This window comes from Enterovibrio makurazakiensis, from assembly GCF_050336585.1.
Lineage (GTDB): Bacteria > Pseudomonadota > Gammaproteobacteria > Enterobacterales > Vibrionaceae > Enterovibrio > Enterovibrio gelatinilyticus.
The window spans coordinates 57,672-173,014 of record NZ_JAKJSE010000006.1; the positions used below are offsets into that span (position 1 = coordinate 57,672).

Sequence of the window (115,343 nt, forward strand, 5' to 3'; positions counted from 1 at the left end):
TCTATTTCGGTCGCATGAGAATCGAAGGATTTACTGATACTAAGACGCCGTTCAGTGAACAAACCCTGCCTGTTGCAGTCGAAGTCTTTAACGGCACGCACTTTGTTACCAATACACGAGACAACGCGACAATCGTTTCTTCGGAAATTGGTAAGAAAGACGTGTTGTTTAGCGATAAAACCAACAACGCCGCTTTACAGGCTAAGATAGAGCTGCGTGATGATGCAAAAAAAGTCGTGAAGACAAAAAACGTTAAAGAAGGCCGTGCAGAGTTCCATGTTATCCCTCCTGACCAAAGCGCTGGGTTAAACCGCGAGCAGTTTCGGTACTGGCAGCAACTTGATAAAGCCGTGAGCGGTGTTGTGCCTCAAACTTGGTTGCAACACAATTGGCAAGGTAGTGCGTTTGACGATGATCCTTCCGCCATTGGCGTTTTTGGTTTTTATCGAGGAAGTGATCGAGTTATCTATAAAGGTGAAAAAAACATCACTTTGACAGGGGAATGAAAAAAAAGACTGATCTCATTCAGGTTTGTAGATCATCACCTTGCCGCGCCCCGTCTGCATTGGTACATTTAGCGGAATTTGAAAAATTTTAACGCTTGCAGGATTAACCGAAGATTATGTTTAAGAAACTTCGTGGTATGTTCTCCAACGATCTGTCTATCGATCTGGGAACCGCTAACACCCTTATCTATGTAAAAGGGCAAGGAATTGTTCTTGATGAACCTTCCGTTGTCGCTATCCGTCAAGATCGTGCAGGCTCTCCAAAAAGCGTTGCGGCAGTCGGTCATGAAGCAAAACAAATGCTGGGCCGTACGCCAGGTAACATTGCTGCTATCCGTCCTATGAAAGACGGCGTTATTGCAGACTTCTACGTGACTGAGAAAATGCTTCAGCATTTCATCAAAACGGTGCATGACAACAGTTTCATGCGTCCAAGTCCTCGCGTGTTGGTGGCTGTGCCTTGCGGTTCAACCCAAGTTGAACGCCGTGCGATTCGTGAGTCGGCGCTAGGTGCCGGTGCGCGTGAAGTGTATTTGATTGATGAGCCTATGGCCGCAGCGATTGGTGCAGGTTTACCTGTGTCAGAAGCAACCGGTTCTATGGTGGTCGATATCGGTGGTGGTACAACAGAAGTTGCTGTTATCTCTCTGAACGGTGTTGTTTACTCATCATCTGTTCGTATCGGCGGTGACCGTTTTGACGAGTCTGTAATCAACTACGTGCGTCGTAACTACGGCAGCTTGATCGGTGAAGCAACCGCTGAGCGCATCAAGCACGAAATTGGTTCTGCGTATCCTGGCGATGAAGTCTTAGAAATTGAAGTTCGCGGTCGCAACCTTGCTGAAGGTGTACCACGTAGCTTTACGCTAAATTCAAACGAAATTCTGGAAGCGCTGCAAGAGCCGCTAACGGGTATCGTGTCTGCGGTGATGGTTGCACTCGAGCAGTGTCCACCAGAACTAGCATCTGACATTTCTGAGCGCGGTATGGTATTGACGGGTGGCGGTGCATTGCTTCGCGATCTTGATCGTCTGCTAACAGAAGAAACCGGTATTCCTGTGGTTGTTGCTGAAGATCCGCTGACATGTGTTGCACGTGGTGGTGGTAAAGCGCTGGAGATGATCGACATGCATGGTGGCGATCTGTTCAGCGAAGACTAATCGTCTTCCATCAATTCCAGTAAAAAACAGGTTGTGACTGAATGAAACCAATGTTTGGCCGTGGGCCATCTTTACAACTACGCCTGTTTTTCGCTCTTTTGATATCAGCCAGCCTTATGCTGGCTGATAGTCGTCTTGGTGCATTCACTAACTTTCGCTATGTGCTCAACTCTGTGGTTGCGCCGCTGCAATATGCGTCCAATGTGCCACGAGATCTCCTTGATAGTTTGTTCCGCCAATTCTCGTCTCATCAACAGCTTTTGATCGACAACAGTCAGTTAAAAGAAGAAGTGTTGATGCTACGCAGCAGCCAGTTGCTGTTTGATCAAATGGAACAAGAAAACCAACGATTGAGAGAGCTACTTGGTTCCCCTTTCGTGCGAGACGAACGCAAAATGGTGGCCGAGGTGATGGCGGTTGACTCTGATCCTTACAAGCATCAGGTCATGATCGACAAAGGGCGAACAAACGGTGTTTATGAAGGGCAACCCGTGATTAATGAACGCGGGATTGTCGGACAAGTTTCCTATGTTGGCGCGCACAATAGCCGCGTGTTGCTGATCACTGACCCCACCCATGCGATTCCTGTGCAGGTGGTACGAAACGATGTTCGTGTGATTGCTGCGGGTCGCGGGCAAACGGACAATATCCAATTAGAGAATATTCCAAGCAGTGCAGATATTGAACCGGGCGATATGCTGGTGACATCTGGCTTGGGAGGCGTGTTCCCTGAAGGCTATCCTGTTGCAAAAGTGACGTCGTTTTCATTTGATAACCGTCGCCCATTCGCGCAAGTTGACTCGAAACCCGAAGTACAATTTGACCGACTTCGCTACCTGTTGCTGGTGTGGCCGAGCAATGTGGAAAAGCAGCTAGAACAGCAGAAAGCTGAGGCAATGCTAGACGATGAGATGGATCCTCTGACGCCAGAAATTGAAACACAAACGCCTGACGTTGAAGCGCAAAAGCCTGACACTGACGAGCAGCCTAAGCCTGATGCACAAAAAGAGATAACCAATGGCTAATTCTACCTTTCGCGGTCACGCGTTGATCTGGCTATCGTTCATTGTTGCCCTCATTTTGCAAGCTGCGCCTTGGCCGGGAGAGCTCGCGCCTTTCCGTCCATCTTGGGTGTTACTAGTGGCATTTTATTGGGTGCTGGCATTGCCGCATCGCGTCAATGTGGGTACGGCGTTGGTCGTCGGCCTACTTTGGGACCTCATGTTAGGCTCTACACTAGGTGTACGTGGCTTAATGATGTCTGTGCTGGTTTATATTGTGGCGCTTAATTTCCAAATGCTTCGCAACATGTCTTTGTGGCAGCAAGCGGTGATTTTGTCTCTGCTGACCTTGGCGGGCAAAGTTTTAGAGTTTTGGGCTGAATATCTTGTATCAAATGTTCAGTTTGATCCCACACAGCTATGGGCGGGTGTGCTCAACTTCTTGTTGTGGCCTTGGCTCTTTTTACTGCTAAGACGGGTTCGCCGTCAGTTTTCGATTAAATAGTCTGGAGAAGCAATGGCAGATATTCAGCTTTACCTTGCGTCTGCTTCACCTCGCAGGAAGGCATTGCTTGAACAGCTCTCTGTTCGCTTTTCTGTTTTGCGCGTTGACGTAGAAGAGCAACGAGAATCTCATGAAGAAGCGGCGGACTATGTCCGCCGTTTGTCCCTTGATAAAGCAATGGCGGGTGTTGAAGCCGCCCCCGAACCTCTGCCCGTTCTGGGCTCAGACACCATCGTAGTCTGTGACGGAGAGGTGCTAGAGAAGCCGCGTGATCTGAATGACTCTCGACGTATGTTGAGTATGCTATCGGGTCGTCAGCATCAGGTGATGACGGCAGTGACCATTGCTGACAGGAACCATTCATTGACTACGCTTGTCACAACTCATGTATGGTTTAAATCACTGCTTGATAAAGACATTGATGCTTACTGGCAAAGTGGAGAGCCTTGCGACAAAGCGGGTAGTTATGCGATTCAGGGGCTGGGTGGCCGTTTCGTGACACGTATTGATGGTAGCTACCACGCGGTGGTGGGGTTACCCCTTTACGAGACTGAAGCTCTGTTGAACGAATTCCAAAAATTATGTGGTGAATACCTATGAACGCAGAGTTATTGATTAACGTTACGCCAACTGAAACCCGTGTTGCCATGATTGAGGGTGGCAATCTACAAGAAGTGCATATTGAACGTGAAGCGAAGCGCGGTATTGTTGGCAATATCTACAAAGGTAAGGTCAGCAGAGTGTTGCCGGGCATGCAAGCGGCCTTTGTTGATATCGGCCTAGATAAAGCGGCCTTTCTTCATGCTTCGGACATTGTTCCACACACCGAGTGTGTGTCTGAGAACGAAAAGCAGCAATTTCAGGTGCGCGATATTTCTGAGCTAGTGCGACAGGGCCAAGATATTGTGGTGCAAGTGGTCAAAGATCCACTGGGCACAAAAGGCGCACGTCTCACGACAGATATTACGTTGCCATCCCGTTACCTTGTCTTCATGCCAGGAGCTTCTCATGTAGGTGTATCTCAGCGCATTGAAAGCGAGGAAGAACGAGATCGTTTGAAAAAAATCGTTTCGCGCTATTGTGATGATCTTGGTGGATTTATTATCCGAACGGCTGCCGAAGGCGCTTCAGATGAAGAAATGAATCAAGATGCGGCTTTCCTTAAGCGTTTGTGGAACAAAGTTATCGAGCGCCGCTCAAAGCGCCCATCTAAGTCGATGCTTTACGGTGAGCTAGGTTTGGCACAGCGCATTTTACGTGACTTTGTCGGTACAGAGTTAGACATCATTCGTGTCGATTCTCGCACGGGTATGGAAGCGCTCCGTGAATTTACCGAAGAGTTTGTGCCTGAACTGAGCCCGAAGCTTGAACTGTATACGGGTGAGCAACCGATCTTCGATATGTACGATACGGAGAACGAAATTCAACGTTCGTTGGATCGTAAAGTTGAATTGAAGTCAGGCGGTTACATCATCATCGATCAGACTGAAGCCATGACCACCATTGATATCAACACGGGTGCGTTTGTGGGACGCCGTAATCTCGAAGAGACGATTTTCAACACCAACACGGAAGCGACAAAGGCGATTGCTCGTCAGCTACGTTTGCGCAATCTTGGTGGCATCATCATTATCGATTTCATCGACATGATTTCAGATGAGCATCGTCAGCGAGTCGTGCAATCGCTTGAACAAGCCTTACAAAAAGACCGCGTAAAAACCAACATCAATGGCTTTACTCAACTTGGTTTGGTTGAGATGACGCGTAAGCGCACTCGCGAAAGTATTGAGCATGTGCTGTGTGGGCAATGCCCAACGTGTGTGGGTCGAGGCTCTGTGAAAACTGTAGAAACGGTATGTTATGAAGTACTGCGCGAAATCACTCGCGTTAATCGCGCGTATGATGCGGATAAATTTGTCGTTTATGCATCGCCAGCTGTCGGTGAAGCGTTGGAAGGTGAAGAGTCTCACGCAGTGGCAGAGCTGGAAGTGTTTATCGGTAAGCAAGTTAAGGTACATATTGAGCCGCTATACACCCAAGAACAATTTGATGTAGTGATGATGTAATCAGGCGCTGATACTGGCGTGGTGTATGTAGCTTCATGATGAATATAGTTAAATGGTAAAGGTTGCCCAGCGATTGGCTGGAATTCTCACGTGGTTGGTGGTTATCGTTTTGGTGACCGCCGCGGTTGTGACGGCTTCAATGCGCCTAGTACTTCCCAACTTGGATGCCGCGAAAGCGCCAATTCAACGTTGGGCAAGTCAAGAAAGTGGATTTCATGTTGAATTCTCAACCTTTCAAGGGCATTGGCGTTATCTTCTTCCTTCGCTTTCCCTCCATGATTTCACGCTTTCTACCAATGAGGGCGGACACAGTGTGTTGTCTGCAACAAGCATTGAAATGCAGTTCGACCTTTTGGCCAGTTTTCAGCGTAGAGAACCCACGTTTACCAATGTCAGTATTGATGGTTTAGCGGTCGACCTTACTCAACTTCCTGAACGAAATACCGCATCGGACAAAAGCGGCAGTTTAGCCACTCAGCTAGAAAATTTGTTCTTAGTCGGCCTTGGGCAATTTGCCATCCACGATGCGAGTGTCACCGTATTGTCGCCATCTGATGAGCGAAAGACCATCAATATAGAATCACTGCGTTGGGATAACCAGTCGAGCCAACATCGTGTGCAAGGTGTGGTGAGTGTGGAAGGGACGTCGCTCAATCAAGTTGATATTCGCGGTGTTTTCACTGAAAGCGATGGTCTCGCATCTTTAAGTGGCGATTTTTATCTAAACGCTGAGGATGTGTCACTCAGGGCGTGGATCGCTAAATTCATTAATCCGGATGTGGCTTTGTCTAAAGCGAAAGTCGCAGGGCAAGCTTGGTTGACGGTTGAGAATGGCATGCCTAAAACGGCACTGGTGAGCTTGACTGACAGTGTCATTGCTTGGGGAGCCAAAGCACCAACACTTCAAACGCACGATACCTCGCAATCTGTTTCGATCCGTCGAGGTCAAATTCTACTTGAGCGCTCGGGAGATAATAATTGGCGGGTTGCGACCGAAGATTTTGCCATTAAAACAGGTAAAGTCCTGTGGCCTGAACCTAAGTTACGTGCCGATATTTCCCGCGATGCTTGGGCAGTGAATTTGGCTGCGCTGGACTTATCGTTGCTATTGCCGCTGCGAAATATGTTTGTGATTCCGGATGATGTCGAGCATGCACTGACGTCACTATCACTGACGGGCAATGCCTCAGATATTCGTCTCGCTAAACCGAAAACGTCAGACATTGCTTACTCTGTTCATCTTGATGACGTCGCATTTCAGCATTGGAGCTACTTACCGGAAGTTCACAAACTACACGTCTCGTTGGCGGGAGTAGGAACAAACGGTAAAGCCACCTTAGCGCTCCAAGATGACATCTTGCCGTATGGCGAATTTTTCCAAGCGCCGTTACCCATAGAGCAAGGTGATGTCACTGCTTACTGGGATTACACCGATGAGCGTGTCGTTGTGTGGTCGGACAATGTCGCGGTGCGATCGCCCGATCTTAACGTTGTGGGTGAGTTCCGACTCGATATTCCTTTTGAAGGGAGCAGTTGGCTATCGTTCTATGCCGAAGCTAATGCGAAGAATGCAGGGGAAACATGGCGCTATTTACCAACCTTAGCGCTGGGGTATGAGCTTACGGATTACCTGTCGTCAGCCATTCGAGGCGGTCAGGCCGATCACGCCAAATTGGTTTGGTATGGTGATTTCAACACGTTCCCTTACCCTCAGCATGAAGGTATGTTTCAAGCCTATGTGCCATTAAAGAATGCAAAGTTTAGTTTTGATACTCAATGGCCGATGCTCACTGACCTTGACTTAAACCTATTGTTCCAAAACGACAGCTTGTTTTTGGATGCGAGCAATGTCGGTTTGATGGCGGCGAGAGGCTATGATCTCAAAGGAGAAATACCGTCATTAAGCAATGAAAATGGTCAGTTGTTGATCGATGCAAGAATTGCTTCTAACGGTAACGATTTACACGAATACATGCTGGCTACTCCTTTGGTGGACTCTGTGGGAGCAGCATTAACACATGTGCAAGTCAACGGAGAGGTCGAGGGTGAAATCTCCCTATCTATTCCTTTAAATGGCGATGATGTGGATGTGCAGGGCTCTGCATCCTTAGGTGGGAATCAGGTTGCTATTGCAAGTCCGGAAATCGTCCTGAACAACGTCACAGGAACCATGTCGTTTGATAATGATGTGGTGTGGGCCAAAAAGCTTAAGGCGCAGCTTCTCGACCAGCCCGTTAATATTGGCTTTAAAGGGGAAGCTGAAGCAGAAAACTATTTGGTCAATATAGATATTGATGGCCAGTGGGAAGGTGACAAGCTGAAGGCAGCATTGGAGTTACCCGATCTTCAATTCATAGAAGGGCGTTCGGCATGGGATCTTGGTGTTGATATTGCACTAAAAGACATTGGGTTTACCTACGATGTTTTACTGGATGCCGATCTGACTCACGTCGATATCAATTTGCCTGCGCCGCTGAATAAGCCTTCATTGGTTGAAAGTCATGGTCGCTTAAAGGCCTCGGGAAATGAACGAGGCTTGGTGGGGCAAATTGAGCTACCTCAGCTTAAATATCAAGCGGATGTCGATATCAGTGGAGACAGGCCGACCGTCATTCGAAGTCGTACTGTCGTTGGTGATGGAGAACTATCACTCAAGCCACTATCTGGCGACGCTGTTAGTGTCGATGTGCCAGTGTTGGATGTCATGGCGTGGAAAAACATAATTACTCACTATGAGTTAGCTCAAGAAGGGAAAAAGCATGATTTCCCCGTCAACATGTCACCGCCATCAAGAGTGAATGTGAAAGCGAGTAAAGTGCTGGCAGACGAACTCACGTTTAACCAATTCTCACTCGCGGCGCGCCGGAAAAGCGATGGCTTTCATATTTTGGTAGGCAGTGAGGAGTTGTCGGGTGATGCGTGGTGGGATGAAGATGATCTGCTAACTGTGTCCATTGAGCACTTGTTTTTGAATGTCGATATTGATGATGACACCAACGAAAAAGCGGTGACGCCCGCCACTGCAGGGCGAAAAGCGACAGACATTGACCGTATTTTGATGTCTAAAATCCCGTCGACAGATTTGGTGATAGATGAGCTGTGGCTACAAGGTTACCGAGTGGGGCGTATTGAATCGCAGTTGCTGAAAACCGATCAAAAACTCACCTTGTCGAAATTTAAACTCGCCAGTGGGAACACGCGTTTAACCGCGAATGGCGGCTGGGAAATCTCGCATGATGGGATTAACAAGAGCCACTTAGCGTTTGGTATTCAAGGCCACAATAGTAGCGACTTAATGGGACGCTTTTCTGTTACGGGCGGGATCCAAGATGCCAGTGTCAAGACGAGTGGTAATTTGACGTTTGATGGTGCGCCTTGGTCGTTGGATATCACCACGCTAAATGGTACGTTGGAAACGCGGCTTGAAGATGGCTATGTCAGTGGGGTCGGCGGCGCAGGTCGTTTGCTGGGCCTGTTTAGCTTGGATTCAATCTTGCGAAAAATGCAGCTCGATTTCACTGGTGTATTTGAGGATGGTCTAGCTTTTGATGAGATCAGTGGCAGCGCTTCAATCACTAACGGGGTAATTGTCACGGATAATATCCAGATGAAAGCGCTAGCAGGTGATATGTTTATTAAAGGGATAGCGAATCTAGAGAAAAATCAGGTGAATGCCGAAGTGCGATTTATACCTGATCTCACCTCGGGTATCCCAATATTAACCGCGTTTGCCGTCGCCCCCCAAACAGCGCTATATGTTTTGGCTGTGACGACAGTGCTTTCTCCAGTGGTCGATGCATTTACACAAGTTCGCTATCAGGTTACGGGGTCCATTGATGAACCCATTGTCAGGGAAGTATCGCGAATCACAGGCGAAGTGACCTTGCCAGAACAGGCAACGGAACGCCTGCGCAATGAGCAGAAAGGGAGTAATGAGTAATGACCAAGTTTGGTGTTGTACAGATGAACTCGGGGATAAATGCTGAAGAAAACCTTGATGTACTTGAAGGTCAGCTCAGGCATTTACGCTCTCAGGGGGCTCGCCTCATTCTCACGCCTGAAAACGCATTGGTTTTTGGCCGTAAAGAAGATTACGAAAAATACGCCGAAGAGCTGGGGCATGGCCCATTGCAAAAGCGTCTGTCAGAAATCGCGTTTGAGTTGGGCATTTGGTTAGTGATGGGATCCTTTCCTATTCGCAACCATGATGGCACCTTGAGCACCACATGTTTGGTGTACGATGCCGCAGGGAACTTGCGTGCTTCTTACGAAAAACTGCATATGTTTGATGTGGATATTGCCGACAATCACCGTAGTTATCGTGAGTCTGATACGTTTCGTGCGGGTGAGAACTTAGCGCTGGTCGATACCCCTTTTGGTACGCTAGGTCTCTCAATTTGTTATGACATCCGCTTCCCTCAACTCTACTCTGCACTTCGCCAACGTGGCGCGGACATCATCATGGTTCCGGCTGCTTTTACTAAAGTGACAGGTGCTGCGCATTGGGAAGTGCTACTTCGTGCTCGCGCTATTGAAACACAGTGCTGGGTGCTTGCTGCTGCACAATGTGGCGAACACCAAGGTGGACGAGAGACTTACGGGCACTCGATGATTGTTGACCCATGGGGGCAAGTTGCGTGTCAGCTTAACGATAACGTTGGGACGGCATGGTCTGATGTGGATCTGGCGTCCAATAGCGCAATACGCAGCAAAATGCCGGTATTACAACATGCTCAGTTGCAATGCGTGATGAAATAGCGCAACCTCAATTCATTATTCATCCGGTAGTGGAACTTGCTACCGGACATGTCTTTTTTCAGCGCTAAAGAGCAATTTATCCATGAGTCTGGAACACGTCGAAGAAACCATGCTTCACCTGTCAGGTGTAAGTAAAAATCAACTCAGTCAAACGCTGGAGCATTTGGCCGCAAGAAACATTGATTACGGCGATGTTTATTTTCAGTCGTGCTGGCATGAGTCGCTCGTCTTGGAAGACAGTATCATCAAAGATGGTTCATTCAACATCGATCGTGGTGTGGGTGTTCGTGCTATTACAGGCGAAAAGACAGGCTTTGCTTATTCAGACCAAATCAGTGCTGATGCACTTATGCAGAGTGCGACAGCAGCGCGTGGTATTGCAGATAAAGGCGGCAAGCTAAAAGTTTCAGCGTTTTCGAACCGCGCTTATCCAATGATTTATCAAGCCATTGACCCGCTTCAGAGTATGTCAAAGCAAGATAAAATTGCCTTGTTGAAAGAAGTGGATGTTTACATTCGTGCGAAAGAGCCATTGATTCAAGAAGTGTCAGTGAGCATTAGCGGTGTATACGAGCAGGTATTGATTGCAGCAACGGATGGTACCTATGCGGCAGATGTTCGCCCATTAGTGCGTATGTCTGTGAGTGTGCTGGTAGAAAAAGACGGTCGTCGTGAGCGCGGTGCTGCTGGTGGTGGTGGTCGCTTTGGCTATCAGTACTTTGTATCGGATGAAGATGGAAAAACCATTGCGATGCATTACGCCGATGAAGCGATACGCCAAGCGGTGATCAATCTACACGCGAAAGCGGCGCCTGCTGGCACTATGCCTGTTGTTCTTGGTGCAGGCTGGCCGGGTGTATTGCTTCATGAAGCGGTTGGTCATGGATTGGAAGGTGATTTTAACCGTAAAGAGTCGTCTGTTTTTACCGGACAAATTGGTGAGCAAGTGACGTCTACGCTGTGCACTATCGTGGATGATGGCACGCTACAAGATCGACGTGGCTCGCTGAATATTGATGATGAAGGTGTGCCGGGTCAATACAACGTATTGATTGAAAATGGCATTCTGAAAGGTTACATGCAGGACAAGCACAATGCGCATTTGATGGGCGTTGCGCCAACGGGGAATGGTCGTCGTGAATCTTATGCACACCTTCCTATGCCGCGCATGACCAATACCTACATGTTGGGTGGTCAAAGTACGCCAGAAGAGATGATCAGCAGCGTTGAATACGGCTTGTATGCACCAAACTTTGGTGGTGGTCAGGTTGATATTACGTCAGGAAAATTTGTATTTTCAACCAGTGAAGCGTATCTGATTGAAAATGGCAAAGTGACGACACCAGTGAAGGGCGCGACTTTGATTGGCAGTGGCATCGAAGCGATGCAGCAGATTTCCATGGTGGGTAACGATCTTAAACTGGATCGCGGCGTGGGTGTTTGTGGTAAAGCTGGCCAGAGTGTCCCTGTTGGTGTTGGCCAACCCACAGTAAAAGTGGATGCCATGACCGTTGGTGGCACTGAATAACCAACTGTCGGTATGCGGAAATAGAAATAAAAAAACCGGGAATCTCCCGGTTTTTTTATAGGTCGCAACAGCACATCATCATGGATGCTACGCCGAAAAGATCACTCGCCAGCTTCTGCTTTAAGGGCTCTCAGGATTTGGAAAATCTCACGAGAGGCTTTAGGTGGCTTGTTACCTTCTTGTTCTTTCTTCGCTTGGCGCGCTAGCTGGCGAAGCTTTTGACGGTCTGCATTTGGGTGCGCTTCCATCACTACGTTGATGGCTTCATCACCGCTTGCAATCACACGATCGCGCATTTTCTCAAGCTTATGCAATTCGATCGTTTGTTGATTGTGCTTGTTCTGCAGAAGATCTAGTGCAGCCTGAATCGGTTCAACGTCGCGGGTACGCATCATTTTTCCGATCAGCTGTAACTGGCGACGTCTTGCTTCTTTTTCGAAGCGCTGTGCGTCTGCAACGGCAGTGCGCAGATCGTCATCCAGTGGAAACTTGGCCAGTACAGAAGGTCGAAGTTCGACAAGCTGTTGACCTAGCTTTTGCAACGCTTCCATGTCACGTTTCATCTCGGATTTACTGACCCAGATGATCTCTTCTTCCTCTTCCCAAGGCTCACGTTTGTTCTTACGGCCCATAATCTTTCCCGAGGTTATCGCTTACTTTAGCGCCTTAGTTTATACCAATATCATCAAATATTCGCTCATTCTTAGTGCTTAAAACTATCGAATATTATGTCGTAACCCTTGATAGGAATGTGCTCACTCTATTCCGTGAGTACCTGGCCCATGTGATTCTCCGCCTTTGGCTGACCAATGAAGACTGAGATTACATATATAGGGAGGCAGAATTGCCAAGGCATGACTAAGAAAGTCGAATTTTGCTGGCGTTTTATAAGTACGCTAATGGCTTCGAATGGTATGCTTATTGGTAACACACATCAATTTAAGACTTTATGGACGTGAAACAACAGGTTGCTCAGCAACGTGCTGAATTAGAAGCAGCGGTTACCCGCGCTTTAGAATTAGCGGGTAAGAAAGCAGATGCCGCTGAAGTCGCGATCACCAAAACCACGGGGATCAGCGTTGCCACTCGTATGTGCGAAGTGGAAAGCGTCGAGTTTAACAGCGATGGTGCACTGGGGATCACGGTTTACCGTGGTCAGCGTAAAGGCAGTGCATCGACGTCTGATCTTTCTGAAAAAGCCATTGCACAAACTGTTGCTGCTGCGTTGGATATTGCCAACTACACGTCAGAAGACCCGTTCTCTGGACCAGCTCCTGCTGAATTGATGGCCTACGATTATCCCGATTTGGATTTGTTCTACCCGGACGAGCCAGAGCCGGATCATGCTGCCGAAAAAGCGATCGCTGCTGAGCGCGCAGCGCTAGATTACGACAAGCGCATCAAGTTTAGTGATGGTGCGAGTTACGATAGTCACTATGGCGTACGCGTATATGGCAATAGCCATGGCATGTTAGGTAGCTACGCCTCAAGTCGTCATAGCATCAGCTGCAGTGTGATTGCGGAAGACAGCAAGGGCATGGAGCGTGATTACAGTTATACCGTATCACGTGACAAGAACGAGCTTTGGGCGCCGGAGAAAGTCGGCATTGAAGCAGCACAGCGCACGATTGAACGCATGGAACCTCGTCGTTTAACGACACGCACGGTGCCAGTCATGTTTTCTGCTGATGTTGCGACAGGTCTGCTCGGCCACCTCGTCATGGGGATCAGTGGTTCAAGCCTCTACCGTAAATCTTCTTTCTTACTGGATAAACTGGGCCATCAGATCTTACCTGAATGGTTTTCGATTTATGAGCGTCCTCATCTGCTTAAAGGCATGGCGAGCGCCCCCTTTGATAGCGAAGGTGTGATCACCAAAGATCTTGATATCATCACTGATGGTGTACTTCAGACGTATCTTGCGACCAGCTACGCAGCACGTAAGCTAGGTATGCAGCCAACGGGTCATGCTGGCGGCATTCATAACTGGTTTGTGGGTAACACGGGTCAATCTTTCGCTCAAATGCTGAAAGAGTTAGGCACGGGTTTATATGTGACAGAGTTGATGGGGCAAGGCGTTAACACGGTGACGGGTGATTACTCTCGTGGTGCTGCTGGTTTCTGGGTTGAGAATGGCGAAATCCAATATCCAGTCAGTGAAATCACTATTGCGGGCAATCTTGCTGACATGTACAAGCAGATTGTTGCTGTGGGAGCTGATACTGAATACCGTAGCCAAATCCAGACGGGTTCGATTCTGATTGAGTCAATGAAAGTGGGTGGCGAGTAAACAAGGGTAGATTTTCTCTCACTCATTATCCACTTCAAATAGACAAAGCCACCGATGAATCGGTGGCTTTTCTTTTTCTGGCTAGGCACTGGATTTAATACCCAATGATATAGCGAGACTTTATTTTACCAGTGAGTATCCGATTGAGAGCTATTGATATCAATACACTTAGTGAGATAACGACGAGGCAAGTGACCAAGTAGTAGGGGACATTCGTTGACTCTGGATGCTCAAGGAAAGGCAGCCTTTTGATCGTTGTTAAAACCCATGGGTGGATAAAAAATATAGCAAAGCTTGTGTCTGAAATGATGTCTGTCAGCTTTGTTTTGAAAACAAAGGCTTCAAGAATAAAATATAAACCTGTAGATAAGAACATTTTCTGGAAGAACATGATGTCAATCCCACCATATTCGAAAAAGTTTTTTGTGTAGCTACCTTCATGTCCTTGGGTGTATTGATAGAATGCAAGTAAAATTGCTGCAGATAAAAATATAACCCCTTTTTGGGTACAGTGTTTGTTGATTTCTTCTCGGTACAATGAAAAATATATCCCGATTAAATAGAACGGTGTGTAATACACGAACATTTGAAGAGGATTAATATTTTCATATGATCGATGAAGGAATACTGATATCAATGAGAATGCTGCAATTGTGAAAATCTGAGTGTTTTTCGATAATTTAATGAATTTAAAGTGGAGGGGAGAGGCAAGGAAAAGAAGAATAGCAAATGGAATATACCAATATGCTGTTAGCATTCTTCCCGTTAAATAGTATTTTATTGCCGTAGACAACGAACTGTCTTCAGGCGAGAAAAAGACGATCCTAGAATACTCAGGACTGGAAGAGTAAAATCCTGACTTTATAATGTAAACAAGAATGATAGCAAAGGTCGATAAGATGAGATAGGGGATAATAATTCGTTGAAATTTACCCTTCATGAATTTTTTGTATTCAAATCTTTTGTAGAAAATATGGTGGAACATATATCCTGAAATGAAAACAAAAAGCGCCGTACATCCTGTTAATATTGTTTTTATAACGGAAATAATTCCAGTTGTATCTTCAAGACCATAAACATAAGAATGGCTCATGACAATCGCAATGATAGCTACGGCCCTGTAATTATGGATGGATTGCAAAAACATTATAAATTCCCTGACACCTAACAGTTGTTTGGTCTAATATTCTACTTTTATTATGTTAAGAATAGTGTCTAACTTTTGATTGTCCAACTCATATTGAAATAACAACATTTACTTAACATTTAGGGTCGGGATTACACATATAGATGTAGGATGCCATTGATAAAGGTGTTCTGGATATCTAGGTTGGGTTGCTTGGGTACACTGTTGTTAGATCGAAAAAGGCTTCCCAATGGAAAGCCTTTTCAAATGTGTTCTCTGAAATAGTCAGACCAGAAATAGCGTTGCAAGTCCTAAAAAGACAGACAATCCGACCATGTCTGTAATAGTCGTTAGTGCCATACCACCAGCAAGGGCGGGGTCAATTTTCATTTTCTTGAGTAAAATGGGAACCGTTACTCCAGCAATACCCGCGATCACTAGGTTGGTGAGCATGGCTGCCGCGATGATCGCGCCCAACATCCAGCTACCTTTCCACAACACGACTACACCACCAATAATACACGCCCAGATGACACCATTGAGCAGGCCGACCAGCGCTTCTTTATTCAAGAGCCAGCGGGTGTTGGAATCGCCGATATGCCCTACTGCAAGGCCACGGATCACCAAAGCCACCGTTTGGTTGCCTGCCACACCACCCATTGAAGGGACGATGGTCATCAGAACGGCAATGGCGGCCATTTGGTCGAGTGTGTTTTCAAACAAGTTGGAAACAGATGCGGCAGCAAGGGCGGCAAGTACGTTGGCGCCTAGCCAAACGCTTCGGCTGCGCGCAGATTTAAGCACGGGGGCGAAGGTATCTTCTTCATCGTCCAAGCCCGCCATGCTCATCATGGAGTGCTCAGCATCTTCACGGATAATATCGACCACGTCATCGATGGTGATACGACCCACAAGATGCTGATCTTCATCTACGACCGGGGCAGAGACCCAGTTACGTCGTTCAAAAAGGCTTGCGATGTCGCTGTCATCCATATCCACGGGAATCGCTTCGTCAGCGTCTTCCATGATGTCGAGGATCTCAGTATCTGGCTGTGAGGTGATAAGCGCAGTAATAGGAAGAGAGCCGATCAGACGACTATTTTCATCGACCACGTACAAAGTATCGGTAGCTTCTGGCAATTCGCCTTTCATACGCAGATAACGTAAAACCACATCCACGGTGACGTCGGAACGAATGGTTACCACGTCGGTGTTCATCATGCCGCCCGCGGTATCTTCTGGATACGCTAGCGCTTGTTGAACACGATCTCGGTCCTGAGCGTCCATTTGTGCCAGAACGTCTTGAGAGACGCTATCTGGCAAGCTTCGCAGTAGATAAGCAACATCATCGGTGTCCATGCCCTCTGTGGCAGCGGCGAGCTGCTCAGGTTGCATGCGTACCATGATCCCATCTTTGACATCTTCTGAAAGCTCTTCGAGTATCTCGCCCTGTTCTTCAGGGTCGGTCAACTGCCACAGAACTAAACGGCTCTTTGGTGGAGAGGCCTCAAGAAGATGCGCGATATCCTCAGGCTCCATGTCTTCCAGCATTCGGCGAACGTGGACAAACATGCCGTTTTCGAGGGCGCGGCTAACTTCCTGTAAGGTTTGATGGGTCTGGCTGGACGGTTCTACTTCGTAATTCTCTGCCATGGATATATCCGTGTAACGGCGAGTGGCGCAATGACATGAATATTAACGCAATCTGAGTAGGCTGTCTTTTTCGTTTTGTTGGCAAGAAGCAATGCCAAGCAGCTAGAAGGAGTTTACGGTGAGATTATTAGTTAGTTTTCTTCATCAAATCCCGCTTCGATGAGCCCAGTGACGGCGTCTAATGCTTGCTGTGCCTGTTGCCCTTCGGCGGATACGAGGATCTGTTCTCCTTGACTGGAGTCGAGCAGCAAGATGGCCATGACGCTATCCGCGGTGACGGTTTGGTCATCTTTGGAAATCATCACTTCTGCATCGTAACTCTGTGCCATTTCAACCAGTTTGACTGCGGCTCGCGCATGAAGGCCGAGTCGATTACGGATCAAGACTTCTTTACTGACCTGTGTCATATATTCCCTTCAAGCGTACGGTGTCTTATTTGAACTTGGTGATGATGGGCGGCGAAATAATCAGCGAGAAATTGTGCAATGTAGACGGAACGATGCTGCCCACCTGTGCAACCAATGGCGACAGTGAGGTAGCTACGATTATTTTTTTCAAGCGAGGGGAGCCAAGACTCTAGGAAACTTTTGACTTGGGCAATGAGCATGGCGACATCTTGCTGCGCGGCGAGAAACATTTTAACAGGTTCATCAAGGCCAGTAAGAGGGCGAAGAGCCGGTTCCCAATGAGGGTTTGGAAGAAAGCGTACGTCAAACACAAAGTCTGCATCTGAGGGCAATCCATGTTTAAAACCAAACGATTCGAACACCATCACCAAATCGCGGTTAGTTCTGCCTAACACCAGCGCACGAACGGCTTCACTGAGATCATGGATGGAATGTTTGGAGGTATTAATGACTTTGTCAGCGCGTTCTTTTAGCGGGGTTAATAACAACTTTTCTTGGCAGATGGCCTGCTCAAGAGAAAGGTTATTTTTGGACAAGGGGTGCAAGCGTCTTGTTTCACTAAAACGCTTGATCAGTTCGTTGTCATCCGCGTCGAGAAAGAAAATATCGACATCAACATCATTGGGTAGTTTTGCCAGTGTTTGTGTGATTTCTTCAGGATCGGCAGGCATATTGCGGATATCAATACTGACTGCGATCAAGCTGTCATCGCCATTTTGAGCGGCAACAAACTGTGGCAATAGATCTACGGGAAGATTATCAACGCAGTAGTAGCCAAGATCTTCTAGCACGCGAAGCGCAACAGACTTTCCTGAACCCGAACGACCACTGACGATTTTCAACTGCATGATGTGTTCCTGTGGTGTTATCCAGTGATAATGTCGTAAAGCTCTTGATCTGAGCTTGCATGACGTAACTGACGGCAGACCTGCTTGTCACCCAATTTTTGGGCAATCAAAGACAAGGTCTTCAAATGCTCTTTGCATTGGTCATCAGGGACGAGCAGTGCAAACAACAAATCCACAGGCTGGTTGTCAATGGCGTCGAATTCAATGGGTTCTTCACATTGAATTAATACGCCGACAGCATGGTCGCTGTTGAAAATACGGCCATGGGGAATGGCTATCCCATTCCCTATACCCGTACTTCCCATTTTCTCTCTGCCCAACATGCACTCGAAGAGTTTCTGTGGGTTTTGATCCAATTTAGACGCAGCGAGTTCGCTGATAAGTTCAAGTGCGCGCTTCTTACTTGAACAAAGGACTGCACTTTTGGTGCAGTCCAAATTGAGTACTTCTTTAAGTTCCATGATTAATGGTGATTCATCTTTTCTTTATGTTTATTTAATTGCTTTATCAGCTTGTCTGTCAGCGAGTCGATGGCTGCGTACATGTTCTCTGAATCTGCTTTTGCGAATATCTCGCCATTATTTACATGCAGGGTCGCTTCAGCAATCTGTTGGAGTTTTTCGACGTTAAGTACGACGTGAACGTTATTGATGTGATCAAAAAATCGTTCCAGCTTATCAAACTTGGTTGTCACATATTCCCTAAGGGCGTCGGTGATCTCTACGTGGTGACCAGTGAGATTGATTTGCATAAACATCTTCCTTTTGATTGGACGCCTAAATTAGGCGTTTACGCTGATTTGACGGGGAAATACCCAGTGATTCACGATATTTAGCGATAGTTCGCCTTGCAACCTGAATCCCTTGTTCCGCCAACAGTGTGGCAATCTTGCTGTCGCTAAGTGGCTTAGCCTGATTTTCGGCTGCAACCAACTTCTTAACCAGAGCGCGAATTGCCGTAGAGCTGCATTCACCGCCATTGTCAGTGCTGACATGGCTCGAGAAGAAGTATTTCAATTCAAAGATACCCCTTGGGGTATGCATGTATTTTTGGGTGGTAACCCTAGATATCGTTGATTCGTGCATTTCCACAGCCATGGCGATGTCGTTCAATACCATTGGCTTCATGGCTTCTTCGCCGTATTCAAAGAAATCTTGTTGGTGTTCAACAATGCAACGCGCAACTTTCAGTAAGGTTTCATTGCGGCTTTCTAAACTTTTGATGAGCCATTTAGCATCTTGTAAATGGCTGCGGATAAATTGGCTATCAGCAGCGCTGCAACCGTTCTTGGTCAACGCGGCATATTGCTGATTTACCTTGAGACGAGGCACGCTATCAGGGTTGATGTTGACGACCCATTTGCCGCGATCTTTAAGCACGGACACATCGGGGATCACATACTCCGCCTCATTGGTGACAATGAGATTACCCGGGCGAGGTTCAAGGGTATGAATGAGTTGCATGACTTCTTTGAGCTCAGGCTCACGAAGCTTGCTCTCTTTCATGATTTGTCTGAAGTCACGGTTCGCCAACGAGTTCATGTGCTCTTTCAACACCATACGTGCTTCGGCAAGCCAAGGGGTATCTTCGGCAAACGCGGCGAGTTGAATCAACAAGCATTCTTGCAAGGAGCGTGAAGCAACACCAAGAGGGTCAAACTGTTGAACGCGTTTTAGAACGGCTTCGACCTCGTCGAGTTCAATTTCATCGTCTTCCGCACCCATGCTTTCGAGGATGTCTTCACTGGTGACAGTGAGGTAGCCTTTGTCATCTACGGCATCAATGATGGCGGTTGCGATTGCAAGGTCGACTTCAGTAAATGGGGTGAGTTGGACTTGCCACATCAGGTAATCGTAAAGGGTTTCTGTGGTTTCCCCCTGATACACCGGAATGTCATCACCGAGTGCAATGCCGGTACTGCCTGTGTTAGCGCTGTACATATCATCCCACGTTGTATCAACGGGGAGATCTTCTGGCATCTCGTGCTGTTCCATGGCATCAGAGCTGTCCAAAGTGTCTTGCTTGCTTTCGGCCGACGCACTTACGTTTTCATCACCGTCATACGCCTGATCACTCTCTCCATCAGCGTTATCTGTCGATTCTTCCTGCTCTAGGAGAGGGTTAGCTTCCAACGCTTCCTGGATTTCTTGTTGCAGATCGAGCGTCGACAATTGCAATAGGCGGATTGCCTGCTGCAATTGGGGCGTCATCGCAAGTTGTTGGCCAAGCTTTAGCTGAAGCGAGGGTTTCATAGTGATTCTGGCACCTTTCCTAATTATTTTATCAGTGCGTATCTATTTGGTCGTTCGCCAACCGAACTCTTATAACTATAGTCTGAACTGGTCGCCTAGATAGACTCGTTTTACGTGCTCATCGTTGAGCACTTCATCAGGAGTACCGTGCGCAATCAAGTGGCCTTGACTCACAATATAGGCGTGCTCACAGACACTGAGTGTTTCACGAACGTTATGATCGGTAATTAATACCCCCAAACCACGATCGCGAAGGTGCTCAATGATTTTCTTGATGTCGATAACTGAGATTGGGTCAACGCCGGCAAATGGTTCATCCAGCAGAATAAACTTTGGATTTGCAGCTAGCGCACGAGCGATTTCTACGCGTCGACGCTCACCACCAGACAATGACATACCCATGTTGTTGCGAATATGCTGAATGTTGAACTCATCGAGTAAGTCCTCAGCTTTATCCTGTTTCTCTTCTTTTGATAAGTCAGATCGTGTCTCAAGTACGGCCATTAAATTGTCGTAAACGCTAAGTTTACGGAAAATAGACGCTTCTTGTGGCAAGTAACCGATACCCATGCGAGAGCGGTTATGCATCGGTTGAATGCTGATATCTAAATCATCAATCTGAATGGTGCCTTCATCACGAGCGACGAGGCCTACTATCATGTAGAAAGAGGTGGTTTTACCTGCACCATTCGGCCCGAGTAGACCGACAATTTCACCTGACTTCACTTCTAGGCTGACGTCAGTGACCACTTTGCGTCCGTTGTAGCTTTTCGCGAGATTTTTAGCGGTTAGTATGGCCATTCAGGGTTATTTCTTATCTTGTTTGGTTTGTGGTTGTAGAACCGTCGTGACTCGGCTGCTTTCATCACTTTCTGCAACGAGAAGTTGTTTATCAATGTTGTAGGTGATCTTCTGACCTTCAACCTGATTTCCGCCTTCTTGGGTCAATACCGCTTTATTTGTCATGGTCAAAAAGCTTTTGACGGTTTCATAGCGAAGATCAAACGCTTCACCATTGATCTTTTTACCATCATCCATGGTCTGCTCAAACGTCGCTGGCTTGCCATACGCGTCGATGATCTCAGCACCTTCTTCACCCGAAGGTCGAGTGACAACCACCTTGTCTGCGTTTAGGCGAATAGAGCCCTGACGAAGGTAGACATTCCCCGTGAAAATAACCGTATTGGTCGTCATGTCGAGGTTCTGTGAGTCAGAATCAATGTAAATAGGCTGCTCAGCGTCTGTTGACAAAGCTAGTGCGTTGCTTGACACCAGCATTAGCAAGATGGCAAAGAATTTAGTTCGTTTTTGTTTCATACCTGCTCTTCACTTGTTCAATCAGTTCCATCTGATGGGAGCCAAAATTGCCTTTTGCCCTGAGTCCTCGAGTTTGTAATCCAGTTCCAGTGATTTCAGTTTCTGTGTCAGACCAGAAATCACGAGAGGAGAGATCGAGGGTAAGTTTCTCAGTGGTGACAACTTTAATTTGTGCATCTGGTAACAGGTTAAAGATCCTTACGCGACCTGTCATCACCAGAATATGGTTATTCTCAAGAATGGCGAACTCAGAACTCATACGCCACTCTTCTTCCGTGCCATTACTGTAAGTCCATAGTACGGGTTCATTGAAGTGGGTTTCGTCTAGTTGTTGATAATGCTCGAGATGTGTTGAATCCAACGTGTAACTGCGAATACCTTGTTCTGTGTAGGACGTCGATTTGACGTTCTCGGCGGTAAACAGTGGTTTTTCGGCATCAGGTGTTATCTGTACATCATCTTGCCAGTAGTGTTGATTGAGCAGGTAATAGCCTGCATAACCGCACACAGCCAGCAATATCAAGACACCTAAGCGTTGCAGCGTCATATGCTAAGTCCCTTGTGCGCATCAAGTTCACCACGTGCTTCTAGGATGAGGTCACAGACCTCTCGCACTGCGCCGTAACCACCGGGTGTGCGTGTCACCCAGTCGGCACGTTGTGCAAGCAGTGGATGACCGTCATGAACGCAAAAGGACACACCAACTTGAGACATGACAGACCAATCAATAAGATCGTCACCGATATATGCAGTGTGTTCTGCTGGGATGTTCAATTTCGCCACAAGGTCTTGGTAAGCTGACGCTTTATCGTCTTGGCCTTGATAGATGTGAGTGATGCCTAACGCTGACATTCTCCGCTCAACGATGGCGGACTTACGACCAGTAATAATGGCAATCTCGACGCCAGCGGCCATCAACGATTTAATGCCATAGCCATCACGAGTGTGGAAGGCCTTTAGCTCTTCGCCATCATTCCCCATATATATGCGGCCATCAGAAAATACGCCATCAACATCGCAGATAAGCAACTTCACTGATGCCGAGCGCTCGACAATCTCAGTAGGGACTGGGCCGTATAGCGTTTCTGTTTGCATTACATGACTCCTGCTTTAAGAAGATCATGCATGTTGAGTGCACCGATAAGACGAGAGTTTTCGGTTACCAGTAACCCATTAATTTTGCGTTCTTCCATTTGCTTTAACCCTTCGGCAGCGAGCAAATCCGCACTGACAGAGGTTGGGTTCTTACCCATGACATCGCCAATACGAGTCGTGTGCAGATCAAGACGTTGGTCGAGTAGACGACGTAGATCACCGTCAGTGAATATACCGCTTAGCGTACCATCATGCTCTACTACGGCAGTCATCCCTAGTCCTTTTGCTGAGATCTCGAGCAATGCATCTCGAACCGTGGCATCCGGCGGAACAACAGGCAGCTTATCGCCAGTGTGCATGACATCAGAAATGCGTAGTAGCAATTTTCGACCAAGCGCTCCGCCTGGGTGAGACAAGGCAAAATCATCTGCTGTGAAGCCTTTGGCTTGCATCAAGGCAATGGCGAGTGCATCTCCCATCACCAATGTCGCCGTCGTGCTTGATGTTGGTGCTAGACCAATAGGGCAGGCTTCTTTTGGCACCTTAATGCACAGGTTAACTTGTGCCAGACGTGCCATGGTGGAAGCGGGGTTACCTGTCATGGTGATGAGTGTGATCCCGCGACGTTTGACGACAGGGAGCAATGTGATGATTTCTGAGGCTTCACCCGAATTCGAAATGGCCAACACTACGTCGCCTTTTTCGATCATCCCTAAATCGCCATGACTGGCTTCTCCCGGATGAACAAAAAATGAGGGTGTGCCAGTGCTTGCGAACGTTGCCGCAATCTTGTTACCAATGTGACCCGATTTCCCCATCCCCATCACCACGACCTTTCCGGTTGCGTGTTGGATGAGCTGGCATGCTTGCTCGAAATCTTGGTTGATGTATTGCTCAAGCTGGGCAATTGCATCAAGTTCAATGTTTAACGTTGTAATGCCAGCCTGGCGAAAATCAAAGTCAGTCATAGATAGTCCGATCAGGATGCGATGTTAGTGAATAGGAAGCCTTGGTAGCCCACAAAGCAGACGAGCAGTGCAATGCCTTCCCAGCGCTTGATGGTTCGGTTTCGACCGGCGGCAAATAAGAAAAGCAGAACAGACAACGCAAGCATGACATAGAAGTCACGGCTCATCGCTAGCGGATTCAGGCTAGATGGTGCTAGCAGGGCTGGAATCCCCATGACGGCCAAAATATTGAAGATGTTTGAACCGATGATATTACCGACCGCTAAATCGTCTTCACCTTTCAAAACGCCAGCAACGGATGCCGCGAGCTCAGGAAGACTGGTACCAATCGCAACAATGGTAAGGCCGATAACCAAATCACTCATACCAAATGATTTTGCGATTGTGACTGCGGATCCAACCACCATGTCGGCACTAAAAATGAGAAGAGCCAAGCCGACGACAACCCAAACTGCCGCAGACATATTACTCACGCCTTTAGGTATCTCAGCTTCTTGCTCGGTGAGCATTGGGTCTTCTTTATCACTTTCTTTACCAAACTTCATCATGATGAGAAGGAAAAGCGTAAAGAGAACCACCAAGGTAATGCCTTCATAGAAACCCAGGTAATTATCCCACAGCATTGCGCCTGCAATAACGGTTACACCCAGCATCAGTGGAAGCTCGCGACGAAGAATACCCGAACTAATTGCAAGCGGTTTGATCAGCGCAGTCACACCCAAGATAAGTGCAATGTTGGCAATGTTTGAACCCAGCACGTTTCCTACTGCTGTGTCAGTTTTACCGTTTAACGCGGCGGTTGCAGAGACCACCATTTCAGGGGCTGAACTTCCCATTGCTAGAATGGTCATACCGATGACAAGCGGTGAAATCCCAACATTACGAGCTAGAGCGGCAGCACCGTAGACAAGTCGGTCGGCACTCCATACCAACAAACACAAGCCAACGACGAGAATGGCGGTCGCTTCAAACATTTTATTACCTTTGATAGAGATATAGCGGAAGAATCAAAAAAGTAATTTTGACTGCTAATTGAGTAAATGTGAAGGGAAACGGCATGATAGTTGCGACAGGTCGATGACTTAAGAGAATGTTTAAAAGAAATGAGGAGTCGATTAAGCCACTGTAGATCACAGAATTGGTTGAAAATGCGTTCCAAATCACGCGTTTGATGCTGGAATTATCTAGCCTAATTGGTTGAGTGATCTTTGTTCAACAACGTGCATTTATAAAAAGACAAGGCTATTGAGGATATTGACAGTTTTCTTACTGAGAAATTGCAAATGAATGCTGTTCAATTACTTGTTTTGACTGTGCTATCCCCTTATGATCCGTCGCTTAACATTCAAGGACGTTAATATCAAAGGCCATAGATGACAAAAAACAATCTGGTTGAAATCAATAGCCTGAGCTTCTCTCGAGGAGAGCGCCTGATATTTGATGACGTGAGCTTGACGGTTCCTGTGGGGAAAGTTACCGCCATTATGGGGCCATCAGGAATTGGAAAAACCACGTTACTGCGTTTGATTGGCGGACAACTGCCGCCAGATAGCGGTACTATCGAGTTTGCTGGACACAATATTCCTACCCTTTCTCGTAGCAAACTGTACGACGTACGCAAACGTATGAGTATGTTGTTCCAATCTGGAGCACTATTCACTGATATGACGGTGTTTGATAACGTTGCCTTTCCTTTGCGTGAGCATACTGAATTACCTGAAGCCTTAATCAAGACCATCGTGCTATTAAAGCTTGAAGCTGTGGGCTTGCGTGGCGCCGCTGATTTGATGCCAAGCAGCTTGTCAGGAGGCATGGCGAGACGAGCCGCGCTAGCAAGGGCGATTGCACTTGATCCCGAATTGATTATGTTTGATGAGCCGTTTGTGGGACAGGATCCGATCACTATGGGTGTATTGGTATCCTTGATTCGAAATCTCAATCAAGCGCTAGGGCTCACTGCTATTGTCGTTTCTCACGATGTGCCAGAAGTGATGAGCATAGCCGATCACGTTTATCTGCTGACTGATGGCAAGATTATTGCGTCAGGCTCTCCGCAATCACTACGTGACAATCCTGACCCTAGAGTCAGTCAATTTCTTAAAGGAGATGCCGATGGCCCCGTGCCATTTAGGTATCCAGCCCAAGACATCACACAGGAGCTATTTTCGTGATTGTTAACCTAGTTCAAGATCTGGGTGCGCGCGCGATGGCGGTGTCGCGAACAATGGGGCGCGCGACCTTTGTTTTACTTGGGGCGTTAATTGGTAAGCCACAACCCAAGAAAATGTTTCCTTTGCTTATTACCCAGCTTTATTCGGTGGGTGTTCGTTCACTTGCGATCATCATGGTTTCGGGTTTGTTTATCGGCATGGTTCTGAGTTTACAAGGCTACCTAGTTCTTGCTGATTTTGGTGCTGAAAGTTCTTTGGGCCAAATGGTCGCGTTGTCCTTACTTCGCGAGCTTGGCCCTGTGGTGACGGCATTGTTGTTTGCAGGGCGAGCAGGCTCGGCGTTAACCGCTGAGATTGGCTTGATGAAAACCACAGAACAATTGTCCAGCTTGGAGATGATGGCAGTCGATCCGCTACGGCGAGTGGTCGCTCCACGTTTTTGGGCCGGGGTGATCTCTATGCCGCTACTGACCATGATATTCATGATTGTCGGGATTTGGGGCGGTCAACTTGTTGGCGTTGATTGGAAGGGAATTGATTACGGAAGCTACTGGTCTGTGATGCAGTCCTCGGTCGAACTGGGTTATGACATTGGGCAGTCATTTATAAAGAGTTTGGTGTTTGCCATTACTGTTACCTGGATTGCCTTATTTAATGGCTATGATGCTATCCCCACGTCAGAAGGGATCAGCCGAGCAACGACACGTACCGTCGTGCATTCGTCTTTAGCAGTGTTGGGATTGGATTTTATCCTCACAGCACTGATGTTTGGGAGCTAAGTAAATGCAACAAAATCGAAAAACAGAATTCTGGGTTGGTACGTTTGTCATCGTTGGGCTCGTTGCCGTCTTACTGTTGATCTTCCAAGTGGCAGATGTGAAGAGTTTCTCTCGCACCGATCACTATCGTTTGGAGGCACAGTTCGAGAACATTGGTGGATTGAAAGTTCGCTCCCCAGTGAAAGTCGGTGGCGTGGTCGTCGGTCGTGTGAGTAGTATCAATTTGACCGTGCCTGATTACGTGCCGTCGGTCATTATGGAAATTGATCGTCAATACGGCTATTTCCCTGAAACCAGTTCAGCCTCCATTTTGACTTCCGGGTTACTCGGGGAGCAATACATTGGTATACGTCCCGGCTTCGTCGATGAAGACATTGAGCTATTGCAAGACGGTGATTTATTGGAAGACACACGCTCAGCAATGGTCTTAGAAGATCTGATAGGTCAATTCCTATATAGCGTTGGGGATTCGAAGGAGTAATCAAATATGAAGAAATGGATCACTGCGGCACTAGCTGTTGTCAGTATGATGATATCGAGTGCGGTCATCGCGCAAACGATTGATGCCACTAATCCGTATATCTTAATTGATGGGGTGGCTGACAATGCATTCAGCCGCTTGAAAGATGACAAAGAGGCGTATCAGGCGAATCCAGAACTGTTACGTGACGTGGTTAAAGAAGAATTAATGCCGTATATCAATGTGCGCTATGCCGCGTTGAATGTACTTGGGTCGCAAGCCAAAAAGGCAACTAAAGAAGAGCGCGATCTATTCACCGAGGCTTTTTATGACTACTTGGTGATGTCTTACGCGCAAATTCTGACGCAATATACCGATCAGGAAGTGACGGTTGAAGCGCCAAAGACCATTGCAAAAAAACGTTCAGTTGTCTCAGTACGTGTAGATATTGTCGATAAATCTCGACCACCCATTCGTTTAGATTTTAAATTGCGTAAAAATCGCAAAACGCAGGAATGGCAGGGTTTTGATGTTCAGGTTGAAGGCGTAAGCATGCTGAGCACAAAAGCCAGTGAATGGAGCGGTCAATTGCGCAAGAACGGTGTAGAAGCGGTCGCTCAAGAATTGATTGAGCGTTCGAAAGCGCCGATTGCCAAAGAAGAGAGCGAATCGTGAGCGAACAGCTTGCGTTTGAAAAGCGCATAAATGGTGATTACTGCTTGTCAGGCGAGCTTGATCGTGACACAGTTCCTCCATTTTGGAGCCGGCGCGCAGAGTGGCTGCCAAGCGACTCTCATGTCGTCTTGGATTTGTCTTTGGTCAAGCGCGTAGATTCGGCCGGAATGGCAATGTTGTTGCACTTGCAGCAACAGCTCAACGTGAATCAGCAAACGCTGATACTCAGTAATACGCCTTCACAGTTGAAGGTATTGTTACAACTGAGCAATGTGGAAAGTCTTTTTACTGATGATACCTCATCGGTTCGCGGGGAATAATTGTGGAACCAACAGAAATTAAAGCGCTGCTTGAAGACGCTTTGTCCTTGGACGAGATTCATGTCAAAGGCGATGGAAGTCACTTTGAAGTAGTTGCTGTCGGTGACATCTTTGACGGTATGTCACGCGTCAAGAAACAACAAACCATCTACGGGCCTTTGATGGAGCAGATTAGAACAAACGCTATCCATGCTCTTAGCATCAAAGCGATGACCCCTGCTGAGTGGGCTCGCGACAAGAAACTGATGCAACCGCTATAAGTTCACGAGGAACAGCATGCAAAAATTCCGTGTTCACGGTGGTGGCCCACTTCGTGGTGAAGTCACAATATCTGGTGCCAAAAACGCCGCATTACCTATTCTATTTGCTGCACTATTGGCGGAAGAGCCAGTAGAAGTTGCCAATGTCCCCAAATTGCGTGATATCGACACCTCCATGGAGTTGCTTTCTCGTTTGGGTGCGAAAGTATCGCGTAATGGTTCGGTTCATGTAGATGCGAGCAATATTACCGAATACTGCGCACCTTATGATTTGGTGAAAACCATGCGCGCATCAATTTGGGCGTTGGGTCCTTTGGTTGCTCGTTTTGGTAAAGGTGAAGTGTCACTGCCTGGTGGTTGCGCAATTGGTGCACGTCCAGTCGATTTACACATTCATGGACTAGAGCAACTCGGTGCGACAATCACGCTTGATGAAGGTTATGTGAAAGCGCACGTTGATGGTCGCCTCAAAGGCGCGCACATTGTGATGGATAAAGTGAGCGTAGGTGCCACGGTGACCATCATGTGTGCTGCAACGCTAGCCGAAGGCACGACGGTCATCGAAAATGCCGCCCGTGAGCCTGAAATCGTTGATTGTGCGAAATTCCTCAACATGCTGGGTGCGAAAATCACCGGTGCTGGCACCGATGCGATTACCATTGAAGGCGTTGAGCGCTTAGGTGGTGGTTACCACGAAGTTGTCGCTGATCGCATTGAAACTGGCACATTCCTTGTTGGTGCTGCGGTTTCTGGCGGTAAGATCCTATGTCGCAACACATCGCCAAAATTGCTTGAAGCGGTGTTGGCGAAGTTAGAAGAAGCTGGTGCGCTGGTGGAATCTGGCGACGACTGGATCTCACTCGATATGACAGATCGTGAGCTTAAAGCGGTAAATATTCGTACTGCGCCTCACCCAGGCTTCCCAACTGACATGCAAGCCCAGTTTACGCTTTTGAATTTGATGGCAAAAGGAACGGGTATCATTACAGAAACGATTTTTGAAAATCGTTTTATGCATGTTCCTGAGTTGCAACGTATGGGTGCACACGCAGAGATTGAAGGCAACACAGTGATCTGTGGTGATTGTGATGGCCTAAGCGGTGCTCAAGTCATGGCAACCGATCTACGCGCTTCGGCAAGTCTTGTGATTGCAGGTGCCATAGCGAGCGGTGAAACAGTTGTTGACCGCATCTATCACATCGATCGTGGCTATGAACACATTGAAGATAAGCTTCAAAAGTTGGGTGTACACATCGAACGCTTTAGTGACTAAAACCCCTTTAGGTTTTTAGAATGCTAAATGACAAAGGTCACCGCAAGGTGACCTTTTTTGTATCGTCGCAATTTGATGAGCGAACAGAAAAGCGTTAAAGCGTCGGCTCTTCACCAATGGTGACGAGCAATTCGAGAGGCTGGCCTTCTCGGATCACTTTGAATGGTACTTTCGAACCAGGGCGATTATCCGCTACGACATCCAGTGCGCTTCGGAAACTGCCAATGGGTTGATTATCAATTTCGATGATCAAATCATTCACCTTCAGACCTGATCGATCTGCGGGGCCGTTAGGCTCAGTGCTTGCGACCAATACGCCACGTAATTGCTCCGCATCTAGCAATCTTGCCATAACGGGATTCACTTCACGTCCCTCCACGCCGATGTAACCGCGGATCACTCGTCCATCAGCAATGAGTTTTTGCATGATTTTTACTGTCAGCGAATAAGGGATAGCGAAGGAGATACCATAGGTATCAGTATCAGTCGCTTGTTGGAAAGAGGCGGTATTAATACCGACTAATTCTCCGCGGCTATTGACCAAGGCGCCGCCAGAGTTACCTTTATTGATCGCAGCATCCGTTTGCAGAAAGTCTTGCTGACGGTTAAAGCTCATGCCTGGACGACCCGTAGCAGAAATGATCCCAAACGTGGTGGTTTGTCCAAGGTTATAAGGGTTGCCAATTGCCAGCACCACATCACCAACAGCGGGATCATAACTTTCGTTGAAGGGGATCACGGGTAAGCTGTCGAGATCGATTTTCACAACGGCAAGATCTGTACGCTGGTCTTTGCCAACGAGCTGCGCTGTGCTAATTCGACCATCTTGCAGCGCGACAATAATTTGGTCTGCTCGAGCAACAACATGGTAGTTGGTGACGATGTAGCCTTTATCACTCATGATCACGCCGGATCCTAGCCCTTCGGCATTGAGCTGGAGCCTGTTTTCACTGCTGTAGCGACGGGTATAGATATTAACAACAGCGGGGGAGGCTCGACGGACGGCGTAATTGTAAGAAAGTAACGAGGCCTCAGGTTCAAACTGCGCAAGGGTTGCGTCAGTCACCAATTGACCGGTTCGTAATGAAGGAAGTGTTAGCAGTAAAACGGCGGCCACGACGATACCGTAAACCACAGAACGAGCCCAAAAAGCTAGCATGCCACTCCTCAAAATTGCCACTATTGAAAACCACGAGCATATCATCGAAATGTAGACAAGAGTAGAGATTGACGAGGAGAAGAAATGGAGCCCAACAGCGTCAGGCTCCTGTTTTGTGGCTAATTAATTAGCGAATGACGAGGTACATACTCGCCCCATCACGAATAACGTTCAAGGCAAGGACGTTGGGCTTGCTTTCAAGTTGTTTACGAAAATCACCGAGGTTTTTCACCTTGTCGCGATTTAAGCCAACAATGACATCACCCATTTTGAGTCCATATCGAGCAGCAATTGAGTCTTTCTCTACACTTGCTACACGCACGCCACTGAGTTTGCCTTCAGTGAAGTTCTCTAGTCGGGCACCTTTTAACGCTTCATGCAGTGTTTCAGCATTGGCTTTTGCCAGTGTGGCTTCTTTTAGTTCTGCGGTGACTGTTTTTTCTTTACCGTCACGGATAATGCCGAGTTTTACTTTTTTGCCTGCACCGAGGGTAGCCACTTTGGCGCGTAACTCGCCAAAAGTGCGAATATCTTTGCCGTTGACCGAAACGATAATGTCTCCCGCTTCGAGTCCTGCTTTCTCTGCGGCAGAGTCAGGGACAACTTGGCTAACAAAGGCGCCATGGTTAGTCTCGTAACCAAATGCTTCAGCCAGCTCAGAAGTGAGTTCTCCCCCCTGAACACCAAGAACACCACGTTTTACTTCACCGAACTCAAGAATTTGCTCAGCAAGATTTTTGACCATATTCACGGGGATAGCGAAGCCGATACCGACGTTTCCGCCATTCGGGCCAAGAATTGCTGTATTGATACCGATGAGTTCGCCATTGAGGTTGACGAGCGCGCCACCTGAGTTACCGCTGTTTATTGCAGCGTCAGTCTGAATGAAGTTTTCGAAATTCTCGAGGTTTAGGCCGCTACGGCCTAGTGCAGAAATGATCCCTGATGTGACAGTTTGCCCCAACCCGAAAGGGTTACCAATCGCGATAGCAAAATCACCAACTCGCAGGCCGTCAGAGTCAGAAAACTTAATTTCGGTGAGGTTATCTGCCTTTTCGAGCTTTAACAAAGCGACATCTGACATGCTATCGCTACCAATTAATTCGGCATCGTATTCACGTCCATCGTGGAGTTGAACCAAAATTTTATTGGCGCCATCGATCACATGGTGGTTGGTGATGACGTAGCCTTTACCTGCATCAATAATGACGCCAGAGCCAAGGCCGCGAAAAGGTCTCTCTCGGGTTTGTTCAGCGTCGAACTCAGGACCAAAGAAGAAGCGAAAAGATTCAGGGATGCGTTGTTTGGAGACATGACTACCCTCTACCGAAATGCTGACAACCGCCGGGCTAACAGTTTCAAGCATAGGTGCGAGGCTAGGTAGACTCTCACCAGCAACAGCAGCGGGTAGTGCTGCCGTGACTGGTAAGGTCGTCAAGGTAGTACTAAGCGCTAATGTCAGCGCACTTAATGTAAGCAAAGATTTTTTTTTCATATACACACTCCCCTCAATAGGTACGTTTTAAGAGTGGGGGTAGTTCAAAAAAGTTCAATGCTTATAGTGAGTAATTTTTCGACTAAGTTAACTCGCTTTGCTCGTTTTTTCAGCGTCTTTGAGTAGGCCTGATGCACCATCAGAGTAGTCTCGAGGTGGCCCTTGCTCGGTATCTTTGTCTTCTGTGACCTCAGACAATTTACTAATACGCTTTGCAAATGGGTTGTCTTGATCCGGCAGGTTTGGCATTAACTCCGTGGACGTCGTCGCCATATGTTGATAAAGCTTACTGTAGTCACGTGAAATGTTGTCGAGTAACTCTGCACTTTGTGCGAAGTGATCAACAAGCTCTTGGCGATACTGTTCTAGCTCATAGCGAGATTTATCGAGTTCTTTCTTTAAATCTTTTTGTTGCGTGTTTTCGCGCATGGTCAAACGGGCGATGATGAAGCCAATGACAACGCCGATGATCACAAAAACAAGTGTATTGATCCAAGCCATAAGTGCTCCTTAACTTTTGATAACAGGTTGGACTTAAAGCAATTCTCTCCGTCAAGCGGTGAGTAATTAGGAAATGGCATACCCCTTAATGCTCTGGTTTTACTATACATGGCAAAAGTTACGCGTGGTACTATTGATTTTGAGAACAACTTTATTGTCACTTGCATACGGTTAGGTTCAGGGAATGACACCTTTAGAACAATACAAAAAAGACTTACTACGCTCAGATTTTTATGAAGATGCATCTCAGAAGTATGCTGTGATGATGCTGGATGATTTGTATCATCGTCTGATTAAACGTGCCAATACGCCTGCATCAAAGCCAAGCTTCTTAACGTCTTTCTTTAAAAAGCCAGAGCCTGTTTCTCTGCCTGAGAGGGGATTGTATTTTTGGGGAGGCGTAGGGCGAGGGAAAACGTACCTTGTCGATACATTCTTTGAAAGTCTGCCGTTTGAAAAAAAAATCCGTATGCACTTTCACCGCTTTATGCACCGTATACATGATGAACTCAAAGGACTGGATGGTCAGCAAGACCCCTTGTTAAAGATTGCAGATAAGTTGGCAGATGAAGCACACATCTTATGCTTCGATGAATTCTTTGTGTCCGATATTACCGATGCCATGATCCTCGGTACCTTAATGGAAGCCTTATTCGATCGCGGAATTTGTTTAGTGGCAACATCTAACATCGTGCCGGATGAACTCTACCGCAATGGTTTGCAACGCGCGCGCTTCTTGCCAGCCATTGCCTTGATTAATCAACATTGCGATGTGGTGAATGTTGATGCGGGCACGGATTATCGACTCCGGACTTTGGAGCAAGCGGAAATCTACCATTATCCGTTGGACGATACCGCAAACTCAAATTTGAAAGACTATTTTTATAAGTTAGCGACAGAGCCTTGCTTCGAGGCACATGCTATCGAGATTAATCATCGTAAACTGCATGCGATCCGTGAAGCTGAGGGGGTCGTGCAGTTCGATTTCACCACCCTGTGTGATAGTCCCAGAAGTCAGTCTGACTATATTGAATTAGCGCGCTTATATCACACGGTACTTTTAGCGAATGTACCGCAAATGGATATATCAAAAGACGATGCTGCGAGGCGATTTATTGCGATGGTGGATGAATTTTACGAAAGACATGTAAAACTCATCATTTCTGCCGAAGTGCCCCTGCAATCACTGTATGTCGACGGAAGGCTAACTTTTGAATTTAGGCGCTGTTGTTCGCGTTTGAAGGAGATGCAAAGCCATGATTATCTGGCATTAGAGCACCTTCCGTAACGATACGTCATTTAACCAATGAATTTTTCAGGTAAGCGAAGAGAAAAAGTCGCGACTTTTTTTTAAAAAAAGGTGATTTTTTCTCCACCCTTCCTTATAATCCTGCGACCCACCGTTACTGTTGAAAGGCTTAGGCCGAGGGAACCACCACTCGAAGGGGTGCTGAATGGGCTCTTATACAGTGGGAGCGAAAGCTCCTTAAGTGAAATCTTTAATTATCGGGTAATTATTAGCATGAAAACTTTCGTTGCTAAACCAGAAAGCGTAAAACGCGACTGGTATATTGTAGACGCAGAAGGTAAAACTCTGGGCCGTATCGCAACTGAGATCGCATCTCGTCTGCGTGGTAAGCACAAGCCGGAGTACACTCCGCACGTTGACACTGGTGACTACATCGTAGTTATCAATGCGGACAAAGTAACCGTAACTGGTGCGAAATTCACTGACAAGATCTACTACAGCCACTCTGGCTACATTGGTGGTATCAAGTCAATCAGCTTTGATAAGCTGCAAGTGAAGAAACCAGAAATGATCATTGAACTTGCCGTTAAAGGTATGTTGCCACGTGGTCCTCTAGGTCGTGCAATGTTCCGTAAACTGAAAGTTTACGCGGGCGCTGAGCACAAGCACGCGGCACAACAGCCGCAAGTACTGGACATCTAAGGGGATTATAACAATGGCAGAACAATACTACGGCACTGGTCGTCGCAAGAGCTCCACAGCTCGTGTATTCATCAAGCCGGGCAGCGGTAACATCGTAATCAACAAGCGTGAGCTGGAGCAGTACTTCGGTCGCCCAACCGCTTGTATGGTTGTTCGTCAGCCGCTTGAGCTGGTTGAAATGACTGAGAAGCTAGACCTTTACATCACTGTTTCTGGTGGTGGTATCTCTGGTCAAGCTGGTGCTATCCGTCACGGTATCACCCGTGCACTGATGGAATACGATGAGACTCTTCGTCCTGCTCTTCGTGCAGCTGGCTTCGTCACTCGTGACGCGCGTAAAGTTGAACGTAAGAAAGTTGGTCTACGTAAAGCACGTCGTCGTCCACAGTTCTCTAAGCGTTAATTCGCTTCCGAATATTATTCGGGAACTATGGATCAAAAAGCCTGGCTTATTGCCAGGCTTTTTATTATCTAAATTCAAATCATTACCACGTTTAATACACCTACTTCCTTCCCCTCTGTCACCTTTCCTTATATTGATATTTTCCTGAATTTTTTCTTTTTTAGCAGTTAGTTAAAAAAACGGTGCATACCTCACATTTGTTACAAAAAAGTAGCTTTATCTTGTCAAAAAGTGGGGTTTTCCTTATCATTTAAGCCACGTATGCCTGTGCTATCTTTAGATAATCAATAGGCTGTTTACGTAATAAATACTTTTTTGAGTTAGCCGTACGCTCCAGGGACGCATAAGGACAGTTATAAAAATCCATGCGGGAGCACATGGGAGAATGTTGGATGAGCAATGCGCCAGTGAATTCCGGCCGACGCCGTTTCCTGACTCTATCAACCGCTGTGGTTGGTGGTGTGGGTGCAGCAGCAGTCGCTGTACCTTTTATTAAGTCTTGGAACCCTAGCGCCAAAGCAAAGGCTGCCGGAGCCCCGGTCGAAGTCGATATTAGTAAAATTGAGGAAGGCCAATTAATCAGGGTGATTTGGCAGGGTAAGCCTGTATGGATTGTTCGTCGTAGCGAACTAGCCTTGCAGCAATTGAATGAGATCGGCGATAAGCTTCGCGATCCTGAATCTCTTGAACCACAGCAGCCTGAGTATATTAAGAATGCCTACCGCTCCATTAAGCCTGAGCTTTTTGTTGCAGTGGGATTGTGTACGCACCTTGGTTGCTCCCCAACATATTTACCAGACAGTTTTGGTGAACAAGTTGAGGGCGTCACATCAGGTTTCTTCTGCCCGTGTCACGGTTCGAAGTTTGATATGGCGGGTCGTGTATTCCAGAGTGTACCAGCACCACTTAATCTGGTTGTCCCGCCTTATACATTTCTGAATGATAAACGTATTCTGGTAGGTGCCGATGAGGGAGCAGCGTAATGGAAAACTTGCTTAACTGGTTCGAGAAACGCCTGCCCGTGATGAATGCTTACAAAAAGCATTTGTCTGAATACCCGATGCCGAAAAACTTTAACTTCTGGTACTTGTTTGGCTCCCTTGCCATGCTAGTGCTAGTTAACCAGCTACTGACAGGCATTTGGCTGACCATGAGCTACAACCCTTCTGCTGAAGGGGCGTTTGCATCAATTGAATACATCATGCGTGATGTAGAATACGGCTGGCTATTGCGTTACATGCACTCTACGGGTGCGTCAGCATTTTTCGTTGTGATATATCTGCACATGTTCCGCGGTCTCATTTATGGCTCGTACCAAAAGCCTCGTGAGTTACTGTGGGTGTTCGGCATGCTGATTTTCTTAGCTCTGATGGCCGAGGCTTTCATGGGTTACTTGCTACCATGGGGACAAATGTCTTACTGGGGTGCGCAAGTTATCATTTCACTGTTTGGCGCTATCCCTGTCATTGGTGATGATTTAACACTATGGATTCGTGGTGACTTTGTCCTTTCAGGTGCAACGCTAAACCGTTTCTTTGCCTTACACGTTGTGGCATTGCCAATCGTGATTTTGTTGCTGGTTGTGCTGCATATCCTTGCGCTGCATGAAGTCGGCTCAAACAACCCTGACGGTATTGAAACTAAGCTGCCTAAGGGCGCTAAAGGCGAAGGTTACGAGACACAGTTCCCGTTCCACAAGTACTACACCAAGAAATACGACATCATTGATTCGGTTCCTTTCCATCCATACGGTACGGTGAAGGATCTGATTGGTGTTGCTGGTTTCGGTATTTTGTTTGCTTACGTCATCTTCTTCAATCCAGAAATGGGCGGCTATTTCCTTGAGCCACCTAACTTTGAAGCGGCAAATCCAATCAAGACGCCTGATCACATTGCACCTGTATGGTACTTCACACCGTTCTACGCCATTTTGCGTGCGGTTCCTGATAAGTTAACGGGTGTTGTATTGATGGGCTTGTCCATCGCCGTGCTGTTTGTTTTGCCTTGGCTAGACCGTTGTAAAGTGCGCTCTTACCGCTATCGCAGTAAATTGCACCTTGCGAACATTGTTCAGTTCGTTATCTCCTTCATTGCTTTAGGTGTGTTGGGCACATTGCCTGCAACAGGCCTGTACACGCTGCTGGCACAAATCTTTAGCTTTGGTTATTTCATGTTCTTTGTTTTGTTGTTTGTCTACAGCAAAAACGAAGTAACAAAACCATTACCGGAGAGGGTGAACTACTAATGAAGAAGTGGATTGTAATTTTGTTCGCGTTGCTGCCTTCTCTCGCTATGGCTGCAGGGTCGAACGTTCCGCTGGATGCGGCAAATAATGATTTGTCAGATAAAGCATCACTGCAAAACGGCGCTAAGTTGTTCATGAACTACTGTTTTGGTTGTCATGCAACTCAGTATCAGCGTTATGAACGTATTGCTGATGATCTTGATATTCCGAAAGATCTGATGATGGCAAACCTGGTTTTTGACGAAAACGCAAAAATCGGTGATTTGGTCAAAAATGCAATTACGGTTGATGACGCAGCGACCTTCTTCGGTGGCCCAGCTCCTGACTTAACACTTGTTGCGCGAGTGCGCGGTACGGATTGGATTTATACCTATTTACGTGCTTTCTATGAAGACCCATCACGTCCATTTGGTGTGAACAACACAGTGTTCCCAAGTGTTGGTATGCCACATGTACTTGAAGAACTTCAAGGCACGCCCGTTAAACAGTACAAATCTGTGCTGATCGATGGACAGCAAGTTGAAGAGTTTGTTGGTATCGAATCATTGGGTAATGGTGAGCTGAGCCCAGAAGAATACGATGATGCCGTACGCGATTTGGTGAACTTCCTCGAATATTCGGGTGAACCGAATAAACTGGAACGTCAGCAGATGGGGTATTGGGTTATTGGCTTCCTTGTCGTTTTGCTTATCTTGACCATATTGCTCAAGAAAGAGTATTGGCGTGACGTTCACTGATCGGTTAATCTAGTGAGTTGCTGATCCACAATGGGAGCAGGTGCTCCCATTGTTTTTTCTATAGATGAAATATTCTGGAGGGGTTAATGGCTGTTGCTGCCAATAAACGCTCGGTGATGACGTTGTATTCTGACGCATCAGACATGTATAGCCATCAGGTTCGCATCGTTCTTGCTGAGAAAGGTGTAACCTACGAGATTGAGCTTGTTGATCCTACTAACCTACCAGAGGATTTACTTGATCTGAATCCGTACAACTCGGTACCGACGTTGGTTGACCGTGAATTGGCGTTGTATAACGCGAATATCATCATGGAATACCTGGATGAGCGTTTCCCTCACCCACCGCTAATGCCGGTTTACCCTGTTGCCCGTGGTAACAGTCGCCTGATGATGTACCGTATCGAGCGTAACTGGTACACCTTGGCTGAGAAAGTCGAGAAAGGCAATGCTGAAGAAGCTGATAAGGCTCGCCGTCAGCTACGTGAAGAGTTGTTGGCTCTGGCACCTGTGTTTGCAGAGTACCCGTTCTTTATGAGCGAAGAGTTTAGCTTGGTAGATTGCTACTTGGCACCTTTGCTATGGCGTTTGCCAGTCATGGGTATCGAGCTTAGTGGTCCGGGTTCGAAAGAAGTGAAGACTTACATGGCTCGCGTATTTGAACGTGATTCATTCTTGGCTTCATTGACTGAAGCTGAGCGCGAGATGCGTCTGGCCCAGTAATGACTGAAGAGACTTTGAAGCCTCGTCGCCCGTATTTATTACGGGCGTTTTACGACTGGTTAGTTGAAAACGATCTGACGCCACATTTAGTGGTTGATGCAACGTTGCCCTACGTGAATGTGCCGCTTGAGTACGTTCAAGATGGTCAAATAGTTCTAAACGTTGCGCCAAGAGCCGTTGGCAATCTTGATCTTGGTAATGATGAAGTTTGTTTCAATGCGCGTTTTGGTGGTCGACCTATGCTCGTGTCGGTGCCGCTATATGCAGTGCTTGCGATTTATGCACGAGAGAATGGTGCAGGTACCATGTTCGATCCTGAACCTGCTTATGAAGCAGAGCTTGAGCGACTTGAACTGGAACCTGAAACTGAACATGAAGGTGATAACCTCACTGAAATTTCAGGGCAAGCCGATGTGGAGGAATCCACTGAGGTTGCGCCAGATTCAGAGCCTGACAATAGATTCAAAGGTCGTCCAACACTGACGGTCGTTAAATAAAAAAAGCAGCCAATGGCTGCTTTTTTCTTATCCTTTCAAACTGAATTATTCAGTTTCGGTTGGAGTCGTAGGTTGTTCATAGTATTGAAAACCTTTGATGACCTGCTTGACACCGCTTAGATTTCGCGTGATCTCTGTGGCTTCGTTAGCTTGCTCTCGAGTGACGTACCCCAGCAAAAACACTTCACCATCTTCAGACAACACTTTGATATTAACGTTTCTAAGCTTCTTACTGCCAATGATCGCTGACTTAACTTTGGTTGTCAGCCAAGTATCTTTGCTCACTTCCCCCAATGATAGTGGTTCTTTAATGCGAATTTGGTCGTATACCGTTTCAACACCCTTAAGTTCGCGTATTTTTGCAACAAGAGATTGCTTGAGAGCGCTTGTCTTCGCTTGTCCTATTAGCAGCAGGTTACCATCGTAAGAAACGGCATTGATGCGTGTATCGCCTTGATAGGGGGCTTTATTGGCGATTCCTGCAACTTCCATAGATAGCTGAGTGTCTGCCCATTCTGTTTTGGCGTTTCGAGTGTCCTGCTCATAAATAGCCGAACAGGCACTTAAGCCAAATACCGTGGCAAGTAAAAGTGCCTTCTTCATCGCTTACTCTCCGTGTGTCGGGAAAAGAAATTGGTCAATCAAATCACAAAGGGTATGGAGGGTAACGAGATGAACTTCTTGAATACGCGCAGTGCGTTGCGATGGGACACGAATTTCCACATCAAGTTCACCAAGTAAACCGGCCATTTCACCACCATCTTTACCCGTTAAGGCGACGATGGTCATATCTCGTGTTACTGCTGCTTCCATGGCCTTGATGATGTCTTTGCTGTTTCCGCTTGTGGAAAGGGCTAAAAGTACATCGCCAGCTTGACCAAACGCGCGGACTTGCTTTGAAAACACTTCGTCATGGTGATAATCGTTAGCCACGGCTGTTAAGGTGACAGTGTCGGCTGTCAACGCTAAGGCGGGTAAGCTCGGGCGCTCGGTTTCAAAGCGATTAAGCAGGCATGAAGCAAAGTGTTGGGCATTTGCTGCAGAGCCACCGTTACCGCAACAAAGGATCTTGTTGCCGTTTAACAAGCATTGAACCATGACCATTGCGGCTTTTGAAATTGGCTCTGGCAGTGCTTCAGCGGCTGCGATCTGAGTTTGGATGCTTTCGGTGAAGCTCTCTTTGATGCTGTCTAGCATTGATTACCCTTAAATATATATATTCTTCATCCAGTTTACAGAGTTTACATCACCTTCAAAAGCCACAGCATCAAAGCGAAATTCGGCGTGGGTCGCGGAAAGCCCTTGTTTAGCAAGCCAGAGATAAGCTGATTTGAGTAGACGTTGTTGTTTTTGATGAGAAATAGTTACTGCTGCGCCACCGAAAGCCGACTGTTTGCGAAATTTAACCTCCACAAATACGATGCAGGTGCCGTGGCGCATGACAAGGTCTAATTCGCCCACTTTAAAGCGGGCATTTTTATCCAAGGTGACCAAACCCTGCCGTTCTAAATAACGGCAGGCTTGTTGTTCGTAGAGATCGCCAGTTTGTTTTTTATTTAACTGAAACAATCCCTTGGTCTCCAAACACTGCCCAAGACACAGAGCGGTTCACGGTACAATAGTCACCGAGAGATAGCTCTCCGGAATGTCCTTCATAGCGATACTCAGGTAAGGCTTGCATTTGAGGGAGCGCTTCGATGAGGGCATAAGCATCCATACCTAAGGCATATAGGCGAGTCATTCCGTTGTCGAGTTCAGGCCAAAGTTGGTTGAAACGGGCAGCGGTCGGGTCGTTGGGTTCGACAAGCAAAGGAACATCACTAAACTCAATGCCACGAAGCTCTCCAATTTCGCCAACGCCGTTCACTCGATTGTTACTGCGTGAACTTGCGTAGAGTTTCGGAGGCTTAACATCAGGGTTGATTGCCACTTCAATGAAGGGCTTGAGCAGTGTGAGTTCGCCGGCATTCGCCACCAAGTACACGGAGTCTACATCACGACGACTGCGTTGCTCTGATTCCATGTCCAAGCCAAGCAATTGGTTCATTTGCTGAATACGGCCTTGGCTTTCTGTTAAACCAAATACACGTTTCACCGTTTTTTGCATTGCTGAACGATTTTTAAAAAACTCGACTTCAGCGGGCTCGCCTGTTTCGGCTTCCCATTGCTTCGAGAATGCATCACTCACTCGGCGACCGAAACGGTTATCTGGTGCGATAACCAAAGGAAACTCATGCATATTTTGGGCAATGTGCAGTGCTGCCTGTTCCGCTTCTTGTTCTGGCGACAAGGTGAAAAAGCAAGTATTGGCTTCGCCATCTTCATTGAGGGGAATATTCAATGCCAATGTGGGAATGCTATTTGCGCTTTTCGTGAGGAAGTCATCGACCTTGTCTTTTTGCAATGGGCCAATGACAAACTGAATACCATCTGCGCGCATGGTATTGACGATATCCATCATAGGCATGGCATTCGTGTCATAAAACATCACTGAAGGCACAGTGTTACCGGAGCTATCGTCCAATAAAGCTTGCAGGATGCCGTTGCGAATAGCTTCACCTTGGGTGGCAAATTTGTCGCTTAGGGGTAACATAACGCCAATGCGGTCTGGGCGAGTGATCTCCATTGCCTGCAATGTCGCCAAATTCTCTGGTAAATACTGATTTGCAGGGTGTGATGGGTTTGCTGTTAGCCATTGATTCAGTGCTTCTTGCTGTTGAGCTGGGCGCCCTGCGAAACGACGAAGGGTATCAACGAGTTCAATCCATCCCACCAAGGTTTGGTTGCCACTAGCAGCGAGGGCATTGAGATCAGACTGTGGCATTTGTACCAAGAGATCCCACACTCGGTTCCAGTTTTGCTGCTTATCATAGCTGTCAGTGAGATAAGGCGACGCTTCAGCATAGGATAGGGCGGCACCCGCTTTATTCCCCACTTGCTGATAGAGTTCGCCTTTTAGGATGTAGTAGCGCTCAAGTTGAATGGCGGGCAATTGCCATGTTGGCAAGAAATTGAGGCTATCTACCGCTGCTTGTGCGTTGCCTTTTTGCGCCAAAAGTTGTGCACGTCCAAGTTGCCACTCAGAAAGCTGCAAATTCGTTAGTGGCATTTTTGCGATTCGGCTCACTAAAACATCGGCTTGCGAAAATTGCTGTTCGGCAATAAGGGCTTTCAAAGCAAGCAAATACCAATCTGCTTTTTCTTCACCCGTCGTGGTTTCAGCTTTTAGCAAGTAGAACGTTGATGACTCACGCGCAGGCGCTGTGATGTCATATTGAGGCCCTTGCTCAACCGGTGGCGTTGTTTGACACGCCGAAAGCACCAATGCTAGGGCGATTGGAGAGATAACTCGTGATACACTTTTGCACTTATGGGTTATTTTACGCATGAACATCTTCTGTCCGTAACTTGTTGCCCTCTATATTAATCGCCGAAGGGTTGTGAAACAAATGACTGATGAAACTTCAACCGTGGTTGACGTCTCAACTTTATATATCGTGCCGACACCGATCGGAAACCTGGGAGACATCACCCAGCGTGCACTGGAAATATTGCAGCAGGTTGACATCATTGCTGCCGAGGATACCCGCCACACTGGCAGACTTTTGTCCCATTTTAGTATCACGACCCGAACTTTTGCGCTTCATGACCATAATGAACAACAAAAAGCGGATTTCTTGATAGAAAAACTGGTCAATGGTCAGTCGATTGCTTTGGTCTCCGATGCTGGCACGCCGTTGATCTCTGATCCAGGTTACCACTTAGTGACTCGTTGTCGTCAGGCGGGTGTTAAAGTTGTGCCCCTGCCCGGTCCTTGCGCGGTGATCACCGCACTAAGTGCGTCGGGTTTGCCATCTGATCGCTTCAGCTTTGAGGGTTTCTTGCCGCCAAAGAGTAAAGGTCGACGCGATAAGTTTACTGAGATTGCCCAAGATCCGCGAACCATGATTTTCTATGAATCACCACACCGTATCACCGATACGCTGGAAGACATGCTTGCCGTGCTTGGCACTGAGCGCCAAGTGGTGTTGGCTCGCGAACTGACAAAGACTTATGAAACCATTCATGGTGCGCCGTTAGGTGAATTGGTTGAATGGTTGGGACAAGACAGTAACCGCATTCGTGGCGAAATGGTTTTGTTGATTGCAGGTCATCGCGCTGAGAAAGACGATTTGCCGATTGAAGCAACCAATGCTGTTACCTTGATCGCGAAAGAATTACCGTTGAAGAAAGCGGCGGCGATTGCTGCTGAACTTTATAGCGTGAAAAAGAATGCCTTGTACAAGTGGGGCTTAGAAAACCTCGGTTAGCAAGAGCCGTTATACCGTGTTCAGTACCTATAAATGGTTTTTAATGCGCCGATTATAGGTAAATGTACTTATTTGGGCTTTTAAATTTGCGGATAAGCGCGTCTTGAGGTTGCTCGGGTATAGAGACTTCTATATAATCCGCCGCCTGAGTTGGCTGGGTAACCGCTGCTTCGTTGATGTCCTTTGGGAGACTGACGGGGGGGAGGAAAGTCCGGGCTCCACAGGGCAGGGTGCCAGGTAACGCCTGGGGGGCGCAAGCCTACGACCAGTGCAACAGAGAGCAAACCGCCGATGGTTTACTATTTATAGTATTCACAGGTAAGGGTGAAAGGGTGCGGTAAGAGCGCACCGCGCGTCTGGCAACAGTTCGTGGCACGGTAAACTCCACCCGGAGCAAGACCAAATAGGTCCCTAATGGCGCGGCCCGCGTTGGGGACGGGTAGGTTGCTTGAGCCTGTGAGCGATTGCAGGCCTAGACGAATGGTTACCACCGTTTTTACGGTACAGAACCCGGCTTACAGGCCGACTCACTTAATACCCAGAAGGCGAGCATTAGCTCGCCTTCTTTAGTTTTAAAGATAGGAAAAAGTGTTTTAGCTTCCGCTAAATCACGAATATCGTCGCTAGCATGGCGTACGGTTAAAAAAACAGCATGGCTGTAATCAACGACAAGCTGTTGAAATAAAATATGGTTCACGAAACTGTGACCTATGTCGCCCAGCAGGGTTGCTTGACTTTCTTTTTGCCTGATACTTACACTTCTTAGTGGGAAATTGTGGAATAAAGTGGGTTATTCTGGTGGGAAAGGGAATTAAATGACATGTTGAGAGGGGTGAGCGCCATTTCTCTCGACGGAAAAGGTCGGGTAGCATTGCCAAAGCGATATCGAGAAGAACTTGATGCGCTATGCGATGGCGTGTTTGTATGCACCATTGATCATCAGTTACCATGCCTGCTGCTTTATCCGCTACCTGAGTGGGAACGGATTGAAGCCAAACTTTCCCGTCTTTCTAGTCTCAATCCTGCAGAGCGTCGATTGCAACGTTTGTTGCTCGGGCATGCGTTTGAGTGCGAGATGGACGGACAGGGTCGAATTCTGATTGCCCCAACGCTGCGTGATTACGCGGGGTTGAACGGGAAAGCCATGTTAGTTGGACAGTTGAACAAGTTTGAACTGTGGAACAGCGACAAATGGCAAGAGCAGATCGACCAAGATATTCAAATTCAAGCCGAATCAGCGGAAGCGTTGAGTGAAAGGCTCAACAATTTCTCGCTTTAGGTACCCAAGATTATGTCAGAGCAGTTTTCACATATTTCCGTCCTTCTCCACGAATCCATTGAGGGTCTAGCTCTCAAGCCTAACGGTATTTATATCGATGGTACGTTTGGACGTGGTGGTCACACCCGCGAGATCTTGTCACGTTTAGATGAGAATTCTCGTCTTTACAGTATTGATCGTGATCCTCAGGCGATTGCTGAAGCGGGCAACATTGATGATCCGCGTTTTAATATCATTCAAGGCCCTTTCTCTGGTATTCAGCAATATGTTGAAGAGCTAGGTTTGAGCGGAAAGATCAATGGTGTTTTGTTGGATCTAGGCGTTTCATCGCCTCAACTTGATGATGCAGAGCGTGGTTTCAGCTTTATGCGTGACGGTCCGTTGGACATGCGCATGGACCCAACATCCGGTATTTCAGCAGCTCAATGGCTTCAAGAAGCTGACGCAGATGATATTGCGTGGGTATTGAAAGTCTTTGGTGAAGAGCGTTTCGCTAAGCGTATTGCTCGCGCCATTGTTGAACATCGTGAAGATGAGGAAAAAGAGCCTCTGACTCGCACGCTGCAACTGGCCAAGCTGATTGCTAATGTCGCTCCGTCGAGAGACAGAAAAAAACACCCAGCGACGCGCAGCTTCCAGGCAATTCGTATTTACATCAACAGCGAGTTGGATGAAATCGAAACCGCATTGCAAGGTGCATTGAACATCCTTGCGCCGGAAGGGCGTTTATCGGTGATTAGCTTCCATTCTTTGGAAGATCGCTTGGTGAAGCAATTTATTCGTAAACAAAGCAAGGGGCCAACTGTGCCTCATGGTTTGCCGCTGACAGAAGAGCAAATTCGTGCATTGGGCAGTGCAAAGATGAAGCCTGTAGGCAAAGCACTTAAACCAAGCGATGGTGAAGTTTCAGACAATACACGTTCTCGCAGTTCAGTGTTGCGAGTAGCTGAAAAATTAGGTGACTAATGGAACGCGCACCGGGTCTGACTAAGCAAATATTTCATGACCTTACCACTGTGGGTAAGGTGCCATTGGTGTTGCTGGTACTGGTGCTGCTTTCCGCATTATCTGTGGTGTATGTTACGCAAAAAACACGCACTGAAATTGCCCATCAAGATCGGTTATTGATGGAGCGAGAAAGGCTTGAGGTTGAGTGGCGAAATCAGATCCTCGAAGAACATGCATTATCGGAACATAGCCGTGTCGAGTCCATGGCACGGAATGATCAGGACATGATTCGTCCTGACAGCAGACGTGAAATCATAGTGAGTCAATAGTGTTTAAGGGAAAGAACAAACCAACGAATCAACGCGCCAAGAAGCCAGCGCCAACACTGATTAAGTGGCGTTTCGTGACGGTTTGCGTGTGTATTTCTTTCGCTTTGGTTGCCCTGATATCTCGTGCTGCTTATATTCAAGTGATAGAGCCTGATCGCCTTCGTTATGAAGGCGATTTGCGTTCTGTTCGCGTCAAAGCCCTCCATTCTTCCCGCGGTATGATCACTGACAGAAATGATGAATCTCTGGCAGTAAGTGTGCCTGTTGAAGCGGTCTACGTTGACCCCGTCACCGTTTATAAAAACGGGGGCCTGAAAGAAAAAGATCGCTGGTATGCGCTAGCTGATGTACTGGGGCTAGATCGTGAGAAGATGCTCACTCGCATTGAAAAGAACCGCAATAAGCGCTTCATCTATCTTCAGCGCCAAGTTGGCCCTGCTGTCGCCAATTATGTGGCAGGGCTGAAACTGCCGGGCATTGGTATGAACGATGAATCTCGCCGTTTTTATCCAACCGGAGAGGTTAGTGCTCACTTAGTTGGCGTCACTGGTATCGATGGTCGCGGCCTAGAAGGCATTGAGCGAGGCTATGATGGTTGGCTTAGTGGTGAACCAGGTCGTCGCACCGTGCGCAAAGACAGATACGGTCGTGTGGTGGAAAACATATCTTTGGAAGCCAAAGAAGAAGGTAAGCCGCTGCAGTTGAGCATCGATCAACGCCTTCAAGCCATTTCCTATCGCGCCATCAAGCAAGCGGTTGCAGACTATCGAGCAACATCGGGATCGTTAGTGATGGTGGATGTGCGCACTGGCGAAGTGTTAGCCATGGTCAATGCCCCGTCATACAACCCTAATAATCGCGCTGATCTCAAAAGTTTTAAAATGCGTAACCGCGCTATCACAGACGTTTTTGAGCCGGGTTCAACCATCAAACCTTTGGTGGTATTGGCTGCGCTTGAGAATGGCGTTGCAGATGAAAACACTATCATTGATACCGGCAATGGCGTGATGTCCATTGGTGGTGCACGAGTGCGTGATGTGTCCAAAGCGGGCAAGGCCGACCTTCGAAAAATTCTTCAAAAATCCAGTAATATCGGCGTCAGTAAACTTTCGCTCTCTATGCCAGTTGAAGCCTTGCTTGGCCTTTACAGCAGTTTTGGCATTGGTGATGCTACTGGCGTGAACCTGATTGGTGAGTCATTCGGCTTATACCCTAACCGCCGTCGTTGGTCTGACTTTGAGCGTGCGACGCTTTCGTTTGGTTACGGATTATCTATTACCCCTGCGCAATTGGTTCGCGCCTATGCCGTTCTTGGTGGATTAGGTGTAAATCGCCCGCTGTCGATTTTGAAAACCGAAGCGGTTGTGCCGGGCAAGCAAGTTGCTTCCCGTGAAAACACCCGCAAGGTGCTAGACATGCTTGAAGCCGTTACCCAGGAAGGTGGCAGTGCGAGAAGAGCCGCGGTGGAAGGCTATCGTGTTGGTGCTAAAACCGGTACAGCAAAAGTGGCTGTCGCCGGCGGCTATGGTGATGAATATATTGGTTATACAGCGGGGATCGCACCTATCAGCAATCCGCGCATCGCTATCGTGGTTGTGATCAATGAACCGCAAGGCGACAAATACTACGGTGGTCAGGTTGCGGCCCCTGTGTTTTCAGACGTAATGAAGAGCGCGTTGCAGATATTAAATATTGCACCGGACGCTCAGCAACCCTCGTTACAGATTGCTAAAACGGACAGGCAAAACTGATGCCGAATACCAGCTTTAAAGAACTTCTAGCGCCGTGGTTTGACGCTGCGCCAGATATCAAAATTTCCGGTTTGAAACTGGACAATCGCCAGATAGTTCATGGTGATGTGTTTGTTGCCGTTCAAGGGCATAGCTTGGACGCGCGTCGTTATATTCCTGACGCTATTGCCGCAGGTGCTGTCGCGATTATTGCCGATGAAGGCGATACCAGCGGGCAGTTTGGGGTTTCACTCCACGCTGATGTTCCTGTAGTGGCTTTTCCCCACCTAAAATCTACGTTATCAGATATCGCCGCACGCTTTTATCAGGCACCAAGCCTTGCGATGACGACGATCGGTATTACCGGCACAAACGGTAAGACAACAGTCAGCCAGTTGATTGCCCAGTGGATTGATTTGTTAGGTGGGAAAGCAGCGGTTATGGGGACAACAGGGAACGGTTTCCTGTCGTCACTCGAAGCCGCGTTAAATACCACGGGCAGTGCGTTGGATATCCAGCAGCAACTCGCACAGTTTAAAGGTCAAGGGGCGACCCATGTGGCAATGGAAGTGTCTTCGCATGGTTTAGTGCAAGATCGCGTGAAAGCTGTCTCTTTCGATGCGGCGATCTTCACCAATCTCAGCCGTGATCACCTTGATTATCATGGCACGATGGAAGCCTACGCTGAGGCCAAACTGCGTTTGTTTACGCATTATGGCTCACCAGTGCCAGTGATTAATGTAGATGATCCTATTGGCGCGGATTGGGTGCGAAATATGCCTGAAGCCGTTGCTGTCTCTATGTCAGAACATACAGTCAGTGCCCATCAAGGCAAAAAACTCTGGTTGACGGATGTGACCTATGCGACCAGTGGTGTGACCATCGCTTTCTCCTCATCGTGGGGGGAAGGAGAATTCACTGCGCCTTTGGTGGGTGAATTCAATGTGATGAATTTGCTACTGAGCTTGGCAACATTGCTCGGTCTGGGGTACGACAAAGCCACTCTTCTGGATGTCGCCCCACAACTTCAAGCCGTTATCGGTCGAATGGAAGTCTTTCATCACGCTGACAAACCCATGTTAGTTGTTGATTATGCTCATACGCCCGACGCCCTAGAAAAAGCACTTCATGCACTGCGCCGTCATTGCGACGGTAAGTTGTGGTGTCTGTTTGGTTGTGGTGGCGACAGAGACACGGGCAAACGTCCAATGATGGCTGAGATTGCAGAGCGTCTCGCCGATGTCGCCATTTTAACGGACGATAATCCTCGCTCGGAACCTCCAGAAAGCATTGTTGCCGATATGCTCAAGGGCATGGCCTCGCCAGAGAAAGCCGTTATTCTTCATGACCGCGCGGAAGCGTGTCGCTATGCTTTTGAAAACGCGTCAGAAGATGATGTGATTCTGGTTGCCGGGAAAGGCCACGAAGACTACCAAGTATTGGCCACAGGTACAGTTCATTATTCCGATCGTGAAACGGTTCGCGATCTGCTGGAGGTAAAGGGATGATCCCGGTTTCGCTGCAAACGTTGCAGTCTGTTTTAGCGGCTGACCTGCAAGGTGAAGACGTCATCATCAATGCCGTATCAACCGATACACGTTCACTCGGTGAAGGCGCTCTGTTTGTGGCGCTGGTGGGTGAGCGTTTCGATGCGCATGACTTTATCGATACCGCAAAAGCCAATGGTGCTTCTGCATTGTTGGTATCGACACCAGTAGACTCTGACTTGCCACAGTTGGTGGTTAAAGACACCAAACTGGCATTGGGTCAACTTGGTGCTTGGGTTAAAGCCCAGTGCGATGTGAAAACCATTGCGCTAACAGGCAGTTGTGGCAAAACCACGGTAAAAGAAATGTTGGCGGCGATTTTATCTCAACAAGGGCAAACCTTGTATACCGCGGGTAATTTCAATAACGACATCGGTGTACCTTTAACCTTGCTGCGTTTAACGCCTTCAGACACATTTGCTGTGATTGAGCTGGGTGCGAATCACATCGGAGAAATTGCTTATACCACACAGTTGGTTAAGCCAGACATTGCGATGGTGACGAACTTAGCGGCCGCCCATCTTGAAGGTTTCGGTTCGCTAGACGGTGTGGCTAAAGCCAAAGGCGAAATCTTCGAAGGTCTGGAAGATGGCGCGCTGGCGATTGTTAACCTCGATAGTTTCGGTGGTGAACGTTGGGGTGACGCACTGAAAAGTAAGCAGTTGCTTACCATGACGGTTTCAGGAAAAGATGCTGACTACCGAGCTGAGAATATTCGACAAACTGACAACGGTTGTTTCGAGTTTGATTTAGTGACGAACGAGGGTGTTTATCCGTTGTTTGTGAATTTACCCGGACAACATAATGTCGCGAACGCGATATTGGCAACCATAGCGGCACTGAATGTTGATGGTGTCACCATGGATGATGTGGCGCGTGGTCTCGCTTCCGTGTCGCCTGTTAAGGGCAGAGGCGCGATAAGCTTCCCGCGTCCGGGACTTCGCCTAATCGACGACAGTTACAACGCCAGCCTTGCCGCCATGAAAGCCGCTATTGATTTACTAGATAGCTTTGCGGGCGATAAGGTTATCGTTTTAGCCGACATGGGAGAGATGGGAGAACACTCTGCTGCGGTACACCAAGAAGTGGCAGACCATCTTAGCCAAGCCTCCATTCAAACCGTGATCACTCATGGGCCAGCCAGCGAAGCCATCAGTGCTCGTTGCGGTGGTCAACATTTTGAAAACAAAGACGCCCTGATGGCGCATGTAGTAGAACTCATGAAAACAAAACGTGAAGTATCCGTTTTGGTCAAAGGGGCCAACGGAATGAAAATGTCAGAAGTGGTAGCAGCAATCGAGGAGAGCGCGTCATGCTAGATTGGCTATCGGATATTCTTGCCCAGCACATTCCCTTCTTCAGGCTATTTGATTACCTGACATTTCGCGCCATTCTCAGTGTGTTGACCGCTTTGGTGCTTTCCCTTTGGATGGGACCGCGATTGATCGCCCGTTTGCAGATGTTGCAGATTGGTCAGGTGGTGCGCAACGAAGGCCCTGAATCTCACTTCAGCAAGCGCGGAACGCCCACAATGGGCGGATTGATGATCCTCACTGCGATTACCGTCACTGTGCTGCTGTGGGCTGATTTGTCCAACCCGTATGTTTGGGCGGTGTTGTTTGTCACTTTAGGTTATGGCGCCATTGGTTTTGTCGATGATTATCGCAAAGTAGTGCGTAAGAACACCGATGGTCTTATCGCTCGTTGGAAGTACTTCTGGCAATCTGCCATCGCTTTGGTCGTTGCGTTTGCGCTGTATGCTTACGGCAAAGATACCGCCGCTACTCAGCTAGTTGTGCCTTTCTTTAAAGATGTGATGCCGCAGCTGGGCCTGTTTTATGTAGTGTTTACCTACTTCGTGATTGTTGGCACTAGCAACGCGGTTAATCTAACCGATGGTCTGGATGGCCTTGCCATTATGCCGACTGTGATGGTCGCGAGTGGCTTTGCATTCATCGCGTGGGCAACAGGCAACGTTAACTTCGCCGAATACCTGCATATCCCTTATATCAAAGATGCGGGTGAACTGGTGGTGGTTTGTGCGGCGATTGTCGGCGCTGGCCTGGGATTTTTATGGTTTAACACCTATCCAGCACAAGTCTTTATGGGCGATGTGGGCTCACTTGCACTGGGTGGCGCGCTAGGCACTATTGCTGTGTTGGTACGTCAAGAATTCTTGCTTGTGATCATGGGCGGTGTGTTTGTGATGGAAACCTTGTCTGTGATTTTGCAGGTGGGTTCTTACAAACTGCGCGGACAACGTATTTTCCGCATGGCACCTATCCATCATCACTATGAGTTGAAAGGCTGGCCTGAACCACGAGTGATTGTTCGTTTTTGGATTATTACCTTGATGCTTGTGCTGATTGGCCTTGCGACGTTGAAGGTGCGCTAAATGAAGATTGACGCCACGAGCAAAAGCGCTGAGAACAAGCACGTTGTGGTGATAGGGCTTGGTATGACGGGGCTCTCTGTCGTGAACCATCTGGTCACGAAATCGGATAACGCAAGCATTCGTGTCATAGATACCCGAGATAATCCGCCGGGCGCTGACAAGCTACCACCTAACGTGGATCTTCATGCTGGTGGTTGGAATATGGCATGGCTTCTTGATGCCGATCTTATCGTTGCGAGCCCAGGTATTGCATTGGCAACTCCCGAACTCAAAGCAGCGGCAGAAAAAGGCATCGAGATTGTTGGTGATATTGAATTGTTTGCGCGGGATGTGACAGCGCCAGTGATTGGTATTACCGGCTCCAACGGTAAAAGCACTGTCACCAGCCTTGTCGGTGAAATGGCGAAGGCGGCGGGCGTGAATGTAGGTGTGGGCGGCAATATAGGTTTTGCCGCGTTGGATATGTTGGCATATGACCATGATCTCTATGTATTGGAACTCTCTAGCTTTCAATTAGAAACCACGTCGTCACTCGACATGACTGCGTCTGTATTTTTGAATTTGTCAGAAGACCACATGGATCGCTATGACGGTATGGATGATTACCGACAAGCGAAGCTGCGTATCTATGATCAAACTCAGCTTGCTGTATGGAATCAAGATGATATTCAGACACAAGCGCCAGCTAACCAATACGCTGAAAGTTTTGGTTTCTCACAAGGTGAGTACACACTCACTCTTCATCAGGGTGCTGAGTGGTTGACGGCAAAAGGCGAGCCTATTATGGCGGTGTCCGACATCGCCTTGGTTGGTCGTCACAATGTGGCTAATTGTCTTGCTTCAATGGCGCTCGCCGATGCGGTCGGGATTGACCGAGCGGCGCAATGTCAGGCAATGCGCGAATATTGTGGTTTGCCTCACCGTTGCCAACAGGTATTGGAACATCGCGGTGTTTTATGGGTCAACGATTCTAAGGCGACAAACCCTGCGAGTACTTTGGCAGCGTTGGATGGTCTTCAATTGCCCGGTAAGCTACATCTTCTTGTTGGGGGTGACGGCAAAGGCGCAGAGTTTTCATCATTGAAGCCCGTGCTTGCCGCATTGGATGTGACTTTGTATTGCTATGGTCGAGATAGACAAGCATTTTCGAACTTAGTCTCTTCACCTGTGGTGGTTGAAACCATGCAGCAAGCCATGGACATCGCTGCAGAGGCGGCAAAATCCGGAGACATGGTTTTGCTATCGCCAGCGTGCGCGAGTTTCGATCAGTTCACCAACTTTATGGTACGTGGCGATACGTTTGCTGAGTATGCCAAAACCATTACCGAATATAACGCCAAGGAGACAGTGGCAGAATGATGAGTGCGAAGTGGGAAGACATGCGTGTCTTGCGTTGGTTGTCGCGACCAGCGCCCACTGCTTTGTACGACAGACACCTTGTTTGGCTCTCGTTTGGATTAATGATGGTGGGCCTGATCATGGTTTCGTCTGCCTCAATTCCAGTGTCGACTCGCTTGGTTGATCAGCCATTCTATTTTGCGATGCGTCAGGGAGTGTACCTCATCGGTGCGCTAATCATTGCCGCTATGGCGTTGCAAATCCCACTGGCTCGTTGGCAACAACTCAGTATTCCCATGCTGTTTATCTCACTGGGGTTGCTGGTTGCGGTTTTGGTGGTGGGGCGTTCGGTTAACGGCGCGGTACGCTGGCTACCGTTAGGTGTGATTAACCTTCAGCCTGCAGAAGTGGCGAAACTGTCCCTCTTTTTGTTCATCGCAGGTTATCTCGTTCGCCGACATGGTGAGGTACGAGAAAGCTATACGGGGTTCCTTAAGCCGCTCGCTGTGTTGGTTATTATTGCTGGCTTGTTGCTGCTACAACCAGATTTGGGCTCTGTGGTCGTCATGTTTGTGACCACCATTGGCATGTTGTTCATTGCTGGCGCTAAACTCTGGCAGTTTGGCGTGCTGCTCTTTAGTGGACTAGGGCTGGTGGGTTTGCTGATTGTCGCGGAGCCTTACCGCGTAGCGCGTGTCACGTCGTTTTTAGACCCATGGCAAGACCCCTTTGGTAGCGGCTATCAGCTAACCCAATCTCTTATGGCGTTTGGTCGAGGAGATTGGTGGGGGCAGGGATTGGGCAATTCCATTCAAAAGCTTGAATACTTGCCCGAAGCGCATACTGACTTTGTTATTGCTGTGCTTGCTGAAGAATTAGGATTAGTCGGCGTTGTTGCGGTGCTGTTGATGGTGTTTGCGTTGGTTTTCCGTGCGCTGTTTATCGGTAAACGCTGTCTTGAGGCTAATCAACTATTTGGTGGGTTTCTCGCGTTTGGCATCGGTATTTGGTTTGCGTTTCAGGCCCTTGTCAATGTTGGCGCTGCGGCGGGGATTGTGCCAACGAAAGGTTTGACCTTACCACTGGTAAGTTATGGTGGTTCTAGTTTATTTATTATGTCGACAGCGGTCGCCATTCTTCTTCGCATTGATTATGAATACCGTTTAGAGACCTCTCAGGCGCACCAACGAATAGTGACCCATGAAAAACGAAAACGAACGAAAACATAAGAAATTATTAGTGATGGCTGGAGGGACTGGCGGTCATGTTTTCCCGGGGTTGGCGGTTGCCAATGAACTGCAGCAGCAGGGCTGGAAAATTCGCTGGTTAGGCACCGCAGACAGAATGGAGGCCGATTTGGTGCCTAAACATGGCATTGAGATCGACTTTATTGAAGTAAAGGGGCTGCGTGGTTCAGGCTTTGCGCGTAAACTTCTCGCCCCCTGGATGGTAATAAATGCCGTACTGCAAGCGCGTAAACATATTCAACAATTTCAGCCTGATGCCGTACTCGGTATGGGTGGATATGTGAGTGGTCCAGGTGGCTTAGCGGCATGGTTGAGTGGTATTCCTGTGGTCTTGCATGAACAGAATGCGGTCGCAGGATTAACCAATCAATGGCTAGCTAAAATTGCTAAGCGTGTGTTGCAAGCGTTTCCTGGCGCATTTCCTAACGCGGAAGTGGTGGGGAATCCGGTAAGAAAAGATGTGTGCGAACTGCGTGACGCAGTGCCTTATCAAGATGGGACACCGCTGAATATTCTCGTGATGGGGGGCAGTCAAGGCGCTCGCATTCTTAATCACACCGTGCCAGAGGCACTGGCATTGCTAAAACGCGATGTGTTTGTTCGCCATCAAGCGGGTAAAGGCAACCAAGCAGATACGCTCAATCGTTTTGCGCGGGCAAAGATTGAAAACGCAGATGTTACTGAGTTTATTGATGACGTTGCAGAGGCATATGACTGGGCAGACGTATTGATTTGCCGCTCAGGAGCATTAACGGTTTCTGAAGTGTCTGCGGCGGGCGTTCCGTCGATATTTGTCCCGTTTCAACATAAAGACCGCCAACAGGCATTGAACGCAGAACATTTAGTACAAGATGGTGCAGCCATCATGATAGAACAACCCGATTTGACCGCTGAAAAGCTAGCATCGGCGTTAGAGCACCTAGATTCACAGTCGTTGATGACAATGGCACACGCTGCGAAACGCGCAGCGATTACCGATGCGGCAGCGCGTGTAGCTGCTGTCATCAAAGACGTAGCGAAATAAGAGAACAAGTGATGGGCAAGTTTGATAGTCATCAGTTAGAAAAAATCAGAACCATGGTGCCAGAGATGCGCCGTGTTAAGCGTATTCACTTCGTCGGTATTGGCGGCGCGGGAATGTGCGGCATTGCCGAAGTACTGTTGAATGAAGGTTATGATGTGTCGGGTTCTGATTTATCGGAAAACCCAGTCACTCAGCGTCTCGAAAGTAAAGGAGCCAAGGTTTTCTTTGGTCACGCAGAAACCAATGTGAACGGCGCAAGTGTGGTGGTGGTATCAACGGCTATCCAGCAAGACAACCCTGAACTGGTTGCGGCAAAAGCGGCACGTATTCCTGTGGTTCGCCGAGCTGAAATGCTGGCGGAATTGATGCGCTATCGCCATGGTATTGCTGTTGCAGGTACACACGGTAAAACCACGACCACGGCACTGACGACCTTGATCTACCAAGAAGCAGGGCTTGATCCAACGTTTGTGAACGGTGGCTTGGTAAAAAGTGCTGGCACGAACGCACGTTTAGGCTGCAGCCGCTATTTAATTGCCGAGGCGGATGAAAGCGACGCGTCTTTCCTTCACTTGCAGCCGATGGTTGCAATTGTGACCAATATCGAAGCAGACCACATGGACACCTACGGCGGTAACTTCGATAACTTAAAGCAAACTTTTATCGATTTCTTGCACAAACTGCCGTTTTACGGACAAGCGGTAATGTGTATTGATGACGAGGTTGTCAGAGAAATTATCCCGTTGATTGGCCGTCAGGTGATCACGTATGGTTTTTCTGACGATGCAGACGTACAACTTCGAGACTACCGTCAAGAAGGTCAAAAAGGCATTTTTACCATTCGTCGCATAGGCAAGCCTGATTTAAATATCGAGCTTAATATTCCTGGTCGTCACAATGCTTTGAATGCAGCAGCTGCCGTTGCTGTTGCAACAGAAGATGGCGTAGAAGATGAAGCAATTTGGCGTGCACTTGTGAACTTTGAAGGCACGGGACGTCGCTTTGATCAACTCGGACTGTTCCCTGTTGATGACGGCGAAGCCTTGCTGGTTGATGATTATGGTCATCACCCAAGTGAAGTGGATGTAACGATTCAAGCGGCGCGCGCTGGTTGGCCGGATAACCGTCTTGTGATGGTGTTCCAGCCACACAGATACAGCCGCACTCGTGATTTGTATGATGACTTCGCCAACGTATTAGAAAACGTCGATGTGTTGTTGATGTTGGATGTTTACTCCGCGGGAGAAACCCCGATCGCGGGTGCGGACGGTCGTAGCCTTTGCCGCACTTTACGTGGGCGCGGCAAGATCGATCCTATCTTCGTTTCGGACGTAGATGCATTGCCAGCAGCGCTGGGTGCAGTGTTGCAATCTGGTGACTTAGTTTTGACACAAGGCGCTGGAGATATTGGTAAAGTGGCTAGAAAACTGGCTGAAATGAAACTAGATAAAAAAGCGCTGAACGCACAGATATAAGCATGATTGCACGTGTTGCAATGCGTCATGACGGGTAATGTCTAATTTTTAACCTGATTTTGCACGTTTTGCATGTATTTGATCTCAGCTTTATCACTTATGCGCCAACAAGGCTTGGTGACCTGTCAAACTGACCGTTATAATCCGGTCGGCTTTGTATAGCGAAGCGACAGGTTGCCCAATAGAGGCGAGGCAATAGCCTGAAATGACAGATGTGACCGCGAATGACATACCGGCTCAACCTTCAATGTTAAGAGAACATTGGGGGGGGCTGGTGTTTTTGGTGTTTGTCATTTTGGCGATTCTTTGGTTGTTGCTCCGAGTCCTGAGTTGGATGGGTGATGAAAAACAACTGCCATTGTCCCAAATTGTTGTACAGGGTGAATTAACGCATCTGTCGTCGGTAGAGGTCAGAAATGCTGTTCTTCAAATAGGGCCTTTGCAAAGTTTCATGTTGCAAGACGTGGATGATATTCATGGTGCAATTTCGGCTTTGCCTTGGGTTGCCAATGTGGCTGTTCGTAAGCAATGGCCAGATACATTAAAAGTTGATGTGACTGAATACACACCTCAAGCAGTCTGGAATGGATCCCAATTGCTGGATGTAGGTGGCATTGCGTTTAGCGCAAGTCCTGACGACGTTAAAGAGAAAGGCCTGGTGTCATTACATGGCCCAGAAGGGAGCGAGAAGGAAGTGTTGGATGCATGGCGTGAAATGCGTGACATATTGCAACCAACCCATCTTAATATTGCAGCCTTAGCGTTGAATGATCGCCGCTCTTGGCGAATAGTCACACAAGACGGAATTCGGATTGAGTTAGGCCGAGAGTCGAGACAAGAAAGATTACATCGTTTTGTGGATGTGTTTGATGATATGAACGCCACGGGACGAGATATTCAATACGTAGATTTGCGCTATGACACTGGTGCCGCTGTGGGCTGGAAAGCTCCAGAACAAGCGCTCAGTGAAGAGTAAGCCTAAGAGTAGATGGAATGAAGCAAGCAACTGACAGACCACTGATTGTTGGATTAGACATCGGGACATCGAAAGTCTCAGTGTTAGTCAGTGAAATATTGCCTGATGGCGCAGTGAATGTGCTGGGTGTAGGTACAACACCGTCTCAGGGGATGGATAAAGGTGGCGTCAATGACCTTGAATCCGTCGTGAAATCGGTTGAACGAGCAGTCAACGGCGCAGAAATGATGTCTGACTGTAAGATCCATTCTGTATTTTTATCGCTGTCAGGTAAGCACATTCATTGTTTAACTGAACGCGGGATGGGCACGATTTCGGATGAAGAAGTGACCCAAGATGACGTAGATATGGTTATCCATACTGCGAAATCTGTAAAAATTAGTGATGAACAGCGTGTGCTGCACGTGATCCCTCAAGAATACAAAATTGATTACCAAGAAGGGATCAAAAACCCAGTTGGGCTTTCTGGCGTTCGAATGGAAGCCAGCGTACACCTGATCACCTGCCACAACGATACGGCGCGTAATATTGAAAAAGCGGTAGAGCGATGTGGCCTGAAAGTTGACCAGTTAATTTTTTCTGGGTTGGCAGCGAGCCATGCGGTGATCACCGCAGATGAAAGAGAATTAGGTGTTTGCGTCGTCGATATCGGCGGCGGAACCATGGACATTGCAGTATGGACTGGTGGTGCGCTGCGTCATGCAGCGGTGATTCCATACGCAGGTAATGTAATCACTAGTGATATCGCCTATGCATTCGGCACACCTTTGAGTGACGCAGAGAAAATCAAAGTGAAACACGGGTGTGCGCTAGGTGAGCTAGTGAATAAAGATGCGAAGGTCAATGTGCCGAGCGTCGGTGGGCGTCCTTCGAGAAGCCTACAGCGTCAAACATTGGCTGAAGTCATTGAGCCACGTTGCAGTGAATTGTTGGGGTTGGTGCAGCATGAATTGGAACGTGTGCAGGAACGATTACGCGCACAAGGTGTGAAGCATCAATTGGCCGCAGGTGTAGTCCTGACGGGCGGTGCTGCACAAATGCAAGGATTGGTGGAATGTGCAGAGCGCGTATTCCAAAACCAAGTCCGCGTGGGTCTTCCGTCTGGCGTGACAGGATTGACGGATTACGTCAATGCACCATATCACGCTACTGCGGTAGGTTTATTACACTACGGCAAAGACAATCTATTGAACGAAACGAGCGAGCCAGAGCCTAAACGTACTGTATCAGGAATGTTCAGTAAGTTTAGTGGCTGGATCAAGAAAGAATTTTAAACCTGATGCGAACAGGAATGACGGAGAGAACACATGTTTGAACCGATGATGGAAATGTCCAATGACGCGGTAATTAAAGTCGTTGGTGTTGGCGGCGGCGGTGGTAATGCAGTCGAACACATGGTGCGTGAGTCAATTGAAGGGGTGGAGTTCATCACCATCAATACGGACGCTCAGGCGCTGCGTAAAACGGCAGTAAGTACTGTTATTCAAATCGGTGGTGATATCACTAAAGGCCTTGGTGCGGGTGCAAACCCACAGGTTGGCCGTGAATCAGCATTGGAAGATCGTGAAGCGATTAAAGCTGAGCTCGAAGGTGCCGATATGGTATTTATCGCAGCGGGTATGGGCGGTGGTACTGGTACTGGTGCTGCGCCTGTTATCGCTGAGGTGGCAAAAGAGCTGGGTATTCTTACCGTTGCTGTTGTTACCAAACCGTTTAGCTTTGAAGGCAAGAAGCGTCTTGCGTTTGCTGAGCAAGGAATCGAAGAGCTGTCTAAGCACGTTGATTCATTGATCACCATCCCAAATGAGAAGCTTCTAAAAGTACTGGGCCGCGGTATTACGCTGCTTGATGCTTTTGCAAAAGCCAATGATGTATTGCGTAACGCTGTACAAGGTATTGCAGAGCTTATTACTCGCCCTGGCTTGATTAACGTCGACTTTGCAGACGTACGCACTGTGATGTCGGAAATGGGTCATGCCATGATGGGCAGCGGCGTCGCAACCGGTGAAAACCGTGCGGAAGAAGCGGCCGAAATGGCTATTTCAAGTCCGCTTCTGGAAGATATCGATTTGGCTGGTGCACGAGGCGTTCTCGTAAATATTACAGCTGGTTTTGATATGCGACTGGATGAATTCGAAACTGTGGGCAACACTGTAAAGGCTTTTGCCTCAGATAATGCCACTGTGGTTATCGGTTCTTCGATGGATCCAGAGATGAGTGACGAATTGCGAGTAACAGTAGTTGCTACTGGTATTGGTAACGAGCGCAAGCCAGACATCACTTTGGTACCTGGAACTCAAAAACCAGCGCCAGTGGAAAATAAGGCACAGCCTTTGCAAGAAACGCCAAAGGCGGCAACAAATGTTTCAAGTGGACAGGCGCTCGAAAGTTCAGCTCAACCACAAACATCTAACGTTGCACCTAAGCCGAAGCAAGAGCAAGACTATCTGGATATTCCTGCATTCTTGCGTAAGCAAGCGGATTAATCAGGCGGCGCTTGGTTTGTGTACAGCAGCATGATATTATGCTGCCCGTTTTGTCTCGTGTGACACTGTAATGGGTGATATGAGGCGCAAAAAAGATTTTCAGTTGGGAATGGCAGATGATTAGACAACGAACATTAAAAACTATTGTTCAAACGACTGGGGTGGGTTTGCACTCTGGACGTAAGGTCACATTGATCCTGCGCCCAGCGGCAGCTAACACCGGCGTAATTTATCGCCGTACTGACCTGAATCCTCCTGTGGATTTTCCAGCAGATCCAGCGTCAGTTCGAGATACCATGCTGTGTACTGCACTGGTCAATGACGATGGCGTTCGTATTTCTACCGTTGAGCACTTAAATGCTGCTCTTGCTGGTATGGGTATCGATAACGTTATCGTTGAAGTAGACGCACCAGAAATCCCAATCATGGATGGTAGCGCAAGCCCATTCATCTACTTGTTGCAATCAGCGGGTATTGAAACACTTAATGCACCAAAACGTTTTGTGCGCATTAAGAAACCTGTTCGCATCGAAGACGGCGACAAGTGGGCTGAATTGTTACCTTATGATGGTTTCCGTTTAGATTTCGCGATTGATTTCAATCACCCTGCGATTGAATCTGAGCAACAAAATCTGGTGATGGATTTTTCTTCGCAAGCGTTTATCAAAGACATTAGCCGCGCAAGAACCTTTGGTTTCATGCGTGATATTGAGTACCTCCAGTCACGTAACCTGTGCCTTGGCGGTAGCTTCGATTGTGCAATTGTTCTTGATGATTACCGCATCCTGAACGAAGACGGCCTGCGTTTTGACAATGAACTGGTTAAACACAAAGTGCTAGACGCTATTGGCGATCTGTACATGTGTGGACATAACATCATTGGTGAAATGCGTGCATTCAAATCAGGACATGCGTTGAATAACCAACTGCTTCGCGCAGTGCTTGCAGACCAAGAAGCTTGGGAATGGGCAACATTTGAAAACGAGCAGACACTGCCAGTGACATTTGCAGAGCCGGGTATGGTTCTAGCCTAAGCAAGTCATGAACACAAAAAAACCGGCGAGAATGCGCCGGTTTTTTTATGCCATTTTTTTGGAACAAACGTCTATTTGCTGCGGTTCCGCTCCGCCAGCTCTGCAATGGCTTCCAATTTCTTTCTTACTTTCTCTGGTGCTGACTGAGCGATCATCTTCAAGCATTCTGCCGCAGCGGGGCTTACTGTCCGCCACTCTTTCGCCTTCTCGATCTTTTCGGCTTCAGCTTGCTCACGTCGTGCCAAGTCAGGGTTAACTTTTATTTCTATCGTCATCAATGATGGCAAGGTGTCGCGACGAAGCGCTGACATTAACGTATGGCGGTCATAGTTAAGCCGTGTTGCCCATGAGGAAGAACCGCACTCCAAGATCAGAATACCATCGCGGTAATTAGCGACACGGCAATGTTGTGCTGATGCGGGAGGAAGTAGTGATTTCACTTGCTGGCTGAGTTGCGACAGTACCATCGCCCTTTGACGGACTTGTCCCGTTAGGCCATTTTCCAGTAAATCTTGCGCAGCTTTTGGTCTATGGTCTCTCATAATCACTTCGCGGTTGTGGCACTGCCTCAAAGAGTAACAGGGCTTTAGGGTTCTCACCAAGTTTGTTGTACAGAACAGGGTATAAGAGAAAGAACTTGCTGACGATAAAATGCACCAATATTGAACACAAAATGCACTAACTTGGCGTTGCTCGTTGGGCGGGTTCTAATTTTTGTTATCTAACGAGACTCGACCCGCATTACAAGTGGGCTGTGCCGCCGTTATGGCTTATGATAATTGCCCTAAGTGCTAATCTAGTTTGATTAAATGATCCATTGGCCTTGAAAACTATAAATCGAGGCACAAGATCAAAACCACGAAAAGAATAATCGCTGATTATTCCCATAAAGAATTTTGGGCAGAGGGACATGCTGATTTTCTCTGCCTCGCAGTATCCTGGCTTTGGCTCCCACGCTAAAGCGAAAAAATGAGAGAAACGGCAAAGCCATGTTATCGAAACTAATCACCAAAGTAATCGGAAGCCGCAATGACCGCACACTGCGCCGCCTTCGTAAAGTCGTAAACGAAATCAACAATCTTGAGCCTCAGTTTGAAGCACTCAGTGATGAAGACCTAAAAGCAAAGACCGCTGAATATCGTCAGCGTATCGAGCAGGGTGAATCTCTTGACGTGATTTTGCCTGAAGCGTTCGCAACCGTACGCGAAGCGTCTAAGCGTGTATTTGGTATGCGCCATTTCGACGTGCAGCTGATTGGCGGCATGGTGCTTAATAATGGCCAAATTGCAGAGATGCGTACGGGTGAAGGTAAAACCCTCACTGCAACACTGCCTGCTTACCTGCATGCGTTAACCGGTAAAGGTGTTCACATTGTTACCGTGAATGATTACCTTGCGAAACGTGATGCTGAAACCAACCGCGCATTGTTTGAATTCCTTGATATGACCGTTGGCGTGAATGTGCCAAACATGGCACCGCCAGAGAAAAAAGCCGCTTACTTAGCTGATATTCTTTACGGAACAAACAACGAATTCGGTTTTGACTACCTTCGTGACAACATGGCATTTCGTGCTGAAGACCGTGTTCAGCGCGAGCGCTACTTCGCGGTTGTCGATGAAGTGGATTCCATCCTAATCGATGAAGCTCGAACGCCGCTGATCATTTCAGGCCCTGCTGAAGACAGCTCTGAAATGTATGCGCGTATCAATGCGTTGATCCCACAGTTAATCCGCCAAGATAAAGAAGACAGTGAAGAATATCGTGGCGAAGGCCACTTCACGGTGGATGAGAAATCTAAGCAAGCTCACCTGACTGAAAATGGTCAAGAGTTCGTGGAAGATATGCTGAAGAAAAATGGATTGATGGAAGAGAACGATACGCTTTACTCTCCAGCAAATATTTCATTACTTCACCATATCAATGCCGCGTTGCGTGCACACGTACTATTCGAAAAAGACGTTGATTACATTGTCAAAGACAATGAAGTTATCATCGTCGATGAGCACACCGGTCGTACTATGCCAGGTCGTCGTTGGTCTGAAGGCCTTCACCAAGCGGTGGAAGCTAAAGAAGGCGTTAAGATCCAAAACGAAAACCAGACCTTGGCATCGATCACCTTCCAGAATTTCTTCCGTTTGTACGACAAACTGTCTGGCATGACAGGTACAGCTGATACGGAAGCGTTCGAATTCCAGTCAATTTATGGTTTGGATACCGTGGTTATCCCAACCAATAAACCAATGGTTCGCGATGATATGGCGGATCAGGTTTACATGACGGAGCGTGAAAAGTTCGCCGCTATTATCGAAGACATCAAAGTGCGTAGCGAAAAAGGCCAGCCAAGCCTTGTTGGTACAGTGTCTATCGAAAAATCTGAATTGCTATCAAATGCTCTGAAAGAAGCGGGTGTGAAACACGCAGTATTGAATGCGAAGTTCCACGCACACGAAGCCGATATCGTTGCTGATGCGGGTTCACCAGGTGCTGTGACGATTGCAACCAACATGGCAGGCCGTGGTACGGATATCGTGTTGGGTGGTAGCTGGCAGTCTGATGTGGCTAAGTTGGAAAACCCAACTGAGCAACAAATTGCTGACATTAAGGCGAAATGGCGTGAAACCCATGAAGCGGTGAAAGCGGCGGGTGGCTTGCATATCATTGGTACTGAGCGTCACGAATCTCGTCGTATCGATAACCAGTTACGTGGTCGTTCTGGTCGTCAGGGTGACCCTGGTTCAAGTCGTTTCTACTTGTCGATGGAAGATTCACTCATGCGCATTTTTGCGTCTGACCGTGTATCGAACATGATGAAGAAACTGGGTATGGAAGAGGGCGAAGCGATCGAGCACCCATGGGTGAACAAAGCGATTGAAAACGCACAGCGTAAAGTTGAAGGTCGTAACTTCGACATTCGTAAACAGCTTCTAGAATTCGATGATGTTGCTAACGATCAGCGTAAAGTGGTTTACGAACTGCGTGATGAGTTGATGGAAAGCAATGACATTAGCGAGATGATTGAGCACAACCGAGAGGATGTGATCGGTGATGTCGTTGACCAATACATTCCACCTCAATCCCTTGACGAAATGTGGGATATTGAAGGTCTGGAAAAACGTTTGAAAGCCGACTTTGACGTTGAGCTTCCACTTCAAGAGTGGTTGGACAACGACGACAAGCTGTATGAAGAACAGTTACGTGAGCGCATTCTGAATAACATCATCGACGTTTACCGCTCGAAAGAGAGTGCGGTTGGTGTTGAAACGCTGCGTAACTTCGAAAAAGCAGTGATGCTTCAAACGCTAGATACTCTGTGGAAAGAACACTTAGCGGCAATGGATCACCTTCGCCAAGGTATTCACTTGCGTGGCTATGCTCAGAAGAACCCGAAACAAGAGTACAAGCGTGAGTCGTTTGAACTGTTTGAAGGCATGCTGGACTCACTGAAATCAGACGTTGTGATGACGCTGAGCCGCGTTCGCGTTCAACAGCCAGAAGAAGTCGACCGCATGGAAGAGCAACGCAGAGCGCAAGCGGAAGAAGCTGCTCGTCGTCAACAAGTCAGCCATGCAGATGCTGGTAGCCAGCTAGATGACAGCCAAGACAATACGTCTGAAAGCGCTTCTGAAACTGTTGTTCGTGATGGCCGTAAAGTGGGGCGTAACGATCCTTGCCCATGTGGTTCAGGTAAAAAATTCAAACAGTGCCACGGTAAAATTAACTAATTTTAACCAGTTAACCCGAGTGGGTTAGACTTTGGTATCTGTCATTACACCCGAAAGGCCGCTTAGCGGCCTTTTTTATGGAAAGAGAGTTTGTATTACATGGACAAGAAGCAATTACACATTGCAGCGGGCATTATTCTTAATGCTGATTGCAGTGAAATCTATATTACCCAGCGTGCAGCAAAGGCGCATAAAGGCGGTTATTGGGAGTTTGCTGGTGGCAAAGTTGAGCAAGGAGAAACAGCAGAGCAAGCAGTGATTCGAGAGCTCGAAGAAGAAGTCGGTATTGTGGCAACAAGGCTCGAAGCATTTATCTCATTGGCACATGATTACCCTGATAAGGCCCTCAGGTTTGATTTTTATCTTGTGAAAGCATTCGATGGTGAGCCGTTTGGTAAAGAAGGTCAACCGGGGAGATGGGCGAAGATTGCACAGCTTGATGATTACCCTTTCCCTGAGGCGAATGATGCAGTGCTGGAAAAAATAAGAAAGGCATTTGGTGAGGTTTGATGTTCGAAGTGCAAGTCACAAGCATGAGTTTTAGTTGCACCATGCCAATGACTCGCGCCTCGTATTATCGTCGTTTCTATTATTGGTTTTCCGACCAACCATCACCATCAGACATGTCTGGTGCGCCCGCAATGCGTTTCTCTTCGTCTGCCCATTCACCCAAATCAATGAGTTGGCAGCGTTTGCTGCAAAATGGTCTGAAAGGACTGACTTCTCCCCAAACAACGGGTAGTGCACATTGTGGGCATTTTACGACGATAGGCTTATCTTGATTCACAGAAACCTCTTTTTCTAAAAATTGTTCAACAGACCGCTATGGATAGTGCCATGGTGTCAGCAACGGTTTGGTTTTCATCAAACGGCATGAAGCGTATAGCAAACCGAGATTTATGACCAGACACTAGCGGAAATGCGTTGTAGTCCGGTGAAATTTGAATACGAAGCAAGGTCGCTCCTTCAACATCTTGTTGGTAAAAACCGTTGATCACAATACTTGGTTGCAGTGCAGCCCCGCCACGCGTTAAACGAAGCCAAAATGTCAGCGCGTTTTCTAGAGGCTTAAGGGAGCCTGTCCATGTGTTCGCATCGGATTGACGATGCGCTAACGGAAGGTTCAGCCAATGATGCAGAGAAGGTAAATCAAAGCTGCATGTTCCTCCTGGAATGGAGAATCGTTGGCGAATGGATGAGAGAAACTTATCTTCTCTCAATGCCTGCCCCAAGCGAGGCGCTTGAAGTAAGACCTGTTGCAATCGACGGCTTTCTTGCAGCAACTGAGTCAGTTGCTCTGTATCGACATTCGGGACATTAAGCCATGCTTCTAACTTGGAACGTTGCTTTTCAAGATCCTTGGCAAGATCACCTTTCACTTGCACTTGCTCTAGGATTTCTGCCAGTTCGAACAGACTTTTGAAGAACACGCTCCAATGCGTATCGCCAGTCAGTGATGATGACTGATTGATTTGATTGAGAAGATACTCGAGCCGCAGGTAAACGCGAACCTGCTCATTCAAAGGGTGCTCGTATAAGGTATCGTTACTCATGGTGATTCTCAGTATCTTGTCCGGCTAAAGTGAGGTATTGAAGGTGCAACTGGTCAACTTGACGGGAAAGTTCGTCCTGTGTGCACTCATTAACGATAACGTCATCGGCAAGGGCAAGTCTATCGTCTCGCGTAGCTTGAGCGGCTAAAATTCGCTTTACCTGCTCATTTGAGACGCTGTCTCGTCGAGATGCCCGTTCAATTTGAGTGTGCTCAGGAACATCGACCACAAGAACACGGTCGCACAGTGCTTGTAGTCCGTTTTCTACAAGCAAGGGAATCACAAGCAAGCAGTACGGTGAGAGCGCTTGTTGTGTTTGAGTGCGCATCTCATGGCGGATTTTGGGATGAAGCAGTGCATTGAGCCAGTCTTTGTCTTCGGGGTGAGAGAATACGTGCTCTCGAAGTGCTGCGCGGTTAAGTTCGCCAGTGTCATCCAGCATTGTCTCGCCAAATTTCGCAGCGATGGCATTTAGCCCATCAGAGCCTCGTTCGACGACTTGTCGAGCGATGATGTCTGCATCAACGATATCAATTCCCTTATCGCCAAACAGATTGGCCACTGTGGTTTTACCGCTACCAATGCCGCCAGTGACGCCAATAACAAAAGCCATTTAATAACCCAAATAAGACGTTAAATACCAATCTAAGATGTTATTGCCCCAGAGCAGACTAATCCAGCCCGCAATCGCAAGATAAGGGCCGAACGAGAAGGGGGTCTCTTTCCCCGTCCCTTTGACTCGCATTAAGATAATGCCACAAATTGCACCGACGAATGAGGCAAATAAGATCACCATCGGCAGCGCTTGCCAACCCAGCCATGCACCCAATGCGGCTAAGAGTTTGAAATCCCCGTACCCCATACCTTCTTTGCCAGTGAGTAGCTTAAACAGCTGAAATACACTCCACAGCGACAGATAACCCGCCATAGCACCCATCACAGCATCTTGCAGCGAGAGGGGGGATATACCAATCAGCGCTAGCAGAATACCTGCCCACATCAAAGGCAGTGTCATTTGATCTGGCAATAGCATGGTATCAATATCGATAAAGCACAGCGCGACCAAGACAAAGGTTGCGGCAATCACTGCGAGCGACCAATAAGACCCCGGTAGGGTATAAGCGGTGATGCCAACCAGCACTGCGGTTAGCAATTCAACGAATGGGTAACGGATGTTGATGGGGGTTTTGCAATGTCGGCATTTACCACCGAGGATCAACCAACTCAGAACGGGCACATTGTCTATGGCTTTAACAGGAGCCTGACAAGAAGGGCAATGCGAGCGAGGAAGGCTCAGATTGAACACTTCACCATCTTTCGGTGCTGGCATCTCGTCAGGAAAGCACTCATGACACTCCGTGCGCCATTGCTCCTCCATCATTTTTGGAAAGCGATAAATGACGACGTTGAGAAAGCTGCCAACGATGAGTCCAAATAAAGACGCGAGAAATACATATAGACTCGGAGAGTCGAACAGCCAATCCATGTTGAAATCCAGTGGTAGTTTGTTGCGACATGATAACGGGTTGTGAAGCCTGTCTCTATCCTCTTATTCACTGAATTTAAACATCTATCGAATGACGGATGCCAATATGTGAAATAAGAGGAGAGAAGGATAAAAGAAAAAGAGAAGGGTATCTAACCCATCACACTCATGAGATTGAACATAGGTAAATACATAGCAACCACTAGAGAGCCGATCAGTAGACCAAGTAATACAATGATCATTGGCTCGAGTATCTTACCTAAATTATCGACCGTATTATCAACGTCTGCTTCATAGAGTCCCGCCACCTTATTCAGCATGTCATCCAAGGCGCCTGACTCTTCGCCAATCATTACCATCTGAATCATCATGTCAGGGAAAGCGTCAGTTTCTCGGATGGCGCGATGTAAAGGACGGCCGCCAGAGGTTTGTTTATGAACTTCTTCTATCACCTGTTTGAAGTAGGTGTTATTGGCCGTTTTACCGGCGGCCGATAAACCGTTGAGCAGCGGAATACCTGCACTGAAGGTGGTAGCGAGTGTACGAGTGAAGCGTGATAGGGTAGCTTTTGTTAGTACGTCGCCAAGAATCGGGATACGCAATGAAAATCGACTGGCCTTGAGGCGAAAAGAGTAGCTTTTGTTATAGCTGGCCTTGAATGCCACTCCCGCGATAGCGATCCCAATCAGCATGTACAAGCCATAATCATGGATAGCATCAGACACACCGAGGACTTTTTGCGTAAACCATGGCAATTCGGCATTGAACGACGAGAAAACATCTTTAAACGTAGGTATAACAAACAGCAGCATGCCAATGCTGACCAATAGTGCAATGGTGAAGACGATACCGGGGTAAATCATGGCTTTGATGACTTTGGAACGTGTTTCTTCACCTTTTTCACGATAAATACAAATACGGGCGAAGATTTGCTCCAAGCGACCGGTTTGCTCGCCCGTTGCCACCAGATCGCAGTAGAATTGGTCAAACAGGATTGAGCTAGATTTCATTGCTTGCGCTAAAGAGGAACCTGCTTCGATGTGGCTATAAATTTGGCTAATGATAAGCTTCATTTCGGCCTTCTTAGATCCTGTTTTCAGCAGTTGTAGGGTTTCGCCCAGCGGTACACCCGCTTCTAACATTGTCGCCATTTGTCGGGTAAATAGCGTGATGTCTTTGGCCGTGGCTGTGTTGCGACGCCTTGCCCATGAAGATGGCGAGCGACGCTTGATTTTGACGATGTGTATCTTCTGCTCGGTGAGTGAGTGTCGGGCGTCTTGTTCATTGTAAGCAAGTAACTGGCCTTTGACTTTGGCGCCTTTGGCGGTAGCGCCGCGCCACTGGAATGCATAAAGCTTGCGGGGTTTTGAGGCCATAGTAATTCCCTTTACAGACTAATAACGCGTTGAAGTTCTGCGAGACTGGTGATGCCCTGATTGAGCTTTTCGATACCGGAAAGCGAAAGCGTGTGCATGCCATTATCGAGGGCGATATTTTCAAGTTGTGAGGCGGAGGCGCCATTACCAATGGCCTCAGATAGTGCGCGATCGATACGCATCACCTCATAGATGCCCACGCGACCGAGATAACCATGATTACAGTGGTCACAACCTTCAGGGTTCGCTTGATACACATGATCTGCCAGTAAGCTTGAATAGTGTGTTTTTAGGGCTGTCAGTTGATGATCGTCTTTGTTGTGTGGCACTTTGCAATGTGAGCACAAGCGGCGAGCGAGACGCTGGGCAATAATCAAAGTCAATGACGCTGCTAGGTTATAGGGAGCGACGCCCATATTCGCCAAGCGCGTAATGCTCTCTGCGGCTGAATTCGTATGCAGCGTCGATAACACCAAGTGCCCAGTTTGTGCTGCCTTGATACCAATTTCAGCGGTTTCAAGATCGCGCATCTCACCTACCATGACGACATCGGGATCTTGACGAAGGAAAGCACGCAGAGCAGTGGCGAAATCCAGCTTGATGTCGTTATTGATATTGACCTGATTGATGCCGGGCAAGTTGATTTCCACCGGATCTTCAGCAGTAGAAATGTTGCGTTCGGCAGTGTTGAGATACTTCAGGCCGGTGTAAAGTGACACGGTTTTTCCACTGCCCGTTGGGCCGGTCATTAGAATCAAGCCTTGGGGTTTATCCAGTGCTGTCAGGTAATCCTGTTTTTGTTTTTCGCTGTAACCGAGTGAATCAATATCCAGCGCCACACTGCCGCCATCTAAAATTCGCAGCACCACTTTTTCGCCAAACAGAGTGGGCAAAGTGGAAACACGCATATCAATGGATTTACTGTCCGCCAGCGTCAGTTTAATCCGCCCATCTTGTGGCAATCGGCGTTCAGCGATATTGAGTTTGGCGAGGATTTTTAAACGGGTCGAGAGTCGGCGTGAAATACCCACAGGTGGCGTGCTGTGGGTTTGCAATATACCGTCTAAACGAAAACGAATTTGGTAGCGTTGCTCGAAGGGCTCAAAATGAATATCAGACGCTTGCTTGCGCACCGCATCCATCAGCACTTGTTGGATATAGCGGCTAACCGGGGCTTCGTCGGTGACTAACTCGTCAGCATTGGCATCATCATCGAATTGAGCAAGATCGGCGAGTTCCGAATCACTGACGGATTTTGAGTCACCTTGAGTAGATGCTATCTGCTTGCCGTAGAGTTTGCGTATTGCGCCAACCAGTTGTTGGTGGTCCACTAAAACGGGTTTTATTTGCAGGCCAGTGGCAAAGCGAAAATCGTCTTGGGCTTCGAGGTTGGTAGGGTCGCTTATTGCAAGTATGAGTTGGTGATCTTTGTAGTCAAGTGGTAGTACTTGATGATGCAAAATTAGATCATGTTGCTTGAATTGTTGTGCAGAAAGTTCAAAGGGATAATTGTGAATCGAATCAGGAACTATAGAAAAGTGTTTAGCTAGTATATTAATCAGTTCCCTGCTAGAAAGGATGTTCTCTGAAATTAGTGATTCTGGCGCAGAAAAATTTTTCTGCGCCAGTTTGCTAGTCGCTATGTCAGCCTGCAACTTGCTGATAAATCCGGCTTGTTGCAGTGTCTTGACTAGGTTGGTTTTCAATGGATACTCTAGTTGACTGTTCCAGCTACACAGCTTTTCAATTTTTCTACGCCAGTATCGTGAATACAGGCCCAACCATTAGCAGACTTTGTAAATCTGATTTTTTTACCAGTTAGGGCTGCATCTGAATTAAATGCAAAGGTTATGGTTCCGCCTTTTACCGTTGTTTTCTCGTCCGCACCAGTACCAGTGGTTTCAGTTGTTTGAGCTAGTGTCATTGCTCCCAAGTTACTCATATCCTTTGCCGCACCAATTTTTGTCCAGTTATCGGTGGTGTCGGCTGGGAAATCAACTTCTTGATTTAATACATCAATGTTAGTGAGTATTGACTTCACTGTTGCAACCCCTGCAGTTGCCTCAGATTTCAATGTGTAGCTTTGATACGCGGGAACCGCAATCGCAGTCAACGCACCAATAATTCCAACAACAATCAAAAGCTCAATTAAGCTAAAACCTTTTTGTTTTCTCATTGCCTTTTCTCTCCATTTTTTATGTGCAGCAAAGTGCTGTAGTGACGTTACGATACGGCGGATAAAAATAGGAAAACAGCAGATAAAAAGGGAGTTTCGAGGCGTGAATAGTCTTTTTTGTAAATGAGTTGTTTGTCAGTTGTAGCTGTGTGACGGCGGAGCTGATAATGCAGACATAGTGTCTGCATTATCTATAGTTCTTAATAGTTTTAGGGAGTTACTTGAGGCGCATAGATAAATCCATGGCATGAATATGTTTGGTCAGTGCGCCCACAGAAATGTAATCAATCCCGGTTTCTGCAAACTCGCGCAGGGTCGCCAACGTGACGTTACCTGACACCTCTAACGCAATACGGCCTTGGTTTAAGGCAACCGCTTCACGCATCATGTCCGTGGTGAAGTTATCCAGCATCACGATATCAGCGCCCGCTTCAATCGCTTGTTGAAGCTCTTCTAAGCTTTCGGTTTCCACTTCAACGGGTTTGCCAGGGTTTAGTTGCTTGGCGGTGCTAACTGCACCTTGAATACCACCACATGCAATGATGTGGTTCTCTTTTATTAGGTAAGCGTCATACACACCGATGCGGTGATTAAAACCGCCGCCACAGGTCACTGCATATTTCAGTGCATTTCGAAGGCCGGGAATGGTTTTTCGGGTATCAAGCAAGCGCGTTTTTGTGCCTGAGAGCTCTTGGACATAACGGGCAGTTTCGGTGGCACAGCCTGACAGTGTTTGAATAAAGTTCATGGCGTTGCGCTCACCAGTAAGTAGTGCGCGTGCAGGGCCACTTAACTCACACAGCACCTGATTAGGCTCTACTTTATCGCCATCTTTTACTTTCCATGTAATGGTCACTTGACCGCCTAGTTGGCGGAACACTTCGTCAGCAAAGTCGCGCCCACAAAACACGCCATGCTCGCGGGTGATAATGGTGGCATTACCTTGGGCGTCGGAAGGAATGAGGTTTGCTGTGATGTCATTTGCTGCATCAACACTGCCACCGAGGTCTTCTTTTAGCGTGTCTGCAACACAACGAATAATATCGTCTTGTAAGTGCTTTTTCAGGTAGGTCAATCGAGTTTGGCTATCGTGAACGCGTGACGCATTGGCTTGTTCTGACATGGTGGTTCCATCACAGGTAAATACAAAATAATGACAGGGCAGTGCCCGCTGTTGTTGTTAACAAGTTTACCTGCGAGGGAATGAGATTGCGAGGCATGCATTTGTGAGTTATGCGCGTTTAAATTGTTAGGGATTTTGATGAAATGGATTAAAATACCCAGTACTTGTTTATAGGGAAGAAACAAAGAATCACTTCATGTTAACTATTACTCGTCATCTGTTAGATTGTGCTTCTTATTTACCGTCGCCGCACTGTAACCAAAGACCGGATCCTAACGATGTATCCCTGCTTGTTATTCATAACATTAGCTTGCCGCCTGGTGAGTTTGGTGGGCCTTATATTGAGCAGTTTTTTCAAGGGAAACTGATCTCAAACGCGCATTCGTATTTTGATGAAATCCGCGAGATGACGGTGTCAGCGCATTGTTTGATTAAACGAGATGGCGCAGTGGTGCAGTTTGTTCCTTTTGATCAACGCGCTTGGCATGCGGGTGTGTCGTCCTTTGAAGGGCGAGAGCAGTGCAATGACTATTCCATTGGTATTGAATTAGAAGGCACCGATGATTTGCCATATACCGATGTGCAATACCAATGCTTGGCAGAAGTGAGTCAATCCATTCAACACCATTACCCCGCGATCACGCCGTCACGAATCACTGGACACAGCGATATCGCGCCCGGAAGAAAAACGGATCCCGGCGGGTCATTTAACTGGATGACATTTCACGCTCAGATCCAATCATTGGTGAAGGGATAAATTACTTTTTCTCGTAACGCTTTGTTTACGCTTATGTTCCGAAAATGAAAGCGTCATGAACGACGTAGTACATTTTTATGAATGTGTCCAAATAAATTGGTCTGACCATTGTGAGGTCAGGGTGAGAAAGGCATTCAGCGTCTTAGTGTAATTTCTATGACACAAATCAAGTTTACGGTAGACACTTAAGCCTCATTCTGGTAAATTTTCACCTGTTTTTTAATTGGTCTTACCAATTGACAAGATAGGTAAATGGGAAGGGACGCGCAGGCACTCCGGCGCCAAATAACTAAGAAGAACGATGGCTATACAACGGATTCGTCAACCCAAACTGTCAGATGTTATCGAGAAAGAGCTAGAAAGCCTGATTCTTGAAGGAACATTATCGCCGGGGCAAAAATTGCCGCCAGAGCGTGAATTAGCGAAGCAATTTGATGTTTCTCGTCCTTCTGTTCGCGAAGCAATTCAGCGTTTAGAAGCAAAGAAATTACTGAATCGTAAGCAAGGTGGTGGCACGTTTGTCAGTGAACGATTATGGCAACGATTTTCAGAGCCACTCATTGATTTACTGGCCGAGCACCCAGAAAGCCAACTTGATTTATTAGAGTCTCGTCACGCACTTGAAGGTATATCCTCATATTTTGCTGCATTACGAGGCACTGAAGAAGATTTAACGCGAGTGTGTCATTGTCACGATAACATTCGCGAAGCTCAGCAACTTGGTGATATCAAAGCCGAAGCCGCTGCGGTTATGCAATACTTGATTGCCGTGACCGAAGCATCACACAACGTGGTATTGCTGCATATTATGCGCAGCTTGGCGCCATTGCTTGAGCACAACATATTACAAAACTTTGAACTGCTGAATCGACGTCATGATGTCGTCGATAAAGTAAGCAAACACAGAGCCAACATAGTGCAAGCCATTACTGCCGGGGAACCAGAAAAAGCCCGACAGGCATCGCATGCGCATTTGGCCTTTATAGAGGAAACTTTGCTGGATTTGGGTAGAGAAGAAAGCCGCCGTGAGCGCTCGCTTCGCCGAATTCAGCAACGCAAGGACGAATCGGAATAATGCCAATCGCACTAGATATTTGTTCAGCCTTTTGAGGCAGCATTTGGGCAAATACATAGTGCGATTGGTGTATGAACTCCGAAAACTTTAACGCGTTGTCTGGATGCGTTTTTCAGCTGCGACAACAATTAGTTTTGTACAAGTCAATCAACGAAAGGATAGATCGCCATGTCTGAAGTCATGAAAAATGACGTGGACGCACTTGAAACTCAAGAGTGGTTAGAAGCTCTTGCATCAGTCGTCCGTGAAGAAGGTGTAGAACGCGCCCAGTACCTACTTGAGCAAGTAATGGAAAAGGCGCGCCTTGATGGTGTTGATATGCCAACAGGCGTCACCACCAACTATGTGAATACCATCCCTGCGGATAAAGAACCAGCATATCCAGGTGACGTAAACCTGGAGCGTCGTATTCGTTCTATCATTCGTTGGAACGCGATCATGATCGTGTTGCGTGCATCGAAAAAAGACTTGGATCTGGGCGGCCACATGGCGTCTTACCAGTCTGCTTCTGCATTCTACGAAGTGTGCTTTAACCATTTCTTCCGTGCACCTAACGAGGTGGATGGTGGTGACTTGGTTTACTACCAAGGTCACATCTCTCCGGGTATCTACTCACGTGCGTTTGTTGAAGGCCGCCTGACTGAAGAGCAGCTAGACAACTTCCGTCAAGAAGTGGATGGCAAAGGTATTCCTTCATACCCGCACCCTAAATTGATGCCTGAATTCTGGCAGTTCCCGACCGTATCTATGGGTCTGGGTCCTATCTCTGCTATCTATCAAGCTCGCTTCCTGAAGTACCTAGAAGGCCGTGGCCTGAAAGAAACTAATGCTCAGCGCGTTTATGCGTTCTTGGGCGATGGTGAGATGGATGAGCCAGAATCACGTGGCGCGATCTCTTTCGCTGCTCGTGAAAAGCTTGGCAACCTATGCTTCCTGATTAACTGTAACCTTCAGCGCCTAGACGGCCCAGTAATGGGTAACGGCAAGATCATCCAAGAACTGGAAGGTCTGTTCAAAGGCGCAGGTTGGAACGTAGTGAAAGTGGTTTGGGGTAGTGGCTGGGATAAACTTCTAGCAAAAGATACCACAGGTAAACTGCTTCAACTGATGAACGAAACCATCGACGGTGACTACCAGACATTTAAGTCTAAAGATGGCGCATACGTTCGTGAGAACTTCTTCGGCAAATACCCAGAGACTGCAGCACTGGTTGCTGACATGACTGACGAAGAAATCTTCGCACTTAAGCGCGGTGGTCATGAGCCATCGAAGCTATTTGCTGCATTTAAAACAGCACAAGAAACCACAGAACGTCCAACCGTTATCCTAGCGAAAACCGTAAAAGGTTACGGCATGGGTGAAGCGGCGGAAGGTAAGAACATTGCGCACGGTGTGAAGAAGATGGACATGACCCATGTTCAGCACCTACGTGATCGTCTAGGCCTGCAAGAGCTGGTTTCTGATGAAGACATGAAAGCTCTTCCATACTTGAAATTGGAAGAAGGTTCAGCAGAATACGAATACATGCATGCGCGTCGTAACGCACTGCACGGCTACACGCCTAAGCGTCTGCCTAAGTTCACTGAAGAACTCGTGATCCCTGAAGTGGAAGAGTTTAAACCTCTGCTTGATGAGCAGAAGCGTGACATCTCTACCACCATGGCATTTGTTCGTACTCTGAACATCCTGCTGAAAAACAAAGGCATTGGTAAGAACATCGTTCCGATCATTGCGGACGAAGCACGAACTTTCGGTATGGAAGGTTTGTTCCGTCAAATCGGTATTTACAACCCATCGGGTCAGGAATATACCCCTGAAGACCGCAGCGTTGTTTCTTACTACAAAGAAGCGACCTCAGGTCAGGTTCTGCAAGAAGGTATCAACGAACTGGGCGCAATGTCGTCTTGGGTCGCTGCTGCAACGTCTTACAGCACCAACGATTTGCCAATGATCCCGTTCTACATCTACTACTCAATGTTCGGCTTCCAACGTGTGGGCGACATGGCGTGGATGGCTGGCGACCAACAAGCGCGTGGCTTCCTATTGGGTGCAACGGCGGGTCGTACAACGCTGAACGGTGAAGGTCTACAGCACGAAGATGGCCACAGCCACATTCAGGCGAACACCATCCCTAACTGTATTTCTTACGACCCGACGTTCGCGTACGAGTTAGCGGTAATCATGCAAGACGGTATCCGTCGCATGTACGGTCCAGAACAAGAAAACGTGTTCTACTACCTAACGCTGATGAACGAGAACTACGCAATGCCAGCAATGCCAGAAGGCGCTGAAGAAGGCATTCGTAAGGGTATCTACAAACTTGAGTCTTACGCTGGTGCGAACAAAGTTCAGTTGATGAGCTCAGGCACCATCATGAACGAAGTTCGCAAAGCAGCTCAAATCCTTAGCGAAGACTACGGCGTTGCGTCTGACATCTACTCTGTTACCTCTTTCAATGAGCTAACACGTGAAGGTCAAGATGCAGAGCGTTTCAACATGCTAAACCCAGATGCAGAGCAGAAAGTACCTTACATCACACAAGTGATGGGTTCTGAGCCAGCAATCGCAGCGACTGACTACATGAAGAACTACGCAGAACAAGTTCGTGCGTTCATGCCTTCTGAGTCTTTCAAAGTGTTGGGTACGGATGGCTTCGGTCGTTCAGACAGCCGTGAGAACCTGCGTCGTCACTTCGAAGTGAATGCAGGTTACGTTGTTGTTGCTGCGCTAAGCGAGCTAGCAAAACGTGGTGATATCGAGAAATCTGTCGTGGTTGAAGCGATTAAGAAATTCGACATCGATACTCAGAAAGTGAACCCACTGTACGCGTAAGAGGCATAAATCAATGGCAATCGAAATTAATGTTCCAGACATCGGTGCCGATGAGGTTGAAGTAACAGAAATCCTCGTCAGCGTTGGTGACACAGTTGAAGAAGAGCAGTCGCTGATCACTGTTGAAGGTGATAAAGCGTCTATGGAAGTACCAGCATCACAAGCGGGTGTTGTTAAAGAAATCAAAATCGCTGAAGGCGACACGGTTTCTACTGGCTCTCTGATCATGATCTTTGAAGAGGCAGGCGCAGCTGCTGCTCCAGCTCCTGTTGCAGAAGCACCTGCAGCGGCTCCGGTTGCTGCACCAGCGGTCGCTGAGCTGAAAGAAGTTCACGTTCCTGATATCGGTGGTGACGAAGTAGAAGTCACTGAGATCATGGTAGCTATCGGCGACAGCATTGAAGAAGAGCAATCCCTTCTGACTGTTGAAGGCGATAAGGCTTCAATGGAAGTGCCTGCCCCATTCGCTGGCGTACTGAAAGAAATCAAAATCGCTGCGGGCGACAAAGTGTCTACCGGTTCACTGGTCATGATCTTTGAAGTTGCAGGTTCGGGTGCGGCTCCTGTTGCGGCAGCACCAGCTGAAGCGCCAGTAGCAGCTCCAGCTGTTGCTGCAGTGAAAGAAGTTCACGTTCCTGATATCGGCGGCGACGAAGTAGAAGTCACTGAAATCATGGTTGCGGTTGGCGACAGCATTGAAGAAGAGCAATCTCTGATCACTGTTGAAGGTGACAAGGCTTCGATGGAAGTCCCTGCACCGTTCGCTGGCGTACTGAAAGAAATCAAAATCGCAGCGGGTGACAAAGTCTCTACCGGTTCATTGATCATGGTATTTGAGACCGTTGGTGCAGCATCAGCAGCGCCAGTTGCAGCGGCTCCTGCTCCTGCAGCAGCGCCTGCGCAAGCGGCGGCACCAGCACCTGTGGCTCAAGCAGCCCCTGCGGCATCGGCTGAATTCGTTGAAAACAACGAATATGCACATGCTTCACCGGTTGTTCGTCGTCTAGCGCGTGAGTTTGGCGTTAACTTGTCAAAAGTGAAGGGTTCTGGTCGTAAGAGCCGTATCCTGAAAGAAGACGTTCAAAGCTACGTGAAAGAGGCGCTTAAGCGTCTTGAGTCTGGCGCAGCAGCGTCTGCTTCGAGCAAAGGCGATGGCGCAGCACTTGGTTTGCTACCTTGGCCGAAAGTTGATTTCAGCAAGTTTGGTGAAACTGAAACCAAACCGTTGTCTCGCATTAAGAAGATTTCTGGCGCTAACCTGCACCGTAACTGGGTAATGATCCCGCACGTTACACAGTGGGATAACGCAGACATCACTGAACTAGAAGCATTCCGTAAAGAACAGAATGCAGTGGAAGCGAAGAAAGACACTGGCATGAAGATCACCCCATTGGTGTTCATCATGAAAGCGGCTGCGAAAGCACTTGAAGCGTTCCCATCGTTCAACTCTTCTCTGTCTGACGACGGTGAGAGCTTGATTCTGAAGAAATACGTAAACATCGGTATCGCGGTGGACACGCCAAATGGCTTGGTTGTTCCTGTATTCCGTGACGTTAACAAGAAAGGCATCTACGAGTTGTCTGCTGAGCTAATGGAAGTGTCTAAGAAGGCACGTTCAGGCAAGCTGACTGCATCGGACATGCAAGGTGGTTGCTTTACTATCTCTAGCCTTGGTGGCTTGGGCGGTACCGCGTTTACCCCAATTGTTAATGCGCCAGAAGTTGGCATCCTGGGTGTATCTAAATCGGAAATGAAACCGGTTTGGAATGGTAAGGACTTCGTTCCTCGCCTGATGTTGCCTCTGTCACTGTCTTACGATCACCGCGTGATCGACGGTGCAGAAGGTGCACGTTTCGTGACTTACCTGAACGAGTGTCTGTCAGACATTCGCCGTCTGGTACTGTAATACGACACCCTATCAGCGTTCACCTGCATATGGCGGACGCTGATTTGATGTATAGCTCACAGGCTATGGGTTTTTATTTTTCAGCTTGTTAACACGGCTGTAAAATGTTGGACCAAATAAGTGCCTTCACCAAAGTGTACTTGTCGTGAAACAAAACGGCTCCATCATAAAAAGAATCTCTTAGCCTGTCAGGGATATAAGACTACAACGAGGTCAGAATGAGTAAAGAAATCAAAACCCAAGTCGTGGTACTGGGTTCAGGTCCTGCTGGTTATTCAGCGGCATTCCGTTGCGCGGACTTGGGTCTAGAAACCGTTCTGGTAGAAAAATACAGCACGTTAGGTGGTGTGTGTCTGAATGTGGGTTGTATCCCATCTAAAGCCCTACTTCACGTTGCGAAAGTTATCGAAGAAGCCAAAGCGATGTCTGCGCATGGCGTTGTGTTCGGTGAGCCACAAACCGACATCAACAAAATCCGCCTTTGGAAAGACAAAGTGGTTACCCAACTAACTGGCGGTCTTGGCGGAATGGCTAAGATGCGTAAAGTTAACGTGGTTAACGGATACGGTAAATTTACTGGCCCGAACACCATCGTTGTTGAGGGCGCTGAAGGTCCGACTACCATCAACTTCGATAACGCAATCATTGCGGCAGGTTCTCGCCCAATTGAGTTGCCATTTATCCCACATGAAGACCCACGTATTTGGGACTCAACTGACGCGCTAGAACTGAAAGAAGTTCCAGAGAAGCTGTTGGTGATGGGCGGCGGTATTATCGGCCTAGAAATGGGTACGGTATATGACGCGCTGGGTTCACAAGTTGACGTGGTTGAGATGTTCGACCAAGTTATTCCTGCGGCTGATAAAGACATCATCAAAGTCTTTACTAAGCGTATCAGCAAGAAGTTCAACTTGATGCTTGAAACCAAAGTGACAGCGGTTGAAGCAAAAGAAGACGGCATTTATGTCTCAATGGAAGGCAAGAAAGCACCGGCAGAAGCTGTTCGCTATGACGCAGTGCTGGTTGCTATCGGTCGTGTACCAAACGGCAAATTGCTAGACGCTGAGAAAGCGGGTGTTGAAGTTGATGAGCGTGGCTTTATCAATGTTGATAAACAACTGCGTACCAATGTTGCTCACATCCATGCGATCGGTGACGTTGTTGGTCAACCTATGCTTGCGCACAAAGGTGTGCATGAAGGTCATGTCGCGGCAGAAGTGATTTCTGGTAAGAAACACTACTTCGATCCTAAAGTGATCCCTTCAATTGCTTACACTGAGCCAGAAGTTGCTTGGGTTGGTAAGACTGAGAAAGAAGCGAAAGCAGAAGGCATCAACTACGAAGTTGCTACCTTCCCGTGGGCGGCTTCTGGTCGTGCAATCGCGTCTGATTGCTCAGACGGTATGACTAAGATGATTTTCGACAAAGATACTCACCGTGTTATCGGTGGTGCAATTGTTGGTACTAACGGTGGTGAACTGTTAGGTGAAATCGGTCTGGCCATCGAGATGGGTTGTGATGCAGAAGATATCGCATTGACCATCCACGCTCACCCGACTCTACATGAGTCAGTGGGTCTTGCTGCTGAAGTATTCGAAGGTTCAATCACTGACCTACCAAATGCAAAAGCCGTGAAGAAGAAAAAGTAATTCTTCTCCGTACTGAATAAATAACGCCTCGAAGTTCGAGGCGTTTTTTTTTGCCCGCATTTCGCATTCTTATCAGGCGTAAGTCGTCACCTATTTCTTTGGTTACAACTGGTTAACGGTTTTCTGAAGGCGTGTAACAAAACAAAAAGTACGCTGTATTTTTTTTCGATGTTATATCAACATTTATTCATATTATATTTCTTATCAATAGTTTCAATTGCTACCATTGCCCCCTTGTTCTTTACGACGTTCTCACTCTGCACCTTGTGCTCTGGGGCGTGTGTTTTGGAACGAAACCGTTAGAGATACAGAGTTGCACGACCTTCCGCGAACAGACGCTGAACCACTTCTTACTATTTCTTTTTACCAACGTCACGTATTTGCTCTTGAGGAATTCATGCAGTTAATTAACCAACTTTCGTTTCGAACCAAATTGTTCCTTCCCCTTGGTTTTGTTTCGGCCATTTTTACACTTGTTCTTGGTATGTCGTATCAAACCTTTGAACGACAGGTAGCGCTAAATACAATATTAAACGAGAAAATCCACCCGACCATTGAGAGTATTGATGACGCTTATCGCGACTTGTATCAAGTGCTCGGAAGCGTTGAAGGGCTAATAGCCAAAGGCGTAACAGAAGAAACGCTTGAAAAGCAGAAGTTCGAATTTTATGACAATGCCCCTAAGGCCATTCCTAGGCTTAAGGCGATTCAAGCTGTGATTGATGCGGGTGTGATTGATCCAAGTCATCAAGTTAAGTTGGATCAACTCATCGAAGACACGAGAGTTTGGGGTAAGGGATTAGAGTCGATGATTTTGAAGCCAGAATCTCTTGCTCAAGAGTATGCAGATAACTATGAAGAGATTGAGCAGACATTTGCTGGACTTCGTCGTGATCTGAAGACTCTGCTGAAGGCGATTAATATCGCGTCATCGGAAATCACACAGGATATTGATGCATCAACTATTCAAGCTGAGCGATTGATTATTGGTGGTTCCATCGCCGCCTTGATACTCGCCATCTTTGGTGGGATTTTACTGTCTCGTTTATTGCTGCAACCCGTTAAAGAAATGGGTGAGGCATTGGAGAATATTGCCTCCGGTGATGGGGATCTTACGCAGCGTCTGACGGTGCGATCGCAAGATGAAATCGGTCAGTTGGGTGAGTCGTTCAACCGCTTTGTTGCGAAGATCCAAGTCAGTATCAAAGAAGTGGTGGATGCGTCGAATCATCTTCGTGAGCATACTGTTCAGATTGAAAGTGCGATTCGTAGTGGTGTCACAGAAACAGAAAACCAGCAGCGTGAGAGTGACATGATTGCTGCTGCGGTGCAGGAAATGAGCGCCAGCAGCTCTCAGATAAGTCAAAACGCGATGGATGCAGCTGATGCGACCGGCGCGGCAACCCAAGAGATCGGCGCTGCGCAAAGCAGTGTGGCAGGGACGGTGAATGCGATGTCTGCGCTGAGAAATCGTATTGAGCAATCTCAAGAGATGATCACCTCCCTTAACCACGATGTGGATAGCATTGCTTCAATTGTCGACGTGATCCGTGGTATTGCTGAGCAAACCAACTTGTTGGCACTGAATGCGGCGATTGAAGCGGCGCGTGCGGGTGAACAAGGCCGTGGTTTTGCGGTGGTTGCTGATGAGGTGCGTAACTTGGCCAATAAAACACAGCAAAGCACCGAAGAAATTCGCAATATGATTGAGCGACTGGAGACAGGAACCAAAAACGCGGTCTTCGCGATGAATGAGAGCAGCGAAGCTAGCAATGATACTGTTTCACACATTGAGCAAACCGCAGAATACCTTGATGCGGTCTCGACTATGATCATTACGATCAATGATCAAAACTCTCAGGTTGCGACAGCGTCTTCGCAACAGCGTGCTGTATCTGAAGATATTAACCGTAACATTCACGGTATTGTCGACAATGGTCAACGCGTTCATCAGAACTTAGGAAGCGTTGAGCAGGCATGTAATGAACTGGCACAGAAGAGCCTTCAACTGGACAAGGTTGTGAGCGGCTTTCGCGTCTAGCGCGTTAACATCGCAATAAAAAACGCCGCAATTGCGGCGTTTTTTATTTGGCTTGAGTTTAGAGCTTAGAGCTTAGAGCTTAGAGCTTAGAGCTTAGAGCTTAAAGCTTCGTACCAATTCATCCAATTTATGTGAAAGCTCGCGAAGCTCATCACTCGCACTGGCCATGTTATCTGCCGTTTCTGCGGTTAACTGTGTGGTGGTATTAATGTCTTCAATGTTTCGATTGATATCAGTGACGACAGTCGATTGCTCCTCAGTCGCGGTGGCCACCTGAGTGTTGAGGTCAGAGATACGTACAATTTGATCATTAATCTGCATCAAAGCAGAAGATGCATTCTGTGATGCTTCGGCGCCCTGAACTGTGAGTTGTTGACTGTTCTCCATGACGTTTACTGCGAGTTGCGCTTCTTGTTGTAGCTCGTCAATCATGGTTTGAATTTCGTTCGTCGATTGTGCTGTTCGGCTTGCAAGGCTTCTGACTTCATCTGCAACCACCGCAAAACCACGGCCTTGCTCACCCGCACGCGCCGCTTCAATGGCTGCGTTAAGTGCTAAAAGATTTGTCTGTTCAGACACGCCGCGGATAACATCCAAAATGCTGCCAATTTGCTGGGTGTTTCCTGCTAGTTTACGGATCATATCCGTCATGTCGTCCATTTCAGTCGCGAGTTGCTGAATGTTGTTTTGTGCAGACATCACAACGCTCTGACCTGTCGCCGTTTCGTTGGCTGCATGGTTGGCAGAATCCGCAGCATGAGCTGCATTTGCGGCAATTTCATTGACCGTCGCACCCATTTCATTGATAGCAGTGACCACCAATACCGTGCGGTCACGTTGGCTTTGACTTTGGTCTTGAGTCATTTGTGCTTGTTTGGCAACGACCGATGCTGCGTTGTTCAGAGAATGGCTAGTTGATGCTACATCGCCGACGACCTGATGAATCTTGCTGACAAAACTGTTAAAGCCTTGAGCTAATTGACCAATTTCATCATTTGTTTTTATTTCTAGGCGCTGACGGAGGTCGCCTTCACCTTCTCCAATGTCGCGAAATACTTTCGCAAGATCAGAGATTGGACGGGTAATGGTTGATGCGAGAAGCACGGCTGCCAGAGCAATGAGCGCACAGACAAGCACGGAAAGCAGGATGATTTGTTGAGCGGCCATGGTGAGTTCGTCATAGACTTCAGCAGTGGGGACTTCAGCGATAACAAACCAATCTAAATCACGGATATAGCTAGATGCTAGCAAGACATCACGTTCGCCGTTAGAGGCGGAGATGAGGTTAAAGTCACGTTGTACTAACAGGTCACGAACATTTCCCTGATACATTTGAGCGATGGTGTTATTTCCCATTTTCGAGGTGTCTTTGTGCAATTGCACTTTGCCATCTTGGGATACCATGAACACAAAACCGCTTTGTTCGATTTTGAACTGGTTCATGAAATTCACCATGTTATCCATGGAGCGCGACAGACCTGAGAGTAAATATCCGTTAGTCTGCTGGTAGTTAACGAATAATTTTAGGTCGCCATTGTCTTCACGATAAACGCTAGTGGTACGTGTCTCACCACTGTTTACGAGTTTGAAGAACCAAGAGCTGTCATCCGGTTTTAGCTGGCGCAGGAAACCGTCTTGGTTCCAATAGTCACCATTCATGCGGTTGGCGACAGAGGCATCGGTCAATTGGTATTGTTGCTTAAGTGCCTGAAGTGTTGTGACGATATCCGATTTGTCGCGAGGATCGCCAGGTGCACGCACTGCAGATACGGTCATTGGCATGCTCGCTAGTTGTTCGGCAGCAGACGTCAGTTGTGATACGTTTTGCTCAATTTCTTCGCGAATATTGGTTAAGAGCAGCGGGAGCTCATTTTCGAGTAAGCGCGTTTCTACCATGTCGTGCGCTTTTGTTAAACTCAGGAAACTGACGATTGTGGTGGATGCAATCACCGAAGCGATCATGGCGAAAATAAGTTTTTGTTTGATGGTTAATCGCATGAAGTACAGGCCTTTCTCCGTGACGCCAACTATCGTTTAGCGTCGTTATTTGTATATATGGACATTAAAGAAATGCAAGGCAGCAAAAATGTTTAATTGGCTAGTAAAGGGCAGGTTGGTTACTGCAGCACTGCTGTTGTCGGCCGTACTACCAGCATCTTTAGCGCTTGGGGAAGAAAATTCTCAAAGACCAACCATTGGTTTAGTTCTTGGTGGTGGTGGCGCGAAAGGCGCCGCGCACGTTGGGGTATTAAAAGCGCTTGAAGAGTTGCGTATTCCAGTGGATTACATCGCAGGTACCAGTATGGGAGCCTATGTCGGTGGGCTGTATGCGATTGGTATGACTGCGGATGAAATTTCAGTGCTGATCGAAACGACCAATTGGAGTGAAGGTTATCAAGATCGTGTTTATCGAGGCGACAGACGCACTCGAGATAAGGAACATGAAGATCGATACAACTTATCGACAAACTTCGGTTTTGACCTTAAGAGCCTGAAAACTCCGCAAGGTATTGTCCAAGGCCAGAATATGATTCGAATATTACGCGAATCGACGGGCAACCTTCCTTCTTTTGAATCTTTTGACCAAATGGTCGTGCCTTATCGTGCTGTTGCCACTGATATAGAGCGACTGGTGCCTGTCGTCATTGGTGATGGACAGCTCACTGAAGCCATGTTGGCCAGTATGGCAGTACCTGGTGCGCTCCCTCCTGTAGAGCTCGAAGGACGCTACCTTGTTGACGGTGGGTCGGTGAACAACATGCCGGTAGACGTTGCTAAAGCGTTAGGCGCAGATATTGTGATTGCCGTTGATATCAGCACAGATTACAGCCCAGCGGCGGAGCTAGGGTCTTATCTTTCTGTTATGAATCAACTGGTGAATTACATGGTGCGCAACAGCACCGATCAGCAAATTGCGAATATGACGGATAGCGATGTGTTGTTGACGCCTGATGTTGGTGACATGGAAACCACCGAGTTCGATCGCATGCCTGAAGCTTATGAGAAAGGCTATCAGGTGACGTTTGCAAACAAAGAAGCACTTGCGCCACTGAGGTTAAATTCGGGTCAGTATCAAGCGTATATTGAAAAGAAGCAGCTTCGCCGTCGCTTGATGATGTATGGCGATATCCTGACCGTGGACAATATTGTCATAAACAATGACACCAGTTTTTCTGATGACGTATTAAAAGCTCGGTTATCGCTTCAAACAGGGCGAATTGATAGTAAGAAATTAGAGCAGTCGGTACAAAATCTCTATGCTCTAGATCGCTTTGAAACGGTTCGCTATCACCTTGAGCACCAAGGTGATGAGAATGTGCTTGTTGTTGATGTGAAAGAAAAAAGCTGGGGGCCAAATTTTGTCGACTTCCGTTTCGCACTGGAGGACAGTTTTGAGTCTGGTACCAATTTTTCAGCAGGTGTCAGTATCAATAGTACGGGGCTGACAGATTATGGCGCTGAGATCAGAAGCCTTTTTGAGCTAGGAACTGATAAGCGCGCTCAAGCCGAACTGTATCTTCCATTCTCTGCAGACCAACTCTTTTTTGCTCAGGCGCTGGGTGGATTAGAAATTCGTGAGCGTGATGCCTATTTCCGTGGAGAAGAGCCAAATTTAGAGGATGAAACCTTCACGTTAGGTACGCGTTTCAGTGAAGTGATAGCGGAAGTGGGACTTGGCTGGCAACCCCAACTTTGGGGGGAGTTCATGGTGGGGTATCGCTATCTCGATGGTGAAGAAGAGATAGCGGGTGGCTATGCCAAGCAACACTATGTGCGCCAAATGCCTTTTGTCAGTATGACATTGGACACCTTGGATAGCAGAGTATTCCCTAATCGTGGTGGCTATTTAACTATGTCTTTGGGTTATGCGCGCGATGAACTCGATGGGAGTGATGGTGGTGCAAAATCTGAAGCCAGTGTGCTTAATATCGAAGGTATTTACGCGAAGAACATCGGTAAGCATACGATGTATGGCAAGGCTAAATACGGCACCATTAATGCGCGTGTTGGCAATGTCGCTATCGAACCGCATGAGTTAGGAGGGTTTCTTAACTTGTCAGGTATACCGCGAGATTCACTGTGGGCAAACAATATTGCTTTTGGAACCGTGGTTTACCGCTATCGTCTGCTGGATAACGATTTTGGTTTGTTTAAATCTCCTGTTTATTTAGGGACTTCATTGGAATACGGCGGAGTGTGGAACAACCCAGACTTTTCGCTAAAAGAAGTACCGTTTTACATGGCAGGCAGTATATTTGCGGGGGTTGATTCGCCATTAGGCCCCATCATTATCGCCTATGGTCGTACAGAAAATGATCTCGATTCGTTCTATTTTATACTCGGAACTGAATTTTAAAGGTCCAAAAGTGAAGGGAGGACTCCCTTTTCTTGTTGCTAAATCAAATGTTTCATTCCGGGGTTGGAATTTAAAATTTGGTTAAAAAGTGATAACATACCAGCTTCGTCATGCAGGGCACTATAGAAAGATAGTCACCCCTACACTTCGTTAAGTGCCTGCAAGCCGAGCTTAATTCCAAGGATGTTTGACCGTGATGGTCAGACCGCAATATGAGGAAAACGTCGTGCTTGAAGCCTACCGTAAACACGTCGAAGAACGTGCTGCTCAGGGTATTGTCCCTAAACCACTTGATGCGGAACAAACCGCAAGCCTAATCGAATTACTCAAGAATCCACCAGCAGGCGAAGAAGCTATCCTTGTCGACCTGCTTGAAAACCGTATTCCACCTGGTGTTGATGAAGCTGCCTATGTTAAAGCTGGCTTTTTGTCTGCGGTTGCTAAAGGTGAAGCTTCGTCTCCACTTGTCAGCAAAGAGAAAGCTGTTGAATTGCTAGGCACCATGCAAGGTGGCTATAACATCGAATCGCTGATTGGTTTGCTGGAAGATGAAGCACTCGCACCAATCGCGGCAAAAGCCCTGTCTCACACGCTGTTGATGTTTGATTCTTTCTACGATGTGGAAGAGAAAGCGAAAGCGGGTAATGTTCACGCGAAGCAAATCATGCAATCTTGGGCAGATGCTGAGTGGTTCCTGTCTAAACCAAACGTGCCAGAAAAAGTCACGCTAACCGTATTTAAAGTCACTGGTGAAACCAATACCGATGACTTGTCACCAGCACCTGATGCTTGGTCTCGCCCAGATATTCCTCTGCATGCGCTAGCAATGCTGAAGAATGCTCGCGATGGTATCGAACCAGACCAACCTGGTGTGATTGGCTCTATCAAACAAATTGAAGCGCTAAAAGAAAAAGGCCACCAACTTGTGTACGTGGGCGACGTTGTGGGTACGGGTTCTTCTCGTAAGTCTGCGACCAACTCTGTGCTTTGGTTCATGGGTGATGACATCCCTAACGTACCGAACAAGCGTGCGGGTGGTTACTGCCTAGGTGGCAAAATTGCCCCAATCTTCTTCAACACCATGGAAGATGCAGGCGCGCTGCCAATCGAATTGGACGTGTCTAAGCTTGGCATGGGCGATGTGATTGATGTGTACCCATTCAAAGGTGAAGTACGCAGCAATGCATCAGACGAAGTGCTGTCGACTTTCGCTCTGAAAACAGACGTGCTTTATGATGAAGTGCGTGCTGGTGGTCGTATTCCATTAATCATCGGTCGTGGTTTGACGGACCGTGCACGTGAAGCACTAGGTCTTGAAGCATCAGATGTTTTCCGCCGTCCACAGGCAGTTGCCGATACGGGTAAAGGCTTTACGCTGGCTCAGAAAATGGTCGGTAAAGCATGTGGCGTTGAAGGTATCCGTCCGGGCACATACTGCGAGCCTAAGATGACTACCGTCGGTTCTCAGGACACCACTGGCCCTATGACCCGTGATGAGCTGAAAGACCTTGCGTGTCTTGGCTTCTCTGCGGATTTGACGATGCAGTCTTTCTGTCACACGTCTGCGTACCCAAAACCTGTTGATGTTGTTACTCACCACACGCTACCTGATTTCATTCAGAACCGCGGCGGTGTGGCACTGCGTCCGGGTGATGGTGTTATCCACTCATGGCTGAACCGTATGCTACTGCCTGATACCGTTGGTACAGGTGGTGACTCACACACCCGTTTCCCTCTGGGTATTTCGTTCCCTGCAGGTTCTGGTTTGGTTGCGTTTGCAGCAGCAACGGGCGTCATGCCGTTGGACATGCCTGAATCTATTTTGGTGCGCTTTAAAGGTGAAATGCAGCCGGGTATCACATTACGTGATTTGGTTCATGCGATTCCATACTACGGCATCAAGCAAGGTCTTCTAACGGTAGAGAAAGCAGGTAAGATCAACGCATTCTCTGGCCGTGTCCTTGAGATCGAAGGTGTTGAGCACCTGACGGTTGAGCAAGCGTTTGAACTGTCAGACGCATCTGCAGAACGTTCAGCGGCAGGTTGTACCGTTAAGCTGTCTCAAGAGTCAGTGTCTGAATACCTAAACTCTAACATCGTGATGTTGAAGTGGATGATCAGCGAAGGTTACGGCGATCCTCGTACTATCGAACGTCGTATTTCAGCGATGGAAGCGTGGTTGGCCAATCCAGAACTGATGGAAGCGGACAAAGACGCTGAGTACGCAGAAGTGATCGAAATCGATCTGGCTGACATTAAAGAGCCAATTCTGTGTGCGCCGAATGACCCTGATGATGCACGTCTGCTTTCTGACGTTGCGGGCGACAAGGTTGACGAAGTCTTCATTGGTAGCTGTATGACCAACATTGGTCACTTCCGTGCGGCTGGTAAACTTCTGGACAAGTTCGGCGGCACGCTTGAAACACGTCTATGGGTTGCACCACCAACGAAAATGGACCGCGACCAGCTAACGGAAGAAGGTTACTACGGTATCTTCGGCCGTGCAGGTGTGCGTATCGAAACGCCAGGATGTTCACTGTGTATGGGTAACCAAGCGCGCGTTGCTGATAAAGCAACCGTACTGTCTACCTCTACCCGTAACTTCCCGAACCGCCTAGGTACAGGTGCGAATGTTTACCTGTCTTCTGCGGAACTGGCATCGGTCGGCGCGATCATTGGTCGTATCCCAACGGTTGAAGAGTATTTAGAGTTTGCGAAACAAATCGATGCAACAGCAGCCGATACGTATCGCTACCTGAACTTCCACCGTATGGAGCAGTACACCAAGAAAGCAGATGATGTGATCATCCAAGCTGCGGTATAACTGCTCGGTGAGTCTCTTTCTTTGAGAAACGAGACGCTAGATAAGAGAAAGCCTCCTGAGTTGGAGGCTTTTTTGTACCTGTCTGTCGCGAGGAGATGCGTTTGTTAGCTATGGCGGCCAACCGCCATCATTCTCGCTACATTCTGGGCGGTCAGTTCAACGTTCTCTTTCGCATTGGCCAGCGCATCTTCCAACGTACACGCACCGGATACCACGCTAAACAACACATCAATGCCATGGTCATACACGACGACGCTGTCTTGGGTAATGCTGCCTGCAATACCAATCACTGGCAGACCAAAGGTCTTCGCACAACGCGCCACACCGATAGGGGTTTTGCCGTGAATGGTTTGGCTGTCGATACGGCCTTCACCGGTGATCACCAAATCCGCATCTTTCAAATGTTCAGAGAGATTCACTGCATCCATGACGATCTCGATACCCGGACGTAAATCCGCATCAAACAGACCTAACAATGCAGCACCCATGCCACCTGCAGCGCCTGCGCCTGCACGGTTTTTGACATCACTGTTTAACTGAATCTTCATGATCTCAGCATAATGTGCGAGGTTGCTGTCCAAGGTGCTGACCATCTCTGGTGTTGCGCCTTTTTGAGGGCCAAAAACAACAGATGCGCCTTTTCCACCACACAGCGGGTTATCGACGTCACAGGCTACTTCCAGCTTTACGTTGGCTAGGCGTGGGTCAATCCCAGAGGTATCAATGGTATGTAAGGTACTCAGCGCGCCACCGCCAAATGCGATAGGGTTGCCTGCTTCATCTTGCAGTTTTATACCCAATGCTTGTGCCATACCAGCACCACCGTCATTGGTTGCGCTGCCTCCAATGCCAACAATAAGGTGCTTAACCCCTAAATCCAGTGCCGCTTTGATGAGCTCACCCGTACCAAAGCTGGTGGTCAACAATGGGTTACGCGATGCAGTGGGAACAAGGTGCAGACCGGATGCTGCCGCCATTTCGATGACTGCGGTTTCGCCATCACCGAGTAGGCCAAAGAATCCTTCCACTGGCGTGCCCAATGGTCCTGTTACCGTCACATCGACAAGTCGACCACCTGTCGCATCAATCATTGATTGAACGGTTCCTTCACCGCCATCTGCCATTGGCAGTTTCACTATGGTTGCATCTGGCATGATGTGTTTAAAGCCCGTTTCGATTGCGGTTGCAACGTCCATGGCAGACAAACTTTCTTTGTAAGAATCTGGAGCAATAACAATTTTCATCAGTAACGTCCTTATACAAATAGGCCAAACACACCAAAGATCAGTGTAGAGATAAGTGCGATAACGAAACCAACCGCTGATTCGTAAGGAATAAGCTTCAAGCGTTCTTTCATGTCCATATGCACTGCGCCACCGGTAGCATGGAAGAAGCTGCCGTGTGGCATGTGGTCAAACACGGTTGCACCAGCGTGGATCATTGCAGCGCCAGCAATGGCTGGAACGCCAAGTTCAAGGATGGTGTTGGCAAACACGCTACTTGCGACAGCTGTACCGGCAGTGGTGGACGCGGTCGCTAGTGACATCAGGGCACCAGAGAACGGAGCCAGAAGATAAGATGGCAAACCAGACGTTGTTAGCAGGTCAATCAAGCCGTTTTTCAGGCCTGAGTTAGCGATAATCCCAGCCAACGTACCGGTACCGAGGAGCATAACTGCGACAGGCGCCATGCGATTCAATCCGGAAACCGCGAAGTGATTGGTGTCGCGGCCTCGGCGCATAGCAAGCGCGCCCAGTAAGCCACCTAAAGGCAAGGCAATGAGCGGGTCGATATTGATACCCGCGATAGGGCGAAGTGCCAGCAAAGAAATGGCGACGAGCGGCGCGACCATGGCGGCAGCAAAAGAAGGCAAGCGGCTCATGTCGACATCAACCACTTCATGCGCAGCGACTTTACTACCACGATTTTTCAGTTTCAATGCGATGAAGTATGCCGCCATCATGCCGCACAAACCGGGAATGACACCCGCCGCCATCACTGACGTTAGCGGGACATTGAAGGCATCGGCTGCTGCAATGGCATTCGGGTTTGGTGACATCACATTACCTGCCTTACCACCGCCTACCATGGCGAGCAAAATCGCCATCTTGGAAAGGTCTGCACGACGTGCAATGGCTAGAGCAATGGGTGCAACGGTGATCACGGCAACATCCACGAACACACCAACAGCGGTTAAGATCATGGTGGCGACTGCCAATGCAAGCAGGGCGCGTGTTTCGCCCACTTTCTTCACGATGGTTTCGGCGATGGTGGTTGCGGCGCCAGATTCGATCAGTACGCCAGCGAGAATACCTGCAGCTAGAATGCGAAGTACCGCTGTCACGATACCTTGTGCGCCGCCAATCATGAGGGTCACGGTGTCTGTTAAAGATACACCACCGACAATACCGCCGACGAGTGCACCAATGATCATGCCGTAGGCTGGCGGTACTTTTCTTAAAATCAGTGTTATGGAAACGATGAGGGCTGCCAATGCGCCCAATGTAGATACTTCGGTCATCTCATACTTCTCGGCTGAAACGAAAAACTATCAGCACTGTACGCCCAGTATGAGTGATTAGCATTGGGCAACTGACTAAAGATAGTGCGATGAAATTCAATCAATATTGTGCATTTGCACAATTTAGGTGTTTTGCTGCCATTTTAAAAACGACAAATATAGAAGGGTTTTCCCTTCTAATTGATTGATATTTAAAGAGGTTGCTTGATTGATTTGCTGAAGGCGATATCGCAGCGTATTGCGATGAATATGCAGACTTTCGCACGTTTGAACCAAATCACAATTTTGATCAAAAAAGGCGGTGAGTGTTTTAGTGAGTGTGCCGCGAGTATCATTTTTTATGAGTGCCAGCATTGGCTCGTGCAGCTGACGCGTTCGCCAATCGTTATCGGGCATCGCGCTCAAAAGAACTGGGAGAGTATGATTTTCATAAAACAGAACAGAGCCTTGGTGCTGCCCAGCAGCGAGTGTTGCACTGGCTGTTTGGTAAGAGCGCGAGAGCCCCTTTAGCGACGGGAAATAGCCCCCGTAAGCGATTTGCACATGAAATGATTTCTGATCGGAAATACGTTTAAGGAGTTTTTTGACTTTTTTGTGTTCGGATTGCTGAGACCATTCACCATGTTCAGTGGTGATGGGTTTAAGCACGACAATTTCGTGGCGTGATACTGAAGATATACCGACGAGATTATCTCGTTCAGGGTTTTCGAGCATGTGTACCATGGATTGCAGGTGTTCGAGCGAAAGGGTTTCAGCATCTCGAGGCAAGAGTTTTACCACTGCGGCGACGCGGGGCTGCTCAAGATCAAGATCCAAACCTCGTGCAATCGATAGCAATTGTTGATTATTCAGCTCGGACTCATTAATAAGCTGAAGCACCAACTCTTCACGATGACGTTTGTCCCATTGCATCTGGGAGATAAATGCGGCTTGCTCAACGATGAGCTCTGCGGTCATCTTCACCAGTTCGCCATAGTTTCGCACTTGGTCGGGCAAACCCGAGATGCCCACCACGCCAATGGCTTTGTTGTTGAACATCACTGGAAGGTTTATTCCCGGCTTAACCCCTTTTAGAGAATTTGATGTTGCTTCATCAATTTCAACAATTCGGTTCTCAGCGAGTGTCAATAATGCGCCTTCGTGCCTTTGATGCAAACGACTTGGGTCTCCCGAGCCTATAATTAGGCCGCGTTCATCCATGACATTGACGGAATGACCGATGATTTTCATCGTTCTCTCGACGATCTGGCGTGCGATCATGGTATTGAGTTGCATTGGGTCTTCAGATCCTGAAAATAGGCACACTTTTATAACTGCCAGCTTAGTCTCGGTTTTTGATGACTGGCAATACGGTGATATCGAGGATACCACGTGGACTATGAATTTCGACGCAATACTTTAGATGACAGTTTTCATGCGGAACTGCCAATGGGGCATGAAGCACTCGGTCGCTGGCTGATTGATGAACTAGGCACAGATCATGCTGAAATTGATAATGTTCTTAACCATTTACAGGCGGTGATGGCGCAAGGTGGGGAATGGAATAGAGCGGGTAAGGTCTTCCATTTACAACTCACGCAAGAAGAAGCCTTGGTGCAAGCGAATGTGTTGATTGAAGGGTATGACGAAGAGATGCCAGAAAATGATCTGCACACATACGAAGAAGAAAGTATGTCGCTTTGTGGGCCAGAAGATCTCGCGGTGCTACTTGAAGCATGGCAAGACTTTATTCGTCGTTATGGTCGATAGTTATCTTTTAATTTCAATCGGTTGCGGAAACGGAATGCCGCATGCCTAAAGAGTGATACGCGTTATATTTTTTCTGTATGCCACCCGATGGTGCATGACTGATACCCTCCAAGCTGTCTGCTTAATAATAGTGAATGCCTCGCACCAATTCGGTGCATTGAAATCCTCTCACATTATCAGTTTCAACCTAATCTATTGATATTTATATTAAATAAAAATTGGCACGCAACTTGTTACTCCTTGTACAGAACATCTTATTTTTGGTTCAAGGAGACGGGAATGAAATTGATCAATGCGATTATCAAGCCATTTAAGCTCGATGACGTGCGTGAAGCACTAGCTGAAGTCGGCGTAGATGGAATGACAGTATCTGAAGTGAAAGGCTTTGGTCGTCAAAAGGGACACACCGAGCTATACCGCGGCGCAGAATACCAAGTGGATTTTCTGCCAAAAGTAAAACTAGAAATCGCGGCTCACTCAGAAAACGTCGATGAAATTATCGAAGCCATCAGTAAAGCGGCGCAGACCGGCAAGATTGGTGACGGAAAGATTTTTGTATACGACCTCCAGCAAGCCGTGCGTATTCGTACTGGTGAGATGGATTCGGAAGCAATTTAAGGGTTTAAGGGAGAATAGAACATGGAATTATTAACCACTGTGACTGAGTTGCGATACGCACTTGATACATTTTTCTTTTTGATTTCAGGTGCACTAGTAATGTGGATGGCCGCTGGCTTTGCCATGTTAGAGGCGGGCTTGGTTCGCTCAAAAAACACCACCGAAATCCTGACTAAAAACATTTGTTTGTATGCCATTGCTTGTACAACTTACTTGCTAGTGGGCTACAACATCATGTACGTCGATAACGCCGAGGCTGGCTGGTTGCCATCTCTAGGGTTCTTGATTGGCACACAAAGCGAAGGCGCGGATCACTCTCTAGCTTCTGACTTCTTCTTCCAAGTTGTCTTCGTTGCAACAGCCATGTCTGTTGTGTCTGGTGCGGTTGCCGAGCGTATGAAGCTTTGGGCTTTTCTCGCATTTTCTGTGGTACTGACCGCGTTTATCTACCCTGTTGAAGGTTACTGGACATGGGGCGGTGGCTTCCTATCAGAAGCAGGCTTTAGTGACTTTGCGGGCTCAGGTATCGTTCACATGGCGGGCGCAGCTGCTGCACTTGCTGGCGTATTACTGCTGGGTGCACGTAAAGGCAAATACGGTAAAAACGGTCAAATCTACCCAATTCCAGGCTCAAACATGCCGCTAGCAACTTTGGGTACGTTTATCCTGTGGTTTGGTTGGTTTGGCTTTAACGGCGGCTCTCAGTTGATGATTTCTGATTTTGAGAACGCAACGGCTGTCGGTGAAATCTTCTTGAACACCAATGCGGCAGCGGCAGCAGGTGCATTGGTTGCACTCGGTGTCTGTAAAGCAGCATGGGGTAAAGCAGACCTCACTATGGTATTGAACGGCGCATTGGCGGGTTTGGTTGCTATCACGGCTGATCCACTATCCCCTTCTCCTGTTGCTGCACTTGTGATTGGTGGCTTGGCGGGTGCCTTGGTTGTTATCAGTATCGTTGGTCTCGACAAACTGAAGATTGATGATCCTGTGGGCGCGATTTCAGTACACGGCACCTGTGGCCTGTTCGGTTTGCTAGCGGTACCTTTCAGCAACGCTGATGCGACCTTTGGTGCGCAAATCTTTGGTGCGGCCGTTATCTTTGCTTGGGTATTCGGTGCGAGCTTCCTTGTTTGGGGTGTCTTGAAGGCCACAATTGGCATTCGCGTAACCGAAGAAGAAGAGCTAGAAGGCATGGATTTCCACGATTGTGGCGTAGATGCTTACCCAGAGTTTGTTAGCGTGAAATAACGAACGCTGACGCTTTGTGACATAAGCTGTTACAAATTACACGCTAACAAGAGCCTCACATCTTTACGTTGTGGGGCTTTTTTCTTTGATAGCTAAAGCATGGTGTTGATTCCGGATTAGTAATATGTATACTAACGATACTGATAAACGTTCTCATTACAGTTTCGGTTTAGGAAGGAAAAACATGAAAAAGTTGTTGTCAGCATCTGCTTTGGTGCTAGGGATTGTGGGTACCAGTGGTGCTGCGAATGCTGCGGAAGAAGTGAATGTTTACTCTTACCGTCAGCCATTTTTGATTGAACCGATGCTAAACGAGTTCACCAAGGAAACCGGCATTAAAGTAAACGTGAAGTTTGCGAAAAAAGGCATGGCGGAAAAGGTTGAACAGGAAGGCGAATACAGCCCAGCAGACGTTCTGCTCACGGTTGATATCTCTCGCTTGATGGAACTGGTTAACAAAGACTTGGTTCAGCCAGTTGATAGCAAAATCATTGATGAGAACGTTCCTTCACAATATCGCGACAGCGAAGACCGTTGGGTTGCGCTGACTACACGCTCTCGTTCTGTTTACTCTTCACGTGATCGTGTTGGTCAATTGGGCGATGACTTTGATTACATGGACCTTGCGAAGCCTGAATGGAAAGGAAAAATCTGTACACGCTCTGGTAAGCATCCGTACAATGTATCGCTAGTTTCTGCTGTTATCGCTAATCATGGCGAGGCAGAGGCTAAAACTTGGTTGGAAGGCGTAAAAGCAAACCTAGCACGTAAGCCACAAGGCAATGATCGTGGCCAAGTGAAAGCTATCTCTGAAGGTCTGTGCGATGTATCGCTGGGCAACAGCTACTACCTTGGTAAAATGCTGGCAGATGAAGAGCAAAAAACATGGGCTGACAGCGTATACCTGAATTACCCTGGCAAAAACGCCAATGGTACTCACGTAAACATTAGCGGTATGGCAATGGCGAAATACGCGCCGAATAAAGATAACGCGCAAAAACTGATGGAGTTTTTGACGTCAGACGTAGCACAGCAAATGTACGCGGAAGTGAACTTCGAAGAACCAGTGAAGCCTGGTGTTGCTCGCTCTGAGCTTGTGGCTTCTTGGGGTGAATACACTGCCGACGATTTGCCGCTAGAAACTATTGCAGAAAATCACACGAAAGCGATGAAACTGCTTGATGAAGTGAAGTTTGATCTGTAATCACTTCATTCTGTAATAGTAAGGGGGAATTTGATTCCCCCTTATGCTATCTGACGCCATGATGTAGTAGGCAATGTTAGAACAGAACCGATTTTTGAAAACCAGTAGTTGGGCTTTATCCTTGCTGCTGGTTTTGCCGATTTTAGCGATCTTCTATACCGCAGTCGGTGAAAGTGATGATGTGTTTGGTCACCTGATGTCTACGGTGATGGGAACGTACACGCTAAATACCATCCTGCTGGTAGTGGGAACCGTCTTTTTATCCCTGCTAATGGGGATCCCTTCTGCGTGGCTCATGGCCAATTACTCAATCCCCGGTGATCGCTGGTTACAGTGGGCGCTGGTTTTGCCTCTCGCCATGCCGGGGTATATCGTTGGATATATCTATACCGACTGGTTTGACTATGCGGGTCCTATTCAGCTATTTCTCCGTGATATCACTGGCTGGACATCTGCCGCTCAGTATTGGTTTCCTGATCTGAGAACCTTGCCCGGTGCATGCTTTGTGCTGGCCTTGGTACTACACCCATACATTTACTTGCTAGCACGTGCTGCATTTATGGAGCAAAGTCTGACCCTCACGCAATCGGCTCGTTTGATGGGGTGTTCGCCACTGCAAAGCTTCTTGCGCGTTTCACTTCCGTTAGCGCGCCCTGCAATCGCTGTCGGTGCTTCATTGGTTGCCATGGAAACCTTGGGTGATTTTGGTACTGTGAATTATTTCGCGGTCAGTACGCTCACGACGGCGGTCTATGACACTTGGCTTGGCTACTCGAATTTAAACGCTGCAGCCAAAATCTCCGCCATCATGCTGGTGGTGATATTCCTGCTAATTAGCAGTGAACGATACAGTCGCCGTAAACAAAAACTATTTAGCCAAAATGTCAGCGCCGACAAAATTGCCAAAGCACCATTGCTTGGGAAATACAAAGTATTAGCCTCGATTTGGTGTTGGGGGATTGTTGCGATTGCTTTTCTTGCGCCGTTAGGCCAGTTGCTGATTTACGCTTGGGACTATCATTCGTCGAGTTCGATTGAAGACTTTATCCAGTACAGTTTTAATAGCCTTTATGTATCATCCATTGCCGCGGTTGTTGCGTTAATCATTGCGCTGTTGGTGAACTTCTATCGCCGTTTTTCTGCCACGCCAGCGAGTAATGTGCCGATGCGAATGTCCTCATTAGGCTATGCCGTACCGGGCACCGTACTTGCGATTGGCGTGCTGATCTCTTTGACGAGTGTCGATCATGCCATCAATGACTTTGCCAAAGTCATGGACTGGGGAAGGCCTGGATTATTGTTTTCCGGCACGATGTTTGCCTTGCTGACGGCATTTGTGGTGCGTTTCAGTGCGGTTGCGATTGGCAGTGTCGAGTCGAGTCTCGCGAAGGTTTCTCCGTCATTGGATATGGCGGCACGCACCATGGGATGTAATGCCAAGAGCATCATTAAGCGCGTTCAATTACCGCTAATTCGACGTGGTTGCTTGATAGCGATGCTGCTTGTGTTTATTGAATCGATGAAAGAGCTCAATGCCGCTTTGTTGTTGCGCCCATTTAACTTCGAGACGCTGGCGACGTATGTTTTTAACTATGCGTCTGATGAGCATCTGGAATACGCCGCATTGCCTGCTATATTGTTGGTCGTTGTAGGGCTAATCCCACTTATTATGATTAACCGTTCTTTGGAGCAAAGCCACTCATGAGTGAAGCGCTTACCGTTAGTGATTTGATTTGTCGTTACAACGGCCAGGCAGTGCTGAGTGACCTGTCGTTACATGTTGAGAAAGGCGAAATAGTCTGTCTTCTCGGCGCGAGTGGCTGCGGTAAAACCACGTTGTTAAAAGCGATTGCTGGCCTGTTGCCGCTGGATAGTGGCAAGATGAGTATCAATGGTCGCGAGATTGTCGGTGAGGCAGTTAACATGCCACCCGAACAGCGTAATGTGGGTATGATTTTTCAAGATTACGCATTGTTTCCGCATCTCACAGTTGGCGAGAATGTTTCATTTGGTTTGACCGGTTGGGACAAGGCAAGTGTGGCTGCGCGGGTGAAAGAAATGCTCGCTCTGGTGAAACTTGATGGTTTGGAAGGACGTTACCCGCATCAGTTGTCGGGAGGACAGCAACAACGAGTAGCCATTGCTCGCGCGTTGGCATGTAAGCCTGACCTTTTGTTGTTGGATGAGCCTTTCTCCAATATTGATACGCAAGTTCGTCATAGCTTGATTAAAGAAATTCGAAAGATATTCAAAGAGCAGGGCGTAACAGCCATTTTTGTGACGCATAGTCGTGAAGAAGCTTTCGCGTTTGCTGACAAGTTAGCGGTGATGAACCATGGCGTGATCGAGCAATATGGTCAAGCAACGACCTTGTACTATCAGCCAAGCAGCCGATTTGTCGCAGACTTTCTTGGGCATGGTTCCTATGTGCCAGCGTCATTGAATAATGACAACACCATGAGCACGCCGCTAGGAAAATGGCCCGTTGAACACATAAACAGTGATACGGCATTGGAGTGGTTGATCCGTCCTCAAAACTTGACGTTAGAGCCAGATTCGACAGGTCAAGGCACGGTGACGGATGCGCAATTCATGGGGGATAGCAGTCGCTACTTGGTTGAAATTAATGAGCAAACCTTGATGGTGTACTCTAACCAACTACTCAATGTCGGAGATGCTGTGAACCTTGAGATAAGGCCACATGCCCCCGTACTGTTTGCGAGCCACTAAGGTTATAGCAACAGCACATTGGTTGTGATTAGGATATAAAAAAACCGGCATTACGCCGGTTTTTTTCTTTTTTCTTAGCTACTTGCTGCAAAGCATGTCGATATAGCCTTGAGCTTGGCTTGTCAGCGCGTCTTTATCAGGTTGCTGGTGAGCTTGTAGATAGAGAATGTAACAAACGCCGTCGAACATGCGAGCGAGTTCCATTGGATCTCGGTTTGCGATTTGTGCATCGCTTTGCTCGAATAAACTTGCGTATTGATCGAGAACGACATTCTTCCCTTTAACAAAGTTAGGCCAGATATCTTCGCGAATAGATGTGCTCCATTCAAACCAGACTTTTAGCCACTCTTTGTCTTCTAATGCTGCATTGATTAATGCTGATGCGACATGAGACAAGGATGCATGTGCTTCACCGTTTCCGAGTGCTAGGTTACGGGAGATGAGTTGATGAAACTCTTTTTCTGCTTGGTTTAGTACAACATCAACCAACTCTTCTCGGGTGGAGAAATAGTTAAACACGGTAGCAACAGAGACATTTGCCATTTCAGCGATATCTGCATGCCCTGCACGTCCTATTCCTCGTTTAGAAAACACCTCGAGCGCATAGCCGAGCAGTTGTTCTTTCCTCTGCTCTGGCGACAATCGGGTTCGTGTGCGTCCACTTGATGTAGCCATTCTGATTCCTGCCAACTTTAATTTGCTAATAATGTTTGTATATTGCAGCGTTTGTGTATGTTTAATGTGATAATTAACAACCGCTTGCAAAGTGTACAACAGCAACTGGTTGCAGAACAACGAAGAGCCGGAACAAAGCGTCGAAATTTTGACGTGTATCGAGAGTAGGCGTGGAGTTTGCACAGTGATAGAATGTTCGACCTCATTTACACAGGTAGTTAGACGGAAATACCGTCGAGGTTGATAATGAAACATACCGTAGAAGTGATGATTTCAGAGCAAGAAGTACAACAACGCGTAAAAGTGTTGGGCGCTGAGATCACAGAGCATTACAAAGACTCCAATGATCTGGTCATGGTTGGCCTATTGCGTGGCTCATTTGTGTTTATGGCTGACCTTTGTCGCGCTATTGACTTGCCACACGCTGTCGACTTCATGACTGCATCAAGCTACGGCAATACGATGGAAAGCAGCCGCGATGTGCGTATCCTGAAAGATCTGGATGATGACATCAAAGGTAAAGACATATTGCTGGTTGAAGACATCATCGATACCGGTAATACGTTAGACAAAGTGCGTGAAATTTTGTCGCTGCGTGAGCCTAACTCTATCCGTATTTGTACCTTGCTAGACAAACCTGAGCGTCGAGAAGTTGACGTTCCTGTGGATTGGTATGGTTTTAAAATCCCTGACGAGTTCGTTGTGGGTGTGGGTATTGATTACGCGCAGAAGTATCGTCATCTGCCATTCATTGGCAAAGTGGTACCACTAGAAGATTAGTTCTGGTGTGTCATTGACCCCTAGCTTTAGGCACTAAATGTTTGAGTAGGGATTTTAATGACAGTATTGCCGTGAAAAAAAAGCGACCAAGATGGTCGCTTTTTTTATGTCTGAGCGGGGTCTAGGGTCTAATCAAGAGCGCCAAAAGAATTTGCCGAATTAATGACAACAAGGCTTACCCAGTGTTACTCATATTTGGACATGGCACTGGTATAGCCAGATTCCAAACTCTCTAAACTATTTGCCGTCATACCGAGGTCTTTTAGTACGCCATCGCTGATGTCGTAGAACCAGCCGTGAACCTTAATATCCTGACCACGAGCCCAAGCATTTCGTAAGATAGTCGAACTGCCAAGGTTGTATACTTGCTCAGCGACATTAATTTCGCAGAGTAGGTTTCCTTGCTCTTCAATGCTCAATGGGCTGAGGTAATTGCTGTGCTTGCGATACAAGTCACGAATGTGAAGCAGCCAATTGTTAATGAGGCCAAGATCAAGATTTTCGATAGAGGCGTGAACACCACCGCAACGGTAATGGCCACAAATAATGATGTGCTTAACTTGAAGTACGTCTACTGCATACTGAACGACAGAAAGGCAATTGAGATCCGTATGGATCACTTGGTTTGCTACGTTTCTGTGGACAAAAAGCTCGCCTGAATCCAGCCCTGTTAAACGTTCGGCGGGAACACGACTGTCAGAACAACCAATCCAGAGATATTCCGGATGCTGGGATTTTGCAAGGTCTGCAAAGTAGACAGAGTTGTCTTCCTTAATGCTTTTTGACCATTTCTGGTTGTTTGCAAAGAGTTGCTTAATTTGTGCCATATTGCCCCCCAAGACTGACTTCGCGAGTCACTATACACCAGTAAAGTTCATATTTAGATACAATTTAACACTTTCTACTCAACATATTAGCTCCTCCTACCAGCATTTGGATTGGTATAACTGATGCCTATGGATGCTTTTCATCGGTATACTAGCGCCGCAATTCGGTGGCTTGCCGATAAAGGAAGTAATAAAAGGGAGCAAGTTGTGAATTTTAACCGATTCAAACAATGGAGCCTGAAAGGCGACGTTTTTGGCGGCGTGACGACCGCAATCATTTCTTTACCACTCGCTCTTGCCTTTGGTGTTGCTTCGGGCGCTGGCGCTGAAGCGGGTTTGTGGGGCGCGATTCTCGTAGGTTTATTTGCTGCCTTGTTTGGCGGTTCTTCGACCCTTATCTCTGAGCCAACGGGCCCAATGACAGTGATCATGACGGCCATATTAACGGCAATGGTGGCTCGTTATCCTGAAACCGGCATCGCTATGGGCTTTACCGTGGTGATGATGGCAGGGGCATTTCAGGTTCTTTTAGGGACGCTTAAGTTAGGCAAGTACGTCACGTTAATGCCCTATAGCGTGATATCCGGTTTTATGTCCGGTATTGGTGTCATATTAATCTTACTGCAAATCAGCCCGCTCATGGGCCATCCAGCACCTGCTGGTGGGGTGATTGGAACACTTCAAGCTTTTCCTGACACACTGAGTAATCTGAGCTTCAAAGAACTTTTTCTCGGCGTGTTAACGCTAGCAATACTGTTCTACTTTCCTAAAAAATACCGTCGATATATTCCTGCACAATTAGTGGCACTGGTCTCAGTGACTTTGCTGTCATTGATGATCTTTGACTTAGATAGCATCCGCCGGATTGGCGAAATCCCGACGGGATTGCCGTCAATGGTTATGCCGACCTTCACACCTGAAATGCTAACCACCATGGTGATTGATGCGTTGGTACTGGGCACTCTAGGTTGTATAGATACCTTGCTGACGGCGGTCATTGCCGACTCCCTAACCCGAGAAGAGCACAACTCTGACAAAGAACTGCGAGGCCAAGGCATCGCAAACATGATTTCTGGCCTGTTTGGTGCTCTGCCTGGTGCGGGTGCAACCATGGGGACAGTGGTTAATGTGCAAGTAGGGGCGCGTTCGCCGCTAGCAGGGATTGTTCGGGCATTGATTCTTGCCGCTGTCGTGTTGGTCGCAGGCTTTTTGACCGCCCCTATTCCGATGGCTGTGCTGGCAGGTATCGCCTTGTACGTGGGCATTAATATTCTCGATTGGAGCTTCCTGCAACGCGCACATAAGGTGAGTAAGCACCAAACCGCCATTATGTATGGTGTGATGGCATTGACAGTATTTGTGGATTTGATTGTCGCTGTCGGGCTCGGCGTGTTCATTTCTAACATTGTTGTGATTGAGCGTTTGAGCCGCGAACAAGCTAAACAAGTAAAAGCCATTAGCGATGCCGACGATGATGATGTGCCTCTTTCTGAAGAAGAGCGCGTTTTATTAGATAGTTCTGATGGAAAGGTGTTGTTTTTCTACTTATCAGGCCCGATGATCTTTAGCGTATCGAAAGCTATCTCTCGTCAACATGCGAGGATTGGTGAGTACCGCGTCATGATCCTCGATTTGAGCGATGTACCACTCATCGACATGACAGTAGGGTTGGCGCTTGAAAATGCGATAAAAGATGCGAGAGAAGCGAACTGTACCGTTTTCTTGCTCTGCCCTCATCAGCAAACCACAGAACAATTAGAGAGACTTCATGTCGGAGACTGGATCAGCGATCCTCATGTCTTCGAGTCGCGCTATGATGCTTTGCATGCAGCGAAAAGGCTTACTGAAGTAATGCCGTAAAACATATTTTGGGAATTATGAAAGCAATCGAAATTGATAATCTGGTCAAAGTTTATGGCACAGAGGTAAAAGCGCTGAAGGGAGTTTCCCTTTCCGTGCAGCAGGGTGATTTTTATGCCTTGCTTGGCCCGAATGGCGCAGGGAAATCTACCACTATCGGCATTATCAGTTCACTGGTGAACAAGACCTCGGGAAAGGTGAAAATTTTTGGTTATGACATCGACACTGATCTTGTTGAAGCCAAAAAGCAGCTCGGCTTAGTACCCCAAGAGTTTAACTTCAACCAATACGAAAAAGTGGAGCAAATCCTACTTAATCAAGCGGGTTACTATGGTGTTGAGCGTGCGGAAGCGAAAATCCGTGCGAAGAAATACCTCTCTCTGCTGGATTTGTGGGAAAAGCGTAATGAGCCTTCTCGAACGCTTTCTGGTGGGATGAAGCGTCGCTTGATGATTGCTCGCGCCCTAATGCACGAACCTAAGCTACTCATTCTTGACGAGCCAACCGCGGGTGTTGATATCGAATTGCGCCGTTCTATGTGGACGTTTTTGAAAGATATTAATGAGCAGGGCATCACCATCATTTTGACCACACACTACCTTGAAGAAGCGGAAATGCTGTGTCGAAACATCGGCATTATTAACCGCGGAGAGCTGGTGGAAGATACTTCGATGAAGGCGTTGCTGAAAAAGCTGGATGTGGAAACGTTCGTGTTGGATCTCGCACCGGACAGCAAAGTGGCACAATTGAATGATGTGAAATGGCATCAAATTGATGATCACACGTTGGAAGTCGAAGTGCACAAAAGCACGGGTTTGAATACGGTTTTTGCACAGTTGTCAGAACAAAGCATCCAAGTGCTTTCAATGCGAAATAAGGCGAATAGATTGGAAGAGCTCTTTGTTAATTTGGTACGAAATAGCGAGGAGTCAAAGTCATGAACAAAGCTTACTGGGTCGCCTTTAAGAGCCTGTTGATCAAAGAAATTACACGATATAGCCGAATTTGGGTGCAAACCCTCGTGCCGCCTGCCATTACCATGACTCTGTATTTCGTGATTTTCGGTAATCTTATTGGCAGTCGCATCGGTGAAATGGGCGGCTTTAGTTATATGGCGTACATCGTGCCTGGCTTGATCATGATGTCGGTGATCACCAACTCGTATTCCAATGTTGCGTCGTCGTTCTTCAGTACTAAGATGCAGCGAAACATTGAAGAGCTTATGGTTGCGCCTGTCCCTAACTACATCATCATTGCGGGTTATGTCGGTGGTGGCGTGAGTCGTGGTTTAGCAGTGGGGCTGATCGTGTCGGTTGTCTCGATGTTTTTCGTCGATTTGCACATCGCACACCTTGGCGTGATTGTCGCGACCGTCTTGCTGACGTCGATTGTGTTTTCTCTTGGCGGGTTGATCAATGCGGTGTATGCGAAAACCTTTGATGACATTAGTATCATTCCAACGTTTATACTGACGCCCTTGACCTATCTGGGGGGCGTGTTTTATTCACTGTCTCTATTGCCTGAGTTTTGGCAGGGTGTGTCGAAGCTAAACCCTATCGTGTACATGGTAAACGCCTTCCGCTATGGCTTCCTTGGCGTGTCGGACGTCAGCATCGTCACTTCGTTCTCTGTGCTTATCGCGTTTATCGTGGCGTTGTATTCCATTGCTTGGTATCTGATCAGCCGTGGTATTGGGTTGAGAACTTAACAACTTAACAACAGGGCTCTCCTCGTTAGGAACAAACCCTTTCAAACACAAAAAAACCGCCAATGGCGGTTTTTTTATTGAAGCAAAAGTAGGCGCTTAGTGATTCAATGCACTTACTCTTCGCTGTTGTCTTCGACAGTAGCAACAGTGAGTTCAACCACCAAGTTATCAATCAGACGAACCTGACCTAGCTTCACAGAAGCAAGGATAACTGCCTTTGAGGTGTTTTCAGTAACAGGCTGTAGCGAGAGAGCATCACGAATGAAAATCTCATCAGGTTCTAGTCCTGCAGCACGAAGTTGATCATTACCATCAAGCACCAATTCGCTGTAATCATTACGACCACCACGCATTTGGCTGCTGATCCAACGCAGTGTTTTTGCTAGTACTGGCGCACGTTGGCGTTCATCTACCGTTAGACGAGTGTTTCGGCTGCTCATCGCAAGGCCGTCCATTTCACGGACAGTGGGAACAGGAATAATGGTAATAGGCAGTGCTAAATCCGCCACCATTTTGTTGATCACAGCAAGTTGCTGGAAATCTTTCTCGCCAAACAGAGCAACATCAGGCTGAACAATATTGAACAGCTTGCTGACAACCGTCGCGACACCTTTGAAGTGACCCGGACGAGAAGCGCCTTCAAGAATGGTTGAGAGGGTAGGAACCTCAACGGAAACGTGATTGTCCATGCCTTGCGGATACATGACTTCTGCACTGGGTGTGAAGAGTACATCTATCGCTTCAGCTTGAAGCTTGGCGGTGTCTTCTTCCAATGTTCGAGGGTACGCAACCAGATCGTCACTTTTCTCGAACTGCATTGGGTTAACGAAAATGCTTACGACGACAACATCGGCGTTTTCACGCGCTCGTCGAACCAAGGTAAGGTGACCATCATGAAGGTGGCCCATGGTTGGGACGAATGCAATTCGCTGCCCTTCGCGACGCCATTGAAGGATCTGATCTCGTAGCGGGGCAATATCAGCGATCACTTGCATATTTTCAGCATTCCTTAATTAAACGTCTGCTCTGGGCCAGGAAACTCGCCTGTTGCAACTTCTTCGATATATCGCGCAACGGCCTGACGCATATCGCCAGTGCTCGCGAGGTAGTTTTTGGAAAAGCGTGGAATGTAGTTAGCGGAAATACCAAACATGTCATGCATGACGAGGATTTGCCCGTCGGTGGCATTCCCTGCGCCAATACCAATGACTGGCACACGAAGCGCGTCTGTTATGCGTGCTGCAAGGGCTTTGGGTACGCACTCAAGCAAAATAATCTGCGCACCGGCTGCTTCAAGAGTCAGAGCATCTTGGAGCATCTGCTCGGCTTGTTCTTCGCTACGACCTTGAACTTTAAAACCGCCAAAAATATTCACTGACTGAGGTGTTAAACCAAGGTGAGCACAGACTGGTACTGCGCGTTGCGTCAGCTTGGTTATGGTATCAGCGAGCCATGCGCCGCCTTCCAATTTCACCATGTTGGCGCCGGCTTTCACTAGGACAGCTGCGTTTTCACAGGCTTGCTCTGGCGTCGAATATGACATGAATGGCATATCAGCCATCAATAAACAATTCGGGCTGCCAGCTCGAACGCTACGTGTGTGGTAGGCGATTTCGTCGACAGAGACAGACAGGGTGTCACTCTTACCCTGTAAAACCATGCCGAGAGAGTCACCGACTAACAGCAGTGGCATTTCTTGTGATTCAAAAAGTTGGGCAAAGCTGGCATCGTAAGCTGTTGCAGTGGCAAATTTACGCCCTTCTTGCTTCCATGCCATTAAGGTATTTATCGTAATTTTTTTCATATCGTCTCCCAAACCCTGCTTGCTATTGATGTTGATTGCTGAGGCTTTTGTGCTTACGCGATACTGGTCAAACCGTTCTTATCCGTGACGGCGACCAAATCAGCGACAGCACTGCCATCAGGCAGGTGCAAGTCAGGGGCAATTTCGGCGAGAGGGTAAAGTACGAATTCTCGTTCTTTCATCCCGTAGTGTGGAACGGTTAACCGTTCACTTTCTAGTTGGAGATCACCATATAAGAGGATATCCAAATCTAGTGTTCGTGGCCCCCAGCGCTCTTCTTTGCGCTCTCGACCAAACTCCAGCTCGATACGCTGAGTATGAGCAAGAAGATCTAACGGAAGCAGTGCGGTGTCAATGGCCGCAACGGCGTTCACGTAATCGGGTTGGTCGGTGGGGCCCATCGGCTTACTGCTGTATAGCGATGAGCAAATCACCCATTGGCTATCCGGTAGCTGCGCTAATGCTTCGATAGCATTTTGTGCTTTTTCTATCGGATTGCCAAGGTTACTGCCTATCGCAATGTAAGCACGGATCATGATTCTTGATTCGGCTTGCGACGGCGAGGTTTGGTTTTGCGACGACGACGAAGCTTTTTCGCTGAACTGGCTTTGTTCAACACTTGTACCATGTCGTTACGGCCATCACGGTCAGCTTTTTGGAAGTCATCCCACCATTGCGCGAGTTCTTTTAACTGACCGTCTTCCACTTCGCCACGCATTTCTAGGAAATCAAATGCAGCGCGGAATTTTTGTTGTTCCAAAAGTTTGTATGCACGTGTTCCAGAGCGACGGCTTAGGCGAAGTTGCAGTTGCCAGATGTCACGAATCATGGCGGTAAATCGACGAGGGATAGCAATGGTTTTTACTTGCTCATCCAGCATGTCGTTTGCCGCTACCATAAAGGCATCGTAATAACTTAAACCGCTTTCAAATGCGATTTCTTCCGCACGGGTTTCCAATGGGTACCAAAGCATCGCGGCAAACATAAAGGCCGGGTTGATGCGTTGCTCTGTGGCGACTCGTTCATCGGTCGAACGAAGTACAAGCTCAAGCATTTGTTCGCTCTTGCTGTTTCGATCTTCGGTGAAGTGTTCCGCTAAGATTGGGAACAGTGGCGTGAACAAATCGAAATCACGTAGCAGTTTGTAGGTTTGCAAACCATGACCAGATTGAAGTAGCTTCAGGCTTTCTTCAAACAAGCGCGCAGCGGGAATATCACGCAGCAAGTGGGCCAATGCTGGGATCGGCGCTGCCGTTGCATCATTCACCGTCATGTCGAGCTTGGCGGCAAAACGCACTGCCCGCAGCATTCGCACTGGATCTTCGCGGTAGCGTGTTTCAGGATCGCCAATCAGACGGATGACACGGTTGTTGAGGTCTTCAACACCACCCGCATAATCGCGTACTGAAAAATCGTCGATATTGTAATAAAGGGCATTCACCGTGAAATCGCGGCGCTCTGCATCTTCATCTATCGTGCCATAGACGTTATCACGCAATAGCATGCCATCATTGGATTGGCTGCTGGCGTTCTTTTCACTGGCTTCAGCACCGTGGTGTCCACGGAACGTTGCCACTTCAATAACATCTCGTCCGAATAAGATATGCGCCAGACGGAATCGACGGCCTACCAAACGACAGTTGCGGAAAAGCTTACGCACCTCATCTGGGGTCGCATTCGTGGCAATATCAAAGTCTTTGGGTTGCGTGTTTAGCATTAAATCACGCACGCCGCCGCCAACAAGGTACGCCTCAAACCCCGCCTTATTTAGGCGGTAGAGCACTTTCAGCGCATTTTCGCTGATATCTTTTCTTGATATACCGTGCTCTTGGCGAGGAATAACTTCTAGCTTCAGGTCTGTTATTTCACGCGTTTTATTATCGCGATTCAACACCTTACGGCAAAAGCTGGTAACTCGATTAAAGATAACTCACCTCGTATTTGACAGGTCGGGTCATAAAAACGACGGCATATGATATATCACGCCCTCGTACTTTAGAAAGCTGTAATCACTTCTGTGTCGGTTGGCAGCATATTCACATGCCAATTTTCTTTGCCCCAAAGTAGCAATTCTTCGACGCCCGCACCCTTTAATTCGTTGGGAATTGGGTGGCCTAAAAAGGCGAGTGCAGCTTCTAGTGCCGGACCCGGATTGGCATTGTCGATCGCTGGAGCGTAGTTTTGTTTAGAAAGCTTATTACCGTCAGCGTTGAGTGCAAGTGGCAAATGCAAATAACTGACAGTGGATGCGCCGAGTTTCTGATAAAGAGAAACTTGTCTGCCAGTCGGCTCAATCAGATCTGCACCTCTTACGACTTCTGTCACCCCTTGATAAATATCATCAAGCACAACGGCAAGGTTGTAAGCAAACAGGCCGTCGCGACGTTTGATAATGAAGTCTTCCGCGGCCATGGTGACATCGAGTGGAACAATACCATGCTTGATATCAACAAACTCATGAACGGGGTTATCAATGCAAACACGAACGGCGGATTGTTCACGTTCTAACTCGCGGTGACGACACGTGCCCGGATAAATGCCTCCTGCATCTTTGATTTGACGTCGTGTGCACTGGCAGAAGTAAGCATTGCCATTGTCTAACCACGTATCTATGTGTGCTTGATAGGCTTCATATCGTGTGTGTTGGTATAACACTTCGCCATCCCAATGCAGCCCGTAAGCGTCTAAGGTGCGTAGAATTGCGTCGGCGGAGCCTTTAACTTCTCTTGGCGGGTCAATGTCTTCAATGCGTACAAGCCAATGTCCTTGGTTGGCATGAGCTTGTAAGTAGCTGCCCAACGCAGCGACGAGAGAACCAAAGTGAAGCGGGCCTGATGGTGAGGGGGCAAAGCGCCCGACGTAATGCATGGTAAATTTGCCTGTGATGAAAAAGGAAAAAGGGAGCATCCGCTCCCTTTTTGCCATAAATCTCGATGAGACGGTAGGCTTAGCCTGCCATTTGCCTCTCTTTGATTTCTGCCAAGGTTTTGCAATCGATACACATATCTGCGGTTGGGCGAGCTTCAAGGCGACGAACGCCAATCTCTACACCACATGAATCGCAGAAGCCGAAATCGTCGTCTTCCAGACGTTGCAATGTTTTCGAAATCTTTTTGATCAGCTTACGCTCACGATCACGGTTGCGAAGTTCAAGGCTGAACTCTTCTTCTTGGGCAGCACGGTCGACAGGATCAGGGAAGTTAGCTGCTTCGTCTTGCATGTGATGCACAGTACGGTCAACTTCTTCTCTAAGCTGGTTACACCACGCTTGGAGGATTTTACGGAAATGATCAACTTGCTGATCATTCATGTATTCCTCGCCGGCCTTCTCTTGGTAAGGTTCTAACCCAGCCGTAGCCAGGATGCCCAGCGATTTTTTAACTTTGCTTTCTGGCATTAAGCGTTCTCCTAAATACACCCTGACCTGCTTGGTCAAAAGAGGGCGGTATCTATATCAGAAACCCTATTTAGAGGCAATCTTTGTTTTTGCCTCTTGTCACCCCAGTGTGAAGATGTCTACATTTTTTCTCAATACTGGGAGAACGGGACCCTATTTTTTATGCTCATCTGCGCGGATGAGAGCGAGGCTTGGTAACACAGAACTTCGACACCAAGCAGCTCGGCTTCTATAAGTAACTGATTATAGACTTCATCTATATGTTTTGCTGGGGAAACCTTCTCAATACCAGAATGAAGCACGGCAAAAAGGAGTACGGCTCGCTTGCCTTGTTGCGCCAAAGTGGCTAATTCCCTTAGGTGTTTCTGACCTCGCGTGGTGACCGTGTCAGGAAAGTACCCCTGACTTCCCTCCCCAAGTAGCGTCGCACTTTTTACCTCTATATAGCAGTCTTCTTTTGACGGGGATTGCAGCAAAATATCGATGCGGCTTTTTTCCTCGCCATAAGGGACTTCGGTACGAAGCGTCGGATAACCTTGAAGCTCCTCTATCACACCCGCTTCAATCGCCTCGACCACCAAGCGATTCGCTTGCGCAGTATTCACACAAATCATATGGCCTGAATGTGTTTCGGTCAGCTCCCAACTGTTGGGGTATTTCCGCTTTGCATTATCTGACGTGGAGTACCACACCGTATCGCCGGGGGTAGCGCAGCCAGTCATTGCACCTGTATTGGCGCAGTGGATAGTACGTTCGGTGCCATCCGGAAGTTGAATGTCTGCAAGAAAACGTTTGTAGCGACGAAGCAATGTTGCGGGCTGTAAAGCAGGGTTAAACTTCATGAGTGTCCTTGGCATGAGAATGAATAACGCAATGTGGCGTTATAATGTCCAACGAATCAGGCAATTAACAGTGTCTGTTTGCTATCCGCAATTTGGCGTGCATGTTCAGATGTCCGTAACATGCATCTTGGTGTTACTCGGGTATACTCTGCAGGTAATTCTGACATAAAGGCATTAAATTTGTCACAGCTCCCCATCGATAGCGTCCTTGATGACGTGATATCCGCTTTGCATTCCCATTCTCAGGTCATTCTTCAAGCGCCCCCAGGTGCGGGTAAGTCAACGCGTCTTCCATCTGTGTTGCTTGAGCGACAAGTCTTCGACGGGAAAATCATTTTGCTTGAGCCTCGTCGCTTGGCTGCACGTAATATTGCTCGTTTTCTTGCAGGGCAAAGGGGCGAGCGTGTTGGAGAAACGGTCGGCTTGCGTGTGCGCGGAGAAACGCAGGTGAGTGACAAAACGCGCATTGAGATTGTCACCGAAGGCGTGCTCACCAGAATGATTCAATCCGATCCTGAACTTGCAGGCGTGGATTTGGTGATCTTTGATGAATTTCACGAGCGTAGCTTGCACGCAGATCTTGCGTTGGCACTGTCACTTGACGTGCAAGCAGGCTTGCGGGATGACCTCACGGTGTTGGTGATGTCTGCCACGCTTGATAGTGATGCATTGACCGAACTGCTACCGGATGCCGTACTCGTGATATCAGATGGACGAAGCTTTCCTGTGGAAGCTCGCTATCAGCCAATTGCCAAACAATATGGCTATGAAAATGCGATAGCCAGCGCGGTGGCAAAATTGATGGAAAACGAAGAAGGTTCAGCATTAGTCTTTTTGCCGGGGGCGGGGGAGATTAATCGAACCGCGACAGCGTTAGCGGGCAAAGTGCCAAACGACGTGATGGTGTGTTCTTTGTTTGGCCAACTCTCAGCCAAAGAACAACAAGAGGCGATTGCTCCTGCGCCTATTGGAAAGCGCAAGGTGGTGCTTGCGACCAACATTGCTGAGACCAGTTTGACCATTGAAGGTATCCGTTTGGTGGTGGACTCAGGAATAGAGCGCGTTGCGAGATTTAACCGCAAGTCAGGTATTACCAAATTGGATACGGTACAAATCGCGCGATCTTCAGCCATTCAACGTATGGGGCGAGCAGGGCGATTGTCTGAAGGCATCTGTTTACGTTTATATAGCGAAGACACGTTCCAGCGAATGCGCGCAGTGCCGGATCCTGAAATCGTCACCAGTGATTTAATGCAACTTGTGCTTGAAGTGGTGCAATGGGGGTGTGGTGCAGAAGATTTGCAATGGCTTGACCTTCCACCAACGCAGCATTGGCAGCAAGCCGTTACGCTACTAGAACAATTAGGTGTGCTAGATACCAACGCGTCACTTACGGCGAAAGGCCAGCAGGTGGTCGCGATTGGTACAGATCCACGAATTGGCGCCATGCTTCATGCTGCGAAAGCGATGGGGGAACGTGCCCTGTCTACCGCGTGTTGGTTGGCAGCTTGGGCTGAAGAGCCACCTCGAAGCAGTCGAGAACCTGATTTACGTTTGCAGTTGACCATGCTTGCCAGTCAGAAAGGGCCGCATAGGCTTCGAGCAAATCAACTCGCACACCGTCTTGGCATCACGCTGAGAAGTGACATTGACTCGGATTTCTTAGCGGCATTGGCGGCATCGGCATGGCCTGATCGCGTGGCGAAATCTCGCAGCAATGATGGGCGCTTCTTACTGAGTAACGGTCACGGCGCGCAAATAGATGCCGATCATCCGTTGTCTGGTGAGGACGCTTTGATTGCGGTGGACTTAATGAGCATGTCGCAAGGTGACAGCCGGGTATTTACTGCTTGTCGTGCAGATATTACCGCTCTCCAAACCCTACTGCCTTCACTGTTTTCTGAACGAGAATGGGTAGACTGGGATGATAAGAAAGGGGCGTTGATTGCAGAAACACAACTGCGCTGCGGCGAGATAGTGTTATCGCGTAAGCCTATCACTCAGCGAAATGAAGAGATGATGACGCAAGCGTTGCTGCAAGCGATTAAGCGCAAAGGTGTTGCTTGTTTGGCGCTACCCAAAAAAGCCGAAAGCCTATTGATTCGCGCCCGTTGTGCTTTGGCGTGGCAATTGCCCATCAGTCTGCCTGCTCTTGATGATGACAGTCTGCTTGCCGCACTCGATGAATGGTTAGCGCCGTTTATGGTCGGGGTGAAATCGATGAAAGGTTTACAGAGTGTCGATACCTATAGTGCGCTAGAGGCTTGGTTTGGCTGGGCAACCACCAAAGAGTTGAATCGTTTGTTACCTGAAACCTATCAAGTGCCAACGGGGTCTCGTTACCCTATTCGATACCAAGCCGATCAAAAACCTGCGCTCGCAGTGCGTATGCAGGAAATGTATGGACAAGCGCATTCACCGACGATCGCGGACGGACAGGTTACCTTGGTGGTGGAATTGCTTAGCCCCGCTCAGCGACCTCTTCAGATCACGCAAGATCTGGCTGGCTTTTGGCAGGGGTCATACCGTGAAGTGCAAAAAGAAATGAAAGGCCGATACCCGAAGCATGTGTGGCCTGATGATCCAGCGAATCATCAGCCGACGACATTGACTAAACGACACTTTAAACCGGACGCGTAACCCACCATTCATGACTAAACCAACACCGAAGAAAACGGCAAGCCGCACACGTAAACCATCCACGTCGGCCGCTAAAAAGAAGAAAGCGCCACAGAAAAAAGGCTGGGGGAAAAAGCTACTATTGCTCGGCGTAAAACTTTCCCTTGTCGGCATTGCGGCGCTTGTGATTCTGGGGATTTATCTCGATGGGAAAATCCGCGATCGCTTTGATGGTCAGATATGGCAACTCCCCGCAGTCGTGTATGGACGTGTGTTGCATCTCGCGCCTGGTGACGCCGTGGACATCACCACGGTAAAGCGTGAACTCGACTTGTTGAACTACAACAAGGTGCGCTCACCAAAACGTGCTGGTGAGTATTCGGCCTCTAAAACTCGCATTGAGTTGATTCGTCGTCCGTTTGATTTCGAAGATGGCCCCGAAGGCGCGCAACATGTGATGCTGACGTTTGGTTCTGAGGGGGTTACTGCCATCAAGCAACTCGATAGTGGTAAGCAGCGAGGGTATTTACGCATTGAACCCAAATTGCTTGGCATGATGGAATCCAACACCGATGAGCAACGTATATTCTTGCCACGCGAACGTTATCCGGAGTTTCTGGTTGATGCGTTATTGA

The 115,343-nt window shown here is 47.8% G+C and carries 106 protein-coding genes and 1 other RNA gene (2 of these 107 cut by a window edge); 64 read left to right on the forward strand and 43 right to left on the reverse strand.

Translation table 11 applies throughout. The features are described 5' to 3' along the window. The 9 genes from L4D06_RS03815 to tldD form a co-directional block, all read left to right on the forward strand. Positions 1-506: the 3' portion of a DUF6701 domain-containing protein gene (locus L4D06_RS03815; RefSeq protein WP_429737930.1), read on the forward strand. It extends 2,584 nt beyond the left edge of the window; 506 of the gene's 3,090 nt are visible here — the last part of the coding sequence; its start codon lies off the left edge, out of view; its stop codon occupies positions 504-506. A 116-nt stretch (positions 507-622) separates the two neighbouring features. Further along, positions 623-1,666, forward strand: a complete 1,044-nt coding sequence (gene mreB, locus L4D06_RS03820) for a rod shape-determining protein MreB (RefSeq protein ID WP_028023145.1) — start codon at positions 623-625, stop codon at positions 1,664-1,666. Between the two features lie 41 nt (positions 1,667-1,707). Further along, positions 1,708-2,691, forward strand: coding sequence for a rod shape-determining protein MreC (mreC, locus tag L4D06_RS03825; RefSeq protein ID WP_274162959.1), 984 nt, complete (start codon positions 1,708-1,710; stop codon positions 2,689-2,691). After that, positions 2,684-3,172, forward strand: a complete 489-nt coding sequence (gene mreD / locus L4D06_RS03830) for a rod shape-determining protein MreD (RefSeq protein WP_274162958.1) — start codon at positions 2,684-2,686, stop codon at positions 3,170-3,172. Before mreC ends, mreD begins: the two co-directional genes overlap by 8 nt. A 12-nt stretch (positions 3,173-3,184) precedes the next feature. Continuing rightward, the gene (locus tag L4D06_RS03835) at positions 3,185-3,772 is read left to right on the forward strand and encodes a Maf family protein (protein WP_274162957.1); all 588 of its coding nucleotides are present in this window, start codon (positions 3,185-3,187) and stop codon (positions 3,770-3,772) included. Then, positions 3,769-5,238, forward strand: coding sequence for a ribonuclease G (rng, locus tag L4D06_RS03840; RefSeq protein ID WP_274162956.1), 1,470 nt, complete (start codon positions 3,769-3,771; stop codon positions 5,236-5,238). Before L4D06_RS03835 ends, rng begins: the two co-directional genes overlap by 4 nt. Before the next feature lie 52 nt (positions 5,239-5,290). Then, positions 5,291-9,178 (forward strand): YhdP family protein, encoded by a 3,888-nt coding sequence (locus tag L4D06_RS03845; protein WP_429737931.1) that lies wholly within the window; start codon positions 5,291-5,293, stop codon positions 9,176-9,178. Continuing rightward, a complete protein-coding gene (locus L4D06_RS03850; protein WP_274162954.1) occupies positions 9,178-9,996 on the forward strand; it encodes a carbon-nitrogen hydrolase family protein in 819 nt (272 codons plus the stop codon). The genes L4D06_RS03845 and L4D06_RS03850 overlap by 1 nt, the downstream gene beginning before the upstream one ends. A gap of 82 nt (positions 9,997-10,078) precedes the next feature. Further along, on the forward strand, positions 10,079-11,524 hold the full coding sequence (gene tldD / locus L4D06_RS03855; protein WP_274162953.1) for a metalloprotease TldD: 1,446 nt from the start codon (positions 10,079-10,081) through the stop codon (positions 11,522-11,524). Positions 11,525-11,625: 101 nt separating this feature from the next. Here tldD and yjgA read toward each other — a convergent pair whose 3' ends face one another. Further along, positions 11,626-12,156, reverse strand: a complete 531-nt coding sequence (yjgA, locus tag L4D06_RS03860; protein WP_274162952.1) for a ribosome biogenesis factor YjgA — start codon at positions 12,154-12,156, stop codon at positions 11,626-11,628. 317 nt (positions 12,157-12,473) lie between these two features. Between yjgA and pmbA the strand changes: the two genes are divergently transcribed. Then, positions 12,474-13,814: a metalloprotease PmbA gene (pmbA, locus tag L4D06_RS03865; protein WP_274162951.1), complete on the forward strand. Its 1,341-nt coding sequence runs from the start codon at positions 12,474-12,476 to the stop codon at positions 13,812-13,814. Positions 13,815-13,908: 94 nt separating this feature from the next. On the opposite strand, the gene L4D06_RS03870 is transcribed toward pmbA, so the two are convergent. From L4D06_RS03870 to L4D06_RS03930, 13 genes are all read right to left on the reverse strand, one after another. Next, positions 13,909-14,961 carry an acyltransferase gene (locus L4D06_RS03870; RefSeq protein WP_429737932.1) on the reverse strand — a complete coding sequence of 351 codons (1,053 nt, stop codon included), beginning with the start codon at positions 14,959-14,961 and terminating at the stop codon, positions 13,909-13,911. Positions 14,962-15,225: 264 nt separating this feature from the next. Next, complete coding sequence (gene mgtE, locus L4D06_RS03875) at positions 15,226-16,593, reverse strand: magnesium transporter (RefSeq protein WP_429737933.1); 1,368 nt, start codon at positions 16,591-16,593, stop codon at positions 15,226-15,228. Between the two features lie 131 nt (positions 16,594-16,724). Beyond that, positions 16,725-17,000 carry an HPr family phosphocarrier protein gene (locus L4D06_RS03880; protein ID WP_429737934.1) on the reverse strand — a complete coding sequence of 92 codons (276 nt, stop codon included), beginning with the start codon at positions 16,998-17,000 and terminating at the stop codon, positions 16,725-16,727. Further along, entirely contained in the window at positions 16,997-17,848 is an 852-nt protein-coding gene (gene rapZ / locus L4D06_RS03885; protein ID WP_274162947.1) for an RNase adapter RapZ, read from the reverse strand. The genes L4D06_RS03880 and rapZ overlap by 4 nt, the downstream gene beginning before the upstream one ends. Before the next feature lie 17 nt (positions 17,849-17,865). After that, complete coding sequence (gene ptsN / locus L4D06_RS03890) at positions 17,866-18,309, reverse strand: PTS IIA-like nitrogen regulatory protein PtsN (protein ID WP_028023131.1); 444 nt, start codon at positions 18,307-18,309, stop codon at positions 17,866-17,868. A 2-nt stretch (positions 18,310-18,311) separates the two neighbouring features. Beyond that, a complete protein-coding gene (gene hpf / locus L4D06_RS03895; protein WP_028023130.1) occupies positions 18,312-18,599 on the reverse strand; it encodes a ribosome hibernation promoting factor in 288 nt (95 codons plus the stop codon). A 25-nt stretch (positions 18,600-18,624) separates the two neighbouring features. After that, the gene (locus tag L4D06_RS03900) at positions 18,625-20,100 is read right to left on the reverse strand and encodes an RNA polymerase factor sigma-54 (protein ID WP_274162946.1); all 1,476 of its coding nucleotides are present in this window, start codon (positions 20,098-20,100) and stop codon (positions 18,625-18,627) included. Positions 20,101-20,175: 75 nt separating this feature from the next. Then, positions 20,176-20,901 carry an LPS export ABC transporter ATP-binding protein gene (gene lptB / locus L4D06_RS03905; RefSeq protein ID WP_028023128.1) on the reverse strand — a complete coding sequence of 242 codons (726 nt, stop codon included), beginning with the start codon at positions 20,899-20,901 and terminating at the stop codon, positions 20,176-20,178. A 6-nt stretch (positions 20,902-20,907) separates the two neighbouring features. Next, positions 20,908-21,417 carry a lipopolysaccharide transport periplasmic protein LptA gene (gene lptA, locus L4D06_RS03910; protein WP_274162945.1) on the reverse strand — a complete coding sequence of 170 codons (510 nt, stop codon included), beginning with the start codon at positions 21,415-21,417 and terminating at the stop codon, positions 20,908-20,910. Continuing rightward, positions 21,398-21,964 (reverse strand): LPS export ABC transporter periplasmic protein LptC, encoded by a 567-nt coding sequence (lptC, locus tag L4D06_RS03915; RefSeq protein ID WP_274162944.1) that lies wholly within the window; start codon positions 21,962-21,964, stop codon positions 21,398-21,400. The genes lptA and lptC overlap by 20 nt, the downstream gene beginning before the upstream one ends. Further along, the gene (gene kdsC / locus L4D06_RS03920; protein ID WP_274162943.1) at positions 21,961-22,512 is read right to left on the reverse strand and encodes a 3-deoxy-manno-octulosonate-8-phosphatase KdsC; all 552 of its coding nucleotides are present in this window, start codon (positions 22,510-22,512) and stop codon (positions 21,961-21,963) included. The genes lptC and kdsC overlap by 4 nt, the downstream gene beginning before the upstream one ends. Next, positions 22,512-23,480, reverse strand: coding sequence for an arabinose-5-phosphate isomerase KdsD (kdsD, locus tag L4D06_RS03925; RefSeq protein ID WP_429737935.1), 969 nt, complete (start codon positions 23,478-23,480; stop codon positions 22,512-22,514). Before kdsD ends, kdsC begins: the two co-directional genes overlap by 1 nt. 11 nt (positions 23,481-23,491) lie before the next feature. Then, a complete protein-coding gene (locus L4D06_RS03930; RefSeq protein ID WP_274162941.1) occupies positions 23,492-24,454 on the reverse strand; it encodes a calcium/sodium antiporter in 963 nt (320 codons plus the stop codon). Positions 24,455-24,853: 399 nt separating this feature from the next. Between L4D06_RS03930 and mlaF the strand changes: the two genes are divergently transcribed. From mlaF to murA, 7 genes are read left to right on the forward strand one after another with little or no spacing between them, the layout of a single operon-like run. Continuing rightward, a complete protein-coding gene (gene mlaF / locus L4D06_RS03935; protein ID WP_274162940.1) occupies positions 24,854-25,651 on the forward strand; it encodes a phospholipid ABC transporter ATP-binding protein MlaF in 798 nt (265 codons plus the stop codon). Further along, complete coding sequence (gene mlaE / locus L4D06_RS03940) at positions 25,648-26,430, forward strand: lipid asymmetry maintenance ABC transporter permease subunit MlaE (protein ID WP_420791170.1); 783 nt, start codon at positions 25,648-25,650, stop codon at positions 26,428-26,430. Before mlaF ends, mlaE begins: the two co-directional genes overlap by 4 nt. Positions 26,431-26,434: 4 nt before the next feature. Next, a complete protein-coding gene (gene mlaD / locus L4D06_RS03945) occupies positions 26,435-26,911 on the forward strand; it encodes an outer membrane lipid asymmetry maintenance protein MlaD (RefSeq protein ID WP_274162939.1) in 477 nt (158 codons plus the stop codon). Between the two features lie 6 nt (positions 26,912-26,917). Further along, positions 26,918-27,565 carry a phospholipid-binding protein MlaC gene (gene mlaC, locus L4D06_RS03950; protein ID WP_429737936.1) on the forward strand — a complete coding sequence of 216 codons (648 nt, stop codon included), beginning with the start codon at positions 26,918-26,920 and terminating at the stop codon, positions 27,563-27,565. Then, positions 27,562-27,885 (forward strand): STAS domain-containing protein, encoded by a 324-nt coding sequence (locus L4D06_RS03955; protein ID WP_274162937.1) that lies wholly within the window; start codon positions 27,562-27,564, stop codon positions 27,883-27,885. The genes mlaC and L4D06_RS03955 overlap by 4 nt, the downstream gene beginning before the upstream one ends. Positions 27,886-27,887: 2 nt before the next feature. After that, the gene (gene ibaG / locus L4D06_RS03960) at positions 27,888-28,145 is read left to right on the forward strand and encodes a BolA family iron metabolism protein IbaG (RefSeq protein ID WP_274162936.1); all 258 of its coding nucleotides are present in this window, start codon (positions 27,888-27,890) and stop codon (positions 28,143-28,145) included. A gap of 16 nt (positions 28,146-28,161) precedes the next feature. Further along, positions 28,162-29,418, forward strand: a complete 1,257-nt coding sequence (gene murA / locus L4D06_RS03965; protein WP_274162935.1) for a UDP-N-acetylglucosamine 1-carboxyvinyltransferase — start codon at positions 28,162-28,164, stop codon at positions 29,416-29,418. Between the two features lie 94 nt (positions 29,419-29,512). Here the strand turns inward: murA and degS are convergent, their stop codons facing one another. From degS to zapG, 3 genes are all read right to left on the reverse strand, one after another. Beyond that, positions 29,513-30,577, reverse strand: a complete 1,065-nt coding sequence (gene degS, locus L4D06_RS03970; RefSeq protein WP_274162934.1) for an outer membrane-stress sensor serine endopeptidase DegS — start codon at positions 30,575-30,577, stop codon at positions 29,513-29,515. 127 nt (positions 30,578-30,704) lie between these two features. Further along, positions 30,705-32,072: a Do family serine endopeptidase gene (locus L4D06_RS03975; protein WP_429737937.1), complete on the reverse strand. Its 1,368-nt coding sequence runs from the start codon at positions 32,070-32,072 to the stop codon at positions 30,705-30,707. Between the two features lie 87 nt (positions 32,073-32,159). Next, positions 32,160-32,573: a Z-ring associated protein ZapG gene (zapG, locus tag L4D06_RS03980; RefSeq protein WP_274162932.1), complete on the reverse strand. Its 414-nt coding sequence runs from the start codon at positions 32,571-32,573 to the stop codon at positions 32,160-32,162. 184 nt (positions 32,574-32,757) lie between these two features. Here zapG and zapE point away from each other — a divergent pair, with 184 nt between their 5' ends. The 8 genes from zapE to sspB all read left to right on the forward strand — a co-directional run bounded on the left by zapE (position 32,758) and on the right by sspB (position 39,128). After that, the gene (gene zapE, locus L4D06_RS03985) at positions 32,758-33,861 is read left to right on the forward strand and encodes a cell division protein ZapE (protein ID WP_429737938.1); all 1,104 of its coding nucleotides are present in this window, start codon (positions 32,758-32,760) and stop codon (positions 33,859-33,861) included. Between the two features lie 234 nt (positions 33,862-34,095). Continuing rightward, entirely contained in the window at positions 34,096-34,524 is a 429-nt protein-coding gene (gene rplM / locus L4D06_RS03990) for a 50S ribosomal protein L13 (protein WP_016960771.1), read from the forward strand. Positions 34,525-34,537: 13 nt separating this feature from the next. Continuing rightward, entirely contained in the window at positions 34,538-34,927 is a 390-nt protein-coding gene (gene rpsI, locus L4D06_RS03995) for a 30S ribosomal protein S9 (RefSeq protein ID WP_028023111.1), read from the forward strand. A 392-nt stretch (positions 34,928-35,319) separates the two neighbouring features. Further along, on the forward strand, positions 35,320-35,910 hold the full coding sequence (gene petA / locus L4D06_RS04000) for a ubiquinol-cytochrome c reductase iron-sulfur subunit (protein ID WP_429737939.1): 591 nt from the start codon (positions 35,320-35,322) through the stop codon (positions 35,908-35,910). Beyond that, a complete protein-coding gene (locus L4D06_RS04005; protein ID WP_274162930.1) occupies positions 35,910-37,172 on the forward strand; it encodes a cytochrome b in 1,263 nt (420 codons plus the stop codon). Before petA ends, L4D06_RS04005 begins: the two co-directional genes overlap by 1 nt. Then, on the forward strand, positions 37,172-37,909 hold the full coding sequence (locus L4D06_RS04010; RefSeq protein ID WP_274162929.1) for a cytochrome c1: 738 nt from the start codon (positions 37,172-37,174) through the stop codon (positions 37,907-37,909). The genes L4D06_RS04005 and L4D06_RS04010 overlap by 1 nt, the downstream gene beginning before the upstream one ends. A gap of 86 nt (positions 37,910-37,995) precedes the next feature. Continuing rightward, a complete protein-coding gene (gene sspA, locus L4D06_RS04015; protein WP_028023107.1) occupies positions 37,996-38,631 on the forward strand; it encodes a stringent starvation protein SspA in 636 nt (211 codons plus the stop codon). Beyond that, complete coding sequence (sspB, locus tag L4D06_RS04020) at positions 38,631-39,128, forward strand: ClpXP protease specificity-enhancing factor (RefSeq protein WP_274162928.1); 498 nt, start codon at positions 38,631-38,633, stop codon at positions 39,126-39,128. The genes sspA and sspB overlap by 1 nt, the downstream gene beginning before the upstream one ends. 45 nt (positions 39,129-39,173) lie before the next feature. Here sspB and L4D06_RS04025 read toward each other — a convergent pair whose 3' ends face one another. The 4 genes from L4D06_RS04025 to L4D06_RS04040 are packed head-to-tail and all read right to left on the reverse strand — an operon-like array spanning position 39,174 to position 42,522. Then, positions 39,174-39,731 carry a BON domain-containing protein gene (locus tag L4D06_RS04025; RefSeq protein WP_274162927.1) on the reverse strand — a complete coding sequence of 186 codons (558 nt, stop codon included), beginning with the start codon at positions 39,729-39,731 and terminating at the stop codon, positions 39,174-39,176. A 3-nt stretch (positions 39,732-39,734) separates the two neighbouring features. After that, positions 39,735-40,325: a phosphoheptose isomerase gene (locus L4D06_RS04030; protein ID WP_274162926.1), complete on the reverse strand. Its 591-nt coding sequence runs from the start codon at positions 40,323-40,325 to the stop codon at positions 39,735-39,737. Between the two features lie 9 nt (positions 40,326-40,334). Continuing rightward, a complete protein-coding gene (locus L4D06_RS04035; protein ID WP_274162925.1) occupies positions 40,335-40,697 on the reverse strand; it encodes a YraN family protein in 363 nt (120 codons plus the stop codon). Then, complete coding sequence (locus tag L4D06_RS04040) at positions 40,681-42,522, reverse strand: penicillin-binding protein activator (RefSeq protein ID WP_429737940.1); 1,842 nt, start codon at positions 42,520-42,522, stop codon at positions 40,681-40,683. Before L4D06_RS04040 ends, L4D06_RS04035 begins: the two co-directional genes overlap by 17 nt. A 55-nt stretch (positions 42,523-42,577) precedes the next feature. Here L4D06_RS04040 and rsmI point away from each other — a divergent pair, with 55 nt between their 5' ends. From rsmI to lpxC, 17 genes are all read left to right on the forward strand, one after another. After that, on the forward strand, positions 42,578-43,438 hold the full coding sequence (gene rsmI, locus L4D06_RS04045) for a 16S rRNA (cytidine(1402)-2'-O)-methyltransferase (RefSeq protein WP_274162923.1): 861 nt from the start codon (positions 42,578-42,580) through the stop codon (positions 43,436-43,438). Positions 43,439-43,584: 146 nt separating this feature from the next. After that, positions 43,585-43,972, forward strand: an RNA gene (rnpB, locus tag L4D06_RS04050) — RNase P RNA component class A. A gap of 286 nt (positions 43,973-44,258) precedes the next feature. Further along, entirely contained in the window at positions 44,259-44,717 is a 459-nt protein-coding gene (mraZ, locus tag L4D06_RS04055; protein WP_028023100.1) for a division/cell wall cluster transcriptional repressor MraZ, read from the forward strand. A gap of 12 nt (positions 44,718-44,729) precedes the next feature. Further along, on the forward strand, positions 44,730-45,683 hold the full coding sequence (rsmH, locus tag L4D06_RS04060) for a 16S rRNA (cytosine(1402)-N(4))-methyltransferase RsmH (protein WP_274162922.1): 954 nt from the start codon (positions 44,730-44,732) through the stop codon (positions 45,681-45,683). Then, a complete protein-coding gene (gene ftsL, locus L4D06_RS04065; protein WP_028023098.1) occupies positions 45,683-45,994 on the forward strand; it encodes a cell division protein FtsL in 312 nt (103 codons plus the stop codon). Before rsmH ends, ftsL begins: the two co-directional genes overlap by 1 nt. Continuing rightward, positions 45,994-47,745, forward strand: a complete 1,752-nt coding sequence (locus tag L4D06_RS04070) for a penicillin-binding transpeptidase domain-containing protein (protein ID WP_274162921.1) — start codon at positions 45,994-45,996, stop codon at positions 47,743-47,745. The genes ftsL and L4D06_RS04070 overlap by 1 nt, the downstream gene beginning before the upstream one ends. Continuing rightward, a complete protein-coding gene (gene murE, locus L4D06_RS04075) occupies positions 47,745-49,232 on the forward strand; it encodes a UDP-N-acetylmuramoyl-L-alanyl-D-glutamate--2,6-diaminopimelate ligase (RefSeq protein ID WP_429737941.1) in 1,488 nt (495 codons plus the stop codon). The genes L4D06_RS04070 and murE overlap by 1 nt, the downstream gene beginning before the upstream one ends. Further along, the gene (locus tag L4D06_RS04080) at positions 49,229-50,590 is read left to right on the forward strand and encodes a UDP-N-acetylmuramoyl-tripeptide--D-alanyl-D-alanine ligase (protein ID WP_429737942.1); all 1,362 of its coding nucleotides are present in this window, start codon (positions 49,229-49,231) and stop codon (positions 50,588-50,590) included. Before murE ends, L4D06_RS04080 begins: the two co-directional genes overlap by 4 nt. Further along, a complete protein-coding gene (gene mraY, locus L4D06_RS04085) occupies positions 50,584-51,666 on the forward strand; it encodes a phospho-N-acetylmuramoyl-pentapeptide-transferase (RefSeq protein ID WP_028023094.1) in 1,083 nt (360 codons plus the stop codon). The genes L4D06_RS04080 and mraY overlap by 7 nt, the downstream gene beginning before the upstream one ends. Continuing rightward, positions 51,667-53,025: a UDP-N-acetylmuramoyl-L-alanine--D-glutamate ligase gene (gene murD / locus L4D06_RS04090; RefSeq protein ID WP_429737943.1), complete on the forward strand. Its 1,359-nt coding sequence runs from the start codon at positions 51,667-51,669 to the stop codon at positions 53,023-53,025. Continuing rightward, on the forward strand, positions 53,022-54,233 hold the full coding sequence (gene ftsW, locus L4D06_RS04095) for a cell division protein FtsW (protein WP_274162917.1): 1,212 nt from the start codon (positions 53,022-53,024) through the stop codon (positions 54,231-54,233). Before murD ends, ftsW begins: the two co-directional genes overlap by 4 nt. Continuing rightward, on the forward strand, positions 54,205-55,275 hold the full coding sequence (murG, locus tag L4D06_RS04100; RefSeq protein ID WP_274162916.1) for an undecaprenyldiphospho-muramoylpentapeptide beta-N-acetylglucosaminyltransferase: 1,071 nt from the start codon (positions 54,205-54,207) through the stop codon (positions 55,273-55,275). Before ftsW ends, murG begins: the two co-directional genes overlap by 29 nt. Before the next feature lie 11 nt (positions 55,276-55,286). Then, a complete protein-coding gene (gene murC / locus L4D06_RS04105) occupies positions 55,287-56,750 on the forward strand; it encodes a UDP-N-acetylmuramate--L-alanine ligase (protein ID WP_274162915.1) in 1,464 nt (487 codons plus the stop codon). A 205-nt stretch (positions 56,751-56,955) separates the two neighbouring features. Then, a complete protein-coding gene (locus tag L4D06_RS04110) occupies positions 56,956-57,726 on the forward strand; it encodes a cell division protein FtsQ/DivIB (protein ID WP_274162914.1) in 771 nt (256 codons plus the stop codon). A 17-nt stretch (positions 57,727-57,743) separates the two neighbouring features. After that, positions 57,744-59,000 carry a cell division protein FtsA gene (gene ftsA, locus L4D06_RS04115; protein WP_028023088.1) on the forward strand — a complete coding sequence of 419 codons (1,257 nt, stop codon included), beginning with the start codon at positions 57,744-57,746 and terminating at the stop codon, positions 58,998-59,000. 33 nt (positions 59,001-59,033) lie between these two features. Then, positions 59,034-60,212: a cell division protein FtsZ gene (ftsZ, locus tag L4D06_RS04120; RefSeq protein ID WP_274162913.1), complete on the forward strand. Its 1,179-nt coding sequence runs from the start codon at positions 59,034-59,036 to the stop codon at positions 60,210-60,212. A 116-nt stretch (positions 60,213-60,328) separates the two neighbouring features. Further along, positions 60,329-61,246, forward strand: a complete 918-nt coding sequence (gene lpxC, locus L4D06_RS04125; RefSeq protein ID WP_028023086.1) for a UDP-3-O-acyl-N-acetylglucosamine deacetylase — start codon at positions 60,329-60,331, stop codon at positions 61,244-61,246. Between the two features lie 71 nt (positions 61,247-61,317). Here the strand turns inward: lpxC and L4D06_RS04130 are convergent, their stop codons facing one another. Next, positions 61,318-61,788: a DUF721 domain-containing protein gene (locus L4D06_RS04130; RefSeq protein WP_274162912.1), complete on the reverse strand. Its 471-nt coding sequence runs from the start codon at positions 61,786-61,788 to the stop codon at positions 61,318-61,320. A 447-nt stretch (positions 61,789-62,235) separates the two neighbouring features. Here L4D06_RS04130 and secA point away from each other — a divergent pair, with 447 nt between their 5' ends. Both secA and mutT read left to right on the forward strand, forming a co-directional pair. Next, positions 62,236-64,968, forward strand: a complete 2,733-nt coding sequence (gene secA, locus L4D06_RS04135; RefSeq protein ID WP_274162911.1) for a preprotein translocase subunit SecA — start codon at positions 62,236-62,238, stop codon at positions 64,966-64,968. A 99-nt stretch (positions 64,969-65,067) separates the two neighbouring features. Then, on the forward strand, positions 65,068-65,478 hold the full coding sequence (gene mutT / locus L4D06_RS04140) for an 8-oxo-dGTP diphosphatase MutT (RefSeq protein ID WP_274162910.1): 411 nt from the start codon (positions 65,068-65,070) through the stop codon (positions 65,476-65,478). Between the two features lie 79 nt (positions 65,479-65,557). On the opposite strand, the gene yacG is transcribed toward mutT, so the two are convergent. From yacG to nadC, 8 genes are all read right to left on the reverse strand, one after another. After that, positions 65,558-65,755, reverse strand: a complete 198-nt coding sequence (gene yacG, locus L4D06_RS04145; RefSeq protein ID WP_274162909.1) for a DNA gyrase inhibitor YacG — start codon at positions 65,753-65,755, stop codon at positions 65,558-65,560. Positions 65,756-65,780: 25 nt separating this feature from the next. After that, the gene (gene zapD, locus L4D06_RS04150) at positions 65,781-66,521 is read right to left on the reverse strand and encodes a cell division protein ZapD (protein WP_274162908.1); all 741 of its coding nucleotides are present in this window, start codon (positions 66,519-66,521) and stop codon (positions 65,781-65,783) included. Continuing rightward, positions 66,514-67,134 carry a dephospho-CoA kinase gene (coaE, locus tag L4D06_RS04155; RefSeq protein ID WP_274162907.1) on the reverse strand — a complete coding sequence of 207 codons (621 nt, stop codon included), beginning with the start codon at positions 67,132-67,134 and terminating at the stop codon, positions 66,514-66,516. The genes zapD and coaE overlap by 8 nt, the downstream gene beginning before the upstream one ends. After that, entirely contained in the window at positions 67,135-68,007 is an 873-nt protein-coding gene (locus L4D06_RS04160; protein WP_429737944.1) for a prepilin peptidase, read from the reverse strand. 152 nt (positions 68,008-68,159) lie between these two features. Next, a complete protein-coding gene (locus L4D06_RS04165; RefSeq protein ID WP_429737945.1) occupies positions 68,160-69,383 on the reverse strand; it encodes a type II secretion system F family protein in 1,224 nt (407 codons plus the stop codon). Between the two features lie 11 nt (positions 69,384-69,394). Continuing rightward, on the reverse strand, positions 69,395-71,089 hold the full coding sequence (gene pilB / locus L4D06_RS04170; RefSeq protein WP_429737946.1) for a type IV-A pilus assembly ATPase PilB: 1,695 nt from the start codon (positions 71,087-71,089) through the stop codon (positions 69,395-69,397). An 8-nt stretch (positions 71,090-71,097) separates the two neighbouring features. After that, entirely contained in the window at positions 71,098-71,559 is a 462-nt protein-coding gene (locus L4D06_RS04175) for a pilin (protein WP_429737947.1), read from the reverse strand. Positions 71,560-71,776: 217 nt separating this feature from the next. After that, positions 71,777-72,682, reverse strand: coding sequence for a carboxylating nicotinate-nucleotide diphosphorylase (nadC, locus tag L4D06_RS04180; RefSeq protein ID WP_429737948.1), 906 nt, complete (start codon positions 72,680-72,682; stop codon positions 71,777-71,779). Positions 72,683-72,878: 196 nt separating this feature from the next. On the opposite strand from nadC, the gene ampD reads away from it, so the two are divergent. The 6 genes from ampD to L4D06_RS04210 all read left to right on the forward strand — a co-directional run bounded on the left by ampD (position 72,879) and on the right by L4D06_RS04210 (position 82,942). Further along, complete coding sequence (gene ampD, locus L4D06_RS04185) at positions 72,879-73,439, forward strand: 1,6-anhydro-N-acetylmuramyl-L-alanine amidase AmpD (RefSeq protein ID WP_429737949.1); 561 nt, start codon at positions 72,879-72,881, stop codon at positions 73,437-73,439. Positions 73,440-73,740: 301 nt separating this feature from the next. Then, positions 73,741-74,514 (forward strand): pyruvate dehydrogenase complex transcriptional repressor PdhR, encoded by a 774-nt coding sequence (gene pdhR / locus L4D06_RS04190; protein ID WP_274162900.1) that lies wholly within the window; start codon positions 73,741-73,743, stop codon positions 74,512-74,514. Positions 74,515-74,682: 168 nt separating this feature from the next. Then, on the forward strand, positions 74,683-77,346 hold the full coding sequence (aceE, locus tag L4D06_RS04195; protein WP_429737950.1) for a pyruvate dehydrogenase (acetyl-transferring), homodimeric type: 2,664 nt from the start codon (positions 74,683-74,685) through the stop codon (positions 77,344-77,346). 13 nt (positions 77,347-77,359) lie between these two features. Then, positions 77,360-79,252 (forward strand): pyruvate dehydrogenase complex dihydrolipoyllysine-residue acetyltransferase, encoded by a 1,893-nt coding sequence (gene aceF, locus L4D06_RS04200; protein WP_429737951.1) that lies wholly within the window; start codon positions 77,360-77,362, stop codon positions 79,250-79,252. Between the two features lie 218 nt (positions 79,253-79,470). Next, positions 79,471-80,901: a dihydrolipoyl dehydrogenase gene (gene lpdA, locus L4D06_RS04205; RefSeq protein ID WP_274162897.1), complete on the forward strand. Its 1,431-nt coding sequence runs from the start codon at positions 79,471-79,473 to the stop codon at positions 80,899-80,901. 397 nt (positions 80,902-81,298) lie between these two features. Further along, complete coding sequence (locus L4D06_RS04210) at positions 81,299-82,942, forward strand: methyl-accepting chemotaxis protein (protein ID WP_429737952.1); 1,644 nt, start codon at positions 81,299-81,301, stop codon at positions 82,940-82,942. Positions 82,943-83,035: 93 nt separating this feature from the next. On the opposite strand, the gene L4D06_RS04215 is transcribed toward L4D06_RS04210, so the two are convergent. Next, the gene (locus tag L4D06_RS04215) at positions 83,036-84,940 is read right to left on the reverse strand and encodes a methyl-accepting chemotaxis protein (RefSeq protein WP_429737953.1); all 1,905 of its coding nucleotides are present in this window, start codon (positions 84,938-84,940) and stop codon (positions 83,036-83,038) included. Positions 84,941-85,028: 88 nt separating this feature from the next. Between L4D06_RS04215 and L4D06_RS04220 the strand changes: the two genes are divergently transcribed. Together L4D06_RS04220 and acnB are read left to right on the forward strand one after the other, a co-directional pair. Continuing rightward, positions 85,029-87,299: a patatin-like phospholipase family protein gene (locus L4D06_RS04220; protein ID WP_274162894.1), complete on the forward strand. Its 2,271-nt coding sequence runs from the start codon at positions 85,029-85,031 to the stop codon at positions 87,297-87,299. A gap of 226 nt (positions 87,300-87,525) precedes the next feature. After that, positions 87,526-90,123, forward strand: a complete 2,598-nt coding sequence (acnB, locus tag L4D06_RS04225; RefSeq protein WP_274163012.1) for a bifunctional aconitate hydratase 2/2-methylisocitrate dehydratase — start codon at positions 87,526-87,528, stop codon at positions 90,121-90,123. A 104-nt stretch (positions 90,124-90,227) separates the two neighbouring features. Here acnB and L4D06_RS04230 read toward each other — a convergent pair whose 3' ends face one another. The 3 genes from L4D06_RS04230 to L4D06_RS04240 all read right to left on the reverse strand — a co-directional run bounded on the left by L4D06_RS04230 (position 90,228) and on the right by L4D06_RS04240 (position 93,919). Beyond that, positions 90,228-91,367, reverse strand: coding sequence for a glycerate kinase (locus L4D06_RS04230; RefSeq protein ID WP_274162893.1), 1,140 nt, complete (start codon positions 91,365-91,367; stop codon positions 90,228-90,230). Between the two features lie 11 nt (positions 91,368-91,378). Beyond that, the gene (locus tag L4D06_RS04235) at positions 91,379-92,644 is read right to left on the reverse strand and encodes a GntP family permease (RefSeq protein WP_429737954.1); all 1,266 of its coding nucleotides are present in this window, start codon (positions 92,642-92,644) and stop codon (positions 91,379-91,381) included. Positions 92,645-92,767: 123 nt separating this feature from the next. After that, positions 92,768-93,919 (reverse strand): sugar diacid recognition domain-containing protein, encoded by a 1,152-nt coding sequence (locus tag L4D06_RS04240; protein WP_429737955.1) that lies wholly within the window; start codon positions 93,917-93,919, stop codon positions 92,768-92,770. 96 nt (positions 93,920-94,015) lie between these two features. Here L4D06_RS04240 and L4D06_RS04245 point away from each other — a divergent pair, with 96 nt between their 5' ends. From L4D06_RS04245 to L4D06_RS04270, 6 genes are all read left to right on the forward strand, one after another. After that, the gene (locus tag L4D06_RS04245) at positions 94,016-94,393 is read left to right on the forward strand and encodes a YacL family protein (RefSeq protein WP_274162890.1); all 378 of its coding nucleotides are present in this window, start codon (positions 94,016-94,018) and stop codon (positions 94,391-94,393) included. A gap of 279 nt (positions 94,394-94,672) precedes the next feature. Continuing rightward, on the forward strand, positions 94,673-95,011 hold the full coding sequence (gene glnK, locus L4D06_RS04250; RefSeq protein ID WP_274162889.1) for a P-II family nitrogen regulator: 339 nt from the start codon (positions 94,673-94,675) through the stop codon (positions 95,009-95,011). Between the two features lie 21 nt (positions 95,012-95,032). Beyond that, positions 95,033-96,262 carry an ammonium transporter gene (locus tag L4D06_RS04255; protein WP_429737956.1) on the forward strand — a complete coding sequence of 410 codons (1,230 nt, stop codon included), beginning with the start codon at positions 95,033-95,035 and terminating at the stop codon, positions 96,260-96,262. A gap of 184 nt (positions 96,263-96,446) precedes the next feature. Next, entirely contained in the window at positions 96,447-97,466 is a 1,020-nt protein-coding gene (locus tag L4D06_RS04260) for a Fe(3+) ABC transporter substrate-binding protein (protein WP_274162887.1), read from the forward strand. A gap of 73 nt (positions 97,467-97,539) precedes the next feature. Continuing rightward, positions 97,540-99,171 (forward strand): ABC transporter permease, encoded by a 1,632-nt coding sequence (locus tag L4D06_RS04265; RefSeq protein ID WP_429737957.1) that lies wholly within the window; start codon positions 97,540-97,542, stop codon positions 99,169-99,171. After that, on the forward strand, positions 99,168-100,196 hold the full coding sequence (locus L4D06_RS04270) for an ABC transporter ATP-binding protein (RefSeq protein ID WP_274162885.1): 1,029 nt from the start codon (positions 99,168-99,170) through the stop codon (positions 100,194-100,196). Before L4D06_RS04265 ends, L4D06_RS04270 begins: the two co-directional genes overlap by 4 nt. Before the next feature lie 78 nt (positions 100,197-100,274). Here the strand turns inward: L4D06_RS04270 and L4D06_RS04275 are convergent, their stop codons facing one another. Further along, on the reverse strand, positions 100,275-100,871 hold the full coding sequence (locus L4D06_RS04275; protein ID WP_274162884.1) for a TetR/AcrR family transcriptional regulator: 597 nt from the start codon (positions 100,869-100,871) through the stop codon (positions 100,275-100,277). A 246-nt stretch (positions 100,872-101,117) separates the two neighbouring features. Between L4D06_RS04275 and hpt the strand changes: the two genes are divergently transcribed. Then, complete coding sequence (hpt, locus tag L4D06_RS04280) at positions 101,118-101,651, forward strand: hypoxanthine phosphoribosyltransferase (protein ID WP_028023054.1); 534 nt, start codon at positions 101,118-101,120, stop codon at positions 101,649-101,651. A 185-nt stretch (positions 101,652-101,836) separates the two neighbouring features. On the opposite strand, the gene can is transcribed toward hpt, so the two are convergent. Beyond that, positions 101,837-102,478, reverse strand: a complete 642-nt coding sequence (gene can, locus L4D06_RS04285; RefSeq protein WP_274162883.1) for a carbonate dehydratase — start codon at positions 102,476-102,478, stop codon at positions 101,837-101,839. Positions 102,479-102,685: 207 nt separating this feature from the next. Here can and L4D06_RS04290 point away from each other — a divergent pair, with 207 nt between their 5' ends. From L4D06_RS04290 to L4D06_RS04300, 3 genes are read left to right on the forward strand one after another with little or no spacing between them, the layout of a single operon-like run. Continuing rightward, positions 102,686-104,338: a SulP family inorganic anion transporter gene (locus tag L4D06_RS04290; RefSeq protein WP_429737958.1), complete on the forward strand. Its 1,653-nt coding sequence runs from the start codon at positions 102,686-102,688 to the stop codon at positions 104,336-104,338. Positions 104,339-104,355: 17 nt separating this feature from the next. Next, on the forward strand, positions 104,356-105,279 hold the full coding sequence (locus tag L4D06_RS04295) for an ABC transporter ATP-binding protein (RefSeq protein WP_274162881.1): 924 nt from the start codon (positions 104,356-104,358) through the stop codon (positions 105,277-105,279). Next, positions 105,276-106,046 (forward strand): ABC transporter permease, encoded by a 771-nt coding sequence (locus L4D06_RS04300; protein ID WP_274162880.1) that lies wholly within the window; start codon positions 105,276-105,278, stop codon positions 106,044-106,046. The genes L4D06_RS04295 and L4D06_RS04300 overlap by 4 nt, the downstream gene beginning before the upstream one ends. A gap of 113 nt (positions 106,047-106,159) precedes the next feature. On the opposite strand, the gene panC is transcribed toward L4D06_RS04300, so the two are convergent. The 7 genes from panC to sfsA all read right to left on the reverse strand — a co-directional run bounded on the left by panC (position 106,160) and on the right by sfsA (position 112,089). Then, on the reverse strand, positions 106,160-107,041 hold the full coding sequence (panC, locus tag L4D06_RS04305) for a pantoate--beta-alanine ligase (protein WP_274162879.1): 882 nt from the start codon (positions 107,039-107,041) through the stop codon (positions 106,160-106,162). Between the two features lie 14 nt (positions 107,042-107,055). Beyond that, positions 107,056-107,850 carry a 3-methyl-2-oxobutanoate hydroxymethyltransferase gene (gene panB / locus L4D06_RS04310; protein WP_274162878.1) on the reverse strand — a complete coding sequence of 265 codons (795 nt, stop codon included), beginning with the start codon at positions 107,848-107,850 and terminating at the stop codon, positions 107,056-107,058. A 53-nt stretch (positions 107,851-107,903) separates the two neighbouring features. Then, positions 107,904-108,386 carry a 2-amino-4-hydroxy-6-hydroxymethyldihydropteridine diphosphokinase gene (gene folK / locus L4D06_RS04315; RefSeq protein WP_274162877.1) on the reverse strand — a complete coding sequence of 161 codons (483 nt, stop codon included), beginning with the start codon at positions 108,384-108,386 and terminating at the stop codon, positions 107,904-107,906. Continuing rightward, positions 108,383-109,777 carry a polynucleotide adenylyltransferase PcnB gene (gene pcnB / locus L4D06_RS04320; protein WP_274163011.1) on the reverse strand — a complete coding sequence of 465 codons (1,395 nt, stop codon included), beginning with the start codon at positions 109,775-109,777 and terminating at the stop codon, positions 108,383-108,385. Before pcnB ends, folK begins: the two co-directional genes overlap by 4 nt. A gap of 68 nt (positions 109,778-109,845) precedes the next feature. Beyond that, positions 109,846-110,718 carry a tRNA glutamyl-Q(34) synthetase GluQRS gene (gene gluQRS / locus L4D06_RS04325; protein ID WP_274162876.1) on the reverse strand — a complete coding sequence of 291 codons (873 nt, stop codon included), beginning with the start codon at positions 110,716-110,718 and terminating at the stop codon, positions 109,846-109,848. A gap of 79 nt (positions 110,719-110,797) precedes the next feature. Beyond that, complete coding sequence (gene dksA / locus L4D06_RS04330) at positions 110,798-111,247, reverse strand: RNA polymerase-binding protein DksA (RefSeq protein WP_028023044.1); 450 nt, start codon at positions 111,245-111,247, stop codon at positions 110,798-110,800. 131 nt (positions 111,248-111,378) lie between these two features. Further along, positions 111,379-112,089, reverse strand: coding sequence for a DNA/RNA nuclease SfsA (sfsA, locus tag L4D06_RS04335; RefSeq protein WP_429737959.1), 711 nt, complete (start codon positions 112,087-112,089; stop codon positions 111,379-111,381). Between the two features lie 180 nt (positions 112,090-112,269). Here sfsA and hrpB point away from each other — a divergent pair, with 180 nt between their 5' ends. Beyond that, complete coding sequence (gene hrpB / locus L4D06_RS04340; RefSeq protein WP_429737960.1) at positions 112,270-114,729, forward strand: ATP-dependent helicase HrpB; 2,460 nt, start codon at positions 112,270-112,272, stop codon at positions 114,727-114,729. Positions 114,730-114,739: 10 nt separating this feature from the next. After that, positions 114,740-115,343, forward strand: partial view of a penicillin-binding protein 1B gene (gene mrcB / locus L4D06_RS04345; RefSeq protein ID WP_429737961.1) — the beginning only. It continues 1,739 nt past the right edge of the window; 604 of the gene's 2,343 nt are visible here — the first part of the coding sequence; it begins with the start codon at positions 114,740-114,742; the stop codon falls past the right edge of the window.

What these genes read in the sequence shown, in the direction of transcription:
- nadC (WP_429737948.1), bottom strand. Translation starts at nt 72,682, where the DNA reads ATGTCAGAACAAGCCAATGCGTCACGCGTTCACGATAGCCAAACTCGA.
- secA (WP_274162911.1), top strand. Translation starts at nt 62,236, where the DNA reads ATGTTATCGAAACTAATCACCAAAGTAATCGGAAGCCGCAATGACCGC.
- L4D06_RS04295 (WP_274162881.1), top strand. Translation starts at nt 104,356, where the DNA reads ATGAAAGCAATCGAAATTGATAATCTGGTCAAAGTTTATGGCACAGAG.
- mlaD (WP_274162939.1), top strand. Translation starts at nt 26,435, where the DNA reads ATGCAACAAAATCGAAAAACAGAATTCTGGGTTGGTACGTTTGTCATC.
- ftsL (WP_028023098.1), top strand. Translation starts at nt 45,683, where the DNA reads ATGGAACGCGCACCGGGTCTGACTAAGCAAATATTTCATGACCTTACC.
- L4D06_RS03880 (WP_429737934.1), bottom strand. Translation starts at nt 17,000, where the DNA reads ATGACACAGGTCAGTAAAGAAGTCTTGATCCGTAATCGACTCGGCCTT.
- murC (WP_274162915.1), top strand. Translation starts at nt 55,287, where the DNA reads ATGGGCAAGTTTGATAGTCATCAGTTAGAAAAAATCAGAACCATGGTG.
- L4D06_RS04110 (WP_274162914.1), top strand. Translation starts at nt 56,956, where the DNA reads ATGACAGATGTGACCGCGAATGACATACCGGCTCAACCTTCAATGTTA.
- lptB (WP_028023128.1), bottom strand. Translation starts at nt 20,901, where the DNA reads ATGGCCATACTAACCGCTAAAAATCTCGCGAAAAGCTACAACGGACGC.
- murE (WP_429737941.1), top strand. Translation starts at nt 47,745, where the DNA reads ATGCCGAATACCAGCTTTAAAGAACTTCTAGCGCCGTGGTTTGACGCT.
- L4D06_RS03850 (WP_274162954.1), top strand. Translation starts at nt 9,178, where the DNA reads ATGACCAAGTTTGGTGTTGTACAGATGAACTCGGGGATAAATGCTGAA.
- L4D06_RS04040 (WP_429737940.1), bottom strand. Translation starts at nt 42,522, where the DNA reads ATGTTCATGCGTAAAATAACCCATAAGTGCAAAAGTGTATCACGAGTT.
- ampD (WP_429737949.1), top strand. Translation starts at nt 72,879, where the DNA reads ATGTTAACTATTACTCGTCATCTGTTAGATTGTGCTTCTTATTTACCG.
- murG (WP_274162916.1), top strand. Translation starts at nt 54,205, where the DNA reads ATGAAAAACGAAAACGAACGAAAACATAAGAAATTATTAGTGATGGCT.
- ftsZ (WP_274162913.1), top strand. Translation starts at nt 59,034, where the DNA reads ATGTTTGAACCGATGATGGAAATGTCCAATGACGCGGTAATTAAAGTC.
- sspA (WP_028023107.1), top strand. Translation starts at nt 37,996, where the DNA reads ATGGCTGTTGCTGCCAATAAACGCTCGGTGATGACGTTGTATTCTGAC.
- mreC (WP_274162959.1), top strand. Translation starts at nt 1,708, where the DNA reads ATGAAACCAATGTTTGGCCGTGGGCCATCTTTACAACTACGCCTGTTT.
- dksA (WP_028023044.1), bottom strand. Translation starts at nt 111,247, where the DNA reads ATGCCAGAAAGCAAAGTTAAAAAATCGCTGGGCATCCTGGCTACGGCT.
- pdhR (WP_274162900.1), top strand. Translation starts at nt 73,741, where the DNA reads ATGGCTATACAACGGATTCGTCAACCCAAACTGTCAGATGTTATCGAG.
- L4D06_RS04270 (WP_274162885.1), top strand. Translation starts at nt 99,168, where the DNA reads ATGAGTGAAGCGCTTACCGTTAGTGATTTGATTTGTCGTTACAACGGC.
- aceF (WP_429737951.1), top strand. Translation starts at nt 77,360, where the DNA reads ATGGCAATCGAAATTAATGTTCCAGACATCGGTGCCGATGAGGTTGAA.
- kdsD (WP_429737935.1), bottom strand. Translation starts at nt 23,480, where the DNA reads ATGACTGACTTTGATTTTCGCCAGGCTGGCATTACAACGTTAAACATT.
- lptC (WP_274162944.1), bottom strand. Translation starts at nt 21,964, where the DNA reads ATGACGCTGCAACGCTTAGGTGTCTTGATATTGCTGGCTGTGTGCGGT.
- rplM (WP_016960771.1), top strand. Translation starts at nt 34,096, where the DNA reads ATGAAAACTTTCGTTGCTAAACCAGAAAGCGTAAAACGCGACTGGTAT.
- mreD (WP_274162958.1), top strand. Translation starts at nt 2,684, where the DNA reads ATGGCTAATTCTACCTTTCGCGGTCACGCGTTGATCTGGCTATCGTTC.
- L4D06_RS03845 (WP_429737931.1), top strand. Translation starts at nt 5,291, where the DNA reads ATGGTAAAGGTTGCCCAGCGATTGGCTGGAATTCTCACGTGGTTGGTG.
- mlaC (WP_429737936.1), top strand. Translation starts at nt 26,918, where the DNA reads ATGAAGAAATGGATCACTGCGGCACTAGCTGTTGTCAGTATGATGATA.
- L4D06_RS03900 (WP_274162946.1), bottom strand. Translation starts at nt 20,100, where the DNA reads ATGAAACCCTCGCTTCAGCTAAAGCTTGGCCAACAACTTGCGATGACG.
- L4D06_RS04025 (WP_274162927.1), bottom strand. Translation starts at nt 39,731, where the DNA reads ATGAAGAAGGCACTTTTACTTGCCACGGTATTTGGCTTAAGTGCCTGT.
- sspB (WP_274162928.1), top strand. Translation starts at nt 38,631, where the DNA reads ATGACTGAAGAGACTTTGAAGCCTCGTCGCCCGTATTTATTACGGGCG.
- L4D06_RS04235 (WP_429737954.1), bottom strand. Translation starts at nt 92,644, where the DNA reads ATGACCGAAGTATCTACATTGGGCGCATTGGCAGCCCTCATCGTTTCC.
- zapD (WP_274162908.1), bottom strand. Translation starts at nt 66,521, where the DNA reads ATGAGTAACGATACCTTATACGAGCACCCTTTGAATGAGCAGGTTCGC.
- rpsI (WP_028023111.1), top strand. Translation starts at nt 34,538, where the DNA reads ATGGCAGAACAATACTACGGCACTGGTCGTCGCAAGAGCTCCACAGCT.
- pmbA (WP_274162951.1), top strand. Translation starts at nt 12,474, where the DNA reads ATGGACGTGAAACAACAGGTTGCTCAGCAACGTGCTGAATTAGAAGCA.
- L4D06_RS04215 (WP_429737953.1), bottom strand. Translation starts at nt 84,940, where the DNA reads ATGCGATTAACCATCAAACAAAAACTTATTTTCGCCATGATCGCTTCG.
- ptsN (WP_028023131.1), bottom strand. Translation starts at nt 18,309, where the DNA reads ATGGAACTTAAAGAAGTACTCAATTTGGACTGCACCAAAAGTGCAGTC.
- mlaF (WP_274162940.1), top strand. Translation starts at nt 24,854, where the DNA reads ATGACAAAAAACAATCTGGTTGAAATCAATAGCCTGAGCTTCTCTCGA.
- rng (WP_274162956.1), top strand. Translation starts at nt 3,769, where the DNA reads ATGAACGCAGAGTTATTGATTAACGTTACGCCAACTGAAACCCGTGTT.
- L4D06_RS04240 (WP_429737955.1), bottom strand. Translation starts at nt 93,919, where the DNA reads ATGCAACTCAATACCATGATCGCACGCCAGATCGTCGAGAGAACGATG.
- murD (WP_429737943.1), top strand. Translation starts at nt 51,667, where the DNA reads ATGAAGATTGACGCCACGAGCAAAAGCGCTGAGAACAAGCACGTTGTG.
- can (WP_274162883.1), bottom strand. Translation starts at nt 102,478, where the DNA reads ATGGCACAAATTAAGCAACTCTTTGCAAACAACCAGAAATGGTCAAAA.
- L4D06_RS04080 (WP_429737942.1), top strand. Translation starts at nt 49,229, where the DNA reads ATGATCCCGGTTTCGCTGCAAACGTTGCAGTCTGTTTTAGCGGCTGAC.
- L4D06_RS04275 (WP_274162884.1), bottom strand. Translation starts at nt 100,871, where the DNA reads ATGGCTACATCAAGTGGACGCACACGAACCCGATTGTCGCCAGAGCAG.
- hpf (WP_028023130.1), bottom strand. Translation starts at nt 18,599, where the DNA reads ATGCAAATCAATCTCACTGGTCACCACGTAGAGATCACCGACGCCCTT.
- L4D06_RS04210 (WP_429737952.1), top strand. Translation starts at nt 81,299, where the DNA reads ATGCAGTTAATTAACCAACTTTCGTTTCGAACCAAATTGTTCCTTCCC.
- L4D06_RS04255 (WP_429737956.1), top strand. Translation starts at nt 95,033, where the DNA reads ATGGAATTATTAACCACTGTGACTGAGTTGCGATACGCACTTGATACA.
- petA (WP_429737939.1), top strand. Translation starts at nt 35,320, where the DNA reads ATGAGCAATGCGCCAGTGAATTCCGGCCGACGCCGTTTCCTGACTCTA.
- L4D06_RS04005 (WP_274162930.1), top strand. Translation starts at nt 35,910, where the DNA reads ATGGAAAACTTGCTTAACTGGTTCGAGAAACGCCTGCCCGTGATGAAT.
- lptA (WP_274162945.1), bottom strand. Translation starts at nt 21,417, where the DNA reads ATGAAACAAAAACGAACTAAATTCTTTGCCATCTTGCTAATGCTGGTG.
- yjgA (WP_274162952.1), bottom strand. Translation starts at nt 12,156, where the DNA reads ATGGGCCGTAAGAACAAACGTGAGCCTTGGGAAGAGGAAGAAGAGATC.
- ftsW (WP_274162917.1), top strand. Translation starts at nt 53,022, where the DNA reads ATGATGAGTGCGAAGTGGGAAGACATGCGTGTCTTGCGTTGGTTGTCG.
- L4D06_RS03835 (WP_274162957.1), top strand. Translation starts at nt 3,185, where the DNA reads ATGGCAGATATTCAGCTTTACCTTGCGTCTGCTTCACCTCGCAGGAAG.
- L4D06_RS04300 (WP_274162880.1), top strand. Translation starts at nt 105,276, where the DNA reads ATGAACAAAGCTTACTGGGTCGCCTTTAAGAGCCTGTTGATCAAAGAA.
- L4D06_RS04030 (WP_274162926.1), bottom strand. Translation starts at nt 40,325, where the DNA reads ATGCTAGACAGCATCAAAGAGAGCTTCACCGAAAGCATCCAAACTCAG.
- mraZ (WP_028023100.1), top strand. Translation starts at nt 44,259, where the DNA reads ATGTTGAGAGGGGTGAGCGCCATTTCTCTCGACGGAAAAGGTCGGGTA.
- L4D06_RS03930 (WP_274162941.1), bottom strand. Translation starts at nt 24,454, where the DNA reads ATGTTTGAAGCGACCGCCATTCTCGTCGTTGGCTTGTGTTTGTTGGTA.
- murA (WP_274162935.1), top strand. Translation starts at nt 28,162, where the DNA reads ATGCAAAAATTCCGTGTTCACGGTGGTGGCCCACTTCGTGGTGAAGTC.
- L4D06_RS03870 (WP_429737932.1), bottom strand. Translation starts at nt 14,961, where the DNA reads ATGTTTTTGCAATCCATCCATAATTACAGGGCCGTAGCTATCATTGCG.
- folK (WP_274162877.1), bottom strand. Translation starts at nt 108,386, where the DNA reads ATGATCCGTGCTTACATTGCGATAGGCAGTAACCTTGGCAATCCGATA.
- ftsA (WP_028023088.1), top strand. Translation starts at nt 57,744, where the DNA reads ATGAAGCAAGCAACTGACAGACCACTGATTGTTGGATTAGACATCGGG.
- glnK (WP_274162889.1), top strand. Translation starts at nt 94,673, where the DNA reads ATGAAATTGATCAATGCGATTATCAAGCCATTTAAGCTCGATGACGTG.
- tldD (WP_274162953.1), top strand. Translation starts at nt 10,079, where the DNA reads ATGAGTCTGGAACACGTCGAAGAAACCATGCTTCACCTGTCAGGTGTA.
- L4D06_RS03975 (WP_429737937.1), bottom strand. Translation starts at nt 32,072, where the DNA reads ATGAAAAAAAAATCTTTGCTTACATTAAGTGCGCTGACATTAGCGCTT.
- degS (WP_274162934.1), bottom strand. Translation starts at nt 30,577, where the DNA reads ATGCTAGCTTTTTGGGCTCGTTCTGTGGTTTACGGTATCGTCGTGGCC.
- L4D06_RS04175 (WP_429737947.1), bottom strand. Translation starts at nt 71,559, where the DNA reads ATGAGAAAACAAAAAGGTTTTAGCTTAATTGAGCTTTTGATTGTTGTT.
- rsmH (WP_274162922.1), top strand. Translation starts at nt 44,730, where the DNA reads ATGTCAGAGCAGTTTTCACATATTTCCGTCCTTCTCCACGAATCCATT.
- L4D06_RS04130 (WP_274162912.1), bottom strand. Translation starts at nt 61,788, where the DNA reads ATGAGAGACCATAGACCAAAAGCTGCGCAAGATTTACTGGAAAATGGC.
- L4D06_RS04265 (WP_429737957.1), top strand. Translation starts at nt 97,540, where the DNA reads ATGTTAGAACAGAACCGATTTTTGAAAACCAGTAGTTGGGCTTTATCC.
- mutT (WP_274162910.1), top strand. Translation starts at nt 65,068, where the DNA reads ATGGACAAGAAGCAATTACACATTGCAGCGGGCATTATTCTTAATGCT.
- rsmI (WP_274162923.1), top strand. Translation starts at nt 42,578, where the DNA reads ATGACTGATGAAACTTCAACCGTGGTTGACGTCTCAACTTTATATATC.
- coaE (WP_274162907.1), bottom strand. Translation starts at nt 67,134, where the DNA reads ATGGCTTTTGTTATTGGCGTCACTGGCGGCATTGGTAGCGGTAAAACC.
- L4D06_RS04165 (WP_429737945.1), bottom strand. Translation starts at nt 69,383, where the DNA reads ATGGCCTCAAAACCCCGCAAGCTTTATGCATTCCAGTGGCGCGGCGCT.
- L4D06_RS04010 (WP_274162929.1), top strand. Translation starts at nt 37,172, where the DNA reads ATGAAGAAGTGGATTGTAATTTTGTTCGCGTTGCTGCCTTCTCTCGCT.
- gluQRS (WP_274162876.1), bottom strand. Translation starts at nt 110,718, where the DNA reads ATGCATTACGTCGGGCGCTTTGCCCCCTCACCATCAGGCCCGCTTCAC.
- mreB (WP_028023145.1), top strand. Translation starts at nt 623, where the DNA reads ATGTTTAAGAAACTTCGTGGTATGTTCTCCAACGATCTGTCTATCGAT.
- kdsC (WP_274162943.1), bottom strand. Translation starts at nt 22,512, where the DNA reads ATGCAAACAGAAACGCTATACGGCCCAGTCCCTACTGAGATTGTCGAG.
- L4D06_RS04230 (WP_274162893.1), bottom strand. Translation starts at nt 91,367, where the DNA reads ATGAAAATTGTTATTGCTCCAGATTCTTACAAAGAAAGTTTGTCTGCC.
- L4D06_RS04260 (WP_274162887.1), top strand. Translation starts at nt 96,447, where the DNA reads ATGAAAAAGTTGTTGTCAGCATCTGCTTTGGTGCTAGGGATTGTGGGT.
- mgtE (WP_429737933.1), bottom strand. Translation starts at nt 16,593, where the DNA reads ATGGCAGAGAATTACGAAGTAGAACCGTCCAGCCAGACCCATCAAACC.
- zapE (WP_429737938.1), top strand. Translation starts at nt 32,758, where the DNA reads ATGACACCTTTAGAACAATACAAAAAAGACTTACTACGCTCAGATTTT.
- lpxC (WP_028023086.1), top strand. Translation starts at nt 60,329, where the DNA reads ATGATTAGACAACGAACATTAAAAACTATTGTTCAAACGACTGGGGTG.
- mraY (WP_028023094.1), top strand. Translation starts at nt 50,584, where the DNA reads ATGCTAGATTGGCTATCGGATATTCTTGCCCAGCACATTCCCTTCTTC.
- hpt (WP_028023054.1), top strand. Translation starts at nt 101,118, where the DNA reads ATGAAACATACCGTAGAAGTGATGATTTCAGAGCAAGAAGTACAACAA.
- zapG (WP_274162932.1), bottom strand. Translation starts at nt 32,573, where the DNA reads ATGGCTTGGATCAATACACTTGTTTTTGTGATCATCGGCGTTGTCATT.
- rapZ (WP_274162947.1), bottom strand. Translation starts at nt 17,848, where the DNA reads ATGCAGTTGAAAATCGTCAGTGGTCGTTCGGGTTCAGGAAAGTCTGTT.
- aceE (WP_429737950.1), top strand. Translation starts at nt 74,683, where the DNA reads ATGTCTGAAGTCATGAAAAATGACGTGGACGCACTTGAAACTCAAGAG.
- L4D06_RS04220 (WP_274162894.1), top strand. Translation starts at nt 85,029, where the DNA reads ATGTTTAATTGGCTAGTAAAGGGCAGGTTGGTTACTGCAGCACTGCTG.
- L4D06_RS04160 (WP_429737944.1), bottom strand. Translation starts at nt 68,007, where the DNA reads ATGGATTGGCTGTTCGACTCTCCGAGTCTATATGTATTTCTCGCGTCT.
- panC (WP_274162879.1), bottom strand. Translation starts at nt 107,041, where the DNA reads ATGCAAGTGATCGCTGATATTGCCCCGCTACGAGATCAGATCCTTCAA.
- lpdA (WP_274162897.1), top strand. Translation starts at nt 79,471, where the DNA reads ATGAGTAAAGAAATCAAAACCCAAGTCGTGGTACTGGGTTCAGGTCCT.
- panB (WP_274162878.1), bottom strand. Translation starts at nt 107,850, where the DNA reads ATGAAAAAAATTACGATAAATACCTTAATGGCATGGAAGCAAGAAGGG.
- sfsA (WP_429737959.1), bottom strand. Translation starts at nt 112,089, where the DNA reads ATGAAGTTTAACCCTGCTTTACAGCCCGCAACATTGCTTCGTCGCTAC.